The sequence below is a fragment of the Nonomuraea sp. NPDC050153 genome (assembly GCF_044460125.1).
GTDB lineage: Bacteria > Actinomycetota > Actinomycetes > Streptosporangiales > Streptosporangiaceae > Nonomuraea.
The window spans coordinates 1-82962 of the sequence record NZ_JBITJQ010000049.1; the positions used below are offsets into that span (position 1 = coordinate 1).

78 protein-coding genes and 1 pseudogene are annotated in these 82962 nt (G+C 71.9%); 38 read left to right on the top strand and 41 right to left on the bottom strand.

Features of this window, described 5'->3' with window-relative positions:
- Positions 1 to 203: 203 nt before the first annotated feature.
- Complete coding sequence (locus tag ACIBQ1_RS56755; RefSeq protein ID WP_397291447.1) at positions 204 to 950, top strand: phosphotransferase family protein; 747 nt, start codon at positions 204 to 206, stop codon at positions 948 to 950.
- 25 nt (positions 951 to 975) lie between these two features.
- A complete protein-coding gene (locus ACIBQ1_RS56760) occupies positions 976 to 1437 on the top strand; it encodes a hypothetical protein (RefSeq protein ID WP_397291449.1) in 462 nt (153 codons plus the stop codon).
- On the opposite strand, the gene ACIBQ1_RS56765 is transcribed toward ACIBQ1_RS56760, so the two are convergent.
- Positions 1371 to 2456: a DUF5937 family protein gene (locus ACIBQ1_RS56765; protein ID WP_397291451.1), complete on the bottom strand. Its 1086-nt coding sequence runs from the start codon at positions 2454 to 2456 to the stop codon at positions 1371 to 1373. The two genes, ACIBQ1_RS56760 and ACIBQ1_RS56765, sit on opposite strands and share 67 nt — an antisense overlap.
- Before the next feature lie 99 nt (positions 2457 to 2555).
- Here ACIBQ1_RS56765 and ACIBQ1_RS56770 point away from each other — a divergent pair, with 99 nt between their 5' ends.
- Entirely contained in the window at positions 2556 to 3833 is a 1278-nt protein-coding gene (locus ACIBQ1_RS56770) for an MFS transporter (protein WP_397291453.1), read from the top strand.
- Between the two features lie 532 nt (positions 3834 to 4365).
- On the opposite strand, the gene ACIBQ1_RS56775 is transcribed toward ACIBQ1_RS56770, so the two are convergent.
- Positions 4366 to 5181 carry a type II CAAX prenyl endopeptidase Rce1 family protein gene (locus tag ACIBQ1_RS56775; RefSeq protein ID WP_397291455.1) on the bottom strand — a complete coding sequence of 272 codons (816 nt, stop codon included), beginning with the start codon at positions 5179 to 5181 and terminating at the stop codon, positions 4366 to 4368.
- A 141-nt stretch (positions 5182 to 5322) separates the two neighbouring features.
- Between ACIBQ1_RS56775 and ACIBQ1_RS56780 the strand changes: the two genes are divergently transcribed.
- The 3 genes from ACIBQ1_RS56780 (at position 5323) to pafA (ending at position 7397) form a co-directional block, all read left to right on the top strand.
- Positions 5323 to 5508 carry a hypothetical protein gene (locus tag ACIBQ1_RS56780; RefSeq protein ID WP_397291457.1) on the top strand — a complete coding sequence of 62 codons (186 nt, stop codon included), beginning with the start codon at positions 5323 to 5325 and terminating at the stop codon, positions 5506 to 5508.
- A gap of 160 nt (positions 5509 to 5668) precedes the next feature.
- Positions 5669 to 5803, top strand: coding sequence for a hypothetical protein (locus ACIBQ1_RS56785; RefSeq protein ID WP_397291459.1), 135 nt, complete (start codon positions 5669 to 5671; stop codon positions 5801 to 5803).
- Positions 5804 to 6038: 235 nt separating this feature from the next.
- On the top strand, positions 6039 to 7397 hold the full coding sequence (gene pafA, locus ACIBQ1_RS56790; RefSeq protein ID WP_397291461.1) for a Pup--protein ligase: 1359 nt from the start codon (positions 6039 to 6041) through the stop codon (positions 7395 to 7397).
- A gap of 691 nt (positions 7398 to 8088) precedes the next feature.
- Here the strand turns inward: pafA and ACIBQ1_RS56795 are convergent.
- The gene (locus ACIBQ1_RS56795) at positions 8089 to 8403 is read right to left on the bottom strand and encodes a transposase (RefSeq protein ID WP_397291463.1); all 315 of its coding nucleotides are present in this window, start codon (positions 8401 to 8403) and stop codon (positions 8089 to 8091) included.
- 149 nt (positions 8404 to 8552) lie between these two features.
- Here ACIBQ1_RS56795 and ACIBQ1_RS56800 point away from each other — a divergent pair, with 149 nt between their 5' ends.
- Positions 8553 to 9734 carry a serine hydrolase domain-containing protein gene (locus tag ACIBQ1_RS56800; protein WP_397291465.1) on the top strand — a complete coding sequence of 394 codons (1182 nt, stop codon included), beginning with the start codon at positions 8553 to 8555 and terminating at the stop codon, positions 9732 to 9734.
- A 14-nt stretch (positions 9735 to 9748) separates the two neighbouring features.
- Here the strand turns inward: ACIBQ1_RS56800 and ACIBQ1_RS56805 are convergent.
- The 6 genes and pseudogenes from ACIBQ1_RS56805 to ACIBQ1_RS56830 all read right to left on the bottom strand — a co-directional run bounded on the left by ACIBQ1_RS56805 (position 9749) and on the right by ACIBQ1_RS56830 (position 15775).
- Positions 9749 to 10646 (bottom strand): annotated as a pseudogene (locus ACIBQ1_RS56805) (IS5 family transposase).
- 47 nt (positions 10647 to 10693) lie between these two features.
- Positions 10694 to 11071: a hypothetical protein gene (locus ACIBQ1_RS56810; protein WP_397291467.1), complete on the bottom strand. Its 378-nt coding sequence runs from the start codon at positions 11069 to 11071 to the stop codon at positions 10694 to 10696.
- 84 nt (positions 11072 to 11155) lie between these two features.
- Complete coding sequence (locus ACIBQ1_RS56815) at positions 11156 to 12532, bottom strand: ABC transporter ATP-binding protein (RefSeq protein ID WP_397291469.1); 1377 nt, start codon at positions 12530 to 12532, stop codon at positions 11156 to 11158.
- Complete coding sequence (locus ACIBQ1_RS56820) at positions 12529 to 13320, bottom strand: ABC transporter permease (protein WP_397291591.1); 792 nt, start codon at positions 13318 to 13320, stop codon at positions 12529 to 12531. Before ACIBQ1_RS56820 ends, ACIBQ1_RS56815 begins: the two co-directional genes overlap by 4 nt.
- Positions 13320 to 14267, bottom strand: coding sequence for an ABC transporter permease (locus tag ACIBQ1_RS56825; protein WP_397291471.1), 948 nt, complete (start codon positions 14265 to 14267; stop codon positions 13320 to 13322). Before ACIBQ1_RS56825 ends, ACIBQ1_RS56820 begins: the two co-directional genes overlap by 1 nt.
- Positions 14252 to 15775 carry an ABC transporter substrate-binding protein gene (locus ACIBQ1_RS56830; RefSeq protein WP_397291473.1) on the bottom strand — a complete coding sequence of 508 codons (1524 nt, stop codon included), beginning with the start codon at positions 15773 to 15775 and terminating at the stop codon, positions 14252 to 14254. The genes ACIBQ1_RS56825 and ACIBQ1_RS56830 overlap by 16 nt, the downstream gene beginning before the upstream one ends.
- Positions 15776 to 16250: 475 nt before the next feature.
- Here ACIBQ1_RS56830 and ACIBQ1_RS56835 point away from each other — a divergent pair, with 475 nt between their 5' ends.
- Both ACIBQ1_RS56835 and ACIBQ1_RS56840 read left to right on the top strand, forming a co-directional pair.
- Positions 16251 to 16853 carry a calcium-binding protein gene (locus ACIBQ1_RS56835; protein WP_397291475.1) on the top strand — a complete coding sequence of 201 codons (603 nt, stop codon included), beginning with the start codon at positions 16251 to 16253 and terminating at the stop codon, positions 16851 to 16853.
- A 523-nt stretch (positions 16854 to 17376) separates the two neighbouring features.
- Entirely contained in the window at positions 17377 to 17535 is a 159-nt protein-coding gene (locus ACIBQ1_RS56840; protein ID WP_397291477.1) for a hypothetical protein, read from the top strand.
- Here ACIBQ1_RS56840 and ACIBQ1_RS56845 read toward each other — a convergent pair.
- On the bottom strand, positions 17478 to 18650 hold the full coding sequence (locus ACIBQ1_RS56845) for a patatin family protein (protein ID WP_397291479.1): 1173 nt from the start codon (positions 18648 to 18650) through the stop codon (positions 17478 to 17480). The two genes, ACIBQ1_RS56840 and ACIBQ1_RS56845, sit on opposite strands and share 58 nt — an antisense overlap.
- Before the next feature lie 26 nt (positions 18651 to 18676).
- The gene (locus ACIBQ1_RS56850) at positions 18677 to 19102 is read right to left on the bottom strand and encodes a hypothetical protein (protein WP_397291481.1); all 426 of its coding nucleotides are present in this window, start codon (positions 19100 to 19102) and stop codon (positions 18677 to 18679) included.
- 105 nt (positions 19103 to 19207) lie between these two features.
- On the opposite strand from ACIBQ1_RS56850, the gene ACIBQ1_RS56855 reads away from it, so the two are divergent.
- Positions 19208 to 19822, top strand: a complete 615-nt coding sequence (locus tag ACIBQ1_RS56855; protein WP_397291482.1) for a TetR/AcrR family transcriptional regulator — start codon at positions 19208 to 19210, stop codon at positions 19820 to 19822.
- Positions 19823 to 19916: 94 nt separating this feature from the next.
- On the opposite strand, the gene ACIBQ1_RS56860 is transcribed toward ACIBQ1_RS56855, so the two are convergent.
- From ACIBQ1_RS56860 to ACIBQ1_RS56875, 4 genes are read right to left on the bottom strand one after another with little or no spacing between them, the layout of a single operon-like run.
- Positions 19917 to 20837 carry a hypothetical protein gene (locus tag ACIBQ1_RS56860; protein ID WP_397291484.1) on the bottom strand — a complete coding sequence of 307 codons (921 nt, stop codon included), beginning with the start codon at positions 20835 to 20837 and terminating at the stop codon, positions 19917 to 19919.
- Positions 20834 to 21910 carry a hypothetical protein gene (locus ACIBQ1_RS56865; RefSeq protein WP_397291486.1) on the bottom strand — a complete coding sequence of 359 codons (1077 nt, stop codon included), beginning with the start codon at positions 21908 to 21910 and terminating at the stop codon, positions 20834 to 20836. The genes ACIBQ1_RS56860 and ACIBQ1_RS56865 overlap by 4 nt, the downstream gene beginning before the upstream one ends.
- Positions 21907 to 22353, bottom strand: a complete 447-nt coding sequence (locus tag ACIBQ1_RS56870) for a DUF4188 domain-containing protein (protein ID WP_397291488.1) — start codon at positions 22351 to 22353, stop codon at positions 21907 to 21909. The genes ACIBQ1_RS56865 and ACIBQ1_RS56870 overlap by 4 nt, the downstream gene beginning before the upstream one ends.
- On the bottom strand, positions 22350 to 23894 hold the full coding sequence (locus ACIBQ1_RS56875; RefSeq protein WP_397291490.1) for a phenylacetate--CoA ligase family protein: 1545 nt from the start codon (positions 23892 to 23894) through the stop codon (positions 22350 to 22352). Before ACIBQ1_RS56875 ends, ACIBQ1_RS56870 begins: the two co-directional genes overlap by 4 nt.
- 138 nt (positions 23895 to 24032) lie before the next feature.
- On the opposite strand from ACIBQ1_RS56875, the gene ACIBQ1_RS56880 reads away from it, so the two are divergent.
- The 3 genes from ACIBQ1_RS56880 to ACIBQ1_RS56890 are packed head-to-tail and all read left to right on the top strand — an operon-like array spanning position 24033 to position 25652.
- Entirely contained in the window at positions 24033 to 24425 is a 393-nt protein-coding gene (locus ACIBQ1_RS56880) for a helix-turn-helix domain-containing protein (RefSeq protein ID WP_397291492.1), read from the top strand.
- Between the two features lie 5 nt (positions 24426 to 24430).
- On the top strand, positions 24431 to 25291 hold the full coding sequence (locus ACIBQ1_RS56885) for an alpha/beta fold hydrolase (RefSeq protein ID WP_397291494.1): 861 nt from the start codon (positions 24431 to 24433) through the stop codon (positions 25289 to 25291).
- Positions 25284 to 25652, top strand: coding sequence for a DUF4180 domain-containing protein (locus tag ACIBQ1_RS56890; protein WP_397291496.1), 369 nt, complete (start codon positions 25284 to 25286; stop codon positions 25650 to 25652). Before ACIBQ1_RS56885 ends, ACIBQ1_RS56890 begins: the two co-directional genes overlap by 8 nt.
- Before the next feature lie 7 nt (positions 25653 to 25659).
- Here the strand turns inward: ACIBQ1_RS56890 and ACIBQ1_RS56895 are convergent, their stop codons facing one another.
- Both ACIBQ1_RS56895 and ACIBQ1_RS56900 read right to left on the bottom strand, forming a co-directional pair.
- Positions 25660 to 26487, bottom strand: a complete 828-nt coding sequence (locus ACIBQ1_RS56895; RefSeq protein ID WP_397291498.1) for an LLM class flavin-dependent oxidoreductase — start codon at positions 26485 to 26487, stop codon at positions 25660 to 25662.
- 9 nt (positions 26488 to 26496) lie between these two features.
- Entirely contained in the window at positions 26497 to 27315 is an 819-nt protein-coding gene (locus tag ACIBQ1_RS56900) for a nucleotidyltransferase domain-containing protein (protein WP_397291500.1), read from the bottom strand.
- A gap of 112 nt (positions 27316 to 27427) precedes the next feature.
- Between ACIBQ1_RS56900 and ACIBQ1_RS56905 the strand changes: the two genes are divergently transcribed.
- Genes ACIBQ1_RS56905 through ACIBQ1_RS56915 form a run of 3 tightly spaced genes read left to right on the top strand, consistent with a single transcriptional unit; the run spans position 27428 to position 29257 of the window.
- Positions 27428 to 28015 carry an ArsR/SmtB family transcription factor gene (locus tag ACIBQ1_RS56905; RefSeq protein ID WP_397291502.1) on the top strand — a complete coding sequence of 196 codons (588 nt, stop codon included), beginning with the start codon at positions 27428 to 27430 and terminating at the stop codon, positions 28013 to 28015.
- Positions 28016 to 28018: 3 nt separating this feature from the next.
- Positions 28019 to 28732: an SRPBCC domain-containing protein gene (locus ACIBQ1_RS56910; protein ID WP_397291504.1), complete on the top strand. Its 714-nt coding sequence runs from the start codon at positions 28019 to 28021 to the stop codon at positions 28730 to 28732.
- Between the two features lie 42 nt (positions 28733 to 28774).
- Positions 28775 to 29257 (top strand): metallophosphoesterase family protein, encoded by a 483-nt coding sequence (locus ACIBQ1_RS56915; protein WP_397291506.1) that lies wholly within the window; start codon positions 28775 to 28777, stop codon positions 29255 to 29257.
- Here ACIBQ1_RS56915 and ACIBQ1_RS56920 read toward each other — a convergent pair.
- Positions 29250 to 30275 carry an ABC transporter substrate-binding protein gene (locus ACIBQ1_RS56920; RefSeq protein ID WP_397291508.1) on the bottom strand — a complete coding sequence of 342 codons (1026 nt, stop codon included), beginning with the start codon at positions 30273 to 30275 and terminating at the stop codon, positions 29250 to 29252. The genes ACIBQ1_RS56915 and ACIBQ1_RS56920 overlap by 8 nt on opposite strands.
- Before the next feature lie 287 nt (positions 30276 to 30562).
- On the opposite strand from ACIBQ1_RS56920, the gene ACIBQ1_RS56925 reads away from it, so the two are divergent.
- Positions 30563 to 31852 (top strand): FAD-binding oxidoreductase, encoded by a 1290-nt coding sequence (locus ACIBQ1_RS56925; protein ID WP_397291510.1) that lies wholly within the window; start codon positions 30563 to 30565, stop codon positions 31850 to 31852.
- Here ACIBQ1_RS56925 and ACIBQ1_RS56930 read toward each other — a convergent pair.
- Entirely contained in the window at positions 31847 to 32449 is a 603-nt protein-coding gene (locus tag ACIBQ1_RS56930) for a TetR/AcrR family transcriptional regulator (RefSeq protein ID WP_397291512.1), read from the bottom strand. The two genes, ACIBQ1_RS56925 and ACIBQ1_RS56930, sit on opposite strands and share 6 nt — an antisense overlap.
- A gap of 99 nt (positions 32450 to 32548) precedes the next feature.
- On the opposite strand from ACIBQ1_RS56930, the gene ACIBQ1_RS56935 reads away from it, so the two are divergent.
- Positions 32549 to 33514, top strand: coding sequence for an NADP-dependent oxidoreductase (locus tag ACIBQ1_RS56935; RefSeq protein WP_397291513.1), 966 nt, complete (start codon positions 32549 to 32551; stop codon positions 33512 to 33514).
- Positions 33515 to 33543: 29 nt separating this feature from the next.
- The gene (gene lexA, locus ACIBQ1_RS56940; protein ID WP_327589071.1) at positions 33544 to 34203 is read left to right on the top strand and encodes a transcriptional repressor LexA; all 660 of its coding nucleotides are present in this window, start codon (positions 33544 to 33546) and stop codon (positions 34201 to 34203) included.
- Positions 34204 to 34226: 23 nt separating this feature from the next.
- Here lexA and ACIBQ1_RS56945 read toward each other — a convergent pair whose 3' ends face one another.
- From ACIBQ1_RS56945 to ACIBQ1_RS56960, 4 genes are all read right to left on the bottom strand, one after another.
- Positions 34227 to 34409 carry a hypothetical protein gene (locus ACIBQ1_RS56945; protein WP_397291516.1) on the bottom strand — a complete coding sequence of 61 codons (183 nt, stop codon included), beginning with the start codon at positions 34407 to 34409 and terminating at the stop codon, positions 34227 to 34229.
- 243 nt (positions 34410 to 34652) lie between these two features.
- Positions 34653 to 37433, bottom strand: coding sequence for a BTAD domain-containing putative transcriptional regulator (locus ACIBQ1_RS56950; RefSeq protein ID WP_397291517.1), 2781 nt, complete (start codon positions 37431 to 37433; stop codon positions 34653 to 34655).
- Positions 37434 to 37912: 479 nt separating this feature from the next.
- Positions 37913 to 38857, bottom strand: coding sequence for a 1-acyl-sn-glycerol-3-phosphate acyltransferase (locus ACIBQ1_RS56955; protein WP_397291519.1), 945 nt, complete (start codon positions 38855 to 38857; stop codon positions 37913 to 37915).
- The gene (locus ACIBQ1_RS56960) at positions 38854 to 39570 is read right to left on the bottom strand and encodes a GNAT family N-acetyltransferase (RefSeq protein WP_397291521.1); all 717 of its coding nucleotides are present in this window, start codon (positions 39568 to 39570) and stop codon (positions 38854 to 38856) included. Before ACIBQ1_RS56960 ends, ACIBQ1_RS56955 begins: the two co-directional genes overlap by 4 nt.
- A gap of 375 nt (positions 39571 to 39945) precedes the next feature.
- On the opposite strand from ACIBQ1_RS56960, the gene fusA reads away from it, so the two are divergent.
- Entirely contained in the window at positions 39946 to 41988 is a 2043-nt protein-coding gene (gene fusA / locus ACIBQ1_RS56965) for an elongation factor G (protein WP_397291523.1), read from the top strand.
- Here fusA and ACIBQ1_RS56970 read toward each other — a convergent pair.
- Together ACIBQ1_RS56970 and ACIBQ1_RS56975 are read right to left on the bottom strand one after the other, a co-directional pair.
- Positions 41951 to 42523, bottom strand: a complete 573-nt coding sequence (locus tag ACIBQ1_RS56970) for a GNAT family N-acetyltransferase (protein ID WP_397291525.1) — start codon at positions 42521 to 42523, stop codon at positions 41951 to 41953. The genes fusA and ACIBQ1_RS56970 overlap by 38 nt on opposite strands.
- A gap of 90 nt (positions 42524 to 42613) precedes the next feature.
- The gene (locus ACIBQ1_RS56975) at positions 42614 to 43198 is read right to left on the bottom strand and encodes an O-methyltransferase (RefSeq protein WP_397291527.1); all 585 of its coding nucleotides are present in this window, start codon (positions 43196 to 43198) and stop codon (positions 42614 to 42616) included.
- A 66-nt stretch (positions 43199 to 43264) separates the two neighbouring features.
- On the opposite strand from ACIBQ1_RS56975, the gene ACIBQ1_RS56980 reads away from it, so the two are divergent.
- Entirely contained in the window at positions 43265 to 43870 is a 606-nt protein-coding gene (locus ACIBQ1_RS56980) for a hypothetical protein (protein ID WP_397291529.1), read from the top strand.
- 4 nt (positions 43871 to 43874) lie between these two features.
- On the opposite strand, the gene ACIBQ1_RS56985 is transcribed toward ACIBQ1_RS56980, so the two are convergent.
- Positions 43875 to 45401, bottom strand: coding sequence for a serine/threonine-protein kinase (locus tag ACIBQ1_RS56985; RefSeq protein WP_397291531.1), 1527 nt, complete (start codon positions 45399 to 45401; stop codon positions 43875 to 43877).
- A gap of 53 nt (positions 45402 to 45454) precedes the next feature.
- Positions 45455 to 47236 carry a serine/threonine-protein kinase gene (locus ACIBQ1_RS56990; RefSeq protein WP_397291533.1) on the bottom strand — a complete coding sequence of 594 codons (1782 nt, stop codon included), beginning with the start codon at positions 47234 to 47236 and terminating at the stop codon, positions 45455 to 45457.
- Positions 47237 to 47294: 58 nt separating this feature from the next.
- Between ACIBQ1_RS56990 and ACIBQ1_RS56995 the strand changes: the two genes are divergently transcribed.
- Positions 47295 to 48773: an L-fuculokinase gene (locus ACIBQ1_RS56995; RefSeq protein WP_397291535.1), complete on the top strand. Its 1479-nt coding sequence runs from the start codon at positions 47295 to 47297 to the stop codon at positions 48771 to 48773.
- A gap of 108 nt (positions 48774 to 48881) precedes the next feature.
- Here the strand turns inward: ACIBQ1_RS56995 and ACIBQ1_RS57000 are convergent, their stop codons facing one another.
- Genes ACIBQ1_RS57000 through ACIBQ1_RS57020 form a run of 5 tightly spaced genes read right to left on the bottom strand, consistent with a single transcriptional unit; the run spans position 48882 to position 53304 of the window.
- Entirely contained in the window at positions 48882 to 50000 is a 1119-nt protein-coding gene (locus ACIBQ1_RS57000; RefSeq protein ID WP_397291537.1) for a zinc-binding alcohol dehydrogenase family protein, read from the bottom strand.
- Positions 50000 to 50359 carry a hypothetical protein gene (locus tag ACIBQ1_RS57005; RefSeq protein WP_397291539.1) on the bottom strand — a complete coding sequence of 120 codons (360 nt, stop codon included), beginning with the start codon at positions 50357 to 50359 and terminating at the stop codon, positions 50000 to 50002. Before ACIBQ1_RS57005 ends, ACIBQ1_RS57000 begins: the two co-directional genes overlap by 1 nt.
- Positions 50356 to 51219 carry an extradiol ring-cleavage dioxygenase gene (locus ACIBQ1_RS57010; protein ID WP_397291541.1) on the bottom strand — a complete coding sequence of 288 codons (864 nt, stop codon included), beginning with the start codon at positions 51217 to 51219 and terminating at the stop codon, positions 50356 to 50358. The genes ACIBQ1_RS57005 and ACIBQ1_RS57010 overlap by 4 nt, the downstream gene beginning before the upstream one ends.
- The gene (locus tag ACIBQ1_RS57015) at positions 51212 to 52099 is read right to left on the bottom strand and encodes a citryl-CoA lyase (protein WP_397291543.1); all 888 of its coding nucleotides are present in this window, start codon (positions 52097 to 52099) and stop codon (positions 51212 to 51214) included. Before ACIBQ1_RS57015 ends, ACIBQ1_RS57010 begins: the two co-directional genes overlap by 8 nt.
- Positions 52096 to 53304, bottom strand: coding sequence for a CaiB/BaiF CoA transferase family protein (locus ACIBQ1_RS57020; RefSeq protein WP_397291545.1), 1209 nt, complete (start codon positions 53302 to 53304; stop codon positions 52096 to 52098). Before ACIBQ1_RS57020 ends, ACIBQ1_RS57015 begins: the two co-directional genes overlap by 4 nt.
- Before the next feature lie 159 nt (positions 53305 to 53463).
- Between ACIBQ1_RS57020 and ACIBQ1_RS57025 the strand changes: the two genes are divergently transcribed.
- The 4 genes from ACIBQ1_RS57025 to ACIBQ1_RS57040 all read left to right on the top strand — a co-directional run bounded on the left by ACIBQ1_RS57025 (position 53464) and on the right by ACIBQ1_RS57040 (position 60540).
- Positions 53464 to 54906, top strand: coding sequence for an amidohydrolase family protein (locus tag ACIBQ1_RS57025; protein ID WP_397291547.1), 1443 nt, complete (start codon positions 53464 to 53466; stop codon positions 54904 to 54906).
- Positions 54907 to 54978: 72 nt separating this feature from the next.
- Positions 54979 to 55779: an IclR family transcriptional regulator C-terminal domain-containing protein gene (locus ACIBQ1_RS57030; RefSeq protein ID WP_397291549.1), complete on the top strand. Its 801-nt coding sequence runs from the start codon at positions 54979 to 54981 to the stop codon at positions 55777 to 55779.
- Positions 55780 to 55912: 133 nt separating this feature from the next.
- A complete protein-coding gene (locus ACIBQ1_RS57035) occupies positions 55913 to 57943 on the top strand; it encodes a M14 family metallopeptidase (RefSeq protein ID WP_397291551.1) in 2031 nt (676 codons plus the stop codon).
- Positions 57944 to 57966: 23 nt separating this feature from the next.
- Positions 57967 to 60540 carry a M14 family zinc carboxypeptidase gene (locus ACIBQ1_RS57040; RefSeq protein WP_397291553.1) on the top strand — a complete coding sequence of 858 codons (2574 nt, stop codon included), beginning with the start codon at positions 57967 to 57969 and terminating at the stop codon, positions 60538 to 60540.
- Here the strand turns inward: ACIBQ1_RS57040 and ACIBQ1_RS57045 are convergent.
- Genes ACIBQ1_RS57045 through ACIBQ1_RS57055 form a run of 3 tightly spaced genes read right to left on the bottom strand, consistent with a single transcriptional unit; the run spans position 60530 to position 65031 of the window.
- The gene (locus tag ACIBQ1_RS57045; protein WP_397291555.1) at positions 60530 to 63343 is read right to left on the bottom strand and encodes an FAD-binding and (Fe-S)-binding domain-containing protein; all 2814 of its coding nucleotides are present in this window, start codon (positions 63341 to 63343) and stop codon (positions 60530 to 60532) included. The genes ACIBQ1_RS57040 and ACIBQ1_RS57045 overlap by 11 nt on opposite strands.
- Positions 63344 to 63353: 10 nt before the next feature.
- Positions 63354 to 64205: a fumarylacetoacetate hydrolase family protein gene (locus ACIBQ1_RS57050; protein WP_397291593.1), complete on the bottom strand. Its 852-nt coding sequence runs from the start codon at positions 64203 to 64205 to the stop codon at positions 63354 to 63356.
- 55 nt (positions 64206 to 64260) lie between these two features.
- A complete protein-coding gene (locus ACIBQ1_RS57055; protein ID WP_397291557.1) occupies positions 64261 to 65031 on the bottom strand; it encodes an IclR family transcriptional regulator in 771 nt (256 codons plus the stop codon).
- A gap of 170 nt (positions 65032 to 65201) precedes the next feature.
- On the opposite strand from ACIBQ1_RS57055, the gene ACIBQ1_RS57060 reads away from it, so the two are divergent.
- Both ACIBQ1_RS57060 and ACIBQ1_RS57065 read left to right on the top strand, forming a co-directional pair.
- Positions 65202 to 65660 (top strand): hypothetical protein, encoded by a 459-nt coding sequence (locus ACIBQ1_RS57060; protein WP_397291594.1) that lies wholly within the window; start codon positions 65202 to 65204, stop codon positions 65658 to 65660.
- 6 nt (positions 65661 to 65666) lie between these two features.
- Positions 65667 to 65900: a hypothetical protein gene (locus ACIBQ1_RS57065; RefSeq protein ID WP_397291559.1), complete on the top strand. Its 234-nt coding sequence runs from the start codon at positions 65667 to 65669 to the stop codon at positions 65898 to 65900.
- A 30-nt stretch (positions 65901 to 65930) separates the two neighbouring features.
- Here the strand turns inward: ACIBQ1_RS57065 and ACIBQ1_RS57070 are convergent, their stop codons facing one another.
- Entirely contained in the window at positions 65931 to 68540 is a 2610-nt protein-coding gene (locus ACIBQ1_RS57070; RefSeq protein ID WP_397291596.1) for an ATP-binding protein, read from the bottom strand.
- Between the two features lie 117 nt (positions 68541 to 68657).
- Between ACIBQ1_RS57070 and ACIBQ1_RS57075 the strand changes: the two genes are divergently transcribed.
- From ACIBQ1_RS57075 to ACIBQ1_RS57085, 3 genes are all read left to right on the top strand, one after another.
- Entirely contained in the window at positions 68658 to 69767 is a 1110-nt protein-coding gene (locus ACIBQ1_RS57075) for an MFS transporter (RefSeq protein ID WP_397291561.1), read from the top strand.
- 224 nt (positions 69768 to 69991) lie between these two features.
- Positions 69992 to 70750: an IclR family transcriptional regulator gene (locus ACIBQ1_RS57080; protein ID WP_397291563.1), complete on the top strand. Its 759-nt coding sequence runs from the start codon at positions 69992 to 69994 to the stop codon at positions 70748 to 70750.
- A 73-nt stretch (positions 70751 to 70823) separates the two neighbouring features.
- Complete coding sequence (locus ACIBQ1_RS57085) at positions 70824 to 71660, top strand: SMP-30/gluconolactonase/LRE family protein (protein WP_397291565.1); 837 nt, start codon at positions 70824 to 70826, stop codon at positions 71658 to 71660.
- On the opposite strand, the gene ACIBQ1_RS57090 is transcribed toward ACIBQ1_RS57085, so the two are convergent.
- Genes ACIBQ1_RS57090 through ACIBQ1_RS57105 form a run of 4 tightly spaced genes read right to left on the bottom strand, consistent with a single transcriptional unit; the run spans position 71650 to position 75966 of the window.
- Positions 71650 to 72459 carry a carbohydrate ABC transporter permease gene (locus tag ACIBQ1_RS57090; RefSeq protein WP_397291567.1) on the bottom strand — a complete coding sequence of 270 codons (810 nt, stop codon included), beginning with the start codon at positions 72457 to 72459 and terminating at the stop codon, positions 71650 to 71652. The two genes, ACIBQ1_RS57085 and ACIBQ1_RS57090, sit on opposite strands and share 11 nt — an antisense overlap.
- Complete coding sequence (locus tag ACIBQ1_RS57095; protein WP_397291569.1) at positions 72456 to 73382, bottom strand: carbohydrate ABC transporter permease; 927 nt, start codon at positions 73380 to 73382, stop codon at positions 72456 to 72458. Before ACIBQ1_RS57095 ends, ACIBQ1_RS57090 begins: the two co-directional genes overlap by 4 nt.
- Positions 73379 to 74680 (bottom strand): ABC transporter substrate-binding protein, encoded by a 1302-nt coding sequence (locus tag ACIBQ1_RS57100; protein ID WP_397291571.1) that lies wholly within the window; start codon positions 74678 to 74680, stop codon positions 73379 to 73381. Before ACIBQ1_RS57100 ends, ACIBQ1_RS57095 begins: the two co-directional genes overlap by 4 nt.
- The gene (locus ACIBQ1_RS57105; RefSeq protein WP_397291573.1) at positions 74677 to 75966 is read right to left on the bottom strand and encodes an alpha-glucosidase/alpha-galactosidase; all 1290 of its coding nucleotides are present in this window, start codon (positions 75964 to 75966) and stop codon (positions 74677 to 74679) included. Before ACIBQ1_RS57105 ends, ACIBQ1_RS57100 begins: the two co-directional genes overlap by 4 nt.
- Before the next feature lie 241 nt (positions 75967 to 76207).
- Between ACIBQ1_RS57105 and ACIBQ1_RS57110 the strand changes: the two genes are divergently transcribed.
- The 6 genes from ACIBQ1_RS57110 (at position 76208) to ACIBQ1_RS57135 (ending at position 81500) form a co-directional block, all read left to right on the top strand.
- Complete coding sequence (locus ACIBQ1_RS57110; RefSeq protein WP_397291575.1) at positions 76208 to 77179, top strand: endo alpha-1,4 polygalactosaminidase; 972 nt, start codon at positions 76208 to 76210, stop codon at positions 77177 to 77179.
- A 336-nt stretch (positions 77180 to 77515) separates the two neighbouring features.
- Positions 77516 to 78598 carry an alanine racemase gene (locus ACIBQ1_RS57115; protein WP_397291577.1) on the top strand — a complete coding sequence of 361 codons (1083 nt, stop codon included), beginning with the start codon at positions 77516 to 77518 and terminating at the stop codon, positions 78596 to 78598.
- 13 nt (positions 78599 to 78611) lie between these two features.
- Positions 78612 to 79376 carry an SDR family NAD(P)-dependent oxidoreductase gene (locus tag ACIBQ1_RS57120; RefSeq protein ID WP_397291579.1) on the top strand — a complete coding sequence of 255 codons (765 nt, stop codon included), beginning with the start codon at positions 78612 to 78614 and terminating at the stop codon, positions 79374 to 79376.
- Positions 79377 to 79829: 453 nt separating this feature from the next.
- Complete coding sequence (locus tag ACIBQ1_RS57125; protein ID WP_397291581.1) at positions 79830 to 79982, top strand: hypothetical protein; 153 nt, start codon at positions 79830 to 79832, stop codon at positions 79980 to 79982.
- Between the two features lie 58 nt (positions 79983 to 80040).
- Entirely contained in the window at positions 80041 to 80622 is a 582-nt protein-coding gene (locus tag ACIBQ1_RS57130; RefSeq protein WP_397291583.1) for an RNA polymerase sigma factor, read from the top strand.
- Positions 80619 to 81500: a hypothetical protein gene (locus tag ACIBQ1_RS57135; protein ID WP_397291585.1), complete on the top strand. Its 882-nt coding sequence runs from the start codon at positions 80619 to 80621 to the stop codon at positions 81498 to 81500. The genes ACIBQ1_RS57130 and ACIBQ1_RS57135 overlap by 4 nt, the downstream gene beginning before the upstream one ends.
- A gap of 86 nt (positions 81501 to 81586) precedes the next feature.
- Here the strand turns inward: ACIBQ1_RS57135 and ACIBQ1_RS57140 are convergent, their stop codons facing one another.
- Entirely contained in the window at positions 81587 to 81859 is a 273-nt protein-coding gene (locus ACIBQ1_RS57140; protein WP_397291587.1) for a hypothetical protein, read from the bottom strand.
- A 132-nt stretch (positions 81860 to 81991) separates the two neighbouring features.
- On the opposite strand from ACIBQ1_RS57140, the gene ACIBQ1_RS57145 reads away from it, so the two are divergent.
- On the top strand, positions 81992 to 82962 hold a 971-nt coding region (locus ACIBQ1_RS57145; protein WP_397291589.1), incomplete at its 3' end, for a transposase.

The following is an 82962-nucleotide window of genomic DNA, read 5'->3' on the forward strand; positions in this document are numbered from 1 at the left end:
CCGCCGGTGCGGGTGCTGTTCGGCAAGGGCTTCTACCCGCTGATCCAGCAGGCCTACGCCGACCGGCTCAAGACCTGGGCCGACTGGCAGGACCTCTCGATCGAGGCGCACGGCAACGCTCGCTGACCCCGGTCAGAGGTCGCGCCGGTGGCGAGTGACAATCCCGGCGACATCGTCGATCATCCCCGGGATACTGGGCGCCCATGGATGAGGTCGAAGTCGTCGTCGCCCATTCCGAGCGCGCGACCCTGCGCGTCGGCGACGTGTTCTTGAAGGTGGACGCCGATCAGGCGCGCATCGACGTCGAGGTCGAGGCGATGGCCTTGGTTCCGGTCCCGACTCCGGAGGTCCTGTGGCGCAAGCCGCCCGTGCTCGCGATCGCCGCCATCCCGGGGACGGTGCTCGGCCGTCTCGGTGAGCCGTCGACCGCGTCGTCGGCGGCGTGGGCCGCGGCGGGTGCCGCCATCCGGCAGTTGCACGAGGCGCCGTTGCCGCCCTGGCCCGGCCGGCGCCGCCGGGGTCCCGACGAGTTGGCGGCGGAACTCGACGGCGAGTGCGAGTTGCTCGTGGCGAACGGCGTCCTGCCCGCCGACCTGGTCACCCGCAACCGCCAGGTCGCCGAGGCCGCGATCCGGCCGTGGACTCCGGTGTTCACGCACGGCGACCTGCAGATCGAGCACGTCTTTGTCGACGGCGACGAGGTCACGGGCATCATCGACTGGTCCGAGGCGGGCCGGGGTGATGCCCTGTTCGACCTGGCCACCTTGACGCTCGGGCACGAGGAGCACCTCGACGACGTCATCGCCGGTTATGGCACCGACGTCGACCTCGACGTGATTCGCGCGTGGTGGTCGTTGCGAAGCCTGCTGGGGGTTCGCTGGCTGGTCGAGCACGGCTTCGACCCGTCCGCGCCGGGCTGTGAGGTCGACGTGCTGAGATCCCGGATGTGAGGCTGCGCGAGCCCGACTGCCGCAGGTGCGTTCTGACGCATCGAGCAGGCCGTCCCCTGGGGCGCATCGCCTACCCTCACTCTCGGCAAAGTGCGGTGCGCAGTCGTCGCCAGCAGATGGCGGCGCAGGCGAGGGTGACGAACGCGTAGCGGCTGTCACGGGCAGCAGTGACGGCACGGTGCGGGTATGGGACCTGGCCGCGGGCGAGCAACTCGGCGGTCCGTTGACCGGTCACACCGCCGCCGTCTGCTCGGTCGTCGCCACGTCGGCCACCGGGCAGCTTCTGGCCATGACCGCCGGCGACGAGCTGCCGGCCGCGGAGATCGTCGGACGCGCCCTCCCGGTACTGCTCGGCGGCCTGCCGAGTCGCACGATGTTGCGAAGGCGGCGGTCGCCCGCGTTCCGGCAGACCGAAGCCACTCAGCGCAGTACGGCCGTCAGCAGGTCGGCGCCCAGCGCCGTCAGATCGGGAAGATTGAGCGTGTGACGGACGTGACGACCGTGCCGCCGGGCCGTGAGCAGGCCCGCGCGGCGCAGGACAGCGAGGTGGCGGGAAACCTCCGGGGGTGAGAGTTCCCAGGCGTGGGCCAGCTCACCGGTGGTGTGCGGGCCGCGGGCCAGGGTGCGCAGCAGCCGCAGCCGTACCGGATGCGCGAGTGCCTCCAGCCGTAGCGTGACCGTTTCCAGCGATACCGGTTCCGATGGACTCGCCTCGGCCACGGGGTACTGCACCACCGGCTGCCACCCGGGCGCGTGGACCACCACCAGGTGCGGGCGGCCGAAGACGCTGGGGAGGAAAGTGACCCCGGTACCGTGGGCGGCGGTCGCGTTGTCCTGCAGTTTGTCCACGATGATGCAGTTGCCGTCCGGCGCCAGGGTGACGGCGCCGGAGACCGACGCGAGTGCCGCCCCGATGCCCTGGCGCTTCAGCAGGTCGTTCTTCAGGCGCAGGTCGGTGGCGAGTTGCACGGCGACGCCCGTCCAGGCGGCGTCGAAGAAGGCCTCGGCGCACTGTTCGAGGGTGTGACGCACCCGTGCCCGCACGGCGGCCGGGTCCGCGAGCAGCCGTTCCGCGAAGGCCTCTTGGAGCGCGCCGCGGGCCTGGGCCAGGTCCAGGGCCCGCTCGCGCGCCGCCGCGTCGGCGAGCGGCGACGGCGCGGCGAAGTGAACCCGGTTGCTGCCGCACGTGGTAATGAGCGCGGCGGTCACATAGGTTTCATCGTCGATCCGGTCCACATCGTCCAACTCCTCGGCGAGGGTCGGCCGGGGACGAGCGGGGACCAGGAAGTCGGCCCGTGAGGAACGCCAGAGGAACTCCGCCTCCCTGAGCCGCTCGGCCAGCTCCGGCCGCAGCCCAGCCCAGACGTCCCCGGCCCAGCCGGCGAGCTGCGGGTGATGCGCGGGTTCGGCCAGCACGTGCAGCATCGCGGTCAGCTCGGCCAGCGGGGAGGCAGCGAACCGCAGTCGCCCGGACGGCAGGCCGCCGATGTCGATCCTCAACGTCATCCCCTCATCATCGCTGGTCGGATGGCCGACGACCGCGTCGATTGACGGTGTCCGTCAACTGACACAGTCGGCCCGGCGGCCGAACGCATCGTTGACGCCATGGCAACCACCACCAAGATCCGGCCGCGCGCCCTCGTCCGTGCCTCCGGAGGCCCCCGCTATGCCGTCGCCCTGGCCGTGGACGCGCTCGGCACCGGCTTGCTGCGGCCCTTTCTGCTGCTCTACGGGCTGACGGTGCTGAGGCTGTCCGCGTCGGCCACCGGCATCGCCATGACGGTCGGCGTCGTCGTGGGTCTGGTGTGCATGCCCGCGGTCGGCCGATGGCTGGACCGGGGGGCACGCAGCACGGTCGTGGCAGCGTCGATGCTGGTGCGGGTGCTGGGCGTGGCGCTGCTGCTGGCCGCCCCGGCGGGGCACGTCTGGCTGTTCGCGACGGCGGCACTCTTCCTCGGCATCGGCAACCAGGCATGGCCGGCCGCCCACGCAGCCCTCGTGGCCACGGTCGCCCACGGCCGCGAACGTGACGCCGCTCTGGCGGCAGGCCGCGCCCTGCGCAACGCCGGCCTGGGCGTGGGCGCCCTCCTCGCCACCGCATGCCTGGCGGGCGGCACCATCGCATTGCAGGCGCTGGCAGCCGTCACCGGGCTCGCCTATCTCGCTGCGGCGGCCTTGGCATGGTCGGTCCACCTGCACACGCATCCGGCCGCTGCTCCGGCCGCTGCTCCGGCCGCTGCTCCGGCCGCTGCTCCGGCCACGGACAGGGCCGGCGGGCCCGCACCTCGGATGCGCGCGCTGCTGGCCGCCAACGTGGTCTACGTCTTCTGCCTCAACGTCCCCGAAATCGCGCTCCCCCTGGTCCTGGTGACCCAGTTGCACGCATCCCCGGTGTGGTCGGCAGCCATCTTCGTGGCGAACACGGTGCTGGTGGTCACCCTGCAGGTTCCGGTCACCGTCCTGATGTCCCGCTTCTCCCGGCGGACCGTGCTGGCTCTCGCCGGCGTGGTACTCGCCGTGTCCTACCTCGGCTTCCTCGCGGCCACCTCACTGGGACACGGCTGGGGTGCCCCGGCGGTCGCCACGGTGTCCGTGGTCTGCACCATCGGCGAGATCATCTATGCCGGCAGCGCCACCGCGCTCGTCACCGCCCTCGCCCCTGCCCATGTCCTGGGACGCACCCTCGCCCGCTTCCAGCTCTCCACGGGCTTCGGCCTCGCCGTCTCCCCGGCGGTCATCACCGCTCTCGCCTCCCACGGCTCGGCCGCCCTCTGGGGCAGCCTCGCCGCCGCGACGCTCCTCTCCGCCTCCGCCGTTGCCACCGAGAAGGACCAAGGAACGCGGCTCGGCGGGTGCTGCCGCCGGGCGCGAGCAGCCTCGTGAGCTCGGCGATCGCCTCGGGGACGGCTTGAAGTAGCGGCGGACGTTCTCCGGCTTCTTGTGCCGGGACTTCGCCATCAGCATCGACAGCGAGGCGCTCTGTTCGCCGAGATGAGTCGGGGCGGAGTGGGCGGTACTCGTGCAGGTCCCAGCCCGTGTCCGGTCCGCGCAGGGCGGTGTGCTCGTCGAGCAGCAGGCCCTGACCGACCTCGCGGACGCCGTCCTCCGTGCTCAGCGCTGCCCTCCGTACGCCGTCAATGAGACCGGACGCCAGCAATCTCGACAAGCTGTTCGCGGGTGGACGGCCCCCAGAGCCGCCCGGCCTTCGATGGCCCGAGCTCAAGAGTCGTTGTCACAGGACAACCGCTCCGTGATTCCGCAGGAGCGTTCGCCGGTCAGTCTGGACAGCGCTTGAGGGCCGGTCGGACCAGGAAATGCCGATGAGAATCAGCAGCACCCGGTAGCGCCACCAGCGGCCTGAACGGCGATGCCGTTGGCCCGCTCCGGAGCGAGGCATCCCTCGTTTCGGGTGGTCTTACATGGAGGTGGCGCCGGAGGCGAGGGCGATGACGCCGACCACGGTCATCAGCAGCGCCGAGCCGGGGTGCATGGCGATCGAGATGCGGATGTCCTGCTTCTTCCAGGCGAGCCAGATGCCCGGGTAGAGGAAGACGAGCTTGGACAGGACCGTCCAGGGGGCCCAGAAGTGGTACACGGAGAAGAAGAAGGTGTTGAAGAGGGGGGCCCACTTGCCGAGCTGGGGGAGGCGGGGCAGCAGGAAGCCGCGGAAGTAGTACTCCTCGAGCAGGGGCAGGGTGAAGCCGGTGAAGGGTGCGCAGATGAGCAGCGTGGTGAGGACGAGCTCGGGCGGGTAGCCCTGGAGGTAGGCGGTGCCGTCGGGGCCGGCGCCCTGGTAGTTCACCCAGGTGAAGAACCAGTCGTAGACGAGGTTGTCCAGCGGGGTCAGCGAGAGCGAGACCACGGTCATCCAGACGAGGCACGCGGCGCCGAGCCAGAAGACCTTGCGGCGTGAGAGCGGTTTGTCGCGGTAGTGGACGATGCCCTTCATGGTGTAGCGGCCGGTCTGTTTCTTGCCCAGCCACAGCAGGAAGAGCTGGAGTGGGAAGAGCACGACCGCGAGGGCGATGGCCCAGGCCAGGAAGATCGGGAAGTTGATCGCGCGGACCAGGGGGGCGGCGATGAAGGCGTACACGGCGACGATGGCCGCGCCGGGCACCAGGTGCAGGGCGATGGAGAAGGGGACGGAGTGGCGGCCGGCGAGGAGTTTGGCGACGAAGCCTTTCGGCTGGGCGCTTCGGGTGTCGGCGGGGGGCTGCATTGCTTTGTCCATGTCGAGAATCGTGGCCCCGCGTCCCTACACGGACCTGACATCGCTCTGATACGGCTTCGAGTCACCGTGAAAGGCGCAGGTCACGGCAGGTGCGGGCCGGGCGGGAGTCTGGCCAGGCCGAAGCGAGCCAGTAGCGCACAGATGCATCAGCGGATCCGGGACCGGCTGCCCCGCCTGGGTGCACTCGTCGGCGCCGCCGAGTCCGCACGCGCCCAGCGACAGCGCCTGCTCGCCGCCGCGCCGGCCGCCTGCGCGGCAGACACCTTCGAGCACAAAGGACACGTCTACCAGCGGTTCGTCCCCGAGGTCCACACCGCCGCCTGCTGACCGGCCAGTTCACGGTCCGGCGGATGAACCTGCTCACCCCCCGCATCGAGCAGATCACCAACGAGGCGCTGACGCAGATACAGCAGGTGGGCCCCCGGCGAACCTGATCGAATCGTTCGCGCTGCCCATCCCCTCGCTTGTCATCCGCGAACTGCTCGGCGTGCCATACGCCGATCGCGAACGCTTTCAGCAGGCGACCCGGACGATGTTCACCCTGCACGCCACGCCGGAGCAGGTGCTGGCCGCCAGGCAGGAAATCAGGACCGCCTCCGCCGAGCTCGACCGCACGGGGTAGGCTGGACGCTGCACCAACGCCGCCGCAGTGCCCTACAGGAGGGCGATCACCGGCTCGAGCTTTTGGCACTTCACGTTCGGCCAGTTCATGACGACTACGAGAAGCAAGATCGTTCTTACGGTAATGGCTGTTCCGCTGTTCCAAGCGCCGGATCCGACGGCCGGCGTTCGTACCCTTCGATGCCGACCACCTGGACGTCCTGGGCGTGACCGTGGTGGGGGAGTAGCGTGAGGGAATGGATCGTCGCATCTTCGGCCTGGAGAACGAGTACGGCGTCACGTGCACTTTCAGGGGCCAGCGCAGGCTGTCCCCCGACGAGGTGGCCCGGTACCTGTTCCGGCGGGTCGTGTCCTGGGGCCGATCGAGCAACGTCTTCCTGCCCAACGGCGCGCGTCTCTACCTCGACGTGGGCAGCCATCCCGAGTACGCAACACCCGAGTGTGACAACGTCATCGAGCTCGTCACCCACGACAAGGCGGGCGAGCGCATTCTCGAGGGCCTGCTGGTCGACGCCGAGAAACGGCTTCGCGAAGAGGGCATCGCGGGTGACATCTATCTGTTCAAGAACAACACGGACTCAGCCGGAAACTCCTACGGCTGCCACGAGAACTACTGTGTGGGCCGGCACGGCGAGTTCGGGCGGCTGGCCGACGTGCTGATCCCGTTCCTGGTGACGCGGCAGATCATCTGCGGGGCGGGCAAGGTGCTGCAGACCCCGCGCGGCGCGGTCTACTGCGTCTCGCAGCGGGCCGAGCACATCTGGGAGGGCGTGTCGTCGGCCACCACCCGGTCCCGGCCGATCATCAACACCCGCGACGAGCCGCACGGTGACGCCGAGCGGTTCCGCCGCCTGCACGTCATCGTGGGCGACTCCAACATGAGCGAGACCACGATGCTGCTCAAGGTCGGCGCCACCGACCTGGTGCTGCGCATGATCGGGTCGGGCACCGTGATACGCGACCTGTCGCTGGAGAACCCGATCAGGGCCATCCGCGAGGTCTCCCACGACATGACCGGGCGGCGGCGGGTGCGCCTGGCCAACGGGCGGGAGGCCTCCAGCCTGGAAATCCAGCAGGAATACCTGTCCAAGGCGAAGGACTTCGTCGATCGCCGCGGCGGCGACGCCATCGCCCACCGGGTGCTGGAGCTGTGGGAGCGCACGCTCAACGCGGTCGACACCGGCAACCTGGACCTGGTCTCGCGGGAGATCGACTGGGTGACGAAATACCAGCTCATCGAGCGTTACCGGAAGAAGTACGACCTGCCGCTGTCCTCGCCCAGGGTGGCCCAGCTCGACCTGGCCTACCACGACGTGCACCGCAAGCGGGGCCTGTTCTACCTGCTACAGCGCCGCGGCGCGGTGGAGCGGGTGGCCTCCGACATCAAGATCTTCGAGGCCAAGTCGGTGCCGCCGCAGACGACCAGGGCGCGGCTGCGCGGCGAGTTCATCCGCAAGGCGCAGGAGAAGCGGCGCGACTTCACCGTCGACTGGGTGCATCTCAAGCTGAACGACCAGGCCCAGCGCACGGTGCTGTGCAAGGACCCGTTCCGAAGCGTCGACGAGAGGGTGGACAAGCTCATCGCCGGCATGTGACCGAGCGACCGGCCGGCATCGCGTCAATGGCCACGCCACTCTGCAATCCACCATGGCGGGGCCTGCGGCCCTGAGCAGCGCGCCGTGCCGGCCGGCACCCCTCCCCCCCTCGACCCGGCGACATCGCCGCCGCTACATCGAAGACCTCTGACAGACCACCTCCAGCGGCCCAACCCAGCACCGGCTCATCCGCAACAGCCTGGTGGGACGGCGATTGATCGACAGGGAAAGATCAACCGGGTCCGGGGCCGTGTGACAGCGTTCTTACCAGCACCCATAATGTAGCCGAGTCGGCCGCGCGGCGGCGGAGGCCGAGCTGGGCGGACGCAATCCGCCGAGGGCCAGTGTGACAGATAATGCAAATTCTGTGTCACATCGCCAGCATGCGGCTCTCCAGGGGAGGTCCGGACGTTCTCTCGCCCTCGCGACAAAGTCCCGGCCAGATGATTGATTCCGGGTGACCTGCTCACGTTCAGTGATCGTAGGCAAGCAGGGATCGCTTGATGGGCTGGTCGTTCTTGTCGTTGTGCCAGATCGCGGTGGTCAGCGCCAAGATCCGCGTCAGCACCCGGACGATGACCCCGCCATGGTTCGGACACCGTGTCGTTCCAGGTCAAGCTGGCCTTTGAAGGTCTGGTTGATCGACTCGATAACCTGCCGTAGCGGTTTGAAAAAGCGCGCCCCGGCCCGCTCAGGTTCCCCCCTTGCGGGCCGGACGCAGCAACCGCACCTCACGCTCGGTGAGCTCGTGCTCAAAGCCGGCTCCGAAGTAGTTCTTGTCCCCGATCACCGTCTGGCCGGGGCAGGCGGCGGCCAGATCCGACGCGTCATCCAGCATGCCGAGCAGGACCTCACGCTCGTCGGCCTTGGCGCCGGTCAGAGCGAACAGTACCGGCAACCCGCCGAGCGTGGCCACCAGGCGTAGCCGCAGCCCCCAGAAGAACCGCGAATGCGACGCGCAGTAGCCGTACTCGGCCCAGCCCGCTAGAGCGTGTCCCGTGATCATGTGATGGCGGTGGGCAGGAGGTCCCCGCCAGCAAGGTCACCGACTTCGCCGGTGAGGCGGCGGTGCCGCCGTGTTGCGCGATTACGGGGCGGAAGTCGTAGCTGCACGGTTCGGGATAACACCAAGGAAACACGTCCCGCCCTAGAACTGTGGCTCGACATCTGATTTTTCTGACTTCCACAGAGGGAGACTTCATGCTTTCGCGTCGAGCGGCAGTGGCTCGCGTCGCCTCGGTGGCGTGCGCGGCGCTGGCTCTGAGTGTGGCCGCGCCCGCGACCGCGTCGATATCTGCCGACCCCGTCAAGGTCGGGGACGTGCAGAAGGCGATGGAAGACTTGGTGAAGACGGGCCATGTGGTGGGCGCCATCGGCGAGGTGTATGTGGACGGCAAGCGGGTCGGGAAGGGATCGGCCGGGTCCCGCTTGCTCGACGGCAAGGGTGGCGCGATCCCGTCTACCGCCCGCTACCGGATCGGCTCGCAGACCAAGGGCATGACCGCCACCGTGGTGCTGCAGCTGGTCAAGGAGGGCAAGCTGAGCCTGGATGACAAACTCAGCGCGGTCCTGCCGGAGGTGGCGGACAAGGACCTGGTGGAGCGGGCCGACGAGATCACGGTACGCAACCTGATCCAGCTGACCTCGGGTATCCCCGACTACATCGGCGCGGACGTGAATCCCCTGGACCCCACGCGCAACTACCGCCCGACCGACCTGCTGGCGGCCTCGCGCAAGAACCCCCGGCCCGTGGAGATCGGGACCTTCAACTACTCCAACACCAACTACATCCTGCTCGGCATGATCATCGAGAAACTGGCCGGGAGGTCACTGGCGGCTGAATTCAACCGCAGGCTCTTCGCCCCGCTCGGAATGCGCGATACCTACCTGCCCATGAAGGCTTCGGTGGGCATCAAGGGCCCGCACGGGCACGGTTACGCCCCGGACGAGACGGGCAAGCTGCACGATGTCGACAAGCTCAACGTCACCACCATGCTCGGCGCCGGCGGCGTGGTCTCCACCGCGCGCGACGTCAGCGCCTTCCAGCGCGCCTTCCGCCAGGGCAGACTCCTGCCGGAGTCGCTGCGCAAAGTGATCACCGATCCGGCGCCTGGCATGCCGCCGCTGCCTTCCGGGGGTCCGTGCGCCGGCAAGCCCGAGTTCGCCTCAGGAGGCGGGGGCAGCGCCCCCGGCTTCACCGCCGCGACCTACACCTCCTCCGACGGCCGCCTGCAGTTCGCCGTGTCCGTGACGGTGGCCATGGACGATGCCGAGCGCATGACCACGCCGCAACGCATCACCAACGCTCTCAAATCGGTGTTCTGCCCGGCGACATAAAGCGTGTCCTGTTATCACGTGACGGGGTCCCGAAGCCAGATCCGGATCGAGGCGACATCGAGGGTGCCCTGGTAGATGCGCTCGCGCTTGTCGAAGCGGGTGGCCACGGCCCGATGCTGGCGGAGCTTGTTGACGCAGCGCTCGACGGTGTTGCGCTCCTTGTACCGCTCAGCGTCGAAGTTGGGCGGGCGGCCTCCGGCCGAGCCCCGCTTGAGGCGGTTGGCCTTCTGATCCTCCTTGACGGGGATGACCGCCTGAATGCCGTGTCTGCGCAGGTAGGCGCGATTTCCCCGGGAGGAGTACGCTTTGTCGCCCATCGTGCGGGTGGGCCGCTTGCGCGGCCTGCCCGGCCCGCGCCGCCGGATGCGGATGGACTCCATCAATGGGATGAAGCGGGGCGAGTCGCCGTGCTGGCCGGGGCTGGTGAGCCGGTGATCGGACGGCAGCGCCGGTCGGCGACCAGGTGAATCTTGGTCGACAGGCCACCTCGGGAGCGGCCCAGCGCCTCCCGGCTCGACGCCACCCGTTCGTGATCTTTATCGGCCCCTTTGACCGGATGTCCAAGGCTGGGGCATGCCGCGCCCCGGCCGCGTGCTGGTGGGCGCGCACCACCGTGGAGTCGGCGCTGACCGTCCAGTCCTCGCCCTCGGCCTCATCGCACCCCGCCCGTAGCTCATCGAGGATCCGTGCCCAGGTCCCATCCAGTGACCAACGGCGATGCCGGTTGTAGACCGTCTTCCACGCCCCCTAGCAGGTCGGCAGGTCCCGCCACGGGGTGCCCGTCCGTGTCCGGTGAAAGATCCCGTTGATCACTCTCCGGTGGTCGTTCCACCGCGCGCCCCAGCCCGTGCTCACCGGCAGCAGCGGCTCCAGCCGCCCCCACTCCTCATCGGTCAGATCATGACGTTTCAGACGTTCCTCATCCACGCTAATGATCTACACCAAACCGGCACCAAAGATCACGGGACACGCCCTAGGTCGCTGCGCTTGACCGTTTCCCTGGAACGACCACATTCCACCGGGGTGGAATCGACCACCCACACGTCGTCATGCCACAGCGATGTGTCGGCCGCCAGGATCCGGATCATGCGCAGGACCAGGGCGAACGCAGAGCGCAGCCGTTTGTTGTAACCGGACTGACCGGGCAGATAGGGGAACATGCCGGTCAGTCCGGTGCGGGCGTGGCGCAGCCAGCGCCGCTCGGAGGTGTAGTCCAGCAGGGCCGATAAGACCGCCAAGGTGATCAGCTCGGCGTCACTGAGCGTAGGGGGGATACCGCCCTTCGGCCGCTCCGGCGCGAGGTCAGGCCGGGCCTTCAGTACATCGTCGATCTTCACATAGAGTGCGGTCGCGAGGGTGTTTCAGTTCTTTGCTCACACATCGATCTTGGACACCCTCGCCTCATTCCAACAGGAGATCATCTAGACGGTTACCACGCTGTCGGCGTACTCCTGGATGAGTCGGAGATCGTGAGAGGCGAAGATCACGGCCGTGCCCTGTGTTTCCCGCAGGCCGGTCAGGAGGTCCATGACCGCGCGGGCGGTGCCGTCGTCCAGGGCCGAGGTGACCTCGTCGCAGATCAGGACGTCGGGTTCGGCGGCCAGGGCTCGTGCGATGGAGACCCGTTGGCGCTGGCCGCCTGACAGCTCGTGTGGATATCGGCCGGCGTGGTCGGGGCTCAGGCCGACCTGTTCCAGTAGTTCGCCTACGCGCTCTGGTCCCGCCGAGCGCGGGCGTCGGTGGTGTAGCCGCACCGGTCGAAGCAGGGCGGCGCCTACGGTGGCCGAGGGGTTCAGGGCTCCCATGGGGTTCTGTGGTACGAACTGCACCCGGCGCCGCAATTCCTGCCCGCGGCGTCGCACGTCGGGGTGCAGTGCGAGGCCGTCCAGGGTGAGGGAGCCGCTCGAGCGGGGATGCAGGCCGACCAGGGTGCGCAGCAGCGTGGTTTTGCCCGAGCCGGAGGGGCCGACGACGCCGACCGTGGCCCCCGAGGGCGCGTGCAGGTCGACGCCGCGCAGCACGTGCAGGCGCGCGGGCCCCACATACGCGGCCAGCCCTTCGGCGCGCAGGCCCGCTTCATGACCAGGTGCCTTGGAGCGGCTCGGCGGCCGGAGGGCGGACGGCTGAGAGGGCACACCTCCGGGTAGTTCCAGGACGTCGTCGGCCACCTGGGCGACCAGCTCCCGGTCGTGGCAGGACATCACCACAGCGATTCCCTGTTCCCTGGCCAGACGCCGGAGCAGCGCGCCGATCTCCGCGCGCGCGGTCGGGTCGAGCCCCGCGGTGGGTTCGTCCAGGAGGAGCAGATCGGGCCGGCGGGCCAGCGCTCTGGCCAGAGCGACCCTGCGCTGCTGGCCGCCTGAGAGCTCGACGGTCCGGCGCCTGGGTAACCCGGGGACGCCGGCCAGGCCGACCTCGCCGAGCAGGCCGGCGACGTCGTCACGGGTCAGGCCGGTGCCGGTCTCGGCGACGACGGCGGCCACGCGCATCCTGGGGTTGAGCGCCGAGCCCGGGTCTTGCCCGACGAAGGCCACGCGTCTGCGCCGCAGCTCGCGTAGCGCGTCCGGGTCGCAGCCGAACACGTCCACACCGAGCACCCGTACCTCTCCCGCCTGGCGGGCGGTGCGCGGGGGCAGGTCTCCGAGCAGCGCGCGCAGCAGGGTGGTCTTGCCCGAGCCCGAGGCGCCCACCAGGGCCAGGACACGCCCGGAACGGGCGGCCAGGTCGACGCCCACCAGCAACTCGGGCCCGCCGGGGGCGGCCACGGTCAGGCCGGTCACCACCGCATACGGGGTCACAGGAGTGCCACCTCCGACGTACGCACCTTGGGGGCGAGTGCGCCGGCGGCCAGATTGACGCTCATCGCCAGCGCGGCGATCGCGATGCCGGGCGCCAGCACGGCCCATGGGTTGAGGACGAGCCCGGCACTGTTCTCGCGGATCATCAAGGCCCAGTCGGCGGCCGGGGGCTGGGGGCCGATCTGGAGGAAGGCAGCAGTGGAGATCACGTAGACGCCTTCCACGAAACGCAGTCCGAACAGGGCCAGGACCGTGGAACGCAGGTTCGGCAGCACCTCTCGGATGATGAGATGCCAGGTGCGCTCGCCACCGGCGATGGCGGCTTCGACGTAGCCGGTGGCCACGACGGGCGCCGCGGCGGCGGTCATGAACCGGACGGCGAAGGGGACGCCGAGCGCGACGGCGGCGGTCACGAGGGCGAACGGGCCACCGCGCGGCCACGCCTGGGTGACCAGCAGGATGCCCAGGACGGCGGGCAGCAGCATGAACACGTCTGTCGCCCGCTCGATGAACCGGCCGAAGGCGGGACGCAGCGCTCCGGCCACGCCCAGGACCGCCGCGATGGTGGTGACGAGCAGCGCGACGACGATGGAGGACAGGACCAGGTCGCGCCCCCCGTACAGGAGCCTGCTCAGGACGTCACGGCCGAGCTGGTCTCCGCCGAGCAGCGCGCCGCCGGCTCCGGCGGGCCCGTAGGGGATGGTGACCGGCTGGTCCATCGGCAGGGGAGCCAGGAGTGGTCCGCCCAATGCCAGCAGGAGCAGGACCAGCGCGGGGAGCAGACGCATCACAGGCGGCCTCCTGTGGCCCAGGCGCGGATCAGGTCGGCGATCAGCAGCACACATGTGATCGCGAGCCCGGTCAGCGCCACCACGCCGGCGATGATCGGGGTGTCGCGGTCTGCCACGGCTCCCGCGAGGAGCGTGCCGACCCCGGGATAGTTGAAGATCGTCTCTACCGCGACCGCGCCGCCCAGCAGCATGCCGGTGGAGGTCGCCGCGCCCACGGCGATGGCGGGCAGCGCGCCGGGCAGCAGGTGGTGGGTGAGGATGCGCCGGGGCCGCAGACCGTCGAGGACGGCGGCGACCACGTGCGGCGCTCGCGCTTGGTCGGCGATCGCGCCGCGCACGATCCGGGCGTTCCACCCGATCTGCGGGATCGCCAGCGCCAGCACCGGCAGCACCAGCATCGTCCATGAGGCAGGGGAACCGTCCGCCCCGGCCAGCGTCGCCGCCGGAAGCAGGCCCGTCCACAGCGCGAACACCAGCACGAGCGCCACCGCGATCACGAACTCGGGCAGGGCCAGCACGGCCGTGGCAGCACCCGAGATCACCCGGTCGGTCACCGATCCCGGGTGCAGTGCGGCCCAACAGCCGACGGCGAGCGCGGTGGCGACGGTGACGGCCAAAGCGACGCCGCCCAGCACAAGCGTGTTGGGCAGCGGCCCCGCCAGCAGGTTCCAGACCTTCTCCCCGCGAGCGGAGACGCCGAGGTCCCCGGTGGGCAGCCCGGCCATCCAGCGCAGGAACCGTACGAACACCGGCTGGTCGAGGCCGAGCAGGGTGCGTCGCCGGGCGACGTCGGCGGCGCTCTCCCCGCGCTCGGCGGTGGCGTCGGCGGCGTCGCCCGGCAGCGCCTCAACGACGGCGAAGACCAGCGCGAGCAGGGCCGCGAGCAGGCCGGCCCGGCGGGCGAGAAGCCAGCCGAGCCGCAGCGCCGTCAACGAGCCAGCCATACCCGCTCAAGTTGTACGCGTCCGTACCCGGGAAGCTTCGGCAGGTCGCGGACGGCCGCTCCGGCCAGGTCGATGCCGTCGGCCATGCCCCACAGCACGTAGCCGGAGCGTTCGTGCTCGATCTCCTGCAGCGTGCGCAGTGCCTTGGCCCTGGCGGCATCGTCCAGGGTGCCTACGGCCTCCTTGTACGCTCGGTCGAACGCGGCGTCGCTCCAGCCCGACTCGTTCTGTCCCGCACCGGTGAGCAGAAGCTTGCTGGCGAAGAACAGCACCGAGTCGTTGGTGCCCCAGTAGGTGGTGTACAGGTCACCCTTGAGCCAGGTCTTGTCCCAGAACGCGCCGGAGTCCTGCTTGACGACCTCGATCTGCACGCCCGCCTCCCGCACCTGGGTAGCGAACAGCGCGGCGGACTCGGCCAGGCCCGCAATGTCGTCGGTGGTGTGCAGCGGGTAGGTCTTCGACAGGTCGAAACCGGCCTCCTGCAGCAGCTGCTTGGCCCGGGCCAGATCACGCGCGCGCTGCGGCAGGTCCTTGGCGTAGACGGGATCGCCGGTGCCGAGCACGTCATTGGCGACCTTGCCGTACCCGCTGAGGACCTGCTTGACCATCGCATCACGGTCCACGGCGAGCCGGAGTGCCTCGCGGACCCGGGGGTCGGCGTACGGGCTGCCCTTGGAGGTGCGCATGACGATCGGCATCGCCATGTCGTCGGGCCGCCGGAGCACCTGCACGCCGGGCCGGCCGGTGGCGATACGGGCGGCAACGGCGCCCACATTGGAGGCGATGTCGATCTGCCCGGCCAGCAGCGCGTTGGCCATGGCCTGCGGGCTTTCGAAGATCTTCACTTCGATCGCGTCGAGGTGCGGCTTGCCCCCATGCCAGCTGTCATTGCGCACCAGGCGAGCGTTGCCGTCCCGGTACCAGTCGAGCTTGAACGGGCCGGTGCCCGGCGCGCCGGCCACCTCCGTGGTGTCCTTCTTCATGACGAACGTCGTCAGCCGCATCATCAGGGGCAGGTCGGCGTTGGGGTAGTCGGAGGTGAGCACGACGGTGTCCCCGTCCGCCTTGATGTTCGCGGACGTGACGCCCGGCAGCCGGGCGGGACCGGCGGGGGTGTCACGCAGGCGGCGCAACGACCAGACGACGTCCTCGGCGGTCACCGGTGTGCCGTCGTGGAAGGTCGCGCCCGGCGCCAGCGTGAACCGCCAGGTCTTGACGTCCTTGTCAGCCTTCCACGCGCTGGCCAGGCGGGGCGCGGTGTTGGCGGTGGCGCCCGGGACGGTCAGCGTGTCGTAGACCAGACTGAGGATCAGATAGTCGCTCTCGTTGGCCTGCGTGCCGTGGGGGTCGCGGGTGATCGCGCTCGCTTTGCCCAGCGCACCTATGCGCAGGGTGCCGCCAGCGTTGGGTTTCGCCTGAGCCGGCTGGGTCGCGGGGGCGGAGCCGGGCTGTGACCCGGTGCCGCAGGCCGCGAGCAGCGCCGCTAGGCTCGCTCCTCCTGCTGTCATGAGAAGCTGACGCCTGCTCAGGTCCACTTCATCCTCATTCGCGACGAAAGTCTTACTTAGGTTTGCCTATCCTAAAGGGAGAGTAAGCGGCGTGACAACGTCCCCCCTGCGCCACGACGCACGCGAACTGGCCGGACTCGCCGTACCCCTCGCCCTCACCCAGCTCGCCCAGGTGGCGCTGACTACCACCGACACCCTCATGCTCGGCATGAGGGTGTCGGTGCTGGCCGCACTGGTGGCGGAACGCGCGGCCCTCCCTTGCCCGACACCGAGTTTCCCCGCGGTGAGTGGTAAACGATCGGCTACCGAAGCGGAACGCCCCCTTTGCCCGCAGGTCGCCGGCGTGTACGCAGAAGTGCACGTCGGGTCCGGTCTTTGTACGTGCAACGAACCCTCGGAACGAGGGATCTTTGCCGTACGGGCGGACCAGCCGTCCCGAGGACCCGCACCGCGGGGACGACGGAGGAACAGACAGATGACGAAACACTGGGGCACACGCTTCAGGACCGGCGCGGGGGCGGCGGCACTGCTGCTGGGCGGGACCGGAATCTTCCTCGGCACAGGGGCCGCGCACGCCACCTCGCTGATCGTGGAGTGCGGCGGGATGACGGAGGCCCAGGCCATCACGGCGGGCTACAACACGATCAACGACAGCGCCCTGCCAGGACCGGTGGTGGAGAACGGTACGGGCGGCAACGACTGGATCTATGGAACCGTGGCCGCCGACACGCTGAGCGGAGGGGGCGGCAACGACGTCATCTGCGGCGGCGACAACGCCGACACCATCATCGGCAACACGGGGGACGACAAGTTGCACGGCGGCGACAACGCGGACACCATCTACGGCGACGACCTGTTCAGCGGCGCCGGCAGGGCCGGGGACGGCGGCGACAAGCTGTTCGGGGAGAACGGCTCCGACACGCTGTACGGCAACGGCGGCGAGGACACGCTGCGCGGCCAGGACAACCCGATCGGCGGCGGCGACGGCGGTGACGGCGGGAACGACGCGGACACGTGCACGACCTTGGAAGGCTCGCCCGCCTCGCCGACCAACGGCGCCCCCATCAGTTGCCCGTAGCTCGATGCCTTGGGTCGTGCACCGCGTGCTCTGCGACGGTCCTGCTCCGGATCAACCGCGACTCCAGGCCCGCGGCGGATCTCGTTCAGCGCCTCGATGACCGCCCGCACCCGGTACAGGGTCCGGCTGCCCCGCTGCTCGCGATCCTGCACCCGGGCCTCGATCGCGTCCTGGTACTGGCTGATCGTCTTACCGTCCACGGAGCTCGCCGTGCACACCATGACGACGAACTGGGTGCTCGCGGCGCAAAATGAGGGCTTCCCCCTGATGTACCACTGGCGGGTGCTGCCGGACTCGACAACTGGCCGACATCGACCGGGCGGTCGCCTATTGGGGCGGCGGATCGCAGGTACGCCGCCGGATCCAGGCTCTTCAGCAGTCCTCGGCGAGCGTCGCACTGTTCCTGGAGTACATTCCGCAGAACCTGCACCAGTGGCTGGGTGCCCAGATCGAGGCAGGCGACCAAGCCGCCAACCGAGCCTGCGCCATGGTGGAGAGAGAACTGGCAGCCGGCATCTCGTTCATGAACAGCCGCGGACTCCTGCACTTCGACGCGCACTTCGAGAACATCCTGACCGGCGGCCAGCGCCTCTACTTCGCCGACTACGGCCTCGCGGTGAGCGCTTACGCCATGACCATCAAGCTCCGGCCTCGCGACCGGCAGCCCAGCCGGGTCCACTGATGAGTGCCCGCGCCGGACGCCGCTCCCCCGAGCGGCGGTGCCGGGCCAGCGCGGTGGGGCCCACGACGATGCGCGCGGACTCGCGCGGGGGTCGGCCGGCCGAGTGGTTGCAGCAGACGGTCGACGGCTGCGCGGCCGGCTTCGAGCGCGGCTTTGAGGGGCTTGCCGCTGCGGGTGAGGCGGCCGACTTGCGGGGCGTCAGGTGCGGGGCGCACGGACAGCACCGCCGGATCGGGCCGGGCCGGGCCGTTCGTGGGCGGGCGGGTCGTCGGGGGCACGGGTCGGTCGTACTGCGCGAGCAGCGCGTCGTCGTCCAGCAGGCGGAGGTCGCGCGCGTAGAAACTTCGGTGCAGTGCCTCCGGACAGTCCCGTAGGACGGTCGCGGCGATCAGGCGCGCCCCGTAGGACGGTCGCGCGGCCGGGCCGGCGGCCGGTGTTGCGATCGCGGTCGAAGGCGCGGGGCGGGACCGCAGCACGAGGACGTGGCTGGCGCCCTGGGCCAGGGCGGTGCGGTAGGGGATGGACTCGGCGAGCCCCGCGTCGTAGAAGAGCCGCCCGGCCAGTTCGACCGGCGGACCGGCGAGGAACGGCAGCGCGGCACTGGCCCGCAGGGCCAGCCGCAGTTCGACGGGGCCGGTCAGATGCGGGCGCAGATCGGTGGACTGCCCGGTCTGTACGTCGGTGGCCAGCGGGTGGTACTCGATGGGGTTGGTCAGGACGGCGTCGAAGTCCATGCGGGTCACCTCGCAGTACAGGTACTCGACCAGGTTCCGCACATCGACGATCGGGCGGCCGCGCAGGAGGTTGGACGGGCGGATCATCGCTCTCGCGTAGACGGGTTCGGCCCAGCCGGTCAGGTTTTCGGGAGTCCCGCTGAGCAGCCAGGCGCCGGTGATGGCGCCTGCCGATGCTCCGTAGACCGCGTCGAAGGCGTGCGCCGCTCCGGCCTCGTGCAGGGCCAGGGCCATGCCGGCGGAGACCGTGCCGCGCATGCCGCCGCCCTCGATGGCCAGTGCCACCCGGTAGCCGTCCTGGCGGGCGCCGGGACGGCTGCCGTGACGGAGCCGGTCGGCGATGACGCGCAGCACTTCGTGTTCGCCGGTCTCGCGTGGCATATGTCCTGCCTCGTGTTTGTCGCTGGTCACGATGCCTGAGTGTCGGCGCCGGACAGGTAGGAGCGGGCCTGGGCCCAGACGTCGGGGTCGGGTTGGGTGGTCGTCCACGTGGTGGACCTGAGCCGTCCCCGCCCGCGGTAGCGCCGCACGATGGCGACGTGGTCCGGCCAGGCGACGAACTCGCGCAGGGCCTGCTCATCCTGCCAGATCGACACCGAGCCGCACCTGCCCCGCAGCGGCTCCGTCCACAGCCACATGCCGACCGCGCCGGGCAGGTCGGGCCACGCCCGGCCCAGGGTGAGCCCGGCTCGGTAGACGCCCGGCAGGTCGCGCAGCCGGCTGATCCGGAAGTCGGTGACGCTGACCAGCGCCGAGCCGGTGGCGCCGGCCGCTGATCCAGGAGTCCAGCGGGACCTCAGCATGACGCCACCCACGACAGGGAGAGCAGTCATCGTCAACCTTTCTTTGTACGAACGTTCGTGCCGAGAATAGAGATGCATCAAAGACGACGTCAAGCCGCTATCCTGGTCCGAACGTTCGTACGCAGAGGGGTGGAGATGGCGGGAAGGCCACGGGACGACCGGGCACGCAACGTGATCCTGCGCCGGGCGGCGGACATCGCCTCGAAGGACGGGCTGGAAGGGCTGTCGATCGGCCGGCTGGCCACGGATCTCGGCGTGAGCAAGAGCGGCCTGTTCGGCTACTTCGGCTCCAAGGAAGAGCTTCAGCTCGCCACGATCCGCACCGCGATGAGCGTGTACTTCGACGAGGTCGTCCAGCCCGCGTTGACCGTGCCGCCGGGCCTGGGGAGGTTGCGGCGGCTGTGCGAGAGCTGGTTGAGCTACTCGCAGCGGCGGGTCTTCCCCGGCGGCTGCTTCTTCTTCACCGTCACCGCGGAGTTCGATGCCCGCCCGGGCCGGGTACGGGATGCCGTCGCCGCGGCCGACCTCGACTGGACCCGCTTCGTGGCGCGTACCATCGACGATGCCCGCCAGCTCGGCGAGCTCGCGGACGACACGGACGCCGATCAGCTCGCCTTCGAGCTGATCGCCTTCATGGAGAACGCCAACGCCACCTCCTTGCTGCACGACGACCCGAACGCCTACGAGCGAGCCAGAACCGCCATCCGCGACCACCTGGCAGGCAGGGCGGGAGCCGAGCCGGGCGCGTGAGCATGCGTGGCTCCGGCTGCCGGAGCCCGGAGGGGGCAGGTCGACCCCGGGCACTCCATGCCCCAGGGCCGGAGGGGGCCGGGGGCCTGGGTGGTCAGGTTCGCAGGCGGGATGAGGGGGTGGTGGTGGATCTCGGGCGGCCGACTCTGGCTATGTGGAGGAGGGTGCGGGGGTCGGGGACGTTCAGCCGGTCCGCCAGGGTCTTTCTGGTCGGCTCGCAGTCGATGATCTGGCTCAGCGGGTGCGTGGCGTAGCCGTGGGCGGACAGGGTGAGCCAGTGCCGCATCAGCACGCGCCCCATCTCCAGCTCATCCTCGACCGGCCCCACCAGCACCAGCACGTCTCCGTCGTAGTCCAGCAGGTCCCGTGAGGCCCCGGCCAGCGCCCTCGGCAGGCCCAAGGGGCGCAGGGCCGGGTAGAGGGCCAGGGACGCGCGCAGGCCGATCGCCTCCGCCCGGCTGAGGGTCAGGGCGCGGTCGGTGAGGCCGTCGAGCAGGTAGCGGCGGTGGCGGCGGGTGAGGCGCAGCCAGGCGCGCAGCTCCCGCGTCACCTCCCGGTCGCCGAACTGGTGCAGGTCGGCCGCGTGCAGCAGGTCCGCGAGGTCGCGGCAGGCCAGCCGCCGCATCCCGGTCAGCTCCGCGACCAGGGAGTCCGGCAGGCGTCCCGGGTGGTACTCGCCGCGGTTGGCCCCGCGCGCCCGGACGTCCGCCGTCGTGAAGGGCGTCCGGTACAGCTGCGCGGCGGCGTACAGGACGCCCACCCGCCGCGGCCCCGGATCGGGGCGGAAGCCGACCGGCAGGCCCGCGTCGGCGCAGACGATCAGGCAGCACTCCACGAACGCGCCCAGGCTCAGGCGCAGGTCGCGGCCCGTGGGGTCGCTGATGGGCAGGGCACGCGACGGGTCCCAGCCGACCTCGGCCCCGTCCGCCGTGTAGGTGAGGGTCCAGGGCTGGGTGTTGTGGGCGCTGGGGGCGCGCCAGAAGTCCGGCTCCAGCGGCCGTAGCCGGTCCTTCACGACGTCAGGGCCCTTCTGTAGAACGTGTAGCCGTGCAGCGGGCGGCCGCCCATCGCCGTGTACTGGGCGGCGGAGCCGGGGTTCGTGCGCTCCACGTACGTGCTGCGCAGCGCCCGGTAGCCGCCCCGGCGCAGCCCTTCGTGCAGCTCCCGGGACAGCAGCCGCATGTAGCCGTGGCCCTGCTCGCCGGGGACCGTGCCCTTGATGATGAGCACGGCCTCGCTGCGGTAGCGGGATCGGGTGGCCAGGAGGCGGAGCTGGTTCAGCAGGTGCAGGTTTCCACGAATTTTCACGATAAATCGGGAAATATCGGGGAGGCACAGCACGAACGCGACCGGCCGCTCCCCCTTCGTCAGGTACAGCAGCAGCGACTCGTCCAGCAGGTACGCCAGCCCGTCCGTCTGCGCCGCCAGCTGCTCCGCCGAGATCTCCGTGTAGTAGCCGAGCTGCGCGAAACTGGCGTTCAGCATCTCCCGCAGGATCGGCAGCTGCTCCGCCACGCGCCGCCGGTCGCCCCGGTGCACGCGCAGCCCCTCGGCCGCGATCCGCTCGTCGTCGAACGCGAACACCGGCTCCTCCGGCACCGGGCAGATCCACGTGTCGGACTCGAAGCGACGGGCGAACCCGTGCGCCTCGTAGGCGACCGGGTAGTACGGGTGGTTCCAGGCGCTGTCGATGAAGCCGCGCTCGCCGAAGCCGGAGGTGATGACGCCGCCCGACTGGTTGGGCAGCAGCGACACCGGCCCGAACACCGCCTCCTTCCCGGCGGCGCGCCCGGCCGCGAGGATGCCGTCGAACAGCTCCTCCGCCGCCTCCTCCGCGAACTCGGTCAGCCCGAACAGCTGCGTGGCCCGGCCCAGCTTGGCGTCCAGCGCGGCGTCGGTGTGCAGCGTGGTCCGCGCGACCACCGTCCCGCCCCGCCTGAGCAGGAACAGCCGTACGCCCTGCCGGTGCCACGTGCGTACCTGCGTGTGCAGCGGCGGGATGAAGCGCGGCTCGCCCGCGTAGACGCGGTCGGTCAGCGCGAGGAAGTCGCGCAGGTCGCGGCGGCTCTCGACGGGATGCAGCCTCACCCGCGCCTCACCTGGGGCCCCTCGCCGTTCTCCGTCGACAGCGGGGTGAAGGTCTCGATGTGCGCCATCGGCCCGCCCTCCGCGCGCCAGACCCCGTTGCTGTAGCCCTCCGGCTCGGCGTTGTAGAGCCGGATGTATCCGCCGGTGGCGTTCCTGGTGCCGTCCGTCACCCACTGCATGAGCCTGCGGTGGTGGCGGCTGCGGGCGAAGCGCAGCAGCGCGTCGCGGTCCTCGAAGAACGCGAGCGTCCCCAGCGTGAACGGGAACTCCCAGTAGACCTTGTGCCAGCAGTAGCCCCGCATCCGCTTCATGTCCCGCACCATGCGGAACCACGTCAGGGTGAGCGTGACTATCGACAGCGGTCCCCGGTAGCGGGTCGCGCCGACGAACATCGCCGTCGCGCGCCCCTGCGGCGGGGCCTTGCTGAAGTCCGTGGTCCTCATGCGTCCTTCACCAGGTAGACGTTCTTCATCTTCGTGAGAGCGGCGAACGGCCCCTCGCCCGGGTCGAAGACCTTGACGCGCAGGTCGGCGGCCGTCGGGTCCTCCTTGAGCGACTCGGCGAAGTCGCGCGAGACGGCGCTCAGGTGGGCGACCACGCCCTTGCGGCAGATCTCGGCCAGCTCGCCGCGGTCGGCGGCGTCCGGGCCGCGGAGCTCGATGTTGATCACCGGGCGGTACTCCAGGCCCGGCAGCTCCTCCAGCGACAGGCAGAACCGGTTGATCGCGGCGGCGTACGGATTGCCCTGGTAGAGGCCGTACTCGACGTCCTGCGGATACAGGTTGGCCCCCATGTAGGAGATCGTCGAGTCCTTGCGGCCGAACAGGAACAGCAGCGGCAGGTTCATCCGCTCGTCGGTCCACGCGCGCTCGTACTCCTCGGCGCCGACGGCCCTCTTGACCTCGGCGAGGGTGTGCAGCCTGGCCTCGTCGCCGACGTTGTAGCGGAGCTTGGGCTGCAGGCAGCTCTTGGTGTTGATGGTGCACAGCAGCTCGCCCGCGCCGTTGACCTCCAGGAACGTCTCCAGCGGGTTGTAGTGGAAGATCATCGGCAGCCGTTGCTCCCCCGAGCCCAGTAACAGCTCGCGCAGCCGCCGGTCGGTGGCCAGGCGCCGGCGCAGCCACACGCTGAACCCGCTCTCCGCCCCCATCCCGATCGTCAGGTCGCTGGCGCCGTAACCGGAGCGGACCTCCTCGAAGCGCTCCTCCAGGTAGTCGCGCAGCGCCTCGGTCATGCCCTCGCCGCCGACCATGCCGCGGATGCGGTAGTCCCGCCACGGGAAGCCGCTCTCGTCCAGGCGGTCGCGCAGGTGCTTGAGGAACGGCGGGTACGCGGCCACCACGTAGTCGTAGCCGGGCCCGAAGTGCTCCAGCGTGTCGGCGATCTTCTCCAGGTCGGGGCCGGTGTTCTTGACCATCGCGACGCGCGCCATGGCGGTGCCCGTGGTGGTGCCGGTGGCCCAGGCGCCCATCGAGTACGCGTTGATGACGAACAGCCGCTTGCCGGGGAAGACCAGCTCGATGTATCCGGCCGCGTTGCGGTAGATGCCCTTGAGCTCGCGCGGCCCGCGCACCCAGTTGTACGGCTTGCCGCTGGACCCCGACGACTCGTCCACGATCACGCCGGGCCGGTGCAGCCTGCCCTCCTGGCAGCGGCTCTCCTCGTCGTACGCGGCGGCGTAGTTGTGCTTGGCGGTCTCGGGGAAGTCGGCCAGCCTCCTGGCGTGCTCGGCGCCGTTCGCCCGCAGGAAGTGCCGGTAGGCGGGCACGTCCACGGCGGCGAACTGGCAGGCCAGCCGGGCGTGCCGGGCGGCGAGCCAGTCGAAGGCGGGGTGGTAGCTCCGGGCGACGAGCCGCCAGATGGCGGGGTGCAGCGCGCCCAGCCGGTACGCGCCGGTCAGGGACCAGGAGTAGGCCTGGAGCCGGGCCCTGCGCCAGCGCTGGCGGACGGTGAGCGGCCCGAGAGCCGGACTGAGGCGGGTCATGAACGGTGAGACTAGTGGGCCCAGTAGAAGATCGCTTTACAGCCGCTTTCATCGCTTTCATCCCCGTTCGCGACTCGATCGGCGTCGTCCAGAAATCTTCCCTATCCTTCCCCATCGTGTGCCATCATAGGGAACAATATGGAGCATTACACCGTCGAACAAGTGGCGACCCTGCTGGGGTTGCACGTCAAGACCGTCCGCAACTACGTACGGGACGGGCGGCTGCCGGCCGTGCGCATCGGCAAGCAGTACCGGATCGCCAAGGAGGACCTCGCGGCGTTCACCGGCACGCCGCTCGGCGCGCCCCGCCGCGCGGAGGTGTCCAGCATCGTGCAGATCGACGGCATCGCCAGGGGCGACATGGACCGGGTCAGCACGATGGTCCTCGGATCGCTGGCGGGCCGGCCCCATGGCCTGCGCGTGGAGTTCGTCTACGACGAGGAGCGCGAGCACCTGAAGGTCATCGTGCTGGGCGGGCTGGAGGACAGCGCCCAGGTGCTGAGGATCATCGACGCGCTGGTGCGGGAGTGAGGGCCATGGCCGGGATCTACGCCTCGCCGGAGGGCGCGCGGGCCGTGGAGCGGCGCTACCGGGAGCTCCTGGAGCGCTGGCCGGTGCCGGCCGAGCACGTACGGGTGCCGACCGGGCAGGGGGAGACGTTCGCGGTGGCGTGCGGCCCGGCCGGGGCGCCGCCGCTGCTGCTCCTGCACGGGTCGGGCGCCAACAGCGCCATGTGGACGGCCGACGTCGCCACGTGGGCCCGGCGCTTCCGGGTCTACGCGGTCGACCTCATCGGGGAGCCGGGGCTGAGCGCGCCGTCCCGGCCGCCGCTGGAGCCGGGCGCCTACGCCGGCTGGCTGGCGGAGGTGCTGGCCGGGCTGGGCGTCGAGCGGGTCTCCGTCGCCGCGACGTCGCTGGGCGGGTGGATGGCGCTCGACTACGCCACCCGGTGGCCCGATCGGGTCGAACGGCTCGCGCTGATGTGCCCGAGCGGCATCGGCCGCCGGCGGTGGCTGCCGCTGCTGGGGGCGCTGCCGCTGCTGGCGTTCGGCGGGGAACGGGGCCGCCGCCGGGCGATGAGCCTCGTCCTCGGCCCCGGCGCCGGTCCCCCGCCCGCGGGCGACGACTTCGCCGAGTTCGCGCTGCTGATCCATCGCAGCTTCCGGCCCCGCCGCGGCAGGCTGGCGAGCTTCCCGGACGCGGCCCTGCGCCGCCTCACCATGCCGCTGCTGGTGATCGCCGGAGGCCGTGACCGGATGCTCGACTCGTACGGCACCCGCCGCCGCCTGCTGAGCGCCGCGCCGCACGCGGACGTACGGCTCCTGCCCGGCACCGGCCACCTGCTCCCCGCCCACACCCGAGAGATCATGGACTTCCTGGAGAACGCACATGCCTGACGACCGCGTATACGTCTGCGAGCCCCACGGCGAGCCGCTGCGGGAGACCCGCGACGCGCTCGACCTCCTCGGCGAGGCTTTCGGCAGGGGCGCGACCTGGGTGGCCGTGCCCGCCGAGCGGCTCCACGACGACTTCTTCGCGCTGCGCACGGGCGTGGCGGGCGAGATCGCGCAGAAGTTCGTCAACTACCGCGTCGGCCTGGCCGTCGTCGGGGACATCTCCCGGTTCACCGCCGCCAGTTCGGCGCTGAGCGACTGGGTGCGCGAGTCGAACCGGGGCGGGCACATCTGGTTCGTCGGCGACCTGGAGGAGCTGGCGGCGCGACTGCCGGCCCGCGAGGATCCCGCGAGCCGGCCCTGAGCCGGGCTCAGCGGCGGGCGGCCACGGCGGCGAGCAGTTCCCAGGCCGCCTCGGGGCGCAGCGTCTCGTCCGGGTCGCCGTGGAACGGGTCGAGGACGACCGTGTCCGCGCCGAGCCGCCGCAGCTCCTCCAGGTCCGCCATGACCTGCTCGATCGTGCCCTCACCGGCGAGCCGCTCCGCCGGCGGCGAGTCGGTGAGCCGGAGCAGGATCCGGGGCGCCAGGGCGGGCACGGGCCGGCCCTCCTCGGCGGCGATCTCCTTCAGCCGCGACCAGTGCTCGCGCACCCAGGGGACGGTGTTCCTGAGCGGGTGCCAGCCCTCGCCGTAGCGCACCGCCCTGCGCAGCGCCGCCTCGCTGCCGCCGCCGACCCAGATCGGCACGCCGCCGGAGCGGTAGTCGCCCTCGTCGGCCCAGGCCGCGCGGATGGCGGCGAGGTGTTCGTCGGTCACCTTGCCGCGCCGCTCGTACTCCACCCCGAGAGCCTCGAACTCCTGGCGCGCCCACCCGATCCCCACGCCCAGCACCAGCCGCCCGCCGCTGAGATCGTTGAGGTTGGCCGCCATGCGGGCGACGAGCAGCGGGTGGCGGTACGGCACGATGACCACCGTGGTGCCGAGCCCGATCCGGGTGGTGGCGCCGGCGAGCCAGGCCAGAGTCGTGAACGGGTCGTAGAACGGCGCGGGATACTTCGCCGCGACGTCGGGAGTGATCGCCACATGGTCGGAGACCATCAGCAGGTCGAACCCGAGCCCTTCGACCGTCTGCGCCCACCTGCGCAGCACGTCGGGGTTGGTGCCGGGCCCGAAGTTGGGAACGTTCACGCCTATTCGCACCGGATCAGGCTATCCGCAGGCGGCTCGGACGTCCGCCACCAGCCCCGCCGCGGCGTCGATCGTCCGGCCGATCTCCTCCGGGGTGCGGCCCACCTCCGCCAGCAGCGCCTGGGCCCGCTCGCCGAACCCGGGCGGGGCGGAGGGGAGCCGGGCGGCCGAGGCGACCATGCCCTTCTCGTTGATCAGCCAGGCGCCGTCGGCGGCGTGCAGGGCGTGGCAGGCGACGCCGAGGGCGCGGAACAGCGCGCCGGCCGCGTACGCCGGATCCCGGCCCTTGGCGCCGTAGCCGCCGATCGTCAGGGCGAAGTCGGCCTCCCACAGCGCCCTGACCAGGGCCTGGCGCAGCGCGGGCGGGTATTCCCGCGTGACCTCCCGCCGCAGGGCGGCGAGCTCGCCGGCGGGGTCGGCGAGGACCTGGCACAGGGCGACCTCGCCGGCGTAGGCGTGGGAGTAGAAGCCGAGGGGATGGCCGGCCTGGAAGCCGATCTCGTAGCGGCCCTGCCGGCAGTCGGCCCAGACGCGGCGGACGCGGTCGAGGTCGCGGTAGATCCAGTCCACCCGCCGGCCGTCCACGGTGAGCCAGCCGCCGCCGTCCACCCACGGCCCCCAGCCGCCCGGCTCGGTCACCTCGGTCGGCTCGCCCGTCACCTCCCGCGCCAGGGCGCGCAGGCCGTCCACGTCGAGCGGGCCCCGGTAGTAGAGGCCGAGGTCGACGTCGGAGTCAGGCCGGTGCGTGCCGCGCGCCCGGCTCCCGCCCAGGACGACGGCCACGACCCCGCGGACCTCGACCAGTCGGGCGGCTATGGCGTGGACATCGGGCTCCCGCACATGTCGATCTTAGCTCGTCCCGGCGCGCGAGCCGCGCCTTCGTCCCCGGCCGCCGAGAGCCGAGCAACGCGGTTGTCTTGACGATGATTTTTTTCGGTGCCATCGTTCCTTCATGCATGAAGTAGCGGTGATCGAAGACCCCGCGGCGGCCGAGGCGTCGCTCGATCCCATGCGGTCGAGGCTGCTGGCCGAGCTGGTCGAGCCGGGCTCGGCCACGTCGCTGGCGGCCAAGGTCGGGCTGGCCAGGCAGAAGGTCAACTACCACCTGCGCACGCTGGAGCGGCACGGCCTGGTCGAGCTGGTCGAGGAGCGCAGGAAGGGCAACGTCACCGAGCGCGTGATGCAGGCCACCGCCGCCTCCTACGTCATCTCCCCCAACGCGCTGGCCGCCGTCCAGCCCGACCCGGCCAGGTCGCCCGACCGGCTGTCGGCGCGCTGGCTGCTGGCGCTGGCCGCGCAGCTCGTCCGGGACGTCGGCACGCTGGTCACCGGGGCCGCGAAGACGCGGAAGCGGGTGGCGACGTTCGCCATCGACGGCGAGGTACGGTTCGCGTCGGCGGCCGACCGGGCGGCGTTCGCGGAGGAGCTGGCGCAGTGCGTGACCTCACTGGTCAGCAAATATCATGATGAATCCGCTGAAGGCGGGCGCGATCATCGCGTGATCGTCGCCGTCCACCCCGCCGTGAAGAAGGAGCGCTGAGCGTTGGGCCACTCGTTCGAGCTCCCCCATGAGGCCGTGGTCGACGCGACGCCGGAGCAGGTGTGGGAGGCCATCTCGACAGGGCCGGGCATCGACTCGTGGTTCATGGGGCGCAACGAGGTGGCCGGCGGCGTCGTACGGACCGCGTTCGGCGGGATGGACCTGCCCGCCTCCCCCGTGACCGCCGCCGAGCGGCCTGAACGCTTCGCCCACGGCGGCGAGGAGGCGGAGGACGGGCGGTTCGTCGCCTACGAGTTCCTCGTCGAGGGCCGCGGGCGGGGCAGCGCGCTCGTCCGCATGGTGACCAGCGGGTTCCTGCCGGGGGACGACTGGCAGGACGAGTTCGAGGCGATGTCGCACGGGATCGCGATGTTCTTCGCCACGCTGGTCGAATACCTCTCCCGCTTCCCGGGCCGGACGGGCACGCCGGTCACGGAGTTCGGGCCGCCCGTGGACGACTGGCCGCGCGCCTGGAAGGTCCTGTACGACTCGCTCGGCGGCCCGCCCTCCCCCGGGGACCGGGTGCGGTTCGGCCCTTCATCGACGGAAGGGGTCGTGTACTTCCGTGACGCCCAGGCGCTCGGGATCCGCGCCGAGGACGGTCTCTACCGCTTCCTCCAGGGGTTCCACGGCCCCATGATCGCCGCGCACGTGCTGTTCGGCGGGCCGGACGAGGGGCCGCGGTGGCGGGCCTGGCTTGAGGAGCCGTACGCGTGACCGCGCGGGTCGATCGGACGAGGAGCGGGCAGGAAGACGGTCGTGAGAGTCGTCGCGTTGTCGGACACGCACGCGCCCAGGCGCTGGCGTTCCTGCCCGCCCCGCGTCGCCGAGCACCTGCGCGGCGCGGACGTCATCCTGCACGCGGGTGACGTCTGCGTGGCCTCCGTGCTGGCCGAGCTGGCCGCCTACGCCCCCGTCCACGTCGTGAAGGGCAACAACGACGGCCCGGACGTGGTGGCGCCGGAGACGCTGGAGCTGACCCTGGACGGGCTGCGGATCGGCATGATCCACGACAGCGGCCCGGCCAAGGGGCGCCTCGACCGCCTGCGGCGCCGCTTCCCCCAGGCGGACCTGGTCGTCTTCGGCCACTCGCACATCCCGCTGGACGAGTCGGGCGCGGGCCTGCGCATCTTCAACCCCGGCTCCCCCACCGACCGCCGCCGCCAGCCGCACGGCACGCTGGGGCTGCTCACCATCGAGGACGGCGTCCTGACCGGCGCCGAGATCGTGCCCGTCACTTGACGAGGTCGTCGCGGGCCTTCTCCAGCTCGGCCGCCAACTCCTCCATGACCTTGGCGTACCCGAGGTAGCTGTAGCGCTCGGCGGCGTGCCACGGGTAGAGCTGGCCCGCCTTGACCGCCGGGAGCTTGGCCCAGGTCGGCTTCCTCGCCATCTCCTCGATCTTCATCGACTGCGAGCGGGCGTCCACGAGGATCACGTCGGCCTGGTACTTGTCGGCGTTCTCCCAGCTCACCACCTCCCAGAAGCCGCCCTCGCTCTCAGTGGGCCGGGCCGGGTAGACGACGTTCAGCCCGAGCTCTCCCCAGTACTTGATGTCCGGATGGTCCGGCAGGTAGGCGACGTAGAGGTTGTCGGGCGTGGCGGTGACCACCATGACCTTGAGGTCTGGCTTCCCGGCGGCGACGGCCTTGAGCGCGGCACCGGCCGCGTCGAAGCGCTTCCTGGCCTCGACCACAGGCGCCGCCTTCGGGTCCGCGCCGAGCGCGGCGGCGAGCTGCCCGTACTTCTCGATGATCTCCACGAGGGGCTTGCCGCTGAGCTGCACGCCGACCGACGGGGCGATCTGGTCGACGGCCGAGACGGACTCCTCGGGGACGTACCAGAGGGTGTTCTGCCGGTACATGCCCGCCACCAGCAGGTCGGGCTGGAGCGAGGCGTACTTCTCGACGTTGAACTCCCCCCACACGTTGCCGATCGACTCGACCTTGGAGATGTCCACCTCGCCCACCTCGGGGTCCCGGCCGCCGTCCTTGAGCCGGTGCGGGCCGAACACCGCGACAGGCCGCACGCCGAAGTCCCACAGCGCGGCCGCCGCCCCCGCCTGGGCGACCACGCGCTGGGGCCGCCGCGGGAGGGAGATGCTCTTGCCGCGGTCGTCGGTCCAGGTCCAGGCACCCTGCCCCGCGGCCGTGGCGGCCGTGGCGGCGGGGGCCGGCGGGGCCGTCCCACCGCAGGCGCCGGCGCCGATCAGGGTGGCGACGCCGACGGCAAGCAGGGTACGTCGCGGGACAGCGGGCATGAATGCTCCTCGCTCGGCAGGCTTCTCGACGGAATATTAGATTAGCCTTACCTAACTTGGAAGTCTTCATGGCACCCGGCCGTACAACCGGCGGAGTAGGACGGGTGGCGGCGGCGCGCGGGATCGTACGTCCCGCGGCGTACCGGAGACGGAGACGGCGGGCGGATTCTGTCGCCCCTGCTCGCGAGGATCCTCGGGACTTAAGGGCCGCGGTAAGCCGACGGGAACGAAGCCGTAAGCGCCCTCCAGCACAGTGATCTCAGATCACAGGAGAGAAGGGCCGAGAGATGAGCCAGCCGTACACCGTCCAGGACGAGATCGCGATTCCCGGGTTCGCCGGGACCGTGCACCTGCCGGGCGAGGCCGGGTACGAGGAGCTTCGCCGCTCGCTCAACCCGAGCGTGGACGCCCGACCGGCCCTGGTGGCCGAGGCGTACGGCGTGGGGGACCTGCGCGGCGCGCTGCTGGCGGCGCGGGGGCACGGGGTGCCGTTCGCGGTGCAGGCGACCGGGCACGGCACGCACGCCGCGTGCGACGGCGGCGTCCTGGTCAGGACCGGCCCCATGGCCTCGGTCCTGGTGGACCCGGACCGGCGGATCGCGCGGGTGGGGCCGGGGGCGCGCTGGGGCGAGGTGATCGCGGCCGCCGCGCCGTTCGGGCTGGCGCCGCTGTCGGGGTCGTCACCGTCCGTCGGCGTCACCGGCTACACGCTCGGCGGCGGGCTCGGGTGGCTGGCGCGCAGGCACGGGTTCGCGGCCGACAGCGTGGTGCGCGCCGAGGTGCTGCTGGCCGACGGCCGGCACGTCGTGGCCGGCCCGGACAGCCACCCCGAGCTGTTCTGGGCGCTGCGCGGCGGCGGTGGCGGGTTCGGGGTCGTCACCTCGCTGGAGTTCCGCCTCTACCCGGTCGAGCGGGTGTTCTCGGGGTTCGCCTACTTCCCGATCGAGGCGGCGGCCGAGACGCTGACCGCGTACCGGAGCTGGATCGACGGCGCCCCCGACGAGATCAGCACGGCGGTGGTGCTCAGGCGGATGCCGGAGGACGCGCCGGAGCCGGTGCGCGGCAGGCACGTCGTCATGGTCAAGGTGGTGCACGCCGGCGAGGCGGCGCAGGCCAGGCGGCTGCTCGCGCCGCTGTGGCGGGCGGCCGGTCCGGCGCTGCTGGACGAGACGCGCCCCAGCACGTACGCGGCCACCTCCATGGGCGGCACGCCGAACCGGCACATGGACATGTTCGAGACGGTGCCCGACGAGGTGATCGGCACGCTGGTGCGGGCCGCGGAGCACGCGCAGACCGTCGAGATCCGCCACTGGGGCGGCGCCATGGCCCGCCCGGGCCAGGACGCCGGTCCGGTCGGCCACCGCGGCACGAAGCTGTCGGTCATCGTGGACACCGTCGTGCCGGGGCTGGCGGAGGAGCTGCGCCCGTACGCCAACGGCGGGACGTTCCTGAACTTCCTGGCCGACCCCTCCAGGACGGCGGCGGCGTTCACGGCCGACGACTACCGGCGGCTGCGCGAGGTCAAGCGGGCCTACGACCCGGACGGCTTCTTCCGCGTCGGCCACGTCGCCTCATGACCGGGCGGGGGCCAGGCCGGCCATGACGAGCGCGAAGAGGTGGTCGCGGCGCGAGGTGAGGGACGGCGCCTGGTCGGTGATCCAGCTGAGCGCGTTGGCCAGCGCGAACACGTCCGTCCCGTCGACGTCGGCCCTGATGCGGCCGGCCGCCTGGGCGCGCTCCAGGAGGCGGCCGGCCGCCGAGCGCATCGCCGAGCAGGACGCGTGCAGCGGTGACCCCTCGTCGCTGATCGTGGCCATCATCGACGCGGCCAGCCCCCGGTAGACGCCCGCGCCCCCGATCAGCTCCCCCAGGAACTCCACCAGCGCCTCGTACGGCGTCGCGCTCTCGCCCAGGGCCTCCGCCCTCTCGGCGAGCCGGTCGAAGCTCTGCCGCAGCAGCGCCTCCAGCAGCGCCTCCCGGGTCGGGAAGTGCCGGTAGAGCGTCCCGAGCCCGACCTGCGCGCGCCGGGCGATGTCGCGCAGGGACGCCTCGGTCCCCTGCTCCTCGACGACGACCCGCGCCACGGCGAGGATGCGCTCCCGGTTGCGCCGCGCGTCGGCGCGCAACTCGGGGGACGGTTTCGGCGCAGCGGTATCCGGTGGTTCGCCCGGCATGCACAATCCTTCCCATTGACAATCGGAGCAGTGCTCCAGTTACGATTCGGAGCACTGCTCCGCATCATAGCCGGAGCCGATTCGGAAATGGGAGAGATCATGCCCGCGACCATGCATGCCGTGCGCGTCCACGCTCCGGGGGGACCGGAGGTGCTCGCGTACGAGGAGATCGCCCGGCCCGAGCCGGGGCCCGGCGAGGTCCTGGTCCGCGTCCACGCCGCCGGGGTGAACCCGCCGGACTGGTACGCCCGCAGGGGCTTCGCCGACATCCCCGAGGACATGCGGCCGGAGCTGCCCCTGCCGTTCACGCCGGGCACCGACGTGTCGGGCGTCGTGGCCGCGCTCGGGCCCGGCGTCACCGAGTGGCAGGTGGGGGACGAGGTGTTCGGCCTCCTCCGCTTCCCGAGCCTGGGAGCCAGGGCGTACGCCGAGTACACCACCTCGCCCGTCGGGGACCTCGCCAGGAAGCCCGAGTCCGTCGATCACCTGCACGCGGCGGGCGTGCCGATGGCCGGGCTCACCGCGTACCAGTTCCTGTTCGACCTCATCAAGCCGGCGCCGGGCAGCCGGATGCTGGTGAACGGGGCGGCCGGTGGCGTGGGGCACTTCGCCGTGCAGCTCGCCAAGGACGCCGGCTGCCACGTGATCGGCGTCGCCTCCGGGCGCCATGAGGCGTTCCTGAAGGAGCTGGGGGTGGCCGAGTTCGTCGACTACACGCGGGAGGCGGCCGGGGAGGCGGTGCGGGACGTGGACTGCGTGCTCGACTGCGTCAGCGGGCCCCGGGCGTACCGGCTGCTGCCGGCGATCAAGGACGGCGGCGTGTACAGCCCCGTCTTCCTCGGGGAGTACGGCGAGGAGGAGCTGGCCAGGCGCGGCATCGAGAAGCGCGGGGGCCAGGTGCGCTCGGACGGGGCGCAGCTGGCGGAGCTGGCCCGGCTGATGGACGAGGGCCGCCTCCGCGTCGGCCTCGACTCCGTCTTCCCGCTCCGCGACGCGGCCAAGGCGCACGAACGGGCCGAGCAGGGGCACATCCAGGGCAAGATCGTGCTCCAGGTGGCCGACTGAACGGCCGATACGGCCTTAGCATTTCGCAGGTGACCACCTACGACGACGCTGACCCGTTCGAGTACCTGGACGTCTCGTCCCTGCCGCAGCGCCAGCAGCGCATTCTGGCCATGATCCGGGACTGGGTGGTCAGGCACGGATACCCACCGAGCTCCCGGGAGATCGGCGACGCGGTCGGGCTGCGGTCGTCCTCGTCGGTGTCGAAGCACCTGAGGAGCCTGGAGGAGCAGGGGTTCCTGCGCCGGGGGGCGACCATGACCCGGCCGATCGACGTGCGCCTGTTCCTGCGGGCCTCGGCGCCGGAGCCGGCCGGCGACCTGGTGAGCGTGCCCGTGGTCGGCGACATCGCCGCGGGCACTCCCATCCTGGCCGACGAGCACATGGACGACATGCTGACCCTGCCCCGCGACCTCACCGGGCGCGGCAACGTGTTCGGCCTGCGGGTGCGGGGCGATTCGATGATCGACGCGGCGATCTGCGACGGTGACATCGTCGTGGTGCGGCAGCAGCCCGAGGCGCACTCGGGCCAGATCGTCGCCGCGATGATCGACGGCGAGGCCACGGTCAAGGTGTTCCGCCGGCGCGGCGGGCACGTCCTTCTCGAACCGCGCAACCCCGCCTACGACGTGATCGACGGCGACGGCGCCGTGGTGCTGGGCATCGTGGTCTCGGTCCTGCGCAGCGTGTGACCCCCAGGTCCAGCGCCGACCGGCTACCGGGTCTGCCCACCGGCCTGGACGAGAATCTCGTGGACGATGAAGGAGACCACCTCCGCCATGTCCTCCGACCGCAGCCGTTCCATGCTCTCCGTCTGGCGGATCACGTTCTCCCGGAGGCCGTCCCGTATGTGGGAGACCAGCTCCGTGGCGACGGTGCGCGCGATCCGTGCTCGCACGGGGACCTCCTGGAGGAGCCCGAGATTACGGTCGCGACCGTAATTTGAGTGGGATGCCGGTCAACGGATTCTCGACGCGCCTCCGCGGGCTTCGCCGTACAGAAGGAACCAGCGCTGCCCACGGCAGGTTGGCGGCGTGGACCTGCGCGCGGCGCGTTCGGTGCGGATCTCCATCATGCCGAGGATGGTGGCATGGCCGGACACCACGGGCGTGGCGTCGAGCCGATTTGGGCACGTCCACGTTCAGAGTTGGTTCCTGATCGCGACCGGGGTGTCGGGGACGGGCTGGGCCAGGAGGGCGGTCGCTTCGCTGCGGGCGAGGAGCCGGGCTTCGCAGAGCAGGTCGAAGCACTGCCGCCACGACTCGCGCGCCTGCTCCTCCCGCCCGAGGTCATGGAGCGTGTGGCCGAGCCACCAGTAAGTGGTCGCCAGCCCCACGGAGTGCCCGAACGCGTGCTGCAGTTCGATTGCCGTGCGGTATTCCTTCACCGCTTCGGCGAGCATCCCGTGGGCGCGGTAGGCGTCGGCCAGGGTGTCGCGGTTGGTGCCGGCGAAACTGGACATGTCCGGCATGTCCTTCACGAAGTCGACAACGTGGCGGGCCTCGGCGACGGCTTCGGCGGTTCTGCCCTGTCGACAGAGGACGTGCACCCGGTTGTTACGGACGAATGCCTCGAGGTCGGGGCGCCCGTCCTCCACGGTGATGGCCTGGGCGCGGTCGCAGGCCTCCAGGGCCTCCTCGAGGCGGCCCATCATGGCGTAGGTGATGGCCAGGTCGTTGTAGATTCCGGCCGCGCTGCGCCCGGTGTGGTGCCAGAGCTCCAGCGATTCCTTCAGGACGCGCACCGACTCCTCGTTCCGGCCTAACTCCTGGTAGTGGGAGCCCAGCGTTTGCAGGATCGAGGCCCGGTCCCCCAGCTCGGTGCATGCTTGCAGCGCCAGCTCGGTGGCCTCGATCGCCTCGGCGAACCAGCCACGGGCCGAGAACGGCCAGCGGATCGCCTCCGCCAGGCCGGCGGCGGCGTCGTCGGCCGCGGTCTGCCGTGCGAGGGCGAGCAGGTTCTCGCGCTCGGACTCGGCCCAGTTCTGGGCCTCCTCGGCGGAGGCGAGCTCCAGCCCGGGCTGCTCCACGTGGATCGTCAAGGCGTGGGCGGCGGAGCCGGCGATGCAGACGGCGGAGCGCTGGGCGGTGGCCAGGTAGTGGTGGAGCACGCGACGGACCGCGGCGGCGGCCTCGTCGGCGGGTTCGTCCTGTTCGGCCTGTTCCCGGGCGTACAGGCCGACCAGGTCGTGGAAGCGGAAGCGGTCGAGGCCGGCAGGTTCGAGCAGGCGGGCGGTCAGCAGCCGTTCCAGGGCGGCCTCCGCGCGGTGAGCGGGCCAGCCGGCCAGGGCGGCGGTGGCGGCCGGGGTGTGGGTGGGCAGGTCGAGCAGGCCGAGCAAGGTCAGCAGGTGGGCGGCGTCGCGGCCGGTGGGTTCCTCGCGCAGGTGGTGGTGGCTGACGGAGATGCTGGCGCGCACGGCCAGGTCGGCGTATTCGAGCATGTCCATGCGGCGGGTGGCGTCGGCCAGCCGCGTCGCCAGGTCGGCCGGCGTCCAGTCGGGGCGGGCGGCCAGACGGGCGGCGGCGATGCGCAGGGCCAGCGGGATGCCGCCGCACAGCCGCACGATCTGCGCGGCCGCCTCCGGTTCTGCGCGGGCGCGGTCGGGGCCGATGAGGCGGGCCAGCAGGGTGGCGGCGTCGGCGTCGGCGAACGGGCCCAGCCGCAGATGGCGGGCGTTGTCGAGGGTGACCAGGGGGTCGCGGCTGGTGATGAGGGTCCGGCAGCCGCGGCCGGCCGGGATGAGCGGGCGGACCTGGGACACGTCGCGGGCGTTGTCCAGGATGATCAGGGTGCGGGAGGCGGTGGTGAGGGAGCGGTAGCGGGCGGCCGCCTCACCGGGATCGGCCGGCACGGCCGAGCCGTCCAGGCCGAAGGAGCGCAGCAGGTGACGCAGCGCCTCCATCTGGGTGAGCGGTGCCATGCCGGACGTGGAGCCGTGCAGGTCGACATAGATGACGCCGTCGGGGAAGCGGCCGGCGGCCGCGTGCGCGACGTGGACGGCGAGCGCGGACTTGCCGATGCCGCCGGGCCCATCGATCACGATCACGGCCGGACCGACGAGGGCCTCACGTAACTGGGACACTTCGCCGGCACGGGCGGTGAAAGCGTGGATGTCGCTGGGGAGTTCGGCCGGGACGGAGGGCTCGCCCCCGGTGATTTCCGCGCGGGGGGTGGTCAGGTCGAGGACGGGTTCCTTGACGAGCATGGCCTGCTGCAGGCGGCGCAGCTCCGAGCCGGGCTCGACGCCGAGCTCGTCGACCAGGGCAGTGCGGGTGCGCTGGTAGGCGGCCAGGGCCTCGGAAAGGCGACCGGCCCGGTAGAGGGCGAGCATCAACTGGGCGGCGGGGCGTTCGCGCAGCGGGTGCGTGGTGACGTGGACGCCGAGTTCGGCCGCGACGGCGTGGTGGTCGCCGGCGGCCAGTCGTACGTCGATGTGGTCTTCCAGGACGGCCAGGCGTTCTTCTTCGAGGCGGGCGGCTTCGATGCGGGCCCAGGGTTCGGCCAGTTCGCCCAGCGGTGGGCCGCCGCGCCACAGGCCCAGGGCCTGGCGGAAGAGGGCGTCGGCGGCGGCGGTGCCGCCGTGGGCGCGGACGGTGCGGGCGCGCTTGGCCAGGCGGGCGAAGAGCAGCGCGTCGACCCGGTCGCGGTCGAGGTCGAGCCGGTAACCGACGGGCGCGGTGGCGATGAGCTCAGGGGAGAGCGTCTCGCGCAGCTTGGAGATGACGATGTGGAGCTGCTTGGTGGCGGTGGCGGTGCCGCCGTCGCCCCAGATGTCGCTCAGGAGCTGACCGGCGTGGACGGTCTGGCCGGCGTCCTGGGCCAGGCGGGCCAGAACGCCGACGCGTCTTCGTCCGGTGAGTCTGACCGGTTGGCCGTCGTGGATGACCTCCCACGGGCCTAGAAACCTGATCTCCCAACCCATGCGGAGCGCTCCCATCCTTCGTCCGAGTTGGGAAGTGTATCCGGTGAGGGCGGGCCCTACGGAGGTTCCGGTCAAGTCCGTAAAGGGAGCCCGGCCCTTCGCCCTCGATGACTCGACGGTCGGCTTCTGAGCACCCGAGCCCGGCGCGCACAGACAGCACTGCGGGGATGCTCAGGCCGGAAGAGGGTAGCATCTCAGGTTGACGATCACGACCGCGAGATGTTCCCCAACAAAGATCATCGGCGCCTGTCCGAAGGTGGGCTGGGTGGTTCGCCGGCGCGTACGAGGCGCTCTGGACGGAGATCCTCTCCCCCGACTGGCCGCGCCTGCGCGCGATCATGCAGCGGGACGTGGCCCATCGGGCGGGCCGGCCGGCGGCCTACGGCTGGGCGTACGCGCGCACGCCGCTCGGCGACGCCCTGGTCAACGGCTGACGCACGTGCACATCCTTGGCGTCACTGCCAGCCCGCATACCTGATTTAACGGGCGGTATTGTGGGGAAGATCGTCAACCCGGGTGCGGACCCGGGCCTCGGCCGTCCTGGCCAGCGCCGCGCGGGCCTCGGGCCGCCGGCCCCCGGACGGCCCAGGCGGTACGGGGGCGAACAGCGTCACTTCGACGACCAGGTCGCGGGTCGAGGCCACCCGGACGATGGAGGCGAGCAGCGAGTCGTCCCCGACGAAGCTGGCGCGGGTCGAGGTCTCCGTCCCTTCGCGGTAGCGCAGCCTGGCCGGGCGGACCGCGACATCCGCGTCGACGGCCGCCTGGAACACGGCCGGCCGGAACCGCCCCATCCCCCGCCCGCACCACGTGGTCCCCTCAGGGAAGGCGACCACGGTGTCGCCTCCCCTGAGGGCGTCCGCGACCGCCCCGACCGTGGACGGCAGCGCGAAGAGCCGTTCCCTGTCGATGAACAGCACCCCCGAGCCCTTCGCGAGCGTGCGGATGACCGGCCACTCGCCGATCTCGCGCTTGGCCAGCGGCCGCGAGGGCAGCGTGGCCGCGACGACCAGCGGGTCGAGCCAGGACACGTGGTTGGCCACGACCAGGGCGCCCCCGCCCGAGGCCACCGGGGCGCCGGTGATCTCCAGCCGGATCCCGAGCGCGCGCAGGAGCAGCCGCGCCCAGGCCATCGTCAGCTTCGCCCGCCACGCCACCCAAAGCCGTCCCACGACGGACACCGGCACGCCGGCGAGCACCACGAACAGCGCGGCGCACAGCCGGGCCACCAGGCGGAGGGGCCCGGTCACGCCGGCGGCGGGCGCCACGCAGGCCTGCGCGGTGCATGGGCCGAACGGGCGCCAGGGGTTGAGGCTGTCGGCCGGGTCGAGGGTGCCGACCACTTTGTGGGTGCCGGCTGGTTCGAGGGTGCCGGCCGGTTCGAGGGTGGCGGCAGGCACCAGGACGTCGACGGCGGCGTTCACAGTGGCTGTCCGAGGAAGTGGCGCAGGTAGCGGGTGTTCACGTTGGCCATCGAGAGCAGGACGAAGAAGTCGGCGGTGCCGAAGTCCCGGTCGTGCGCGGGCGCCCCGCACACCCACGAGCCCAGCCGCAGGTAACCGCGCAGGAGGGCGGGCAGCACGAACCGGTCGGCGTGCGCCGCGCCCCGGGAACGCCACGGCGTGCGCGGCGTGACCCGGTACTCCTCCGGCCCGAGCGGCACCCGGTCCACCACGGCGGCGGCCACCGCGCCCCGGTCGTCGAGGGGCACCGAGCAGCAACCCGCCAGCCACTGGTGACCGCCGGAGACCATGTAGCGCGCGATGCCCGCCCACATCAGCGCGACCACCGCGCCACCCCGGTGGTCGGGGTGCACGCATGTTCGGCCCGCCTCGACCAGCCCCTTCCTGATGGGCGCGAGGTTGCCCAGGTCGAACTCGCCGTCGGAGTAGAGCCGCTCCGTACGCCCCGGGGGAAGCAACCGGTAGGTGCCGACGACCTCGCGGCCGTCGCGTACGAGGAGGTGGTCGCAGTAGGCGTCGAATCTGTCCACGTCGAGGCCGGAGACCGGGCTGTCGAGCCGCGCCCCCATCTCCTCGGCGAAGACCTCGTGCCGCAGCCGCTGTGCGGCCTGGACGTCGGCGGGGCCGGCGGCCATGCCGATCGTGTAGCGACCGGTGTCAAGAGAGATCGTCATGGGCGCGGGGTCCTTCCCTGAAAGCGTCTCACGCCTATGTCGACATGCGGAAATGACGAGTGAGCCGCACATCGGGGTCAGCGAGGCGACCGCGTGGTGAACCTCGCACACCTTCGACAAATCGCTTTCTTCGCCCGCCCTCGTTCACTACACTCGCCACTGATCATCGACGAGGGAGAGGAGTACGGCCGTGCGCAACAGCACCGCTGCCGTCGTTCCCCCGTCGCGCTACGAGGTGATCCTGGTGTCTCCGTCGTCCCGGTGCCGGCTGCGCGGCCGCCACTGGACGACGCCCTGACGACACCCGCCTCCTGGCCTTCCGTCAGGGGAATCGCGCTGTCCTGCTGAAGAAGCTTCCCGAAAGGGTCTTGGGCTGTGCGTACCCGAATACCTGAAAACTCCCTTGCCGTCGTCCGCAACCTCGGCATCCTCGCCCATGTCGACGCCGGCAAGACGACCGTCACCGAGCGCATGCTGTACCTGGCCGGCGCCACGTACAAGCGCGGCGAGGTGCACGACGGCACGACCGTCACCGACTTCGACCCCCAGGAGCGCGACCGCGGCATCACGATCTTCGCCGCCGCGGTGAGCTGCGTCTGGGACGGGCACCGCGTCAACCTGATCGACACCCCCGGCCACGTCGACTTCTCCGACGAGGTGGAGCGCTCGCTGCGGGTGCTCGACGGCGCGGTCGCGGTGTTCGACGCCGTCGCGGGCGTCGAGCCGCAGAGCGAGTCCGTGTGGCGGCGGGCCGACCGGTACGGCGTGCCGCGCGTCGCGTTCGTCAACAAGCTCGACCGGGCCGGCGCCGACCTGGACACGGCCGTCGAGTCGATCCGCCGCCGGCTGCACAAGGCGCCGCTGGTGGTCCAGCTGCCGATCGGGCAGGAGGACGGGTTCGCCGGGGTCGTCGACCTGGTGCGGATGCGTTCGCTGGTGTGGGCCGGCGGGGTCTGCTCCGCCGGGCCGGTGCCGGAGGACCTGCTGGCGGAGGCGCGGCGGCGGCGCAGGCTGCTTGAGGAGTCGGTGGCCGAGCTGCACGCCGACGCGATGGAGGAGTTCTGCGTGCGGCCGTCGATCTCCGACGAGACGCTGGCCGGCGCGCTGCGCGACCTCACGCGCAGCGGCGCCGGGCTGGTGGTGCTCTGCGGGTCGGCGTACCGCGACCGCGGGATCGAGCCGCTGCTCGACGCCGTGGTCGCGTACCTGCCCTCGCCGCTGGACGTGCCGCCGGTGCGCGGCGGCGACGGCGCGGAGCGGGCCGCCGACCCGCGGGGGCCGCTGGCGGCGCTGGCGTTCAAGGTGAACGCCACCGCCACCGGGCGGCTGACCTACGTGCGGGTGTACTCGGGAACGATGCGGAAGGGGGACACGGTGCTGGTCACGGGGCTGGACACCGGCGCGGGACGCACCGAGCGCGTCAGCCGCATCCTGCGCGTGCAGGCCGACCGGCACACCGAGGTGGACCTGGCGGTGGCCGGGGACATCGTCGCGGTCGTCGGACTCAAGTCGGCCCGCCCCGGGACCACGCTGTGCGCGCCCGGCGCTCCGCTGGTGCTCGAACCCCCGGCCACGGCCGAACCGGTGGTGTCCGTGGCGGTCGAGGCCCGCAGGAGCACCGACGCCGACCGGCTGGCCTCCGGGCTGGCGCGGCTGGCCGAGCAGGATCCGTCGCTGACCGTGCGCACGGACGCCGAGACCGGGCAGACGCTGCTGTCCGGGATGGGCGAGCTGCACCTGGAGGTCGCGGTGGAGAAGCTCCGGCGCGACCGCGAGCTGGACGTCGCCGTGGGCCGGCCGCAGGTGTCCCACCGGGAGACGGTCGTACGCGGGGTGTCCGGGCTGCTGTACCGGCACGTCAAGCAGGACGGCGGCGCCGGGCAGTTCGCCCACGTCGTGCTGGACGTGGAACCGCTGGACGGCGAGCCGGACGGCGACGGCTTCGAGTTCGCCTCGACCGTGGTCGGAGGCCGGGTGCCGCGGGAGTACGTGCGCGCGGTGGAGGCAGGGTGCCGCGATGCCCTGACCGACGGCCCGCTCGGCGGCCACCCGGTGACCGGCCTGCGGGTCACGCTGACCGACGGGGCCACGCATTCGAAGGACTCCTCGGACCTGGCGTTCCGCACGGCCGGGCGGCTCGCGCTGCGCGAGGCGCTGCGGGCCTGCGCCATGGAGCTGCTGGAGCCGGTGGTGGAGATCACGGTCACCGTGCCCGACGACGCGGCCGGCGGCGTGCTGGGCGACCTGGCGGCCCGGCGCGGCCGGGTCTCGGGCTCGACGGCGCGGGCCGGGACGGTCGTGATCACCGCCGTGGTGCCGCTGGCCGAGGTGTTCGGGTACGCGACCCGGCTGCGTAGCCGTACGCAGGGCCGCGGCACGTTCACCACCAGGCCCGCGGGTTACGCCCCCGCGCGTTAGGGGGTGGCCCCGTCCGCACGCGGGCGGGGCCACCTGCCTGGAACGAGATCCACACGTCGGGCGCCAGGTCCGGCCGGTCCGGCACGGCCCTGCGCTCCTCGGTCCAGCCGGTGCCGGCGAGTTCGGTGGCCACGCGCCGCCAGAAGGCCACGGCGCCCGCGTTGGCGTCCTGGAAGGCGACCTCCCAGGGGCCGGGGTGCCGGGCGACGACCTCGCGGACGGCCCGCAGGCCGACCCCGGACCTGCGGGCGCCGCGTACCACGAAGAAGCTGTTCAGCACCCGCACCGGCCCGGACAGGCCGCGGACGAACGCCAGCCCGGCAGGGCGCTCGGCGCTCGTGATCAGGTACGCGGCCCAGCCGGGGTCGTGGAAGGCGGAGTGGAGGCGTTCGCTCCTGAACGTGCCGTCGGAGTTGGGCAACTGGCCCCCGAACTCCGACATGTCATGACGGAACATCAGCCAGAGGCGCTCCACGGCGGCTCGATCGGCGGCGGTCGCGGGCCGCACGGCGGGGTGAAGGTGGGATGAGGGCATGAAAAAAGCCTCCCGGGCCGGATGCGGGATCCTTGGCCGGAAGGCTTGAGCAGTGCCAAGATCATAGCAGAAGCCCGGCGGTCCACGTCTTCAGCGCCGCAGGGCGACCAGTTCGCCCTTGCCCACGTTGATCGTCGTGCAGGTCAGGCCCGGCTCCCGAAGGAGCAGTTCGCGCAGCGGGGCGATCTCCTCGGGGTGGGACAGGGCGTTGTCGGCCACGAGCAGCCCGCCCTGGCTCAGCACCCGGTACGGGTGCGGCCACCAGGAGGGGTATTCGACCCGTTCGGCGTCGAGGAAGAGGAGATCGACGGAGCCGTCCGGCATGCGGGCCAGCGCGGCGCCGCCGTCCTCGACCCGGAACTCGACGTGATGGGCCAGTCCGGCGTCGGCGACGGTGCGCCGGGCGTGCCCCTGGGCGTCGGCGTCGGTGTCGAGGCTGAGGACGTGACCGCCGACCGCCCGGGCGGCGTCGGCCAGCCACAGGGTGGACACGCCGCGAGAGGTGCCGATCTCCACGATGATGCGGGCTCCGGCGCTCTGGGCCAGGAACCAGAGGAACTCCCCGGCGTCGGGTTCGAGCACCCGCCACCGGTCCAGCCGGTCCTGCTGACCGGCGTCGTGCCGGGCGGCGGCCTCGTTCAGCTCAGCGATGATCTTGCGCAGTGCGGCGTCCATGGACCGATTCTGCCCCGGTGGACGGCTTTCCGGGCGGGACGCCTGGCGTTCTTGGATACTTGGCCCATGTCCATGATTGCCAGGGTCTCGTTAGGGATGACGCTCCTCGGCGGCCTGCTCACGGGGTGCGGTGCCGGCGGCCCTGCCGCGACCGGCTCACCTGCGGCGTCCGCCACGACGACCGGCTCACCAGCGGGGTCCGCCACGACGACCGCGCCGACCGCATCGGCCACCACGGCCGCGCCGGCCGCGCCGGCCACACCGGCACGGGCGTTCGCTCTGCCGAAGGACTGCGACGACCCCCGGCTGGTCGCGGCCATGGGGGCGTTGATCAAGGGCAAGAAGTTCGGCAAGCGGTTTGACGAGGCCGACAAGCTGACCTGCTCGTGGGGGAAGAAGGTGCCCACCGCCGCGGTGACGATCGGCCTTCCGTCGGCGCCGCCCAAGTACAAGGACTTCCCCGAGGTCGAGGTCCCCGAGCTGACCGCGCTCGGCGTGAAGGCGCAGTCCGGCGGCACCGAGATCGCCCTCGGCGCCCGATCCCTGTACAACCAGGTGTTCGTGGTCGTCGCCCCGCAGTTCCGGCTCACCGTCGATCAGTTGAGCGAGGAGCGCCGCGACGACGATCTGCGAGAGGCCGCCGTCGCCTTCACCACCTGGTTGACGTCATAGCGGCTCAGGACGTCCCGAGTTCCCGGCTGCTCTCGACCCGGAAGGAGCTGCCGTCGGGGACCAGGTTGAGCCTGCTCACGGTCCCGTCCGTGCCGAGGCGGAACACCCGTGCGCCCGCGGAGGTGACCGCCTCCAGCGCGACGGCGCGCGCGCCGTCGCCCGATGCGGCCGACAGCAGCGCCGTCGCCCGGCCGGACGGCCACTCCCCGGTGGTCATCTCGGCCGAGTCCGGCTGTGGACTCGGCGGCCAGACGTGCTCCAGCTTCCACATGGTCCCGACGCCGCGCATCTCCATGACCACGCCGCCGCGCTGGTAGCCGCTGGTTTCATCCCTGGTCGTGACCGTCTGGCCCCAGACCAGCACGACGACCCGATCACTCCGTGCGGCGACGATCCCGCTCTCGGACGCCACCGCCTTCTGCACGATCTTCTCGTCGCGGATCCGCCGCGCCTGGTCCTGGAGCCGGCCGGTGTACTCCACGCCCGCGCGTCCTGTGGTCGCGTCGTCCACAGCCCGAAGGTCCTGGTCAAGGGTCTTGTACCCGAAGCTGTTGATGATGCCGAAGGCGCCGCGTGCCGCTTTCTCGGCCTCCTGGGCATAGAGCGGCGGCGGCAGCACACCCCCTGCCTCCGCGCTCGCCTGCCCGCCTGCGCCGCCGGCCCGCCCTTTCCAGATCGCCGCGCCGCCCCCACCCGCGAGCACGACGGCCGCCACCACCGCGGCGATCACCCACCGCCGCCGGCCACGCGCCCGCGCCGGCACCCCGGCGGGCTTCATCGGGGCGCGGTCGACGAGGTGATAGAGGAGGTCCTGGGCGGACGGGCGGAGCACCGGGTCCTTGGCCAGGCAGGTCTGGAGGATCGTGCGCAGGAAGCCGCCCAGCTCGGTGGGCGTGCCCAGGTCGGGTTCCTGTTGGAGAACGCGGTAGACGACGGTCGGCACCGCGTCGTCGCCGAAAGGAGGACGGCCTGTCGCGGCGTAGGCGAGTGTCGCGGCCCAGGAGAAGACGTCGGCGGCGGTGGTCGGCGGATGTCCGGCCAGTTGCTCGGGCGCGATGAACGCGGGAGTGCCGGCGACGAGGGCATCCGCGGTGGGGCCGCGGACGGCGCGGGCAAGGCCGAAGTCGACGACGCGGGGCCCGTCCGGGCCGATGATCACATTGCGGGGGGTCAGGTCGAGGTGGGCGACGCCCGCGCGGTGGATCGCGGTCAACGCGGTGGCGGTGGCGACGGCCAGCCGCTCCAGCGCCTCACCGCGACATGGGCCCTCGTGCCCGACGAGCTCGGCCAGCGACGGGCCGGGGACGTACTCGGTGACGATGTGCGGCAGGTCGGCGGTCAGATCGGCGTCGAGCACCTGGGCCGTACAGAACCCGGAGACCCTGCGAAGCAGGTCGAGCTCGGCGGCCATGCGGTGCCGCGCGGCCTCGTCGGAGATCCGGGGCAGCGTTTTCACGGCGACCCGCCGTCCGTCGTCGCCCACGGCGAGAAAGACGACGCCCTGGCCGCCCGCGCCGAGCCGTCCGAGCACCCGGTATCGTCCGATCCCTTCCGGATCACCTTGACGAAGCTGGGCTAAAGGGCTCATTTCGTACGCCGCTCGAACATGGACCGGTTGTCCTTCGGTGACGTGACGTCCTCCAGCTTCCATCGCCCGTCGACCCGGCGCAGGTGCAGGCGATAGGCGACGACCTTGTGGTCGGGGGCTTTGGCCGAGTCTCCGAGGTGGATCAGGGTCGCGACGCCGGGCCCGTCGAACCGTTCGAAGGCCGTGCCGATCTCCCGGTACTGCCAGGTCCACCAGTCGGGAACCTGAGCGTCGGGGATCGCGGCCAACTCTCGCCACCACTGCTCGGCCCGTCCCGTGGTGCAGCGCTCGAAGAAGTCCGGACGCTCTTCCAGGCGGGGCCCGTTGATGAAGGCTTCGGTCTGGCAGCGGGCCGCGTCGGCGATCATCCCGCGGACGTCCGCGGACGGCCAGGCTGCGTCGGCGGGAGCCGCGGAGCTGGACGGCGTGGTCCGCGCGTAGTCCATCTTCCAGCCTGCGCCCGAGGGCACCATCTCGGCGAACAGCAGGGGATCCTCCGACTGCGCGGGAGTTCCGTTCCGGGTGATGGCGCTCAGCCCGGTGACGATGACCGAGACCCGCTGCGGCGAGGCCCAGACGATGCCCGCGGCGGTCGCCCGTGCCGTCTGCTTCGCCTTCGCGGCCACCACCGCGTTCTTGGAATTGCCGGCCAGGTGCTGGTAGTCCTGCGCCGCCACCCCGGACAGCAGTGCCAGGGTACGCCGCGCTCCGCCGTCGTAGTCGGTGTAGTCGAGGCTGTACCACGCCTCGAACGCCGTCCGTGCCGCACCCGCCGCCGCCTGGGCATACCCGGGAGGCTCGTCGGTCGTGACGGTCTGCGTGACCGTCGGCGGCTCCTTTCCTCTCCCCAGCCAGACCGCGCCCACCGTCAGCGCGATCGCCGTGACGATCGCGCCCGACGCCAGCATCGCCCGGCGCCACACCCGTGGCGGCTTCGTTCGCGTCGGTAATCGTTCGGTACGACCCGGCTCGGCCTGGACGCCGAGATCCATGATGGACAGCGGGAGCTCGGAAGCCGTGGGGCGGTCGGCGGGGTCCTTGGAAAGGCAGCGCCCTACCAGGGAGCGGAGATGACCTGGAAGGAAGCCGAGGTCGGGCGGCTCGTGGAGCACGCGGTACAGGACGGCCGGAAGCGTGTCGGCCTCGAACGGGGAACGGCCGGTGGCGGCGTAGACGATGGTGGCGCCCCAGGCGAAGACGTCGGCGGCGGGGCCGAACTCCTCGCCCCTGATCTGCTCGGGAGCCATGTATCGGGGGGTGCCCACGTGGGCGCTGGCCAGGGCGGCACCGTCCTGGAGAACGCGGGCGATGCCGAAGTCGATGACGCGCGGCCCGTCGCGCCCCAGCAGGACGTTCTGCGGTTTGAAGTCGCGATGGACGATGCCCGCCCGGTGGATCGCGATGAGAGCCGTGGCCGTCGCCACCGCGAGCCGGTCGAGCTCGCCTCCCGCGAGGGGCCCGTGTTCGGCGACGAAGGCGTGGAGAGATTGACCGGCGACGTACTCGCTGACGATGTAGGGCGGGTCGGCCGTCACATCGGCGTCGAGGACCTGCGCGGTGCAGAAGCTGGAGACGCGCCGCAGAACGGCGAACTCGCGCTCGAACAGACGGCGCGCATCAGAGCCGACCTCGGCGTTGATGACCTTCAACGCCACCTGGGCGCCGTCTGGCGCGCTGGCCAGATAGACGATGCCTTGGCCGCCGGCTCCCAGCCGTCCCGTCAACACATATCGCCCGACGTGCTTCGGGTCGGCAGGATGCAGCCCTTCAACACTCATCACCGCACAGGGTAGTGGTCGTTCAACCTACCGGCCAGAGTTGCACCATAGTGGCGGCATGAGGTTGTTGCTGGCCGGGGTCGACGTGGGGACCACGCATGTCAAGGTGGGCTTCTTCGACGAGCGCGGCGGCTGCGTCGCGGCCGTGCGGCAGCCGACGCCGCGCGAGCTGCCCGCCCTCGTCGGCGCGGTGACGGCGGCGCTCGGTGAGTGCGCCGCGCGAGCCGGGCGGGGGCCGGATGCGATCGGGATCGCGGGCATGGCCGAGACCGGCGTACCCCTCGACCGCTCGGGGCGGCCGCTCACCCCGCTGCTGTGGTGGAACGACCCCAGGGCCGCGCGGGAGGCCGCCGAGCTGGGCCGGGACGCCGAGGCGCTCTACGCGCTGACCGGCCGTCGCGCCGACCCCAAGGCGCCGCTGGCCAAGTGGCTCTGGCTGCGCGCCCACTCGCCCGGGGTGCTGGAGTCGATGCGGTGGTGGGCGCACATGCCGGACGCCGTGGCGTACGCGCTCACGGGGCGGCTGCGGACACACGAGACGCTGGCCGCGCGCACCCTGGCCTTCGACCTGGGGGCCGGGGGTTACGACGCGGAGCTGCTCGCGCGGGCGGGGCTGCGTACCGGGCAACTGCCTGCTCCGGCCGGGGCCGTAGAGCCGGTGGGGCCGCTGACGGCGCAGGTGAGCGGGGTGGCGGCCGGCGTCCCCGTGGTGATCGCGGGCCACGACCACGCGGTGGGGTCGTGGGCGGCGGGGGTGCGGCGACCCGGCGACGTGGCCGACTCCCTCGGCACGGCCGAGGCGGTGATGGTGTTGTCGGGCTCCCGCCCGGAGCCGCGTACGGGGCTGGCGCTCGGCATCACGACCGATCCGTCGCTGGACGGAAGCCGCAAGGTGGTGGTCGGCGGCCTCCCCACCAGCGGCGCCATGCTCGACTGGCTGCTCGGCCTGCTGTCCCCAACGAGCCAGGGCGAGAGCACGGGCGCAGACACAGGCACAGGCACGGGCGCAGGCCAGGGCACGAGCACGGGTGAGGGTGGGTATGCGGCGTTGCCTGGACTGCTGGGTGGGGTGCGGTTGCCGACGGGGATCGTGGTGGAGCCGTACCTGCGGGGCCGGGTCGCCCCCGCGCCCGACCCCGCCCGGCGCGTGACGGTGTCGGGGCTCGGGCCCGAGCACACGCCGGGCGACCTGCTGGCGGCGGCCATCGAGGGCACCTGCCTGCATGCCCGCTGGATGCTCGACGAGCTCGCCGCCGTGACCGGCACCGCTCCCGAGCGGCTCGTGGTCCTGGGCGGGCAGGTCAGGATCCCGCTGTGGATGCGGGTCAAGGCCGCGCTCTCTCCCGTCCCGGTCGAGGTGGTGCGTTCCGATGACGCGGTGTGCGCGGGTGCGGCGCTCATCGCCGGGCAGGCGGGCGGGTCGCTGGACGACGTCCCCGTGCTCCCCCGCGAACGCCGGCCGCCCGAACCCGACCTCGCCACCGCCTACGTCCCCATCTACGAGCGATTCCTGTCCTCGGCCCGCGCGCCCCGGTGAGGCCCGCCCCTCTCGGCTCCATGGTCGAAGCCGACAAGCGCTCAGCGGTGGCACGACGCCTCAACCGGCGCGGAGACGGCGAACATCGACGGCCGGGGGTGCCGGGCCTCAGGTGATGCGGAGGACGATCCGGCCGCCGGCCGTGCCTGCCGCCTGGCGCTGCCAGGCCGATCCCGTTTCCTCCAGTGGCACCACCTCGTGCGCGACCGACAGCCGTCCCAGCGCCGCGTGTTCCGCGATCAGCATCATGGCCTGGGCGCGTTGCTCGCGGGTCAGCTCGTTGTTGGTGTAGCCGAGCACCCGCAGCGACCGGCTGCGCAACGTGGACGAGTCGAGGGGGCACGTCTCGGCGGCCGAGCTGCCGAGGTTGACGAGCCTGCCGCCCGGCCGGAGGGTGCGGGCCGCCGCGGCGGCCGGGGCGCCGAAGAGCGGGTCGAGCACCAGGTCCACCGGCCCGTCGCAGGCGGCCGAGAGGCGGGCGGCGAGGTCGGCCACGTCCTGCGTGTCGAGCGCCACCACCGCGTCCGCGCCCGCCCGCATCGCCCGTTCCCGGGCCTCGGGCGAACGGGCGCCCGCGACGACCCGGCGCGCACCGGCCAGGCGGGCGAGCTGGACGGCCGCCTGGCCCACCACGCCCCCGCCTCCCAGCACCACCACCTGCTCCCCCGCCGCGAGCTCGCCGCGCCAGGTCAGCGCCATGTGGGCGGCCACGGCCGACAGGCCGAGCGCGGCGACGGCGTACGGGTCGGCGCCGGCGGGCAGCTCCACCAGCTCGTCGGATCTTGCCACGGCCAGCCCGGCCATGCTCCCGTCGCCCGCCGCCATTCCGGCCGAGGTCGGGAACCACACGGCCCTCTCGCCCACGGTCCCGACGCCCTGGACGCCGGGCACGTAGGGGACGGCGGGTGCGCCGAAGTAGGAGGCGCCGCCCGCGCACAGCAGGTCCAGCGGCGTGATCGGGGCGGCGCGCACGCGCACCAGGCTCTCCCCCGGCCCGGCCACCGGCACGGGGACGTCACCCACCACCGGCGGCCGACCGCACGTCTCGATCCGGGCCGCGCGCATGCGGCCGCGTGCCTCGTCTCCGGTCTCCGCGACACGCCTCCGGTCGCCGCCACCCGTCTCGTCGCCGACCTCCGTAGCACCCGTCCGGTCGTGGTCGCCCGCCTCGGTGTCGGCCTCTGTGGCGTGCGTCCGGTCGTGGTCGTTCGGGTCGGTGGTGGTCATCAGGTCGCGATGTCCGGGTACGGGAGCCGGAAGTGCGCCAGCCGTCGCGCGTACTCCATCTGGAAGCCCAGCGGCGGGTGATCGCGTTCGAACATCGCGATGAACAGGGTCAGCGTGAGGAACGGGTGCGCCCCCATCTCGAACAGCTTCGGGTAGTCGTGCGCGGCCAGCGCCTCGCGTTCGTTGTCGTCGAGGCGCAGCCAGGTGGACGACTCGCCGGTGTGGCAGCCGAGGATGCGGTTGGCGTACTCGGACTCCCACCACTCGACGGTGGCGCGCGGCTCCTCGCGGTAGCGCTCGACCAGCTCGGGGTCGCGGTCGACGGTGAAGAGGAACTTGTTCAGCAAATACCTGCTCACGAAGAACCTCCGCTCGGATACCAGGTGAAGTACGCCTCCATCGTGTGGAACAGGTCGTACGTGTCCACGTAGTCGGCTTTGCGGCCCTCCCCCGCCACCCCCATCATCAGCATGAAGTCCATGAACCCGTGGGTGGCGTTCCCCGGCAGGTGGAGGCTGTCCAGGGTGACCTCCGACAGGCAGCCCTCGATGTCCCCGGTGGAGATCCACTCGACGGCCTTGCGGTCGAACTCCGGGTCGGGCCCGTGCGGCCCGAACTGGCGCGGTCCGCCGAGCTCCAGCGACAGGTGCCCGGTGCCGATGACCGCCACCCGCAGGTTCGACGGCCAGGATTCCACGAGCTGCCTGATCGTCCGCCCGAGCTGCACGAACCGCTGGGGACGCGGCAGCGGCGGGGCGAAGATGTTGGTGTAGACGGGCACGATCGGCAGGTCGGCCTCGGGGCGGAGGGTGATGATCGGGCAGGTGATCGAGTGGTCGATGCGCAGCTCGTTGCTGAAGGCCAGGTCGAAGCCGGCGTCCAGGCCCTCGCGCAGGATGTACGCCGACAGGTCCTCCTGCCCCTTCAGCAGCATGCGCGGCAACCCGAACTCGCGTTCCTCGTTGTAGAAGTTCGCGTCGTAGAAGGGCGCCTTGCCGACCAGGAACTGCGGCATGTTGTCCAGCCACAGCTGGTGGAAGTGGTCGGAGCCGACCATCACCAGCACGTCGGGCCGCGCCCTCGTGAGGGTCTCCCTGAACGCCTCCACCTTGCGCACCCACTCGTCGGCGAACGGCGGGCGGTCCTCGCCGGTCGAGGTGCTGGCGCGGTAGTAGAAGGGGTGGTGGGTGGATGCGATGACCGCGACGAGTTCAGCCATGCGTACCTCCGTTGGCGGCATACGGCTCGGGCGGAATGGAACGGTTGTTGAGGTCCACCGACAGGAAGATGTCGTTGGCCACGGGACGGCGCAGCTCCTCGGCGAGCTGCCCGATCAGCCCGGCCGTCCTGGCCAGCAGCGCGAAGCCGCGCAGCAGCTCCAGCGGCAGCCCCAGGTCGGCCAGCGCCGCGCCGCACGCGCCCGCCCCGTTGAGCGGCAGCGTCCGGTCCAGGACCTGAGGGTGTACGCGGCCGACTGCGGCGAAGAGCGACAGGTGCGGCCCGAACAGGCCCTCCTCGGCCGCGATCTCGAACAGCCGCGCCGTACGCGGGTCGCCGTCCTTGTGCACGTGGTGGCCGAGGCCGGGGATGCGCCCGCCCGTCTCGCGCCGGGCCCGTACGGTCTCCAGCGCCAGCGCGTCCCAGCCGGCGTCGTCGGCCGGGAGGGGGTCGCGCGTCCGCAGCACGTCGGCGAGGAACCGGCCGCAGTCCTCGGTGACGCCCAGGAAGCGGGAGCCGCCGCCGAGCAGCCCGGCGGCCAGCGCCCCCTGTACGGAGTCGGGAGCCGACAGGTACGTCAGCCGCGTCACGATCGCGGTGGGCGTGAACCCGTGGTCGGCCAGTGCGGCCAGCACGGCCTCGAACACCCGCACCTCACCGCGTGCCGGGCGCCGCTGCGTGGCCAGCCAGAACGCCAGCTCCCCGAAGCCCACCTCGCCCATGACGTCGGCGGCGAGGTCGTGCCCGAGGAGGGTGATCGTCTTCAGCGAGGACGCGCCCAGCGCGGTCGGATACTCCTTCGGCTCCCCGGCACGACCACCGCCCACACCGGCTCCCTCCTGCGCGTCCCCGCCCCTGCCGACCGCGTCCCCGCCGCTCACGACCGCCCCTCCTCGGAAGGGTCGGCGGGGGCGCTCTCAGGCGCGGAACCGGAAGAGTCGGTGGGTGGCTCGGTGAGCCATTTGCGGAGTTCCGTGCCGTGTTCGTCGAGCTCCGGCGGCGGCAGCCGATACCCGGCGGGCGTCTGCGAGAACCGGATCGGATGCCGCGTCGTCGGCACCGCCCGCTCCCCCTCCCCCACCACGACCACCGGCTCCAGCCCGAACCGCTCCGCCACCGCGAACCCGCCGTCGATCGTGTTGATCGGCCCGCTCGGCACCCCCGCCTCCACCAGCAGGTCGAACCACTCCTCCGCCCGCCGGGTCACGAGCCGCTCCACGAGGATCGGCTTCAGCTCCTCCCGCCGCGCGGTCCGGTCGGCGTTGCGGGCGAAGCGCGGGTCGTCGGCCACCTCGGGGATGCCCAGCACCTCGCACAGCTTGCGGAACTGCCCGTCGTTGGCGGCGGCGACGATCAGCTCGTGGTCGGCCGTCGGCAGCGGCTCGTACGGGAACACGCTCGGATGCGCGTTCCCCATCCGGAACGGCACCACGCCCCCGGCCACGTACGCCGAGCTCTGGTTGACCAGCCCCGTCAGCGCCGACGACAGCAGGTTGACCTCGACGTGCTGCCCCTGCCCGGTGGCCTCCCGGTGCCGCAGCGCGGCGAGGATGCCGATGACGGCGTGGTTGCCCGCCATCACGTCGAACACCGAGATCCCGGCCCGGTACGGCGGCCCGCCGGGATCGCCGGTCAGGCTCATCAGCCCCGACATCGCCTGCACCATCAGGTCATACCCCGGCACCCGCGCGCCCGCCCCGGCTCCGAACCCGCTGATGGAGGCGTACACGACGCCGGGGTTCAGGGCCCGGACGGCCGGGAAGTCCAGCCCGTACTTGGTGAGCCCGCCGGGCCGGAAGTTCTCCACCAGCACGTCCGCGCGCCGGGCCAGCTCCCTGGCCGCCTCCGCGTCGGCCGGGTCGCGCAGGTCGAGGGCGATCGACCGCTTCCCCCGGTTGACCCCGAGGTAGTACGTGGACGCCTCGCCCCGCGCGGGCGGCGTCCACGACCGGGTGTCGTCCCCGCCGGGCGACTCGACCTTGACGACGTCGGCCCCCAGGTCGGCCAGGAGCATCGTCGCGTACGGCCCCGCCAGGACCCTGGAGAAGTCGGCCACCAGCAGGCCGGACAGCGGCCCCTCAGGCACGATGGAACTCCCCTTCCCACGTCCGTCCAACGGACAAATGTCCGTTGAAGCCGATCCCATCACCGACGCGAGCCCGCGTCAACCGTCTTGACATGCGCCCGTCCGCTCATCACAGTGACTGTGACCGTATAGCGGACAATCGTTCGCAAGGAGCGTGCCATGAACGAGTTCGAGGCCGGACGGCCCGTGGTGCTGCGCGGCGGCACCGTGCTGCCCATGTCGCCCGGCGGGAGCAGGCGGGCGCTGCCCCGCACGGACGTCCTCGTCATCGGGGACACGATCGCCGCCGTCGGCCCCGGCCTGGAGGCACCCGAGAACGCGGTCGAGATCGACGCGTCCGGCGGCCTCGTCATGCCGGGCATGATCGACACCCACCGGCACATGTGGCAGACCGCGCTGCGCGGATACGGCGCCGACTGGACCCTCACCCAGTACTTCGTCTGGTTCTACCTGGAGCACGGCAAGCTGTTCAGGCCCGAGGACGTCAACGCGGGCAACACCCTGGCCGCGATCGAGGCGCTGGACGCCGGCGTCACCACCGTCGTGGACTGGTCGCACGGCCTGCGGACCCCCGACCACGCCGACGCCGCCGCCGACGCGCTGGAGTCCGTGCCCGGACGGTACGTGCTCGCCTACGGCAACATCCAGCAGCCGCCCGCCGAGTGGACGGCCGCGCCCGAGTTCAGGGACTTCGTGCGCAGGCGCGTCACCGGCGGCGACCGGCTCGGCTTCCAGATCGCCTTCGACGTGCTCGGCGACCCCTCCTTCCCGGAGAAGCCCGCGTTCGAGGTCGCCCGCGAGCTCGGCGCCGCCGTCACCACGCACGCCGGCGTGTGGGGCGCCACCAGCGACGACGGCATCCGCCTGATGTACGAGCACGGCTTCATGACGCCGGAGACGATCTACGTGCACGCCGCGTCGCTGTCGGCCGACTCCTACCATCGCATCGCGGCCACCGGCGGCTCGATCTCGGTCTCCACGGAGAGCGAGCAGAGCGCCGGCCAGGGCTACCCGCCCACCTGGGCCATCCGCGCCCACGACATCCCGGTGTCGCTGTCCATGGACACCAGCGTGTGGTGGAGCGGCGACCTGTTCTCCGCCATGCGGACCACGCTCGGCGCCGACCGCTCGCGCGAGCACATGGAGGCGCACGCCAAGGGCGACACGGTCACGCACTGCGGCCTGCGCGCCGACCAGGTCGTGGAGTGGGCGACCCGCGGCGGCGCCCAGGCGCTGGGCCGCGACGACCTGGGCGTCATCGAGCCCGGCAAGAAGGCCGACCTCGTGCTCATCAAGAACGAGCACTCGCCGGTGTCGTTCCCGATCCTCAACCCGTTCGGCCACGTCGCGTTCCAGGCGCAGCGCGGCGACGTGCACACCGTGATCGTCGACGGCCGCGTGGTCAAGCACGAGCACCGCCTGCTCGGCGTCGACCTCGCCGCCGCCCGCGCGCAGGTCGAACGCACGGTCGAGCACCTGCGCTCGACCATGGGCGAGGAGGCCTGGGAGAAGGGCATGAACCCGGACATCCCCTCGGCGAAGGTCCTCGACAACCCGTACACGTACACCGACTACCGGAGCGATGCCACGCACCGCCTCTGATATCGGCCGCTGTGCGGACGGGCGACCGTCTAAAGTCGGATCGGACGGATTCCGAGCGAGGCGAGGGCGTACATGGCACGTGGTGACACCGGACCTGACTTCATCGAGGCGCTGGCCCGCGGCCTCGATGTCATCAGGGCATTCCAGCCGGGGCGCCCGGTCATGTCCCTGACGGAGGTGGCGACCGCCGCCGGCCTGGCCCGGCCGACGGCCCGCCGCATCCTGCTCACCCTCCAGGAGCTGGGCTACGCCAGAGCCGAGGGGGGCGGGTTCGCGCTCACGCCGCGGGTGCTGGAGCTGGGCGTCACCTACGTCCGCTCGATGGGGCTGTGGGAGGTGGCCAGGCCGCACCTGGAGCGGCTGGTCACCCAGACGAACGAGTCGTCCTCGATCGCCCAGCTCGACGGCTCCGACATCGTCTACGTCGCCCGGGTCGCGGTGCCGAAGATCGTGGCGCTCCAGGTGCAGATCGGCACCCGCTTCCCCGCGCTCCAGACCTCCCTGGGCAAGGTGCTGCTGGCCGCGCTGCCGCCGGCCGAGGTGGAGCGGGTGCTGGCCGAGCCGAGCCGCTCGGGCATCGAGCCGCGCTGGCGTCCCGACGCCAAGGAGCGCGAGGCGGCGCTGCGCGCGGTCCGCGCCAAGGGATGGGCGGCCACGGACGAGCAGCTCGCGCTGGGGATCCGGTCGGTGGCGGCGCCGCTCAGGGACGGGCTCGGCAACGTCATCGCGGCCGTGAACGTCAACGCCCACGCCGCCGAGACCTCCATGGAGAAGCTGACCGGGGAATACCTGCCGCTGCTGCTGACGACGGCCGGTGCGATCAGCGCCGACTGGGCGCTCTACCAGGCGGTCCCGCACGTCACGGCGTCCTGAGAACCGGCCTGAGAACCGTCCTGGGAGCCGGCCCGAGAATCGGCCCCGCGCCGGGCGCGGAGCCGGCTGGGTCTTGCCGGTTGGGGCAACTCCGCTTTGAATGTGCCCCATACGGATGATCCAGGAGGGGCCGATGCGTGGTTTACGGGCGTCCGCAGTCGTTCTGCTGATCGTTCTCACGACGTTCGTCGCCGCGGAGCCGTCCGTCCCGGCGGTCGCCGGGCCGGCCGACCCGGAGCCGGCCTCGCTGGTCACGCTCTCCGTGCCCGACCGCGCCGCGATGGAGCGGCTGGTGGCCTCGGGCGCCGACCTCACCGAGCGGGTGCGCCCGCAGGCGGACGGCAGCGTCCAGGTGGACGCGGTGGCCACGCCCAGCCAGCTGGCCGCCTACGCCGCGCTCGGCGCGACCCTGGCGCCGGGCACGCCGCCCCAGGCGAAGACCAGGGCCACGCCCGCCCAGGACCGGATCGTCATCGAGCGGGCCGTCTGGATGAAGTCCCGCGACGGGTACTTCCTGTCGGTGGAGGCCTCCAGCGGCGCGGGCGAGGCGGCCACGCTCACCGTGACGTGGAAGGGCAGGGGCGGCGCGACCGGGCAGGCGCCGATGGTCGCGTACGTGGACGCGGGCGCGTACCTGGGCCACCAGTTCAGCACTCCGGTGCCCGCCGAGAGCCGCCCGCAGTGGGTCACCGTGACCTCCGCCGGCGGCGGCACGGCCGAGGCCAAGGTCAGGGAGTGGCCCGACGGCGAGCGGCCGGACCGCGCAGGTCCCGGCTACCAGAAGGACTTCGTCACCCAGTACATGCCGCCCGCGCAGCTCAACGAGCGCATCAAGGCGCTGCACCAGCGCTACCCCAAGCTCACCGAGCTGATCACGCTGCCCTACCCCACCAACGGCTACCGGCGGCACGCCCAGGCCCTGATCGGCACGCCGCCCGCCGCAGCCGTCGTGATCACCTCCGACGCGTACGGCTCCGAGGGCGGCAACGACCTGGCCGTCGAGCTGATGAACCCCGGCGCGCCCGGCCGCCCGCTGCAGGTCACCGTGAACGGCAAGCTCATCACGGTCGGCCTGGCCACCGACGGCTCCGGCACCCTGACCAGCACCGCCGCCCAGGTCGCCGCCGCACTCAACGCCACCGCCGGCACCGGCGTCAAGGCCACGACGTACCGCACCAACGCGGGCGACGGCGTCATGGCGCCCGCGCCGCTCACCCAGCTCAGCGACTTCCTCAACGCGCCCGCGAGCGTCTCCCGCGCGCCCGCGCGGGTGCTGGCCCTGCGTGTCGGCGCGCACCGCGACGGCAGCCGCACCGGCGTGCTGGCCTACGCCCAGGAGCACGCCCGCGAGTGGGTGGCGCCCCTCGTCGTGGTCGAGGCGGCCGAGCGGCTGCTGCGCAACCACGCCCGCGACAAGGCCACCCGCAGGCTGCTGGAGCGCACCGACGTCTTCATCGTGCCGACCGTCAACCCGGACGGCGCCAACTACAGCTTCTACGACTTCAACAGCCAGCGGAAGAACATGACCAACCACTGCCCGCCGCAGCAGTCCGACCCCGCGCTGCGCAACACCTGGGGCGTGGACGTCAACCGCAACTACGCCGTCGGCTCGCTGTCCGACGGGTACTTCGGCGCCTCGGCCGGTTGCCAGAGCGGAACGTACGCGGGCCCCGCCGAGCACTCCGAGCCCGAGAGCCGCAACGTCATCTGGCTGGCGCAGAAGCACCGCAACATCAGGTTCGCGATGAACGTGCACAGCTACGGCGGCTACTTCATGTGGCCGCCGGGCGCGTACAAGCTCGACGGCCGCGTCACCCTGCCCAGGCCCACGGCCCGGCAGGAGGCGTACTTCATGCGCTCGGCCCGCACGATCGAGCAGGCCATCGCCGCCGAGCGCGGCACCGTGATCTGGCCCCAGCAGACCGGGCCCGTGACGGACGTGCTCTACTCCGCAGCCGGCAACTCCGCCGACGAGCTCTGGTACGACCACGGCGTCTACGGGTGGGACTTCGAGGTGGGCGCCGATCTGTGGGACCCCGGCACGCGGAGGTGGCAGAGTGTGGGCTTCCAGCCGCCGTTCGCGGAGGGGCACGCGGAGGCGCTGGAGTTCGCCTCCGGGCTGATCTCGCTGGTGGGGATCGCCGCCGACTTCCGGGAACCCTGATCCGCAGCCTCTGGAGGACTCCCTTGCGCCTGCCCCCTGCCCTGCTCGCCGCGCTCCTCGTGATCCCGGTGGTCGTCCCGCGTGCGGTGTCGGCCGACCCGGTCGCGCCGCCTGCCCCGGCCGTGCGTGACTTCGGCAACGGCCCGGAACGCAACGAGGTCGCCGCCGACGTCCCCCAACAGGCCGAGGCGCTGAAGGCCGCCCAGACCGAGCAGCCCGGCACCCTGTCGCACGACCGGGGCTACCCGCGCCGGACCCGGCTGCCGGTGCCGCCCGCGAACCCGGCCGACGCCTCGATCAAGCTCGGCCTGGTGCCCCACCACGGCATCGCACCCCGGCTGAACGACCTCCAGCAGCGCGGCGACCGGGTCAGCGCCCAGGTGATCGGCCGCTCGTACGGAGGCCGCGACCTCTACCTCGTGACCGTCACCGCGCCGGAGAGCGCCGCCGAGGCCCGCGAGCAGGAGCGCATCCGCGAGCGCATCGAGAACGACCCGGCCGCCGCCGCCCGCGACCGGAAGCTGGTCAAGAGGTACAAGGCGCCCGTCTTCGTCAACGCCAACATCCACGGCAACGAGTGGGAGGGCACCGACGCCGCCCTGCGCGTCATCGAGGAGCTGGCCACCAGCAAGGACCCCGGGATCGCCGCCCTGCTGGCGCGTACCCGCCTGTACTTCAACATCACCGCCAACCCCGACGGCCGCGTCAACGGCGCGCGCCAGAACGGCGCCGGCTTCGACCTGAACCGCGACTTCGTCACCGTCTCCCAGCCCGAGGCGCGGGCGATGCGCCAGATCATGATCGACGCCCAGCCGGTCACCATGATCGACCTGCACGGCTACGTCAACGGCACGCTCATCGAGCCGACCACGCCGCCGCACGGCGCGAACTACGAGTACGACCTGTTCATCCAGAACACCTACGCCAACGGGCTCGGCATGGAGAGCGCGGTGAACGGGCTGGGGTACACCCCCGAGAAGGACGGCGTGTACCCGGCGCAGATCCCGTTCCGCGACTCCGACGAGGGCTGGGACGACTGGCCGCCGATCTTCACCCCGCAGTACGCGCCCTTCCACGGGGCGGTGGCCGCGCACACCGTCGAGATCCCGCTGCGGGTCAACGGCTCCGACTACACCCAGCTGCCGGTCGAGGAGCTGCGCCGCCGCTCCGCGATCAACACCGACGTGGCCGCCGCCGCCATCCGGGCCACGTACGCCTTCGTGCGTGACCGGCACGACCGGCTGATCGCCGACCAGATCGAGGTGTTCCGGCGGGGCTCGGCCGGGGAGCCGTCCAGGGCCGTGCCGCTCGGCATCGTGCCCGGGTTCGGGCCGGAGGACGTCTACAACACCACCTTCCCCCGGGCGTACGTCATCACCGGCCGGCGCTCGGAGGCGGCGGCCGCGCGCCTGGTGGACCACCTGATCGCGAACGACGTGCGGGTCGAGCGGGCCAGGCACGCGTTCCGGGCGGACGGCAGGACGTATCCGGCCGGTTCGTACGTGGTGGACATGCGCCAGCCGAAGCGCGGGCTGGCCAACGTCATGCTGGAGGCGGGCGCGGACATCTCGCCCAGGGTGGACGCCATGTACGACATCTCCGGCTGGAGCCACGGCCTGCTCTGGGGCGCCGGCGTGGACGGCGTCTCGTCCCTGCGCGTGCAGGCCGACCCGGTCAAGGCCGCCGCGCCGACCGGGTCCGTGCCGCGTACGGCCGGGGCGCTCGCGCTCAAGGTGGCCGACGCCAAGGACGTCCTCGCTCTGAACGACCTGCTGGCCCAGGGCACGGCGGTGACCTGGGCGGACGGCGCGGCCATCGTGCCCGCGTCGGCCAGGCCGGCCGCCCGCGCGGTCGCCGACCGCTACGGCGTCGCCTTCACAGCGGCGGGCACGGCGGCGGGCGCGCCGCTCTCGCCGGTCAGGATCGCCGCCGCGACCTCGGCGGACGAGCTGTTCACGCTGCGCGAGCTGGGCTTCGCCGTCACCCCCGTCTCCACGGCGGTCCTCAACGCGGGCTACGACTGGAGCGGGACCGACGTGCTGTTCGTCTCCAGCGGGCTGAGCTACGCCGCGCTCAACCCGGCGGCCAGGGCGGCGCTCGACGCGTTCCTGGCCACCGGGGGCGTGATCACGCGCGGCGGCACCGGAGCGGCCTTCAACGCCGCCGCCGGGCTGCTCACCGCGACCGCCGTCGCGGGCCGCGGCGACGCCAACGGCGTGGTACGCGTGCTGTCCACGGGCGGCCAGGTGGGCGGCCAGGTGGGCGGCCAGGTGGGCGGCGGATCGCCGGACCACTCGTTCGTGTACTCGCCGCGCTGGTTCACCGGCCTCGGGCCGGAGGTCACGGTCGAGCAGTCGTACGCGGCCGAGGGCCCGCTGGTCTCCGGCCACTGGCGGCCCAACGCCGACGGCACCGGCGGCCAGGACGCCGCCAGGGGTCACCCGGCCGTGGTCAGCGGCAGGGACGAGCGGGGCGCGGCCGTGGTGCTGTTCGGCACGGAGCCGATGTTCCGCAACCACCCCAAGGGGCTGTTCCCGCAGGTGGCGCGGGCCCTGTACTGGGCCTCCTCGGTCACGGGCGCGGCCGTCACGCGGTAGTGACCTGGTCCAGGAGCTCCAGGAGGTGGTGGTACGGCCTGCCGGTGGCGCGGGTCAGGCCGAGCTCGCAGGTGCGGTTGACCGAGGCGTGGGCGGCGAAGTCCTCCCGGGCGACGGCGGCGGCCTCCGCGCGGGTGGCGGAGGCCGTCAGCTCGGGGTGGAGCAGGCCGCGGTCGCCGGCGAAGGCGCAGCACTGCCAGCCGTCCGGCACGACGACCCGTTCGGCGACCGTCTCGGCGACGCGGGTGATGGCGGCGTCGAGGCCGAGCCGGGTCGAGGAGCAGGTCGGGTGCAGGGCCAGCGAGGGCAGGCGGCGGGCGGCGGGCAGGCGCGGCAGGAGGTGCTCGGCGGTGAAGGCGACCGCGTCGAGCACCCGGACGGCGGGCGAGGCCGCGGCGGTGAGGCGTTCGAAGCCCTCGGTGCAGGAGGCGGCGTCGCTGACGACCGGGATCCGGCCGCCGTCCGTGGCCGCCGCCAGCGCGTCGCGCACCCGGCGGCCCATCACCTCGTAGCCGTCGGTGAGGCCCTTCGACGACCAGGGCGTGCCGCAGCACAGGCTCCCGATCCCGTCGGGGACGCGCAGCCGCACGCCCGCCCGTTCGGCCAGGCTCAGGAGCGCGGCCATCGCGCCGGGGCCGCCCTCGGCCGGGGCGAACAGGGTGTTCAGGCAGGACGGGACGAAGACGGCGTCGGCGTCCTCGACCGGGGCCGGGCGGCGGGGCTTGCCGCCGCCCGGCAGGTCGCGGCTCCATTGCGGGACGGCGTCCGGGCCCGCCACGGCGCGGGCGGCCTTGGCGGCGCCCTCCGCGAGCGGGGCCGGCGCCGCGGCGGCGGCGTCGAGGGCCAGGTCCAGGGCGCGGGTCACGCCGTTCCAGTGCTTGGCGGCGGACTTCCAGCCCGCGCGGGCCAGGCGTCCGTGGCGCTCCTCGCGCAGGCGTTTCGTCAGGTCCCCCGTGTTGATCAGCACGGGGCAGGCGGTGGCGCACATGCCGTCCACGGCGCAGGTGTCCACGGCGTCGTAGCCGTACTCCTCCTCCAGCCGTCTCGCGAGCTCGTGGTCGCCGGCCGCCTGGGCGGCGGCCAGCTCGCGGCGCAGCACGATGCGCTGGCGCGGCGTGGTGGTGAGGTCGCGGCTGGGGCAGACGGGCTCGCAGTAGCCGCACTCCACGCACCGGTCGACCTCGGGCTCGACGGTGACGACGGACTTGAGGTCGCGCAGGTGCGCGTGCGGGTCGTCGGTGAGGACGACGCCGGGGTTGAGCGTGTCGCCGGGGTCGCACAGCCGCTTGACCTCGCGCATCACCTCGAACAGCTCGTCGCCGTACTGGCGGCGGACGAAGGGGGCCATGACGCGGCCGGTGCCGTGCTCGGCCTTGAGCGTGCCGCCCCGGTCGAGGACGGCGGCGACCATGTCCTCGGTGAAGTCGGCGTAGCGCTCCAGGCCGGTGTCGAAGCGCTCGTTGAGCATGAAGTGCAGGTTGCCGTCCTTGGCGTGGCCGAAGATGACGCTGCGCTCGTAGCGGTGCTTGGCGAACAGGGCGGCCAGGTCGTCGCAGAGGTCGGCCAGGACGGGCACCGGGACGGCGACGTCCTCCAGGAGCGCGGTGGTGCCGCTGGGGCGGGCGCCGGCGACGGTGGCGTACAGGCCCTTGCGGATGTGCCAGAGCGCGGCCCGGCCGGCCGCGTCCCTGCTCAGCCGCGCCGGGGCAGCCAGGTCGAGCGTGGCGAACAGGTGCTCGGCCGCGCGCTCGTGCCCGGCGAGCTGTTCGGGGTCCGGCTCCTGCCACTCCACCAGGAGCGCGGCGTGGTCGCGCACGGTCAGCGTGCGCAGGACGTCGTCGGCCCGCGGGTCCTGCTGGGCCACCCGCAGGGACTCGGCGTCCAGCAGTTCGACGGCGGCGGGACCGGCGGCGACGATCTGCGGCATCGCCGCCATCGCCCGGCGCAGCGTGGGGAAGACGAGCAGCCCGGTCGCGGCCAGGCGGTGCGCCGGGACCGTGCGCAGGACCGCCTGCGCGACGAAGCCCAGGGTCCCCTCGCTGCCTACCGCGAGGTGGGCGAGGATCTGCGCGGGCGTGTCGTGGTCGAGGAAGCTGTTGAGCCCGTACCCCATGGTGTTCTTCAGGGAGAACTGGGCGGTGACGCGGCGCACCGACTCGGGGTTGCCGCGGACCCGGTCGCGCAGCCGCTCCAGGCCCCGCGCCAGCTCGGGCTCCAGGGCGCGCAGCCGCGCGTCGGCGTCGGGGGCGGCGGTGTCGACGACGGTGCCGCTGGGCAGCACGAGGACCAGCGAGTCCAGGGTCTGGTACGTGTTGGCGTGGGTGCCGCAGGTCATGCCGCTGGAGTTGTTGGCGACGACCCCGCCGATCGTGCACGCCGACTCGCTGGCCGGGTCGGGGCCGAGCTTGCGCCCGTGGGCCGCCAGCCGGGCGTTGACCTGGCGCAGCACGGCGCCCGGCTGCACGCGGACCCGGGCGCCGCCGTCGAGCACCTCGATGCCGCGGAAGTGCCGCCGGGTGTCGACCAGCAGGTGCTCGCTCACGCCCTGCCCGCTCAGGCTGGTGCCGCCCGAGCGGAACGTCAGCGGCAGCCCGGTCCGCATGAGCGCCGCCACCTGCTCGGCGCTCTCCGGCACCAGGACCGCCTGCGGGGTGAGCAGGTAGTGGGAGGCGTCGTGGGCCATGCCGAGCCGGTCGGTGGCCCGCGTACGGGTGATCCCGGGCACGGCGGCCTCCACCGCCGCCAGGACGGCGGGGTCCGGTGCGGCCGGCCGCCGCGGCTTCTCGGAACGGGTGACGCTCATGTCGATCCTTTTATCGCGGGCCCAGGACGTGCTGGCGCTGCGCGCCCAGGCGGTCGATGCCCAGCTCGATGATGTCGCCGGGCTGCAGCCAGATGGGCGGCTTGAAGCCCATGCCGACGCCGGGCGGGGTGCCGGTGTTGATCAGGTCGCCCGGCTCCAGCACCATGAACTGGCTCAGGTGGTGCACGATGAAGTACGGGTTGAAGATCATCGTCTTGGTGGAGCCGGTCTGGCGGCGCACGCCGTTGACGTCGAGCCACATGCCCAGGTTCGTGACGTCGGGGATCTCGTCGCCGGTGACCAGCCAGGGGCCGGCCGGGTTGAAGGTCTCGGCGGACTTGCCCTTGCTCCACTGGCCGCCGCGTTCCATCTGGAAGGCGCGCTCGCTGACGTCGTTGACCACGCAGTAGCCGGCGATGGCGCCCTCGGCCTCCTCGACCGAGTCGAGGTAGGAGGTGCGCCTGCCGATGACGATGCCGAGCTCGACCTCCCAGTCGGGCTTGGTGGAGCCGCGCGGGATGCGCACCTCGTCGTAGGGGCCGATGAGGGTGTTGGGCGACTTGGTGAACAGGATCGGCTCGGCGGGGACGGCCTGGCCGGTCTCGGCGGCGTGGTCGCTGTAGTTGAGGCCGATGCACAGGATCTGGTGCGGGCGGGCGATCGGCGCGCCGACGCGTTCGCCCGCGAACGGGTGCACCTGGCCGCGGGCGATGCGGTCGGCGACGGGCTCGGCGAGCAGGGCGATGCCCCCGGAGCCGAAGAACTTCTCGTCGAAGTCGGGGGTGAGGTCGCTGACGTCGACGTAGTGGCCGTCGTCCAGGCGGACGACGGGCTTCTCGGCGCCGGGCGCGCCGATGCGCATCAGGTACAACGCGTTCTCCGTGTTCGGATCGGGAAGGTACGGGCGGCGGTGCGGTTCATGGGCTCTCCCGCCCGGCGACGATGCCGCGGATGGCGGGCAGGTCGTCGACGAGCGTCTTCAGCGGCGTCCGGTAGGCCAGGCCGCTGACGCTGACGGCGCCGCTGGGCACGGTGGGCGAGGTCAGGTAGGCCGGGACCGCCACGCAGTTGACGCCCGGCTCGTTCTCCTGGTCGTCGACGGCGTAGCCCAGCTCGCGGATGCGCGTGAGCTCGCCGTGCAGCTGCTCCACCGTGCCGATCGAGCGCTTGGTCGGCAGCTCCAGCCGCCGGTCCCCCACCCACCGGCGGACCGCGTCCTCGGTACGCAGGGCGTCGGCGAGCAGCACCTTTCCGACGGCGGTACAGTGTGCGGGGTTCCGGCCGCCGACGACGGAGGTCAGCCGAACGGCGCCGTCGGGCGGGTCGAGCTTCGACCGGTAGACGACCGAGGCCCCGTCCAGCACCGCGTAGTGCACGGTCTCGCCGTAGCGGTCGCACAGGGCCTGGAGGATCGGCGTGACCCGAACATGGTCGGGCCGGGCCTCGTGGTGGGCGAACGCCATCCGCAGGAACTCGTCGCCGAGCACGTACCGCCCGTGGCCGTGCTGGGCCGCGAAGCCGGCGCGGCGCAGCGACGCCAGGGCACGGTGCACCGTCGGCTTGGGGCTGGCCACCGCGCGGGCCATCTCCTCCAGGCCGATCCCGTCGGGGTGGCGGGCCAGCTCGGCCAGAACCGCCAGCACACGGTCGGATCCGACGAGCTTCGACTCGGCGGCCATCTCGGACATGTTCCGAACGTTAGACTATCGTTCCGAAAAGTGAAAGTTGACCCCCTCCGCGGGCCCGCACTTCCCCCTCACCGCAATCGCTGATAGTCAAAGCGGATCACCCAACCTTCAGGGCGACTGAAGCCTGCGCTAAGCTTCAGCCACCCTGAAGGTTGGAGGTCTGAGGAATGTTGGAGCATGTCCTGCTGTCGGTGCACGTCCTGGCCGGCATCGTGTTCGTGGGCGGCTCGGCCGTGGCGACGAGCCTGTTCCCCCGCTACGCGCCGGTCGCCGCCGCCGGGCCCGGCGATCCGGCGGATCCGGGCGAGCGCAACCGGGGTGTGGCGGTCGCGCTGCACCGCATCACCGGCGGCTACGCCGCCTTCGGGCTCGTGGTTCCCTTCGCCGGGATCGTCCTGGCGAGCGTGCAGGGCCGGATGGGCGAGATCTGGATCATCATCTCCATGATCCTCACCGCCGTCGCGGGCGCCCTGCTGGCCACCCAGATCCACCCGCGCCAGCGCGCCGCGCTCGACGAGCCCGGCGACGAGCGGCGGCTGCGCACGCTGTCCATGCTGGCCGGTTTCTACAACCTGGCCTGGGCGGTCGTCGTGGTCCTGATGATCGTCCGGCCCGGCGCGGGAGACTGACCCGCCATGCGCCTGCTGCGAGTCGCGGCCGCCGTCGAGGCCGCCTCCCTCGTCGTCCTGTTCGGCAACCTCCTCACCGTGCACGCCAAGGCGATCACGACCTTCTGCGGCCCGCTGCACGGCACCGCCTATCTCGCCGTGATCGCGGCCACCTGGACGGTCCGGCCCACCGCCCGGGGGCGGGCGTTCGTCCCGGGGATCGGCGGGCTGCTCGTCCTGCGCGCCCGCGCAGGAGGCTGAACGCGGGGTGGCCGTCTCCCTGGGCCCGTGTCAGATCAGGCTGTCGCGGCGGGCCGTCGTGGCGGCCTCCACGCGGGAGGCGGCGCCCAGTTTGGCGAGGATGTTCGAGACGTGCACGCCCGCGGTCCTGGCCGAGATGAACAGCCGCCCGGCGATCTGCCGGTTGCTCAGCCCCTCGGCGACCAGCTTGAGCACCTCCAGCTCGCGGGGCGAGAGAACGGGTTCCGCGGTGAGGCTGACCCGCAGCGTCGCGGCGGTCTGCGCCACCTGCCGCCGCAGCGCCCGCGCGCCCAGGCCCGCGGCCGTGGCCGCCGCCTCACGCAACGGCTCGCGGGCGTTCGCGGGGTCCTGCTCGGCCGCTCCGACCAGGGCCTGCGCCAGCGCGTACGGCTGGCCGACCGACCGCCAGCGGGCCACCGCCGCCTCCCAGGATCCTCCGCACTCGGCCTCGAACGTGGCCCGGTAGGCCTGCTGCACCCGTCCCGTCGTCGCGAGGCCGTCCGGGGCCTCGCGCACGCGTCCGATGCGGGCCGCCAGGGCCAGCAGCGGCCAGGCGTAGCGGCGGCTCAGCGTGAGGTCGTGCTCGTTCAGCACGTGGTCGACCACCCGCGCGGCGCGGCCGGGGTCGTCGCCGGCCACGGCGAGACGGCATTCCAGCAGGTCGGGCTCCAGGCAGGAGTCGTAACCGCGCGACCGGCCGCGCATCAGCGGCCTGGCCAGGCGGACGACGTCCTCCGCCTCCTCGAAGGAGCCCTCCCACACGGCCACCGTGCCCAGGACCATGAGCACCCAGGCGCGGTGGATCGGCGGCGGGTCGAGCGCCAGCGCCGATCGCACGACCTCGCGGGCCTCCTCCCACCTGCCGAGGGAGGCGAGCGGTTCAGCGAGGTTGGCGGCCAGGTGAGCGCCGCGGGAGCGGGTCAGGCCCAGGCGTCTCGCCCTGGCGACGCCCTCGCGGGCGACCGACTCCGCCCTGGCGTGCTCGCCGGCCGCCTCCAGGACGTCGGCCTGGCTGGCGTACGAGACGAGCAGCGTGTCGTCGTCCGGCGCGCGCCTCCTGGCCTCGGCGTACAGACCCGACGCCGCCTCCAGGTCGCCGTCCAGGGCCGTGAGGGCGGCCAGGGTGACCAGGGACCTGGCGTCGCCCAGCGCCCGCGCCTCCTCGGCGAGGGCGCGCGCCTCGGCGTCCTGGCCGTTCCAGGCCAGGGTGGTGGCGAGCGCGCCGATCAGCCTGGCCTGTCTCGGCGCCAGGCGTACGGCCTCGCGCAGGTCGTCCAGGCCCTCCTCACCGAGCAGGTCGCGGATGGCCACGCGGAGCTCCAGGAGGTGCGCGGCCCGCAGCGGGTCGGCCACCTCGTCGAGGGCCCGGGTGGCCAGTTCCTCGGCCCGCTCGGCCTCACCCGCGCACAGGGCGTCACGCGCGGCCATCTCCAGCACCCAGGCGCGATCCCCGCCGGCCGCCCCGGCGTCGTCGTCCCAGAGTTCGAGCACGCGGTCCCAGCGGCGGGCCTGCCAGGCGGACTCGAAGGCCAGGCGGCGCTCCCCCGCCGCGTACCAATGGTCGGCGGCCCGTTCGGGCTGGGCCCGCGCGCAGCGGGCGTGCAGGCGTCGCCGCTCTCCCGGCAGCAGGTCGTCGTAGACGGCGTCGCGGATCAGCGCGTGCCTGAACACGTACGCATCGCCGTCCACGAGCAGCAGCCGCGCCCGTACGACCGGTCGCAGCGCCTCGTCCAGCGCCAGGTCGTCGTCCAGCCCGGCCACCGCCCGCAGGACGTCGTGCGGCGTGCTGCGGCCCGCCACGGCGGCGATCCGCAGCACCTCCAGGCTTTGCCGGCCGAGCCGTTCCGCCCCGGCGAGCAGCAGTTCGCGCAGCGTGGCGGGGGTGGTGGCGCCGGCTCCCGCGTCGGCCAGCGCCTCGACGAACAGCGGGTTGCCCTCGCTGCGCGCCATGATCAGGTCCAGCTCCCCGCCCCGCTCGGCCCCGTGGAGCGGCAGGCCGGCCCGCCCGAGGCCGGTCCACGCTCCACGACGACCGTCGGCGTGGCCGGGCGAGCCGTCTGCGTGGCCGAGCATGCGGGCCACCTCCGCCCGTCCCAGCGGCGGCACCTTGAGCACCTCGGCGCCCGGCAGCCGCAGCGGCTCCCGCGACGTGACGACGAACAGCACGCCAGGGCGCATCGCGTTGCGCAGCAGGAACATCAGCAGATCACGGGTGGCCTGGTCGGCCCAGTGCAGATCCTCAAGGACGAGCGCGAGGGGGCGCCGGGCGGCGGCGCGTTCGACCAGGAGGAGCACCTCCTCGAAGAGCCGCGCCCGCCCCAGCTCGGGGCCCGTTTCAGCGCCCGTTTCGGGGCCCGTTTCGGGGCCCGTTTCGGGGCCCGTTTCGGGGCCCGTTTCGGGGCCCAGCTCGGGCAGCAGGTGCGCGAGGCCCCGTCGGCCGCCGCCCGGCACCAGGTCCGCCCCGTGCTCCCTGACCAGGCGGCGCAGCACCGGCACGAAGGGCGCGTACGCCGTCCCGCCCGGATCGGCCCCGCCCTCCGCCACCATCGCGTCGAGCCCACCGGTGAACTCGCGCACCAGCCGCGACTTGCCGATCCCGCCTCTCCGACGACCAGCACGGCGGCGGGCGTGCGGCCCCAGGCGGCGGCCAGCCGCCCCAGCTCGGCCTCACGTCCGACGAACACCCACCCATTATGAAGAGGCGGCTAAGCATGATGCCCGATGTGCCGGATACGTCGCTCCGGCAGCGTCGGGATCATGATGTCGCGCTCGATGAACCTGATGATGGCCGCCTCCGCGGCCGGACTCCTCGGCTTCTACCTCCTCTACGCCACCGTCCCCCTGTACGCGGCGACGGGCGGCGCGGGCGAGATCGGCGCCGGCGCGGCCACGGGCGCCATGATGCTCGCCACGGTCCTGGCCGAGCTCGCGGTCCCGTGGCTGCTCTCCAGGATCGGCTACCGCGCCGCGACGGGGCTCGGGCTCGTGCTGCTCGGCCTGCCCGCCCTGCTGCTGCCCCTGTCCCCCGCGCTGCCCCTGGTCCTCCCGGTCGCCCTGCTGCGCGGAGCCGGACTGGGCATCCTCGTCGTGGCGGGCACGGCGCTCACCGCCGAGCTGGTGCCCGCCGAGCGCCGCGGCGAGGGCCTGGGCCTGTACGGGGTGGCCGTCGGCGTCCCGTCGATCCTGGGCCTCCCGGTCGGCTTGTGGGCCGGCGGCGCGGCCGGGTTCACGGCCGTCTTCGTCGCGGCGGGGGTGGTGTCCCTGGCCGGACTGGCCGCCGTGGCCGGGCTTCCGTCCACCAGGCCCGCACCGGTCGGAGCGCGTCACCTGGGTGGGCGGGGGCTGGCGGGGCCGGCGCTGGTGTTCACGGGGGTGACGGTCGCGACCGGCGTCATGGTGACGTTCCTGCCGCTCGCGGGATCGCCCGAGCTGGCCTCCGCCGCACTGCTCGCCCAGTCGCTGGCGACGCCGGTGGCGCGCTGGCTGGCGGGCAGGTACGGCGACCGGCACGGCTCGGGCCGCCTCCTCGCACCCGGTGTGCTGGCCGCCGCCGCCGGCATCGCCCTGCAGATCGGGACCGGGGACGCCGTGCCGGTCGTGGCGGGGATGGCGCTGTTCGGGGCGGGGTTCGGGGTGCTGCAGAACGCGACGCTGGCGGTGATGTTCGAGCGGGGCGAGGCGTCGGGCGTCAGCGCCCTGTGGAACCTGGCCTACGACGCGGGGATGGGGGTGGGGGCGATGGGGTTCGGGCTGGTGCTCGGGCACACGGGCTACCCGATGGGGTTCGCGCTGGTCGCCGCCCTCATGGCCGCCACGTTGCCGCTGACCCGGACCAGGGCCGTACGGCGCGAACCGTCGATGCGGTGATCGCCGTCCCGCCGGCGAGTGCCCGGCCCCCGACCAGGCGTCCGCCGCCCCGCTCGCGGTCAGGCGCTCACCGCCCGCCCGTGCTCAGGCCGTTCGCCGCCCCGCTCGGGCCCAGGCGCTCGCCGCCCCGCTCGCGATCGGGCGCTCGCCCCCGCTCGTGGTCATTGGAGTGGTTCCGCGATACGCGCTAGCCTTCCATAAAGCGGAACAGGGAGGCGAGGACCGTGGCCGACGGGCAGTCCCCGGTGGGCAGCGTCGATCGTGCGCTGCTGATCTTGCAGGAGATCGGCAAACACAGCAGAGGCGTTACGCTCGACGAGCTCGCCACCAGGCTCGGCCTGCCGAAGAGCTCGTTGCACCGGCTGCTGGGCGCGCTGAAGCACAGGGGGTTCGCCGCGCAGCCGGAGCCGAGCGGGCCGTACTTCCTCGGCACCGAGATGCTGGCCACGGCCTTCAGGTTCTACGAGACGATGGACCTGCGCAGCCTGGTGCGGCCGCTGCTCCTGCGGTTGAGCGAGGAGTTCGCCGAGACGGTGCACATGGCCATGCTGGACGGCGGCGAGGTCGTCTACCTGGACAAGGTGGAGGCGGTGCGCACGATCACGATGACGTCCGTGGTGGGCGGCCGTAACGCCGCCCACTGCACGGGCGTCGGCAAGGCGCTGCTGGCCTGGACGTACCCGACGGACGAGGCCCTCAAGGCGTGGGCCGCGCAGTACGGCCCGCTGGCGAGCAGGACCCGCAACACCGTGACCAACCCCGCCAAGCTGGCCACCCACCTCGACCAGGTGCGCCGCCGCGGCTACGCGCTCGACCTGGAGGAGAACGAGCCGGGCGTGCGCTGCGTGGCGGTTCCCGTCTTCCTGGGCAGGACCGCGCCGGTCGCGGCGGTGAGCGTGACGGCGCTCAAGGACCGCATGTCGCCGGCCAGGATGGAGGAGATCGGCCACAAGCTGCGGCAGGCGGTCGCCGAGCAGGTCTGACGAGCGCGTGACGCGGCGCTCTGTTGCAGGAGGATCGCGGAATGACATTCCGCCATACGGACAAGGAGTGAAGATGAGGCTGGAGGCGGTGCCGGTCCCGAGGGCCCGGCTGGGCGAGGGGCCGCGGTGGGACGCGGACACGGGGACGCTGTTGTGGGTGGACATCCCGGCGGGGCTGGTGCACCGGCTCGATCCGGCCGGCGACGAGCAGGAGACGATCGACGTGGGCCGGCCGGTGGGCGTGGCGGTGCCACGGGTCCCCGGCGGGCTGGCCCTGGCGGTCAGCGACGGCTTCGCCGTACTGGACGGGGGGAAGCTCGAGGTGGTGGCGGCGGTGACGGCCGCCGAACGGCCGGGCAACCGGATGAACGACGGCGCGTGCGACCGCGCCGGGCGGTTCTTCGCCGGGACGAAGGCCGAGGACGACACCCCGGGAGCGGGCAACCTGTACCGGCTGGACCCCGATCGCGGATGCGAACGCGTCGTCGAGGGGGTGACGATCTCGAACGGCATCGGCTGGAGCCCCGACGAGCGGCTGCTCTATTACGTGGACACGCCGGCGAACCGGGTGGACGTGTTCGACTACGACCCGGCGACCGGGGGGATGGCCGATCGCCGGACGTTCGCCGAGCTGCCGCAGCCCGACGGGCTCACCGTGGACTCCGCAGGGCACGTGTGGGTCGCGTTGTGGGGCGGCGGCGCGGTCGTGCGGCTGCGGCCCGACGGCGGCCACGACCTGACCGTGGAGGTGCCGGCCACCAATGTGACGAGTTGCGCCTTCGGCGGCCCTGACCTCGACGTGCTCTACGTGACCACCGCGTGGGACGGCAGGACGGGCGGGGAGCTGTGGCGCTGCCGTACCTCCGGCACCGGGCTCCCCGCCAATCCGTACCGCGACCTCAGCCCTTGACCGCCCCGGTCAGCGCCTGGACGAAACGGCGCTGGCCGAACAGGAACACGGCCAGCACCGGCAGGGTGGTCAGCACCGTGCCCGCCATGATCGCCGGCCAGTCGGCCCGGTGCTGGCCCTGGAAGGTCGTCAGCCCCGCCTGCACCGTGAAGTTGGCCTCGGAGTTGATCGCCACCAGCGGCCAGAACAGATCGTTCCAGGCCGTGATGAACGTGATGACGGCCAGCGCCGCCATCGCCGGCCTGGCCACCGGCAGCACGACCCGGAAGAACACGCCGAAGCGCGAGCAGCCGTCGATCCGCGCGGCCTCCTCCAGCTCCTTGGGGAACGACTGGAAGAAGGAGGTCATCAGGTAGATGCCCACGGCGGAGGCCAGCGACGGCACGATCAGCGCGCCGAGGGTGTCGGTCAGCCCGGCCTCGCTGAAGATCAGGAACGTCGGGATGACCGTGAGCTGGAACGGGATCAGCGCGGTGGCGATGACCAGGACCAGCACCGTCTTGGAGCCGGCGAACCTGATCCTGGCGAAGGCGTACCCGGCCATGCTGCACAGGACGAGCTGGGCCGCCACGATGACGCCCGAGACGATCACGCTGTTGAGGAACCAGCGCGGGAAGTTCGAGCGCTCGATGACCGTGCGGTAGCCGCCCAGGTCCACGGCCTCGGGCCAGATGGCCGGCGGGAACCGGTTGAGCTCGGCCTGGGTCATGACCGAGCTGAGCAGCAGCCAGACGAACGGCAGCACGACCACCGCCGACATCGGCACCAGCACCAGGTGCCACTTGCTGGGCGGTCTCATCCGGTGGCTCCCCTCCGCCGCGAGATCAGCAGGCCCGTGACGATCAGCACCAGGGTGCCGGCGAACAGCACGTACGCCACGGCCGCGCCGTACCCGGCGGTGTTGAAGGTGAAGGCGAGCTGCCAGACGTAGTAGACGATGGTCACGGTCGCGTTGGCCGGGCCGCCCTTGGTGGTGGTCATGACCAGGTCGAAGAACTGCAGCGCGTCGATCACGCCCCAGACCGTCAGGAAGATCGTCATCGGCCGCACCGACGGCACGATGACGTGCCGGAAAGTGGCCCACGAGCTCGCTCCGTCGATCGCGGCGGCCTCCAGCACCTCCTTGCTGATCTCCTGGATGGCCGCCAGGTAGATGACCACGGCGAATCCGAACCGCGTCCAGAAGAAGATCGCGGTGAGCACCAGCATGGCCTGCGACGGGTCGCTCAGAAGCCCCTGCACCGGCAGCCCGAGCTTGACGAACAGCCCGTTCATCAGCCCGAAGTCGCGGTCGAAGATGTAGCCCATGAGCAGCCCGGTGGCGGTGGCCGAGACGATGTACGGCACCAGGAAGCAGGTCCGGTAGAACCCGATCCCGCGCACCTTCCTGTTCAGCAGCACGGCCACGACCAGCCCGGTGATCAGAGAGGCCGGGATGTAGAGCACCAGCAGGAGCCCGGTGTTGGCCACCGCCTGGAGGAACACGGCGTCGTCGAGCAGCGCCCGGTAGTTGGCCAGCCCGACGTTCGTGCCCGGTGTCATCAGGTCGGAGTCGGTGAACGACAACGCCAGCGCCCAGGCCATGGGCACGAGCGAGAACCCCAGGATGACCAGCGACGCGGGCCCCGCGAACGACCAGCCGGCGACGTTGTCGCCGAGCCTGCGGCGGTCGCGGGGCTGCCGGTGCCCGGTGCGGGCGGCGCCGAGCGCGGTGCTGCTCATGATCCCGGTACGGCCAGCGCGGCGTCGGCCTTGCCGGCCGCCTGGTCCAGGGCGGTCTTCGCGTCGCTCCTGCCGAGCAGCGCCTGGGCGATGGCCTCGGCCACGAAGGCGGACACCCGGGGGTAGCGGGTGGTCGGCGGGCGGACCCGTTTGGCGTTGGCCAGGTTCGCCGAGATCACCTCAATGCCCGGATATTTCGCGACATAGTCCTTATAGCCGGGCAACTTGGTGATCGACTCGCGGATCGGCAGCGAGCCGGTGTCGCTCATCCACTCCAGCTGCTGCTCGGCCGCCGTCAACCAGGCCAGGAACGTGGCCGCGGCCTTGACCCGGCCCTCGTCGTGCTCGAACACCATCCAGTTGTCCGGCCCCGAGATCGTCTCGTGGTTGCCGTCGGTGCCGGGCAGCTGGGCGACGCCGTAGTCGATCTTGGCCGCCTGCAGGTCGGGCAGCACCCAGGGACCGGACAGGAACATGCCGAGCCGCCCCGACTCGAACAGCTTCTGGCCCTTCTCCGCCGGGCTGGAGTCAAGGTAGACCGATTTGTCGACCACGGCCATGTCACGCAGCCTGCCGAGCGCCTGCTGTCCGGCGGCGGAGTTGAAGGCGGCCTTCTTGTGGTCGGGCGTGAGGATGTCGCCGCCGGCCTGCCAGAGCATCGGCCACAGTCCCCAGACCGCCTCCTCGCCGCCGCTGATCGGCCAGGTGGCGCCGAAGACGCCGTCCTTGGCGCTGGTGACCTGCTTGGCCTTGACGCGGAAGTCGTCCCAGGTCCAGTCCGGGCCCGGCGCCTCGACGCCGGCCTTGGCCAGCAGTTTCTTGTTGTAGAGGACGACCATGTTGTCGACCACGGCGGGGAAGGCGATGACCTTGCCGTTGACCGTGACGGACTCCCGCTCGTTGGCCCAGAAGTCCTGCCACTTGATCGCCGGGTCCTTGGTGAACTCGGTGAGATCGGCCGTCTTGGGGTTCCTGGCGATGTTGGGGGTCCAGGAGCCGTACAGGTAGGCGATGTCGGGATAGGCGTCGGAGGCGAGCGCCGCGGTGAGCTTGGGCAGCATCCCGTCGGCGGTGGCGCCGCCGGACTCGGTGTTCACCTTGATATCGGGGTGGCTCTGGTTGAACCGCGCGACCAGCTTCTCGATCGACTTGGCGGAGGTGTCCTCCTGGCCGTGCCAGATCGTGATCTCCACCGGGCCGCCGGCCGCCCGCTCCTGACCGCCGCCGCCCGAACAGCCGGTGACGAGCCCGGTGACGAGCACGGCGAGGAGCAGGGCGGCGATCGGCGCGCGCCTCATCGGACGCCCTCGGGCAGCAGGTCGCCGTGGGCGGCGATCATGTCGTCCACGAGATCGTGGATCTGCTGGAGCGTCAGCGTGGCCGAGGCGTTCGGGTCGAGCATGACGGCGTGGTAGACGTGGTCGCGGCGGCCCTCCAGCGCCGCGCGCACGGTCAGCTCGCCGACGTTGAGGAACGTCCGGTTCAGCGCGGCGAGCTGGGGCGGGAGCGCGCCGATGCGGGTCGGGCGCATCCCGGCCCGGTCCACCAGGCACGGCACCTCGACGCAGGCGTCGTCGGGCAGGTTGGAGATCAGGCCGCCGTTGCGCACGTTGCCGTGCACGACCCTGGGGGTGCCGGTCTCGATGGAGTGGATGACCTCCGAGGCCAGCTCCCCGGCGGGGGCGATCTCTACGCCCTCGCCTGCGGCCAGCCGCCGCCTGGTCTCCTCGTACGTGTCGAGGTTCTCCTCCGACCAGCGCAGGTAGATCTCGACGGGGATGCGGAAGTGCTCCACCTGGTCGTCATGGTGCAGGAACCAGGGAAGGTACTCCGAGCCGTGCTCGCTGCTCTCGGTGGGGAAGTGCCCGAACCGGCGGTACATCTCCACCCGTACGGTGCGCCGCAGCTCCGGGTCGCGGGCGATGACCTCGTCGAGCACCGGGTACAGGTCCCTGCCCCTGTGCTCGAATTTCAGCACGAACGCCTGGTGGTTGGCCCCGGCGGTGACGAACGACACCTCCTCCTCCGGCACCTCCACGAGCGAGGCCAGCCGGGCCTGGGTGTCGCGCACGGAGTGGCAGAGCCCGACGACGTTCGTGAACGCGGTCCCCTCGTAGACGGCGCGGGGGATCATCGCCATCGGGTTGGTGTAGTTGAGCAACAGCGCGTGCGGGGCCAGTTCGGCCAGGTCCGCGCCCAGGGCGACCATCACCGGGATCGTCCGCAGCGCGCGGAAGACACCGCCCACGCCGAGGGTGTCGGCGATCGTCTGCCGCAGCCCGTAGCGGCGGGGGATCTCGAAGTCGACGCGGGTGGCCGCGTGCCCGCCGACCGCGATCTCGTTGATCACGTAGTCGGCGCCGTCCACGGCGGCCCGCCGGTCGAGATGGGCCTCCACCTTCGCGCCCAGCCCCAGCTCGGCGACCATCCAGCTCGCCATGGCCTCGGCCGTGGCCAGCCGCCCGGCGTCGATGTCATGCAGGACCAGGGTGGATTCGCCCAGCTCGGGGAAGGTCAGGATGTCGGAGAGGACGTTCTTGGTGAACTCGACGCTGCCCGCGCCGATGAACACGATGCGTGCCATGGGGCTGTTTCCCTCCATTGAGCACGGCGGGCATGAGCCCGCTGCGTGCGGGTGAGTATAACCAGGTATCCACCATGCAGACTAGGATTCCATCATTCGGAAAATGCACGTTTGGCGGATACCGCTGGCGAGGTGTCTGCTCTTATGGGATTCTCAACGTCACGATCGGATCGATCACCTCGTCAGCCACGAGTTTTCTTGAGAACGGAATAGCATTCCGTATTACGGAAGGAGCAATGCGTTGGACCTCCGAACTCTCTTAGCCCGGTGCGCCGTGGCCACGGCCCTGATACCGGCCTCCATGGCGGGCCTCGCGACCCCAGCCCAGGCGGCCCCGTCGACGGCCCAGGCGGCGGCAGGGGCGGCGGCGATCTGGCGTCCGCCCGTGGACAGCCGCTGGCAGTACCAACTCCAGGGCAGCAAGTCCTTCGCCGCCACCGGCGGCGTCAACGTCGACATCTGCGGGGTTCCCCAGAGCGGCGGCGCCTGCGTGCGGCCGAGCGTCTTCGACATCGACCTGTACGCCGCCGAGGAGGTCGCCGGCGACAACAAGACGCTCAACACGGCGGCCGTCAAGGCCATCCACGCCAAGGGGTCCAAGGCGATCTGCTACATCGACGCCGGCTCGATCGAGGAGTTCCGGCCCGACTACCAGGAGTTCGTGGACTTCCACAAGAAGAACGGCAACTCCCTGCTGGGCAAGCCGTTCAGCCCGGAGTTCCCGAATGAGCGCTGGGCGAACATCAACAACGACAAGGGCCAGCGCGACTTCCTGCTGAAGATGATGGCCGCCCGCGTCGACAAGTGCGTCCAGGCCGGGTTCGACGGGGTCGAGTTCGACGTGGTCAACGCGCACGAGGAGGGCAAGTCGGTCACCGGCTGGAACATCACTCCCGCCACCCAGCTCGTCTACAACCGGGCGCTGGCCGCCCTGGCCCACGGCAAGGGCCTGTCGGTGGCGCTGAAGAACGACCTCAGCCAGGCCGAGGAGCTGGTGTCGTCCTTCGACTACGCGGTCAACGAGGAGTGCTTCCAGTTCGACGAGTGCTCCGAGCTGAACGTCTTCGTCAAGGCGGGCAAGCCCGTCTTCCACGTGGAGTACGAGACCTCGCCGGCGAGCTTCTGCGCCAAGTCGAAGACGCTGAAGTTCAACTCCCTCAAGAAGCCCGAGGACTACTCGCTGTACGACAAGCCGTACGCGCCGTGCCGGTGACGGCCCGCGCGACGTAACGGCGGCCCCCAGGACCCGGCCCGGCTCTTCGACGGCCGCGGCACGTGGCCGCGCCGCCGATCGGCAGGCCACCGCGCCGCGCGGCCGACCGCAGCCGGACGCGCAGGCCGGTCGCCCGCCACAGCCGGGCCGTCCACCGCCGAGTCTCATACCTGCTCCTCATTCTGCGATGCGGAATGGCATTCCGAATCCGTGCCAGAACACCAGGAAGCGAGGTCACTGTCAAGAGTCCACCTGGATTCCATATGTCGGAACGCTGGTGCGCGATTCGGAATCGGTGCTATTTTCGGGGAACTCTTCCGAAGGGGCGGTCCATCGATGTACCCCGAACTCGACACTCCGGCGCTCGTCATCGACCTCGACGCGGTCAGGGCCAACATCATGGAGATGGCCAAGGCCGCCGCCAAGCACGGCGTCAGGCTGCGGCCCCACATCAAGACGCACAAGATGCCCGAGCTGGCGCGGATGCAGCTCGACGCCGGAGCCGGCGGCATCACCTGCGCCAAGCTGGGCGAGGCCGAGGTGATGGCCGACGCCGGCGTCGACGACATCCTGCTGGCCTTTCCCGTCTGGGGCGAGCCCAAGCTGCGCCGCCTGGCCGCGCTGCGCGAGCGGGCCAGGATCCGGGTCAGCCTCGACTCGCCCGAGGTGGCCGCGGGGCTCGGCCGGTTGGGCGGAGCGCCGGTGGAGGTGCTGGTGGAGGTGGACACCGGTCAGCACCGGCTGGGCCGCCCGCCCGGCCGCCCCACCGCCGACCTGGTCGCCGAGATCGCCGCCGTCCCCGGCGTCGAGGTCGTGGGGCTGCTCACGCTGGCCGGTCACGCCTACCACTCGCGCACTCCGGCCGAGCTCGCCGAGACCGCCCGCCGCGAAGGCGCCGACCTGGTCGCGACCGCCGAGCTGTGCGCGCGGGACGGCATCGAGCTGCGGGAGATCAGCGTCGGCTGCACCCCCACCGCCCGGCACGCGGCCGGAGTGGCCGGCGTGACCGAGATCCGGCCCGGCACCTACATCTTCAACGACACCGCGATGATGCGCCTGGGCGTGGCCACCGAGCAGACCGCGGCGGCCCGCGTGCTGACCACCGTCATCGCCAGGCCGACGCCGGAGCGGGTCGTCTTCGACGCGGGCACCAAATGCCTCACCTCCGACGGAAGCGGCACGCCCGACTGGATCAGGGCCGCGGGCCTGCCGTACCTGCACATGGAATTCCTCAACGAGGAACACGCGGTCGCCCACCTGGAGCCCGGACATCAGGGCGAGCTGCCGGTCGGCACGCGGGCGCAGCTCATCCCCAGCCACGCCTGCTCGGCCGTCAACCTCTTCGACCTCGCCTACGGTGTCGAGAACGGGCAGGTCACCACCGAACTCCGCGTCGCGGCCCGCGGCGCGGTCCGCTGAGGAAAGGGACGTCATGCGGGGACTCTCCGGCAAACGAGTGCTGATCAGCGGGGGGAGCAGCGGCATCGGCGCCGCCACGGCCCGCAGGTTCCTGGAGGAAGGCGCCAGGGTGGTGCTCGGCGGGCTCGACCGGGCCGAGGTGGACGGCGCGGTGGCGGAGCTGTCCGCGCTGGGCGAGGTGCACGGGCTCGCCGGCGACGTCAGCGCGCAGGCCGACGTGGCCCGGCTGACGGAGGGCGCGATCACGGCGCTGGGCGGCCTCGACATCCTGGTCAACAACGCCGGCACGGCCTGGCGCGAGCCGTTCCTCGACATCACCCCCGAACACTGGGACAGGATCATCGCGGTCAACCTGCGCGGCATGTTCCTCGTCGCCCAGGCCGTGGCCCGCCACCTGGTGGAGCAGGGCACGGGCGGGGTCATCCTCAACATGTCCTCCACCAACGGGCTGGGTGGCGAGGCCGACTACGCCCACTACAACGCCTCCAAGGGCGGCGTTCTGCTGCTCACCAGGACGATGGCCGTCGAGCTGGGCAAGCACGGCATCCGCGTCAACGCGCTGTGCCCCGGCTACATCCAGACCCCGCTCAACGCCTCGATCTCGGCCGAGCTGGCGGGCGACTTCGTCACGGCGTACGAGCGCGACCACATCCCCCTCGGCCGGGCGGGGCTGCCGGAGGAGGTCGCGGCCGGGTACGCCTTCCTGGCCTCCGACGACGCCGCCTTCATCCACGGCACGGAACTGGTCATCGACGGGGGCCAACTCGCGATCATGTGACGGCGCTCACGGGTGCGACGTCCGGGACCGCCGGCACGCGCCCGTCCGGGCCCGGCTTCTCCCCTATCCCTGGGGCGGGCCGGGCTGATCGCCCTCCTCCAGGTTCGCGATCAGGCGGTCGAGCGTGCGCATGAACGCGTCGAACTCCTCCCGGTCGATCCTCCGCAGGGCGCGGGCGTTGGCCTCCCGGGCGCCCCGGGTGAGCTCGGCCTGGATCTGGCGGGCCCGCTCGGTCAGCCGGTAGTGGGAGCGCCGCCGGTCCTGCGGGTCGGCGGTCCTGACGACCAGCCCGTCGCGCTGCCCGTTGCCGAGCAGCCTGGCCAGATGGTTGACCTGGAAGCCGAGGGACGACTATCGGGGCAGCGAGGTCACACCCGTTCCTTTGCGCGGAGCAGCCGGCGGATGCGCGGCCACTGCCACATGGCCACGCCCGCGGCCACCAGAACGGGCACGATGACCCAGCGTATCGCCGTAAATGACCCTGGATCACCAGGCCCAGCCGGGGTGGCCGGGCTGTGCGAGAGTCTGGACGTGGCCAGGAGCAACATGAGCGTCGCGCCGGGACAGCTTGAGCGGGGCGGGCTCGCCGAACGCTTCCGCCCGTGAAGACCGCGCGTACGATCCGGGGCTGTCACACGCCGGGACTGCCGGACATTACCCGCATGTGACATTCCTCAATCGGAAGGACCACGACGTGGGAGTGGCGGAGTCGCGGCAGCGCTTCGAGGAGATCTACACGGAGCACTACGCTGCCGTCTCCAGCTTCGTCCGGCGGCGGGCCGACCACCCTGAAGACACCGCCGACGTGATCGCCGAGACGTTCACCACGGCCTGGCGGCGGCTGGCGGACGTGCCGCCCGGCGACGAGGCCCTGCTGTGGCTGTACGGCACGGCCCGGCGGACGCTGGCCAACCACCGCCGGGGCACGCTCCGCCGGACGGCCCTCGCGCTACGGCTGCGCGAGGAGCACTCCGCGTACGCCGACCCGGCGGCGGACCGCGCGCCGGAGGGCGCCCGCGCGGCGTTCGCTCGCCTGTCGGACGACGACAGGGAGCTGCTGTCGCTGGTGGGCTGGGAAGGACTCGGCACCGCCGAGATCGCCAAAGTGCTGGGCTGCTCCCACATGGCGGTCCGCCAGCGCCTGCATCGCGCGCGCAAGCGCCTGGCGGCCGAGCTGGCCGCCGACGACATCGACCTGAGCACGTACGGCCGGCGTGCCGTGAGCCTCGCCAAGGAGAGCGCATGACCCTCGACCTCGACGACGTCGTCAAGAGCCTGGCCCCGGCCCCCGGCCCCGGCCTCACGCCCACCGCGCGGGAGCTGATGACCCAGATCATGGACGCCGCCGAGCCCGCGCCGAAGGTCCGTCTCCGAAGGTGGCGGCCGCTGGTGGCGCTGCCGATCGCGGCGGCGGTCACCGCGGCGGGCTGGGCGGCCGCGGCCGTCCTCGGCGCCGCGCCCGCCTCGGCGCTGAACATCAAGGAGGAGGGCGACCACTACCTCATCGAGGTCAAGGACCTGTACGCCGCCCCCGAGGTGTACGAGAGCCAGCTGCGGGCCGCAGGCATCCACGTCTCGCTCAGGGTCGCACCCGTCACTCCGAGCTTCGTCGGCGAGATCGCCACCGACACGACGGGCTGGAGCTCGGGCCCCTTCCCGTACGCCGACAAGATCAAGACGATCGACCGTCCCGGGGGGTGCGGCCTCGGGCGCGGCTGCCCGATCGGCCTGACCATCGCCAAGGACTTCACCGGCACGGCCGAGATCACGCTCGGCCGCGAGGCCCGGCCCGGGGAGGAGTACGAGATCACCGGAATGCTGCACGCGCCGAAGGAGCCCCTGCACTGCGCCCCGTTCTACAACCGCCGCGTGAGCGAGGTGCGGGCGAGCCTGGCCAAGCTCGGGCTGACCATCAGCGGGTTCGCGGTCAAGAAGCCCGGTGACCCCGACGCGGAACCGGACCTCAGGGCGTCCGTGCCCGACTCCATGTACGTCCACGGCGGCGGGCTGTCCGAGTACGGCAAGGCCGACCTGGTCGTCAGCGAGGAGCCGATGCCCGACGCGCTGGTCCGCACCATCCTGACGAAGGAGGGCTGCCCGGCGGACCCGGGACCCACCTCGTGATCACCGCCGGCGAGTAGACGACGTTCAGCGTGCAGGTACGCGGGGGCGGCCTGCACGCGACCCCGTCCAGGGCCTGGCAACAGCCCTCAGCGCAGTCGGAGGGTGGCGGCGGCGTGCTCGGCCCAGGCGGTGAGGAACCGCTCCGGGTCGAGGTCGCCCGGCGCGTGTCCGATCATGGCCTGCAGCAGCGGACAGTACGTCAAGGACGCCGGCAGCACGGCCCCGGCCGCCTCCGGATCGTCGACGTCGGCCTTGCCCAGCGCCTTCTGTGCGGCGACCCAGGCGGCCCCTTGGGCGTACACGCCGGCCGGCGGGCGACTGACCCCGGCCCGAGTGCGGCGGGGTTTCGCAACATCCACCCGGCAACGCCGAGGCTGTCGCAGAGTTGTCGATCTCCGCCTGTCAAGGTGATCTTTGAGGTCGGGAGAACCGATTCTTGATCGTCATTTCGGTTGGGTCAGTCACAGTGATCACACGCGCGTCGTGCATGCGTGACGTTTAACCTCATCCCCCGCGCCGTGGAGCGCGGGTTGGTGTTTCCGCCGAACATCCGGGACTGGCTGCCGCCGGAGCATCTGTGCTGGAAGATCCAGGCGGTGGTGGAGGAGTTGGACTTGTCGGGGTTCCTGGCCGCCTATCGTGCCGATGGAAGGGCAGGCGCGGCGTATCACCCCGAGGTGCTGCTGGGGTTGGTGCTGTACTGCAACAGCAAGGGAATCCGCTCGTCGCGCAAGATCGAGGCAGCCTGCTGGGACGATGTGGGGTGCCGGATCATCACGGGCAATCACCGCATCGACCATGCCACGATCGCTCGGTTCATCCGGCGGCACCGCCTGGATCTGAAAGACCTGTTCGTTCAGGTGCTCGCGTTGTGCGCCCGGCGGGGATTGGTGGATCTCAGCGCGGTGGCGGTGGATGGCTCGCCGATGGAGGCAAACGCCGGTCGTGAGGCGAACAGGAGCCTTGATCAGCTGGAAGTGGTCATCGCCGAGGGCGAGAGCACGATCGAGGCGCTGCTACGCGAGGCCGCCGACCGTGCTGCAGGCGAGGAGCAAGCCAGCGATGACGCCGAACCGCTACGGTCCGCCTCGGACCAGATGCCCACCGGCGCTGCGGCGGTGCGGTTGTTAGCCCGCGTGAGCGACCGGGTCGTGCGCGCCCGGTCAGCCCAGGCCAAGCTCTACCAGCGGGCGTTGCCGTCAGCTGGTGAGATCACGATCAAGGTCGAGGCCGCTGAGCGCATGGTCGCCAGGGCCGAACGCCGCCTGGCTGCCGTGACTACCGCGCAGCAGGCCCGCTTGGACGATCACGCCCGGCGGGCCGGCCAAGACCGGCAGGCGGGACGCCGCGGCGCGAACGGGCGCCCCCCGGTGCCGCTGGAGAACAAGACCGTCGTGGTGCGGCAGCGCGCACGACTGGCCAAGGCCATCGCTCACCTGGAGCGCGCCCGCACCCCCAGACC

Bases quoted from the DNA above. Each gene is read 5' to 3' on its own strand.
- ACIBQ1_RS56755 (WP_397291447.1), top strand. From the start codon at position 204: ATGGATGAGGTCGAAGTCGTCGTCGCCCATTCCGAGCGCGCGACCCTG.
- ACIBQ1_RS56765 (WP_397291451.1), bottom strand. From the start codon at position 2,456: ATGACGTTGAGGATCGACATCGGCGGCCTGCCGTCCGGGCGACTGCGG.
- ACIBQ1_RS56770 (WP_397291453.1), top strand. From the start codon at position 2,556: ATGGCAACCACCACCAAGATCCGGCCGCGCGCCCTCGTCCGTGCCTCC.
- ACIBQ1_RS56775 (WP_397291455.1), bottom strand. From the start codon at position 5,181: ATGGACAAAGCAATGCAGCCCCCCGCCGACACCCGAAGCGCCCAGCCG.
- ACIBQ1_RS56780 (WP_397291457.1), top strand. From the start codon at position 5,323: ATGCATCAGCGGATCCGGGACCGGCTGCCCCGCCTGGGTGCACTCGTC.
- pafA (WP_397291461.1), top strand. From the start codon at position 6,039: ATGGATCGTCGCATCTTCGGCCTGGAGAACGAGTACGGCGTCACGTGC.
- ACIBQ1_RS56795 (WP_397291463.1), bottom strand. From the start codon at position 8,403: ATGATCACGGGACACGCTCTAGCGGGCTGGGCCGAGTACGGCTACTGC.
- ACIBQ1_RS56820 (WP_397291591.1), bottom strand. From the start codon at position 13,320: ATGCGTCTGCTCCCCGCGCTGGTCCTGCTCCTGCTGGCATTGGGCGGA.
- ACIBQ1_RS56825 (WP_397291471.1), bottom strand. From the start codon at position 14,267: ATGGCTGGCTCGTTGACGGCGCTGCGGCTCGGCTGGCTTCTCGCCCGC.
- ACIBQ1_RS56830 (WP_397291473.1), bottom strand. From the start codon at position 15,775: ATGACAGCAGGAGGAGCGAGCCTAGCGGCGCTGCTCGCGGCCTGCGGC.
- ACIBQ1_RS56835 (WP_397291475.1), top strand. From the start codon at position 16,251: ATGACGAAACACTGGGGCACACGCTTCAGGACCGGCGCGGGGGCGGCG.
- ACIBQ1_RS56840 (WP_397291477.1), top strand. From the start codon at position 17,377: ATGAACAGCCGCGGACTCCTGCACTTCGACGCGCACTTCGAGAACATC.
- ACIBQ1_RS56845 (WP_397291479.1), bottom strand. From the start codon at position 18,650: ATGCCACGCGAGACCGGCGAACACGAAGTGCTGCGCGTCATCGCCGAC.
- ACIBQ1_RS56850 (WP_397291481.1), bottom strand. From the start codon at position 19,102: ATGACTGCTCTCCCTGTCGTGGGTGGCGTCATGCTGAGGTCCCGCTGG.
- ACIBQ1_RS56855 (WP_397291482.1), top strand. From the start codon at position 19,208: ATGGCGGGAAGGCCACGGGACGACCGGGCACGCAACGTGATCCTGCGC.
- ACIBQ1_RS56870 (WP_397291488.1), bottom strand. From the start codon at position 22,353: ATGAGGACCACGGACTTCAGCAAGGCCCCGCCGCAGGGGCGCGCGACG.
- ACIBQ1_RS56875 (WP_397291490.1), bottom strand. From the start codon at position 23,894: ATGACCCGCCTCAGTCCGGCTCTCGGGCCGCTCACCGTCCGCCAGCGC.
- ACIBQ1_RS56880 (WP_397291492.1), top strand. From the start codon at position 24,033: ATGGAGCATTACACCGTCGAACAAGTGGCGACCCTGCTGGGGTTGCAC.
- ACIBQ1_RS56885 (WP_397291494.1), top strand. From the start codon at position 24,431: ATGGCCGGGATCTACGCCTCGCCGGAGGGCGCGCGGGCCGTGGAGCGG.
- ACIBQ1_RS56890 (WP_397291496.1), top strand. From the start codon at position 25,284: ATGCCTGACGACCGCGTATACGTCTGCGAGCCCCACGGCGAGCCGCTG.
- ACIBQ1_RS56905 (WP_397291502.1), top strand. From the start codon at position 27,428: ATGCATGAAGTAGCGGTGATCGAAGACCCCGCGGCGGCCGAGGCGTCG.
- ACIBQ1_RS56920 (WP_397291508.1), bottom strand. From the start codon at position 30,275: ATGCCCGCTGTCCCGCGACGTACCCTGCTTGCCGTCGGCGTCGCCACC.
- ACIBQ1_RS56925 (WP_397291510.1), top strand. From the start codon at position 30,563: ATGAGCCAGCCGTACACCGTCCAGGACGAGATCGCGATTCCCGGGTTC.
- ACIBQ1_RS56930 (WP_397291512.1), bottom strand. From the start codon at position 32,449: ATGCCGGGCGAACCACCGGATACCGCTGCGCCGAAACCGTCCCCCGAG.
- ACIBQ1_RS56935 (WP_397291513.1), top strand. From the start codon at position 32,549: ATGCCCGCGACCATGCATGCCGTGCGCGTCCACGCTCCGGGGGGACCG.
- ACIBQ1_RS56950 (WP_397291517.1), bottom strand. From the start codon at position 37,433: ATGGGTTGGGAGATCAGGTTTCTAGGCCCGTGGGAGGTCATCCACGAC.
- ACIBQ1_RS56960 (WP_397291521.1), bottom strand. From the start codon at position 39,570: ATGACGATCTCTCTTGACACCGGTCGCTACACGATCGGCATGGCCGCC.
- ACIBQ1_RS56970 (WP_397291525.1), bottom strand. From the start codon at position 42,523: ATGCCCTCATCCCACCTTCACCCCGCCGTGCGGCCCGCGACCGCCGCC.
- ACIBQ1_RS56975 (WP_397291527.1), bottom strand. From the start codon at position 43,198: ATGGACGCCGCACTGCGCAAGATCATCGCTGAGCTGAACGAGGCCGCC.
- ACIBQ1_RS56980 (WP_397291529.1), top strand. From the start codon at position 43,265: ATGTCCATGATTGCCAGGGTCTCGTTAGGGATGACGCTCCTCGGCGGC.
- ACIBQ1_RS56990 (WP_397291533.1), bottom strand. From the start codon at position 47,236: ATGAGTGTTGAAGGGCTGCATCCTGCCGACCCGAAGCACGTCGGGCGA.
- ACIBQ1_RS56995 (WP_397291535.1), top strand. From the start codon at position 47,295: ATGAGGTTGTTGCTGGCCGGGGTCGACGTGGGGACCACGCATGTCAAG.
- ACIBQ1_RS57000 (WP_397291537.1), bottom strand. From the start codon at position 50,000: ATGACCACCACCGACCCGAACGACCACGACCGGACGCACGCCACAGAG.
- ACIBQ1_RS57010 (WP_397291541.1), bottom strand. From the start codon at position 51,219: ATGGCTGAACTCGTCGCGGTCATCGCATCCACCCACCACCCCTTCTAC.
- ACIBQ1_RS57025 (WP_397291547.1), top strand. From the start codon at position 53,464: ATGAACGAGTTCGAGGCCGGACGGCCCGTGGTGCTGCGCGGCGGCACC.
- ACIBQ1_RS57030 (WP_397291549.1), top strand. From the start codon at position 54,979: ATGGCACGTGGTGACACCGGACCTGACTTCATCGAGGCGCTGGCCCGC.
- ACIBQ1_RS57035 (WP_397291551.1), top strand. From the start codon at position 55,913: ATGCGTGGTTTACGGGCGTCCGCAGTCGTTCTGCTGATCGTTCTCACG.
- ACIBQ1_RS57045 (WP_397291555.1), bottom strand. From the start codon at position 63,343: ATGAGCGTCACCCGTTCCGAGAAGCCGCGGCGGCCGGCCGCACCGGAC.
- ACIBQ1_RS57050 (WP_397291593.1), bottom strand. From the start codon at position 64,205: ATGCGCATCGGCGCGCCCGGCGCCGAGAAGCCCGTCGTCCGCCTGGAC.
- ACIBQ1_RS57055 (WP_397291557.1), bottom strand. From the start codon at position 65,031: ATGTCCGAGATGGCCGCCGAGTCGAAGCTCGTCGGATCCGACCGTGTG.
- ACIBQ1_RS57065 (WP_397291559.1), top strand. From the start codon at position 65,667: ATGCGCCTGCTGCGAGTCGCGGCCGCCGTCGAGGCCGCCTCCCTCGTC.
- ACIBQ1_RS57075 (WP_397291561.1), top strand. From the start codon at position 68,658: ATGATGTCGCGCTCGATGAACCTGATGATGGCCGCCTCCGCGGCCGGA.
- ACIBQ1_RS57085 (WP_397291565.1), top strand. From the start codon at position 70,824: ATGAGGCTGGAGGCGGTGCCGGTCCCGAGGGCCCGGCTGGGCGAGGGG.
- ACIBQ1_RS57090 (WP_397291567.1), bottom strand. From the start codon at position 72,459: ATGAGACCGCCCAGCAAGTGGCACCTGGTGCTGGTGCCGATGTCGGCG.
- ACIBQ1_RS57095 (WP_397291569.1), bottom strand. From the start codon at position 73,382: ATGAGCAGCACCGCGCTCGGCGCCGCCCGCACCGGGCACCGGCAGCCC.
- ACIBQ1_RS57100 (WP_397291571.1), bottom strand. From the start codon at position 74,680: ATGAGGCGCGCGCCGATCGCCGCCCTGCTCCTCGCCGTGCTCGTCACC.
- ACIBQ1_RS57105 (WP_397291573.1), bottom strand. From the start codon at position 75,966: ATGGCACGCATCGTGTTCATCGGCGCGGGCAGCGTCGAGTTCACCAAG.
- ACIBQ1_RS57115 (WP_397291577.1), top strand. From the start codon at position 77,516: ATGTACCCCGAACTCGACACTCCGGCGCTCGTCATCGACCTCGACGCG.
- ACIBQ1_RS57120 (WP_397291579.1), top strand. From the start codon at position 78,612: ATGCGGGGACTCTCCGGCAAACGAGTGCTGATCAGCGGGGGGAGCAGC.
- ACIBQ1_RS57125 (WP_397291581.1), top strand. From the start codon at position 79,830: ATGACCCAGCGTATCGCCGTAAATGACCCTGGATCACCAGGCCCAGCC.
- ACIBQ1_RS57135 (WP_397291585.1), top strand. From the start codon at position 80,619: ATGACCCTCGACCTCGACGACGTCGTCAAGAGCCTGGCCCCGGCCCCC.